Origin of the sequence: Paenibacillus sp. MBLB1832 (assembly GCF_032271945.1) — a bacterium.
Classification (GTDB): domain Bacteria; phylum Bacillota; class Bacilli; order Paenibacillales; family NBRC-103111; genus Paenibacillus_E; species Paenibacillus_E roseopurpureus.
This window is the reverse complement of the sequence record NZ_CP130319.1, coordinates 5,535,001-5,650,343: the sequence shown is the minus strand read 5'-3', so window position 1 is coordinate 5,650,343 and position 115,343 is coordinate 5,535,001. Positions and strand designations below refer to the sequence as shown.

At 49.2% G+C, this 115,343-nt stretch carries 99 protein-coding genes, 1 other RNA gene and 2 riboswitches (1 of these 102 running past the window's edge); of the genes, 66 read left to right on the top strand and 34 right to left on the bottom strand.

The window, feature by feature from the left end; genetic code table 11:
• The 6 genes from MJB10_RS25675 to MJB10_RS25650 form a co-directional block, all read left to right on the top strand.
• Positions 1-12, top strand: the 3' end of a protein-coding gene (locus MJB10_RS25675) for an HIT family protein (protein ID WP_314799987.1). The gene continues 378 nt to the left of window position 1, outside the view; 12 of the gene's 390 nt are visible here — the last part of the coding sequence; the start codon falls outside the window, past its left edge; the stop codon is at positions 10-12.
• Positions 13-128: 116 nt separating this feature from the next.
• Complete coding sequence (locus MJB10_RS25670; protein ID WP_314799986.1) at positions 129-530, top strand: hypothetical protein; 402 nt, start codon at positions 129-131, stop codon at positions 528-530.
• 54 nt (positions 531-584) lie between these two features.
• Positions 585-878 (top strand): barstar family protein, encoded by a 294-nt coding sequence (locus tag MJB10_RS25665; protein WP_314799983.1) that lies wholly within the window; start codon positions 585-587, stop codon positions 876-878.
• A 220-nt stretch (positions 879-1,098) separates the two neighbouring features.
• Positions 1,099-3,171 carry a copper amine oxidase N-terminal domain-containing protein gene (locus tag MJB10_RS25660; protein WP_314799981.1) on the top strand — a complete coding sequence of 691 codons (2,073 nt, stop codon included), beginning with the start codon at positions 1,099-1,101 and terminating at the stop codon, positions 3,169-3,171.
• Positions 3,172-3,345: 174 nt separating this feature from the next.
• A complete protein-coding gene (locus MJB10_RS25655) occupies positions 3,346-4,107 on the top strand; it encodes an SDR family NAD(P)-dependent oxidoreductase (RefSeq protein ID WP_314799979.1) in 762 nt (253 codons plus the stop codon).
• A 151-nt stretch (positions 4,108-4,258) separates the two neighbouring features.
• Complete coding sequence (locus tag MJB10_RS25650; RefSeq protein ID WP_314799977.1) at positions 4,259-4,567, top strand: hypothetical protein; 309 nt, start codon at positions 4,259-4,261, stop codon at positions 4,565-4,567.
• Between the two features lie 85 nt (positions 4,568-4,652).
• Here the strand turns inward: MJB10_RS25650 and MJB10_RS25645 are convergent, their stop codons facing one another.
• Together MJB10_RS25645 and MJB10_RS25640 are read right to left on the bottom strand one after the other, a co-directional pair.
• Positions 4,653-5,396, bottom strand: a complete 744-nt coding sequence (locus tag MJB10_RS25645) for an alpha/beta hydrolase (protein WP_314799976.1) — start codon at positions 5,394-5,396, stop codon at positions 4,653-4,655.
• A 57-nt stretch (positions 5,397-5,453) separates the two neighbouring features.
• Positions 5,454-6,074, bottom strand: coding sequence for an NAD(P)-dependent oxidoreductase (locus tag MJB10_RS25640; RefSeq protein WP_314799973.1), 621 nt, complete (start codon positions 6,072-6,074; stop codon positions 5,454-5,456).
• 164 nt (positions 6,075-6,238) lie between these two features.
• Here MJB10_RS25640 and rluF point away from each other — a divergent pair, with 164 nt between their 5' ends.
• The 3 genes from rluF to MJB10_RS25625 all read left to right on the top strand — a co-directional run bounded on the left by rluF (position 6,239) and on the right by MJB10_RS25625 (position 11,871).
• Positions 6,239-6,940, top strand: a complete 702-nt coding sequence (gene rluF, locus MJB10_RS25635) for a 23S rRNA pseudouridine(2604) synthase RluF (RefSeq protein WP_314799971.1) — start codon at positions 6,239-6,241, stop codon at positions 6,938-6,940.
• Between the two features lie 309 nt (positions 6,941-7,249).
• Positions 7,250-9,349, top strand: a complete 2,100-nt coding sequence (locus tag MJB10_RS25630) for a hypothetical protein (protein ID WP_314799969.1) — start codon at positions 7,250-7,252, stop codon at positions 9,347-9,349.
• A 161-nt stretch (positions 9,350-9,510) separates the two neighbouring features.
• Positions 9,511-11,871 carry a YcdB/YcdC domain-containing protein gene (locus tag MJB10_RS25625; RefSeq protein WP_314799966.1) on the top strand — a complete coding sequence of 787 codons (2,361 nt, stop codon included), beginning with the start codon at positions 9,511-9,513 and terminating at the stop codon, positions 11,869-11,871.
• Positions 11,872-11,934: 63 nt separating this feature from the next.
• Here the strand turns inward: MJB10_RS25625 and MJB10_RS25620 are convergent, their stop codons facing one another.
• Positions 11,935-12,555 carry a TetR/AcrR family transcriptional regulator gene (locus tag MJB10_RS25620; RefSeq protein ID WP_314799965.1) on the bottom strand — a complete coding sequence of 207 codons (621 nt, stop codon included), beginning with the start codon at positions 12,553-12,555 and terminating at the stop codon, positions 11,935-11,937.
• A gap of 197 nt (positions 12,556-12,752) precedes the next feature.
• Here MJB10_RS25620 and MJB10_RS25615 point away from each other — a divergent pair, with 197 nt between their 5' ends.
• The 7 genes from MJB10_RS25615 to MJB10_RS25585 all read left to right on the top strand — a co-directional run bounded on the left by MJB10_RS25615 (position 12,753) and on the right by MJB10_RS25585 (position 24,320).
• Positions 12,753-14,255 (top strand): MDR family MFS transporter, encoded by a 1,503-nt coding sequence (locus MJB10_RS25615; RefSeq protein ID WP_314799964.1) that lies wholly within the window; start codon positions 12,753-12,755, stop codon positions 14,253-14,255.
• A gap of 500 nt (positions 14,256-14,755) precedes the next feature.
• Positions 14,756-16,012, top strand: a complete 1,257-nt coding sequence (gene ilvA, locus MJB10_RS25610) for a threonine ammonia-lyase IlvA (RefSeq protein ID WP_314799963.1) — start codon at positions 14,756-14,758, stop codon at positions 16,010-16,012.
• 305 nt (positions 16,013-16,317) lie between these two features.
• The gene (locus MJB10_RS25605; protein WP_314799962.1) at positions 16,318-17,364 is read left to right on the top strand and encodes a BMP family lipoprotein; all 1,047 of its coding nucleotides are present in this window, start codon (positions 16,318-16,320) and stop codon (positions 17,362-17,364) included.
• A 127-nt stretch (positions 17,365-17,491) separates the two neighbouring features.
• On the top strand, positions 17,492-19,033 hold the full coding sequence (locus MJB10_RS25600) for an ABC transporter ATP-binding protein (protein WP_314799961.1): 1,542 nt from the start codon (positions 17,492-17,494) through the stop codon (positions 19,031-19,033).
• Positions 19,026-20,105 (top strand): ABC transporter permease, encoded by a 1,080-nt coding sequence (locus MJB10_RS25595; RefSeq protein WP_314799959.1) that lies wholly within the window; start codon positions 19,026-19,028, stop codon positions 20,103-20,105. The genes MJB10_RS25600 and MJB10_RS25595 overlap by 8 nt, the downstream gene beginning before the upstream one ends.
• A gap of 1 nt (position 20,106) precedes the next feature.
• Positions 20,107-21,090 (top strand): ABC transporter permease, encoded by a 984-nt coding sequence (locus MJB10_RS25590; protein WP_314799957.1) that lies wholly within the window; start codon positions 20,107-20,109, stop codon positions 21,088-21,090.
• A 137-nt stretch (positions 21,091-21,227) separates the two neighbouring features.
• Complete coding sequence (locus MJB10_RS25585; protein WP_314799956.1) at positions 21,228-24,320, top strand: response regulator; 3,093 nt, start codon at positions 21,228-21,230, stop codon at positions 24,318-24,320.
• Between the two features lie 129 nt (positions 24,321-24,449).
• On the opposite strand, the gene MJB10_RS25580 is transcribed toward MJB10_RS25585, so the two are convergent.
• Positions 24,450-25,307, bottom strand: coding sequence for an AraC family transcriptional regulator (locus MJB10_RS25580; RefSeq protein WP_314799955.1), 858 nt, complete (start codon positions 25,305-25,307; stop codon positions 24,450-24,452).
• 173 nt (positions 25,308-25,480) lie between these two features.
• On the opposite strand from MJB10_RS25580, the gene MJB10_RS25575 reads away from it, so the two are divergent.
• The 3 genes from MJB10_RS25575 (at position 25,481) to MJB10_RS25565 (ending at position 29,439) form a co-directional block, all read left to right on the top strand.
• Complete coding sequence (locus tag MJB10_RS25575) at positions 25,481-26,662, top strand: galactokinase (RefSeq protein ID WP_314799953.1); 1,182 nt, start codon at positions 25,481-25,483, stop codon at positions 26,660-26,662.
• Between the two features lies 1 nt (position 26,663).
• On the top strand, positions 26,664-27,650 hold the full coding sequence (gene galE / locus MJB10_RS25570; protein ID WP_314799952.1) for a UDP-glucose 4-epimerase GalE: 987 nt from the start codon (positions 26,664-26,666) through the stop codon (positions 27,648-27,650).
• 211 nt (positions 27,651-27,861) lie between these two features.
• Positions 27,862-29,439, top strand: coding sequence for a UDP-glucose--hexose-1-phosphate uridylyltransferase (locus tag MJB10_RS25565; protein ID WP_314799950.1), 1,578 nt, complete (start codon positions 27,862-27,864; stop codon positions 29,437-29,439).
• Positions 29,440-29,882: 443 nt separating this feature from the next.
• On the opposite strand, the gene MJB10_RS25560 is transcribed toward MJB10_RS25565, so the two are convergent.
• Positions 29,883-31,037 (bottom strand): sulfite reductase subunit alpha, encoded by a 1,155-nt coding sequence (locus MJB10_RS25560; protein WP_314799948.1) that lies wholly within the window; start codon positions 31,035-31,037, stop codon positions 29,883-29,885.
• A 341-nt stretch (positions 31,038-31,378) separates the two neighbouring features.
• Here MJB10_RS25560 and MJB10_RS25555 point away from each other — a divergent pair, with 341 nt between their 5' ends.
• Genes MJB10_RS25555 through MJB10_RS25545 form a run of 3 tightly spaced genes read left to right on the top strand, consistent with a single transcriptional unit; the run spans position 31,379 to position 33,616 of the window.
• The gene (locus MJB10_RS25555) at positions 31,379-32,236 is read left to right on the top strand and encodes a carbon-nitrogen hydrolase family protein (RefSeq protein WP_314799947.1); all 858 of its coding nucleotides are present in this window, start codon (positions 31,379-31,381) and stop codon (positions 32,234-32,236) included.
• Between the two features lie 8 nt (positions 32,237-32,244).
• Complete coding sequence (locus tag MJB10_RS25550) at positions 32,245-32,919, top strand: GNAT family N-acetyltransferase (protein WP_314799946.1); 675 nt, start codon at positions 32,245-32,247, stop codon at positions 32,917-32,919.
• Positions 32,920-32,944: 25 nt separating this feature from the next.
• Positions 32,945-33,616: a GNAT family N-acetyltransferase gene (locus MJB10_RS25545; protein WP_314799944.1), complete on the top strand. Its 672-nt coding sequence runs from the start codon at positions 32,945-32,947 to the stop codon at positions 33,614-33,616.
• A 58-nt stretch (positions 33,617-33,674) separates the two neighbouring features.
• Here the strand turns inward: MJB10_RS25545 and MJB10_RS25540 are convergent, their stop codons facing one another.
• A complete protein-coding gene (locus MJB10_RS25540) occupies positions 33,675-34,553 on the bottom strand; it encodes an AraC family transcriptional regulator (RefSeq protein ID WP_314799942.1) in 879 nt (292 codons plus the stop codon).
• 197 nt (positions 34,554-34,750) lie between these two features.
• On the opposite strand from MJB10_RS25540, the gene MJB10_RS25535 reads away from it, so the two are divergent.
• Positions 34,751-35,779: a Gfo/Idh/MocA family protein gene (locus MJB10_RS25535; protein WP_314799941.1), complete on the top strand. Its 1,029-nt coding sequence runs from the start codon at positions 34,751-34,753 to the stop codon at positions 35,777-35,779.
• Between the two features lie 93 nt (positions 35,780-35,872).
• Here the strand turns inward: MJB10_RS25535 and MJB10_RS25530 are convergent, their stop codons facing one another.
• Entirely contained in the window at positions 35,873-36,322 is a 450-nt protein-coding gene (locus MJB10_RS25530) for an SRPBCC domain-containing protein (RefSeq protein ID WP_314799940.1), read from the bottom strand.
• Between the two features lie 93 nt (positions 36,323-36,415).
• Between MJB10_RS25530 and MJB10_RS25525 the strand changes: the two genes are divergently transcribed.
• Positions 36,416-37,216 (top strand): AraC family transcriptional regulator, encoded by an 801-nt coding sequence (locus MJB10_RS25525; protein WP_314799939.1) that lies wholly within the window; start codon positions 36,416-36,418, stop codon positions 37,214-37,216.
• Between the two features lie 116 nt (positions 37,217-37,332).
• On the opposite strand, the gene MJB10_RS25520 is transcribed toward MJB10_RS25525, so the two are convergent.
• From MJB10_RS25520 to sigY, 3 genes are read right to left on the bottom strand one after another with little or no spacing between them, the layout of a single operon-like run.
• Positions 37,333-37,545, bottom strand: a complete 213-nt coding sequence (locus MJB10_RS25520) for a sigmaY antisigma factor component (RefSeq protein ID WP_314799938.1) — start codon at positions 37,543-37,545, stop codon at positions 37,333-37,335.
• On the bottom strand, positions 37,532-37,906 hold the full coding sequence (locus MJB10_RS25515) for a YxlC family protein (protein WP_314799937.1): 375 nt from the start codon (positions 37,904-37,906) through the stop codon (positions 37,532-37,534). Before MJB10_RS25515 ends, MJB10_RS25520 begins: the two co-directional genes overlap by 14 nt.
• The gene (gene sigY / locus MJB10_RS25510; RefSeq protein WP_314799935.1) at positions 37,907-38,431 is read right to left on the bottom strand and encodes an RNA polymerase sigma factor SigY; all 525 of its coding nucleotides are present in this window, start codon (positions 38,429-38,431) and stop codon (positions 37,907-37,909) included.
• A gap of 176 nt (positions 38,432-38,607) precedes the next feature.
• Here sigY and MJB10_RS25505 point away from each other — a divergent pair, with 176 nt between their 5' ends.
• Positions 38,608-39,489 (top strand): GNAT family N-acetyltransferase, encoded by an 882-nt coding sequence (locus MJB10_RS25505; protein WP_314799934.1) that lies wholly within the window; start codon positions 38,608-38,610, stop codon positions 39,487-39,489.
• Positions 39,490-39,579: 90 nt separating this feature from the next.
• Here MJB10_RS25505 and pyrH read toward each other — a convergent pair whose 3' ends face one another.
• The 3 genes from pyrH to MJB10_RS25490 form a co-directional block, all read right to left on the bottom strand.
• Positions 39,580-40,317, bottom strand: coding sequence for a UMP kinase (gene pyrH, locus MJB10_RS25500; RefSeq protein WP_314805855.1), 738 nt, complete (start codon positions 40,315-40,317; stop codon positions 39,580-39,582).
• A 145-nt stretch (positions 40,318-40,462) separates the two neighbouring features.
• On the bottom strand, positions 40,463-41,788 hold the full coding sequence (locus tag MJB10_RS25495; RefSeq protein WP_314799933.1) for an MFS transporter: 1,326 nt from the start codon (positions 41,786-41,788) through the stop codon (positions 40,463-40,465).
• A gap of 142 nt (positions 41,789-41,930) precedes the next feature.
• Positions 41,931-44,816 carry an ATP-binding protein gene (locus tag MJB10_RS25490; protein WP_314799931.1) on the bottom strand — a complete coding sequence of 962 codons (2,886 nt, stop codon included), beginning with the start codon at positions 44,814-44,816 and terminating at the stop codon, positions 41,931-41,933.
• A gap of 205 nt (positions 44,817-45,021) precedes the next feature.
• Here MJB10_RS25490 and MJB10_RS25485 point away from each other — a divergent pair, with 205 nt between their 5' ends.
• A complete protein-coding gene (locus tag MJB10_RS25485) occupies positions 45,022-46,209 on the top strand; it encodes an EAL domain-containing protein (protein ID WP_314799930.1) in 1,188 nt (395 codons plus the stop codon).
• Positions 46,210-46,555: 346 nt separating this feature from the next.
• Here MJB10_RS25485 and MJB10_RS25480 read toward each other — a convergent pair whose 3' ends face one another.
• Positions 46,556-49,432 (bottom strand): DEAD/DEAH box helicase, encoded by a 2,877-nt coding sequence (locus MJB10_RS25480; RefSeq protein ID WP_314799928.1) that lies wholly within the window; start codon positions 49,430-49,432, stop codon positions 46,556-46,558.
• A complete protein-coding gene (locus MJB10_RS25475) occupies positions 49,420-51,012 on the bottom strand; it encodes an SWIM zinc finger family protein (RefSeq protein ID WP_314799926.1) in 1,593 nt (530 codons plus the stop codon). The genes MJB10_RS25480 and MJB10_RS25475 overlap by 13 nt, the downstream gene beginning before the upstream one ends.
• 198 nt (positions 51,013-51,210) lie before the next feature.
• On the opposite strand from MJB10_RS25475, the gene MJB10_RS25470 reads away from it, so the two are divergent.
• From MJB10_RS25470 to MJB10_RS25460, 3 genes are all read left to right on the top strand, one after another.
• On the top strand, positions 51,211-51,504 hold the full coding sequence (locus MJB10_RS25470) for a hypothetical protein (protein ID WP_314799924.1): 294 nt from the start codon (positions 51,211-51,213) through the stop codon (positions 51,502-51,504).
• Between the two features lie 71 nt (positions 51,505-51,575).
• Positions 51,576-53,387, top strand: a complete 1,812-nt coding sequence (recQ, locus tag MJB10_RS25465) for a DNA helicase RecQ (protein WP_314799922.1) — start codon at positions 51,576-51,578, stop codon at positions 53,385-53,387.
• Positions 53,388-53,492: 105 nt separating this feature from the next.
• A complete protein-coding gene (locus MJB10_RS25460) occupies positions 53,493-53,798 on the top strand; it encodes a 4a-hydroxytetrahydrobiopterin dehydratase (RefSeq protein WP_314799920.1) in 306 nt (101 codons plus the stop codon).
• A 34-nt stretch (positions 53,799-53,832) separates the two neighbouring features.
• On the opposite strand, the gene MJB10_RS25455 is transcribed toward MJB10_RS25460, so the two are convergent.
• On the bottom strand, positions 53,833-54,225 hold the full coding sequence (locus tag MJB10_RS25455; protein WP_314799918.1) for a GNAT family N-acetyltransferase: 393 nt from the start codon (positions 54,223-54,225) through the stop codon (positions 53,833-53,835).
• Between the two features lie 223 nt (positions 54,226-54,448).
• On the opposite strand from MJB10_RS25455, the gene MJB10_RS25450 reads away from it, so the two are divergent.
• Positions 54,449-54,922, top strand: a complete 474-nt coding sequence (locus tag MJB10_RS25450) for a GNAT family N-acetyltransferase (protein ID WP_314799916.1) — start codon at positions 54,449-54,451, stop codon at positions 54,920-54,922.
• On the opposite strand, the gene MJB10_RS25445 is transcribed toward MJB10_RS25450, so the two are convergent.
• Genes MJB10_RS25445 through MJB10_RS25430 form a run of 4 tightly spaced genes read right to left on the bottom strand, consistent with a single transcriptional unit; the run spans position 54,919 to position 58,668 of the window.
• Positions 54,919-55,050, bottom strand: coding sequence for a hypothetical protein (locus MJB10_RS25445; protein WP_314799914.1), 132 nt, complete (start codon positions 55,048-55,050; stop codon positions 54,919-54,921). The two genes, MJB10_RS25450 and MJB10_RS25445, sit on opposite strands and share 4 nt — an antisense overlap.
• 20 nt (positions 55,051-55,070) lie before the next feature.
• The gene (locus MJB10_RS25440; protein ID WP_314799912.1) at positions 55,071-56,159 is read right to left on the bottom strand and encodes a Ger(x)C family spore germination protein; all 1,089 of its coding nucleotides are present in this window, start codon (positions 56,157-56,159) and stop codon (positions 55,071-55,073) included.
• On the bottom strand, positions 56,156-57,259 hold the full coding sequence (locus MJB10_RS25435; RefSeq protein WP_314799911.1) for a GerAB/ArcD/ProY family transporter: 1,104 nt from the start codon (positions 57,257-57,259) through the stop codon (positions 56,156-56,158). The genes MJB10_RS25440 and MJB10_RS25435 overlap by 4 nt, the downstream gene beginning before the upstream one ends.
• A 2-nt stretch (positions 57,260-57,261) precedes the next feature.
• Positions 57,262-58,668 carry a spore germination protein gene (locus tag MJB10_RS25430; RefSeq protein WP_314799910.1) on the bottom strand — a complete coding sequence of 469 codons (1,407 nt, stop codon included), beginning with the start codon at positions 58,666-58,668 and terminating at the stop codon, positions 57,262-57,264.
• A gap of 236 nt (positions 58,669-58,904) precedes the next feature.
• Between MJB10_RS25430 and MJB10_RS25425 the strand changes: the two genes are divergently transcribed.
• The 7 genes from MJB10_RS25425 to MJB10_RS25395 all read left to right on the top strand — a co-directional run bounded on the left by MJB10_RS25425 (position 58,905) and on the right by MJB10_RS25395 (position 65,579).
• The gene (locus tag MJB10_RS25425; RefSeq protein WP_314799909.1) at positions 58,905-59,741 is read left to right on the top strand and encodes a sulfurtransferase; all 837 of its coding nucleotides are present in this window, start codon (positions 58,905-58,907) and stop codon (positions 59,739-59,741) included.
• A gap of 176 nt (positions 59,742-59,917) precedes the next feature.
• Positions 59,918-60,586, top strand: a complete 669-nt coding sequence (locus tag MJB10_RS25420; protein WP_314799907.1) for a response regulator transcription factor — start codon at positions 59,918-59,920, stop codon at positions 60,584-60,586.
• On the top strand, positions 60,583-62,427 hold the full coding sequence (locus MJB10_RS25415; protein ID WP_314799906.1) for a sensor histidine kinase: 1,845 nt from the start codon (positions 60,583-60,585) through the stop codon (positions 62,425-62,427). Before MJB10_RS25420 ends, MJB10_RS25415 begins: the two co-directional genes overlap by 4 nt.
• A gap of 108 nt (positions 62,428-62,535) precedes the next feature.
• The gene (locus MJB10_RS25410; protein ID WP_314799904.1) at positions 62,536-63,147 is read left to right on the top strand and encodes a hypothetical protein; all 612 of its coding nucleotides are present in this window, start codon (positions 62,536-62,538) and stop codon (positions 63,145-63,147) included.
• Between the two features lie 29 nt (positions 63,148-63,176).
• Positions 63,177-63,392, top strand: coding sequence for a hypothetical protein (locus MJB10_RS25405; protein WP_314799902.1), 216 nt, complete (start codon positions 63,177-63,179; stop codon positions 63,390-63,392).
• Positions 63,393-63,947: 555 nt separating this feature from the next.
• Positions 63,948-65,222, top strand: coding sequence for an MFS transporter (locus MJB10_RS25400; RefSeq protein WP_314799900.1), 1,275 nt, complete (start codon positions 63,948-63,950; stop codon positions 65,220-65,222).
• A 141-nt stretch (positions 65,223-65,363) separates the two neighbouring features.
• A complete protein-coding gene (locus MJB10_RS25395; protein WP_314799899.1) occupies positions 65,364-65,579 on the top strand; it encodes a helix-turn-helix domain-containing protein in 216 nt (71 codons plus the stop codon).
• On the opposite strand, the gene MJB10_RS25390 is transcribed toward MJB10_RS25395, so the two are convergent.
• The gene (locus MJB10_RS25390; RefSeq protein ID WP_314799897.1) at positions 65,576-66,307 is read right to left on the bottom strand and encodes a suppressor of fused domain protein; all 732 of its coding nucleotides are present in this window, start codon (positions 66,305-66,307) and stop codon (positions 65,576-65,578) included. The genes MJB10_RS25395 and MJB10_RS25390 overlap by 4 nt on opposite strands.
• 381 nt (positions 66,308-66,688) lie before the next feature.
• On the bottom strand, positions 66,689-68,881 hold the full coding sequence (locus MJB10_RS25385) for a YhgE/Pip domain-containing protein (RefSeq protein ID WP_314799896.1): 2,193 nt from the start codon (positions 68,879-68,881) through the stop codon (positions 66,689-66,691).
• A gap of 124 nt (positions 68,882-69,005) precedes the next feature.
• On the opposite strand from MJB10_RS25385, the gene MJB10_RS25380 reads away from it, so the two are divergent.
• Positions 69,006-69,896, top strand: coding sequence for a LysR family transcriptional regulator (locus MJB10_RS25380; protein WP_314799894.1), 891 nt, complete (start codon positions 69,006-69,008; stop codon positions 69,894-69,896).
• Positions 69,897-69,945: 49 nt separating this feature from the next.
• Here the strand turns inward: MJB10_RS25380 and MJB10_RS25375 are convergent, their stop codons facing one another.
• From MJB10_RS25375 to MJB10_RS25365, 3 genes are all read right to left on the bottom strand, one after another.
• Positions 69,946-70,146 carry a DUF2306 domain-containing protein gene (locus MJB10_RS25375; RefSeq protein WP_314799892.1) on the bottom strand — a complete coding sequence of 67 codons (201 nt, stop codon included), beginning with the start codon at positions 70,144-70,146 and terminating at the stop codon, positions 69,946-69,948.
• A gap of 125 nt (positions 70,147-70,271) precedes the next feature.
• The gene (locus MJB10_RS25370) at positions 70,272-71,030 is read right to left on the bottom strand and encodes an exodeoxyribonuclease III (RefSeq protein ID WP_314799890.1); all 759 of its coding nucleotides are present in this window, start codon (positions 71,028-71,030) and stop codon (positions 70,272-70,274) included.
• Between the two features lie 546 nt (positions 71,031-71,576).
• Positions 71,577-72,239, bottom strand: a complete 663-nt coding sequence (locus tag MJB10_RS25365) for a hypothetical protein (protein ID WP_314799888.1) — start codon at positions 72,237-72,239, stop codon at positions 71,577-71,579.
• A gap of 222 nt (positions 72,240-72,461) precedes the next feature.
• On the opposite strand from MJB10_RS25365, the gene cysK reads away from it, so the two are divergent.
• Together cysK and MJB10_RS25355 are read left to right on the top strand one after the other, a co-directional pair.
• On the top strand, positions 72,462-73,394 hold the full coding sequence (gene cysK / locus MJB10_RS25360) for a cysteine synthase A (protein ID WP_314799886.1): 933 nt from the start codon (positions 72,462-72,464) through the stop codon (positions 73,392-73,394).
• Positions 73,387-73,821: a hypothetical protein gene (locus tag MJB10_RS25355; protein ID WP_314799884.1), complete on the top strand. Its 435-nt coding sequence runs from the start codon at positions 73,387-73,389 to the stop codon at positions 73,819-73,821. The genes cysK and MJB10_RS25355 overlap by 8 nt, the downstream gene beginning before the upstream one ends.
• A gap of 73 nt (positions 73,822-73,894) precedes the next feature.
• On the opposite strand, the gene MJB10_RS25350 is transcribed toward MJB10_RS25355, so the two are convergent.
• Entirely contained in the window at positions 73,895-80,236 is a 6,342-nt protein-coding gene (locus MJB10_RS25350; protein WP_314799881.1) for a carboxypeptidase regulatory-like domain-containing protein, read from the bottom strand.
• 283 nt (positions 80,237-80,519) lie between these two features.
• Positions 80,520-81,317: a lipase family protein gene (locus MJB10_RS25345; protein WP_314799879.1), complete on the bottom strand. Its 798-nt coding sequence runs from the start codon at positions 81,315-81,317 to the stop codon at positions 80,520-80,522.
• Positions 81,318-81,431: 114 nt separating this feature from the next.
• On the opposite strand from MJB10_RS25345, the gene MJB10_RS25340 reads away from it, so the two are divergent.
• The 4 genes from MJB10_RS25340 to MJB10_RS25325 all read left to right on the top strand — a co-directional run bounded on the left by MJB10_RS25340 (position 81,432) and on the right by MJB10_RS25325 (position 86,747).
• Positions 81,432-83,147, top strand: a complete 1,716-nt coding sequence (locus tag MJB10_RS25340; protein WP_314799877.1) for an ABC transporter ATP-binding protein — start codon at positions 81,432-81,434, stop codon at positions 83,145-83,147.
• A 541-nt stretch (positions 83,148-83,688) separates the two neighbouring features.
• Complete coding sequence (locus MJB10_RS25335) at positions 83,689-84,765, top strand: ABC transporter permease subunit (RefSeq protein ID WP_314799875.1); 1,077 nt, start codon at positions 83,689-83,691, stop codon at positions 84,763-84,765.
• Positions 84,762-85,718, top strand: coding sequence for an ABC transporter permease subunit (locus tag MJB10_RS25330; protein ID WP_314799874.1), 957 nt, complete (start codon positions 84,762-84,764; stop codon positions 85,716-85,718). Before MJB10_RS25335 ends, MJB10_RS25330 begins: the two co-directional genes overlap by 4 nt.
• A gap of 135 nt (positions 85,719-85,853) precedes the next feature.
• Positions 85,854-86,747 carry a methyltransferase domain-containing protein gene (locus tag MJB10_RS25325; RefSeq protein ID WP_314799873.1) on the top strand — a complete coding sequence of 298 codons (894 nt, stop codon included), beginning with the start codon at positions 85,854-85,856 and terminating at the stop codon, positions 86,745-86,747.
• 18 nt (positions 86,748-86,765) lie between these two features.
• Here MJB10_RS25325 and sugE read toward each other — a convergent pair whose 3' ends face one another.
• The 5 genes from sugE to MJB10_RS25300 form a co-directional block, all read right to left on the bottom strand.
• On the bottom strand, positions 86,766-87,086 hold the full coding sequence (sugE, locus tag MJB10_RS25320) for a quaternary ammonium compound efflux SMR transporter SugE (protein ID WP_314799872.1): 321 nt from the start codon (positions 87,084-87,086) through the stop codon (positions 86,766-86,768).
• Between the two features lie 74 nt (positions 87,087-87,160).
• A riboswitch (guanidine-I (ykkC/yxkD leader) is annotated at positions 87,161-87,263 on the bottom strand.
• A gap of 91 nt (positions 87,264-87,354) precedes the next feature.
• A complete protein-coding gene (locus MJB10_RS25315) occupies positions 87,355-87,615 on the bottom strand; it encodes a hypothetical protein (protein ID WP_314799871.1) in 261 nt (86 codons plus the stop codon).
• A gap of 72 nt (positions 87,616-87,687) precedes the next feature.
• On the bottom strand, positions 87,688-88,077 hold the full coding sequence (locus MJB10_RS25310; protein ID WP_314799870.1) for a C40 family peptidase: 390 nt from the start codon (positions 88,075-88,077) through the stop codon (positions 87,688-87,690).
• Positions 88,078-88,161: 84 nt separating this feature from the next.
• Positions 88,162-88,300, bottom strand: a riboswitch (cyclic di-AMP (ydaO/yuaA leader).
• A 167-nt stretch (positions 88,301-88,467) separates the two neighbouring features.
• Entirely contained in the window at positions 88,468-89,286 is an 819-nt protein-coding gene (locus MJB10_RS25305; protein WP_314799868.1) for a hypothetical protein, read from the bottom strand.
• Between the two features lie 82 nt (positions 89,287-89,368).
• Complete coding sequence (locus tag MJB10_RS25300; RefSeq protein ID WP_314799866.1) at positions 89,369-91,363, bottom strand: M1 family metallopeptidase; 1,995 nt, start codon at positions 91,361-91,363, stop codon at positions 89,369-89,371.
• A 187-nt stretch (positions 91,364-91,550) separates the two neighbouring features.
• Between MJB10_RS25300 and MJB10_RS25295 the strand changes: the two genes are divergently transcribed.
• Positions 91,551-92,042, top strand: a complete 492-nt coding sequence (locus MJB10_RS25295) for a YwhD family protein (RefSeq protein ID WP_314799864.1) — start codon at positions 91,551-91,553, stop codon at positions 92,040-92,042.
• Between the two features lie 181 nt (positions 92,043-92,223).
• Here the strand turns inward: MJB10_RS25295 and MJB10_RS25290 are convergent, their stop codons facing one another.
• Positions 92,224-94,326 carry a transglycosylase domain-containing protein gene (locus MJB10_RS25290; protein ID WP_397386557.1) on the bottom strand — a complete coding sequence of 701 codons (2,103 nt, stop codon included), beginning with the start codon at positions 94,324-94,326 and terminating at the stop codon, positions 92,224-92,226.
• A 286-nt stretch (positions 94,327-94,612) separates the two neighbouring features.
• Here MJB10_RS25290 and speE point away from each other — a divergent pair, with 286 nt between their 5' ends.
• The 4 genes from speE to argS all read left to right on the top strand — a co-directional run bounded on the left by speE (position 94,613) and on the right by argS (position 98,943).
• Positions 94,613-95,440, top strand: coding sequence for a polyamine aminopropyltransferase (speE, locus tag MJB10_RS25285; protein WP_314799863.1), 828 nt, complete (start codon positions 94,613-94,615; stop codon positions 95,438-95,440).
• Between the two features lie 706 nt (positions 95,441-96,146).
• Positions 96,147-96,650 (top strand): DinB family protein, encoded by a 504-nt coding sequence (locus MJB10_RS25280; protein WP_314799861.1) that lies wholly within the window; start codon positions 96,147-96,149, stop codon positions 96,648-96,650.
• 204 nt (positions 96,651-96,854) lie between these two features.
• Positions 96,855-97,265, top strand: a complete 411-nt coding sequence (locus MJB10_RS25275; protein WP_314799859.1) for a DUF1934 domain-containing protein — start codon at positions 96,855-96,857, stop codon at positions 97,263-97,265.
• A 4-nt stretch (positions 97,266-97,269) separates the two neighbouring features.
• Positions 97,270-98,943, top strand: coding sequence for an arginine--tRNA ligase (gene argS / locus MJB10_RS25270; protein ID WP_314799857.1), 1,674 nt, complete (start codon positions 97,270-97,272; stop codon positions 98,941-98,943).
• Positions 98,944-99,025: 82 nt separating this feature from the next.
• Here argS and MJB10_RS25265 read toward each other — a convergent pair whose 3' ends face one another.
• Positions 99,026-100,192 (bottom strand): S8 family peptidase, encoded by a 1,167-nt coding sequence (locus tag MJB10_RS25265; RefSeq protein WP_314799856.1) that lies wholly within the window; start codon positions 100,190-100,192, stop codon positions 99,026-99,028.
• Between MJB10_RS25265 and MJB10_RS25260 the strand changes: the two genes are divergently transcribed.
• From MJB10_RS25260 to MJB10_RS25180, 17 genes are all read left to right on the top strand, one after another.
• Positions 100,191-100,313, top strand: coding sequence for a hypothetical protein (locus tag MJB10_RS25260; RefSeq protein WP_314799853.1), 123 nt, complete (start codon positions 100,191-100,193; stop codon positions 100,311-100,313). The genes MJB10_RS25265 and MJB10_RS25260 overlap by 2 nt on opposite strands.
• A gap of 253 nt (positions 100,314-100,566) precedes the next feature.
• Positions 100,567-101,151 carry a DNA-directed RNA polymerase subunit delta gene (gene rpoE / locus MJB10_RS25255; protein WP_314799851.1) on the top strand — a complete coding sequence of 195 codons (585 nt, stop codon included), beginning with the start codon at positions 100,567-100,569 and terminating at the stop codon, positions 101,149-101,151.
• A gap of 360 nt (positions 101,152-101,511) precedes the next feature.
• On the top strand, positions 101,512-103,113 hold the full coding sequence (locus tag MJB10_RS25250) for a CTP synthase (protein ID WP_314799850.1): 1,602 nt from the start codon (positions 101,512-101,514) through the stop codon (positions 103,111-103,113).
• Between the two features lie 140 nt (positions 103,114-103,253).
• Positions 103,254-103,646 carry a response regulator gene (locus tag MJB10_RS25245; protein ID WP_314799848.1) on the top strand — a complete coding sequence of 131 codons (393 nt, stop codon included), beginning with the start codon at positions 103,254-103,256 and terminating at the stop codon, positions 103,644-103,646.
• A 168-nt stretch (positions 103,647-103,814) separates the two neighbouring features.
• A complete protein-coding gene (fba, locus tag MJB10_RS25240; protein ID WP_314799846.1) occupies positions 103,815-104,669 on the top strand; it encodes a class II fructose-1,6-bisphosphate aldolase in 855 nt (284 codons plus the stop codon).
• Positions 104,670-104,908: 239 nt separating this feature from the next.
• The gene (locus MJB10_RS25235) at positions 104,909-106,168 is read left to right on the top strand and encodes a UDP-N-acetylglucosamine 1-carboxyvinyltransferase (protein WP_314805850.1); all 1,260 of its coding nucleotides are present in this window, start codon (positions 104,909-104,911) and stop codon (positions 106,166-106,168) included.
• 62 nt (positions 106,169-106,230) lie between these two features.
• Positions 106,231-107,529 (top strand): transcription termination factor Rho, encoded by a 1,299-nt coding sequence (rho, locus tag MJB10_RS25230; RefSeq protein WP_314799844.1) that lies wholly within the window; start codon positions 106,231-106,233, stop codon positions 107,527-107,529.
• 92 nt (positions 107,530-107,621) lie between these two features.
• Positions 107,622-108,896 (top strand): radical SAM protein, encoded by a 1,275-nt coding sequence (locus MJB10_RS25225; RefSeq protein WP_314799842.1) that lies wholly within the window; start codon positions 107,622-107,624, stop codon positions 108,894-108,896.
• A gap of 130 nt (positions 108,897-109,026) precedes the next feature.
• On the top strand, positions 109,027-109,224 hold the full coding sequence (rpmE, locus tag MJB10_RS25220; protein ID WP_028555047.1) for a 50S ribosomal protein L31: 198 nt from the start codon (positions 109,027-109,029) through the stop codon (positions 109,222-109,224).
• Positions 109,225-109,318: 94 nt separating this feature from the next.
• A complete protein-coding gene (locus MJB10_RS25215) occupies positions 109,319-109,723 on the top strand; it encodes a hypothetical protein (protein ID WP_314799840.1) in 405 nt (134 codons plus the stop codon).
• 76 nt (positions 109,724-109,799) lie between these two features.
• Positions 109,800-110,063, top strand: an RNA gene (gene ffs, locus MJB10_RS25210) — signal recognition particle sRNA large type.
• 183 nt (positions 110,064-110,246) lie between these two features.
• Entirely contained in the window at positions 110,247-111,683 is a 1,437-nt protein-coding gene (locus tag MJB10_RS25205) for an ATP-binding protein (protein WP_314799838.1), read from the top strand.
• 87 nt (positions 111,684-111,770) lie between these two features.
• Complete coding sequence (gene dnaX, locus MJB10_RS25200) at positions 111,771-113,519, top strand: DNA polymerase III subunit gamma/tau (RefSeq protein WP_314799836.1); 1,749 nt, start codon at positions 111,771-111,773, stop codon at positions 113,517-113,519.
• Between the two features lie 20 nt (positions 113,520-113,539).
• Complete coding sequence (locus tag MJB10_RS25195; protein WP_314799835.1) at positions 113,540-113,851, top strand: YbaB/EbfC family nucleoid-associated protein; 312 nt, start codon at positions 113,540-113,542, stop codon at positions 113,849-113,851.
• Between the two features lie 42 nt (positions 113,852-113,893).
• The gene (gene recR / locus MJB10_RS25190) at positions 113,894-114,490 is read left to right on the top strand and encodes a recombination mediator RecR (RefSeq protein WP_314799833.1); all 597 of its coding nucleotides are present in this window, start codon (positions 113,894-113,896) and stop codon (positions 114,488-114,490) included.
• 126 nt (positions 114,491-114,616) lie between these two features.
• Positions 114,617-114,901, top strand: a complete 285-nt coding sequence (locus MJB10_RS25185) for a DUF2508 family protein (protein ID WP_314799831.1) — start codon at positions 114,617-114,619, stop codon at positions 114,899-114,901.
• A 4-nt stretch (positions 114,902-114,905) separates the two neighbouring features.
• Positions 114,906-115,175 (top strand): pro-sigmaK processing inhibitor BofA family protein, encoded by a 270-nt coding sequence (locus MJB10_RS25180; protein ID WP_314799829.1) that lies wholly within the window; start codon positions 114,906-114,908, stop codon positions 115,173-115,175.
• Positions 115,176-115,343: the final 168 nt, after the last annotated feature.

Sequence of the window (115,343 nt, the reverse complement as noted above, 5' to 3'; positions counted from 1 at the left end):
AAAGTTGATTAAGCTATCTGAGAACGTTACTTCAATCAGGAGCACCCGCTGCCGCGCAATCTTAGATCTTACACAATTTTCATTTTACATATGTAAGTATTAGTATTTATGAGGAGGATAATGGTTTTATGGAAGAATGGGTTCCATATGAGAAAGTCAGAAATCACCCTCCTGATTTTAGAATTAGGTACCGATTTTATTCCGAAGATGAGGGCGGAAGAAAAAATCCTGTGTTTCAGGGTTTACGTTGTGATTTCGCATATGATGGAGACAACATTAAAGAGACGGGAATATTTGCTATTCATCCTGAATTTGAAGATGAATTCGGAAACATTGTTCTCTACAAAGATCTTCCAGTATCTAAACAGGGGACTGCAAGAATGTGGATATTATTCCCTGTGATGAGACGTGAAGTACATATTCATCGAATTAAAATAGGTGTCCTTGGCTATTTTATGGCGGGTTCCAGAAGGCTGGGACAAATCGAAGTAATTGAAATTCTTGGCCTGAACACGAACGCGCTAAGCTAACGGGAACGATAGTTCAATCCAAGGCTTTCGAAAGGACTGTTTGAGGTGGGTTGTATGGAGGAAAGAGCAGAGTTAGTTGAACTTGATTTAAGTAAAATTCAGACCAGTAATGATCTGCAAACGATTTTAAAAGAGACACTTGGCTTCCCGTCATTTTACGGTATGAATTGGGATGCCTTTTGGGATTCGATAACTGGATTGGTTGAGTTACCTAAAGTTATAAAAATAACTGGCTGGTCCATTTTAAAGAGAAATTTACCCTGTGATTCAACAATCTTGAAAGAATGTCTAGAAGATTTAAATTTAAAACACCCGAGCTGGTCATGCAATGTTCATTACATAGATTAAGCTATCGGGAAACGATAGTTCAATATCAATCAATAATTGGCTGCCGGGATATTAACCGGCAGCCTTATTTGTATTATGGGGCCAACAAAGGTGTTTTCGCCTAAAACATATGTACTATTCTTCGTTTCCAACATGCATAGTAAAATAACCCTTAATTGGCTGTAAGTCCTTAATTATTATAACTCTGGTATCAAAAGATCATTATTATTGGAGGGCGGGTATGATAAGGAATTTTTTTATCATGGTGATATTAATTGCAAGTATTTTTAACCTATTTACACCTACAGGATATGCATTGGAAAGCAACTTTCTATTTGAGAAGTCCATAATGGATCATTCCAAGTATACGATTAGTGCAATCACGAAGGCAAATGGAGTGTATGTAATTGTAGGTGAGCAAGGCATCATACGAACCTCTCAAGACGGTAAAAATTGGACCGACCGAAATTCAGGCGTAAAAAGTTTATTGTCAGACGTAACTTATGGTGATAAAGGTTTTGTTGCGGTAGGCAATAGCGGTAAAATTGTACATTCTGTAGATGGAAAAGAATGGAGGGAGTCCACGCTAGATGTAGGATATTATTTTTGTGCTGTAGCATGGAATGGTAAATTGTATGCAGCAGTGGGTCAGTCTGGAGCTTATATTTCCGATGATGGGATTGAATGGGTGAAAGTATACCCGGACTCTTTTGATGATCCGTTAATCGACATATCCAGCAATGGAAGTGAATTTATAGGGATAAGTATGAAGGGAAGAGTGATTTTCTCAAAAGATGGGGAAACATGGTATGAAAATAAAGTGTTTAATGGCAGGCTGAATTCGGTTATTTGGGATTCTAAAGAGTATGTGGCTGTGGGGTCGGGCATTATCATGACATCCCCGGATGGAACGAAGTGGACAATGGACGCCGGTCTTTCACCTTTTGATATACGAAAGATAGCGTTTGATGGGAAAAAGTATGTTGCTTTTAGCAGCAGCAAAGGAATCTTCATTTCGACAGATATGCAAAATTGGATAAATAGTAACGACTTTATCTGGAACGTTAAGGATGTGATCGTCGAAGATGGTTATTTTATCGCAGTAGGAGATTCAGGGAACATCGCGTTTTGGAATAATCGCATGATCTATGATACGAAACATTTAACTTTAGATTATGCAGCTTCCTCCACTTTGGCATGGAATGGCAATCTATATATGGCGGTAAGAGGGGAGGGGAATAAAGGATCCATTTGGATCTCAAAAAATGGAGAATATTGGGAGAAGGTATTTAGCTACCCTTTACAACTCCATGGTGCAATTTGGGACGGCAATCAGTTTGTAGTAGTTGGCGCAAAAAGCATACTGGTATCGCAAGACGGTACTACATGGAAAGAAGTTGTAAAAGGGAATAAGGCTTGGTTTTATGCAGTTGAATGGAATGGAAGCAAACATGTCGCAGTCGGATATGACGGTAGCATTGCAATATCAAATGATGGAGTGAAGTGGAACGATGTAGATTTCACGGAGGGCCACGCGTTGACGGATGTAATATGGAACGGAAAACAATTCTTGGCTATTGGATCGGACATCATCACATCTCCTGATGGATTGAAATGGACGAAGCACCATATAAATTTGGAACATTTGTTAAATAGGGTAATCTGGAATGGACTCATCTATGTAGCTGTAGGAAATAATGGCCTGATTTATACCTCTACAGACGGCGACACTTGGACAAAGAGAGAATCAAATACAAGCAAGTTCATAGATTCGATCGTTTGGGACGGCAAAAGGTTCATTGCTTTAGGATCTAATCTGGCATTAGTTTCGAAAGATGGGATCGTATGGAGTGAAGTTGACTTCCCTTATAATCAACATATTTATGATATTCACTGGAACGGATATAGGTTTGTTGGAGCTGCAAGTAATGATGTAGGAATGACGTCTGTTCCTAATGACATAATTAAGGTAATAGTTAATGGAAAACCATTAGTTTTTGATTGGGCCCCAACTATATTAAATGATAAAACTTTCGTTCCCATACGGAAGATATTCGAAGCTCTAGGGGCGGAAGTTAAATGGAATGAAGCAACCAACACAGTTACGGCTACAAAAGGAGATAAAGTAATTCATTTTCAGGTTGATAATCAAGAAGCAATGATAAACGGAGAACATATAGTTTTAGATAATCCACCTACATTAATAAATGGAAGTACTTTTGTCCCGGTAAGATTCGTTTCCGAAAGTCTTGGTGCTAAAGTCGAGTGGGATAACGAAACAAATACGGCAGTCATAACATTGATTGAAAAGTAAAACGTTTTTTCGGCATCTGCTAGTTTATACGAGAGGAAGGATATGGAAAGATTATGTCGAATTCTTGGAACAAATGATTCATTTACTAAGGTAAAGTGTGAAAGCGGTTGACTTCGACTAAACTATAACCAGTAAAATTCCTACTGCAGTGAAAAAAGGAGGCTACATAACACGATGAAGTATATAGTGATCACTGGAGCAAGCTCTGGTATTGGATATGAAACAGCACTAGCATTCGCAGCCCGCGGAAAAAACTTGGTTCTGGCTGCGCGGCGGCAAGAAAACATGGAGGAGTTGCGTTCTCGGATCGAAGAACAGTACCCTGAAGTTAAGGTCATCGTACAGGCCGTCGACTTATCTGTCGCTGAGAACGCCTATGCTTTCTACGAAAAATTGAAGAATTATGATATCGAGACGTGGATTAATAACGCCGGCTTCGGCAACTTTGCAACTGTAGGCGAACAGAAATTGGATAAAATCCAGCAGATGCTGCATCTCAACATCGAGGCTCTAACCATTCTATCTTCCCTTTATGTCCGGGATTATGCTTCGAAGCAGGGCACGCAGTTGATCAATATTTCATCTGGCGGAGGATACACCGTAATAGCTACAGCCGTTACTTATTGTGCTTCCAAATTTTATGTCAGTGCTTTCACCGAGGGACTTGCTCTCGAGCTAAAGGCTAATGGATCACCAATGGTGGCGAAGGTACTTGCGCCGGCTGCGACGGAGACGGAGTTCGTTCTGCGCTCGCGGGATATAGATCAATTCGAATACAAGGGCGCCGTACCCAAATTTCATACAGCAAAAGAGATGGCTGGCTTCTTGCTCGAATTATACGACAGCGATAAGGTTGTAGGAATTGTCGACGGGAGGACGTATGAGTTTCATCTGAAGGATCCCATTTTTCCGCACGCGGCTATGATGAGATCGTAACGGCGACCGAGGGAGTTTAACTACGCATCGCTAGGCGCAAGCACTCCGTCTCAAGTCGAGGTTAATTCACGACAAAAGACTAACGACTCCTTATTTTCGATATGCTAAAATGAAGTCAAATTCAGGTTTTGCACGAAATGGAGGAGTCGTCATGCGTTCCGATACGAAACGTTTGTTGAACACGGTACAGTTGCTGTCCGAAATTGGCATTATTGTAGGTTATTTGCTTGGCTTAATCCCTTTTGTGTATGCATGGTCCTGCTCATGGGTGATCCCGCTTGTCTTCGTCAACTTCGTATTGGCCTTCCTGACGGGTAACGGAACAACCGTGAAGACGATCCTCAATATTGCGATGGCGTTCCTCAGCCTCATACCACTCATCGGGTACGTATTCCGATTCGGCGGGCTGCTTTTGTCAGCGCTTAACATCAAAGAGTTGAACAGGGGAAGGAACTACTAAGTTGAAAAAACGGATGCACGCCTTAAGGCGACATCCGTTTTTTTGTGAGCATCGAGGCTGCTCAACATCAGCCCCCATGCTGGTTTTACTTTGCTTTCAGGGTCTTTTCCCAGTTCAGCAACAGTTGCACCGTTTCGTCCAATTGTTCTTGGGGCGAGATGCTGGAGGCGTTATCGCCTTTTTGAAAACCGTAGCTGCCGAACTGTGAATGGTTTCCGCCCTGAATCGTATGATATTCGGTAGTAGGAGGCAGATCATTCTTCGCTTTAGCAAATGTATCTTTGTTAACCTCACCGTCATTTGAACCAATGAGTGAGATCACAGGTAAATTTGCAGATACCAAGCTGCCTTTGGGATCAGGATAGGAGGCGAGGAAGAACACGCCCGAGAACTCCGCGGCATGAGCGGCGGCGAAGCGAGCGGCCATAACGCCTCCAAGGGAATGACCACCAATAACAAATGTTTCATCTTGACCTCTTTTGGCTAAAATGGCCGCAGCGCGGTCACCGCCGAGAACGGCAAGGTTCACGGGCATTTTGACAATATAGGTCCGGTGACCGGCCTGAGCAAGCGCATGTGCGTATGTTGCGTAACTTTCAGGCTTTACTAATCCGCCAGGATAGTAAATCATGCTGGGCTGCACAGGGGTTTTAGGTTCAAACCGAATGAAATGACCTTCTTCGCTTACTGTGACATTCTCATCGCTTTTCATCGCTGCAAATGCGGCTTCTGATGCCTGATACGGCCGTAAAAACCAAACGATCACAGCGACAAAAATGATCCCACCACCAATTAGCCATTTCCACCAATGACGACGAACATAGGTCAAAATGAACCCTCCTTCATTTTATTTCAATGATGATCTAAACTTCCGAGCATCGGAGAGCTAGTACGCGATGCCCACGCGGCATTCCGCGTACGTGCCCTCCACCGCGACGCGGTACGTGAACGCCGCGGTGTCGCCGACCGTGATGGACGTGCCGCCATCTGGCAAGAACTCGCGCTCCGCGCGGAACTGACCCTGCGGCTCGCCGTCCGGCAAATACGTTGGACACACAACAGTCCAACGTAGCCCGGACGCGGCGAGCCGCGCCCACGCCTCGCGGTGCTCCTCGGCGGCGCGCATACTCGAGCGCCGCGAATCCGGCGCCTCAAAGCGCAGCAAGCCGGGGTGCTCCCGGCTCTGCAAAATGCCGGCGGTGCCGACGGTCACCACGCGGCTCACGCCAAAGGCCTTCATCGCCCCGATCAGCAGGGGCGTTGCCTCGGTGAGCACCGTACCACCGTCGGTGCTCAAACAGCTGATGACCGTGTCGACACCGGTCATCGCCAGCGCTAGATCCGCTACGCTACAAGCATCGCCCTGCACCAGGGTGAGGCGATCTGCGCGCAGCGTGACCTTATCCTTGTGGCGGACGAGCGCCGTGACCTCGTGTCCGTCCTCCAACGCCTGCGCCAGAATGCGCCGTCCTACGCGTCCTGTCGCGCCAAGCAATAAGAAATGCATGCTTATTCTCCCCCTTTGACATGTATCCTACTAGTATACCAAATACGCGATTTCTCGGGCCATGCCCCGCACCCTCCCGCCGACTTGAACCACGGTTCCAAATCCCCCATAATAGAACTATAACGATTTCACAAGATAACGGGATGGAAGGGAATTTCTCCAGCATGAGAATTAATAAATTTATTAGTGAAACTGGGGTATGCTCCAGACGAGAAGCGGACAAGTGGGTCGAAGCGCGGCGCGTAACGATTAATGGCGAGCTCGCGGGGCTGGGCAGTGTGGTGGGTCCAGGGGATGAGGTGCGCATCGACGGACGTCGTATTGGCGAGAAGAAGGAGCATGTCTACATTGCGCTCAACAAGCCTGTCGGGATTACCTCTACAACGGAAGCGCATATTCGTGAGAATATCGTGGATTTCGTGGGACATTCAGAGCGGATTTTCCCCATTGGCCGATTGGATAAAGACTCCGAAGGGCTTATTCTCCTGACGAATAACGGCGACATTGTGAATCAAATTCTCCGTGCGGAGAACAATCACGACAAAGAATACATTGTCACGGTAAATCGTCCGATTACACAGATGTTTCTGCGGGGCATGGCAAGCGGCGTACGCATTCTAGGTACGATGACGAAGCCATGTGAAATTGTCCAAGTGAATGAGCGGGTGTTTCGCATTATTTTAACACAAGGGCTGAATCGACAAATTCGCCGCATGTGCGAGGCGTTCGGATACCGAGTAGTTCGGCTGCAGCGTGTGCGCATTATGCATATCCATTTGGGCAACTTGAAAGTCGGGAAATGGCGTGATTTAACACAAGGTGAATTGAAGGAACTTATGACGACGCTGAGTCTAGAAAAATCATGAAACCATCCGTAATTTAATACAATCAAATAGGAAACATCGAAAAGGCTCGATCATCTCTAGGTAAGATGGTGGGGCTTTTTTCCTGTTTTTAGGAAATTTCAAGGAATATGAGAAGTTAGCATCGAAGTATAAAACACACAAAACTTGGAAGCAACAATTTTCGCTCGCATAGATCCTAGTTTGACTAGTTGGAAGGAAGGGGACCGTATGACTCGTCCATTCGCTAACGAATCTCGTGGACCGCGCAAGGAACCAACGAGACCATCTGAGACTCAGTCTCAACAACCATCTGATTCTTTTGCTCCTCTGATGGGAGGTATACAGGGAATTATGGGCTTGCAGTCGACGATTGGGAATCGTGCGGTTGCCCAGCTGGTTCGAAGTCAAGCAAGACCTCTGCCACGGCAGAGTGATCAAGTGACCCCAGCATTCATGCAAATCCAGTTGATGCCAACGTTCAAGTCCGAAAGGGAAGCGATCCTTTATTTTGAGGAGTGGGAGGAAGACACCTTGTTTACGGAGCATGCCCGTGAGGTGAAGCAATTGCTGCAGATCGCGATCCGCAATGGTTGGGAGGACCTGCAGGAACGGATTGAGTATGCACAGAGCGAAAGTGAGCTTATCGCGATTGAGCAGTTTAAGACATGGGACTTATCGAACGATTCCATGTTGCCAGCAGCCTTGCGGCTGTTAGAGAAAGCTCAGAATAAAGGGTGGGAAGATCTAGAGGATCTTGTGATTGACTACGTGCGTAAATCAGAGGATACGCGAGATGAACAATATTTGCCATGGGACGGTTTACTCGATATCCAACGAGATTTTCTCAGGAGATGGGCGCAACACTCGCCGATCCCGATGGATCTGCTCAAAAAGCTCGTCCTGCACGCTGGCGAGACGGAGAAAGAGCTGGCTTGGTTAACGATGCTACTGCAGCTACCCATTCCAGCGCTGACCATCCCGCAATTTGATCTCATCTCCCGCTATCAAGCCGATTTGATCAACAACGGGAAAGCATTGCGATGGGTCTTGGATATGATTCAGCAAACCGATACGCTGGAAACGGCTGAAGGCATTATTGAACTCGCCAAAGATTTTAATTACGAGATCGAATTTGCCTTGGAAGCTGTGGCTGGTTCGAATGAGTATGCGGACGGTGTCAGGGAGTCAGAATTTGAGAAGATCCATCAGAGCACTGAGAAGCAGAAGCAGAATGTCATGGACCTGGGCTATGCTAAGGCACTAGAGGGCTTAACCAGAGGACAGAAGAAAGACTTGGAGAAGCCGGGTACCAAAGGCATGATTGAGCAATTATTAAAAACCGAACAGCAGAAGTTCGCTGAACCGATTTTCGGGATGATTGATGACCGAGCGGAAGCGTTGCAGCAGCATGTTATCAAGGTCATCGGCCCTGAAGCCTATGCGAAGCGGAGAGATGATTACATTGCTTTTTTCCAACTAGTTAATTATCACCCGGCAACAATTCCAGCCTTGGAGCTTTGCGGTCAAAACTTCAAAATGGCTGAGATCATCGTCCAAAACGTAGTATTGGCGCCGCAATTGATGATGTTCATCCAGGATGATAGCGTGACGCTTCAGACGTATAAGCGTTGCTCAAACGTTTTATCCTTGCCTGTGTGGAACACCTTGCTAACGCAGCTTACATGCGATGAGTTTCTTGGATTTGCGGGGAGCGAGTCTTGTTTGCAATTAGTAGACTTGCTTCATACGCATGCGGTGCCAGTTCTTCGTATGAAACAGCTGGCCATTCACCCTGATCGACTTGTGTATTGTACACCGCAATTTGCAGCCGATTACGCACAGCTTCTCGTCCACTATACGCCATTGGAAATTCACCAATTAGTGAAAAAGACGCCGAGCGATGGGCAAACAGTAATTAGTTTTCTGCGAACGCTGCAACCCAAAGCCAACAGTGCGGCGTCGCTGCTTACCTGCTTAACTTTGGCTGAGCGCATGCGCTGGGACCAAGGCAATCTCATTCATATCATAGGCGCTTTGCCAGCTGGACGTACAGCGCTGCAGTTAACGACCTGTATGTATAATCAGCAACTCACGGTATTCGACAAAAATACGCACGCTGAATTCGGTAAATGGGTGAATACCCTGTGTGTGTTAATGGAAGATCAGAACTATACAGTCACAGTAGGTGGTTCCACTAAGCTCTCAGGTAATAATACGTACGAGCGTGTATGTAATATCTATGATAACCTTGGCAATTTCCTAGATGATTTCGTGGTTCATTATCATCCAGGAGCTGTGCAAAACGCACAGCATCCATACGGTTCTGCCGCACATATTAAGCCCATCTCCGGGAACTTAGCGACGCCTAAAATTGGGCGGGATTTATTACAGGATCATTTAAAAAATCTGATTCCGAAGAAAAAGGATTAATGGGACGGCGCTGGCTGATCAACTTTTGGAATTTTTTCTCAAAAGTTTGCAACTTTTTTCCAACACACGACGTCAAGTTGGTTAGGGCAACTGCAGTCCAAGCTGGTTGCCAGTCTTGCCAATCCATCCTGGGATGGATCACGTTAAGGAGGAAGATGACTTTGAAATTTTTGAAACACACAGGCACGATGGTCCTTGCTTCATCTCTCTTGCTCACAGCTGCGCCAATGGGTGCGTGGGCCAATGAAATTGCCAGTTCAGGTACCGTCGCCGCATCTCCTGCCTCCACTGGAGCCAGTAAGGAAACGGCACTCGATGCTAGCATCACGAAAGAACAAGCCCTCGAAAAGGCGAAGACCTACCTAACACTACCAGAAGGCTTTACGTTTCAATCCATTAGCTTGAACGCCAACTACGGGATGAACGGTCAGCGCGTGCCCACCTGGAACATCAACTACAACAAGCAAGTGAGTGACCGGTATTACGGTTATGCCAATATCGCTATAAATGGCTTGGATGGATCGCTTAGTTCGTTTTCCATGAATGACAATGATCCGGAACACAAACCGTCTTATCCGCCGAAGGTGGATTTCGCGGCTGCGAAAGAGCTTGCAGCTGCTTTTATCGCGAAGGTGAATCCAGAGAAGGGGAAAGAATTACTCTACGATGAAAGTCTGGAGAAAGCGTTCCGCACGCCGCTCGATGGGAATTATCAATATGCAATTCGCTATGACCGTTCTGTCAATGGGCTGCCATTCTCAGGGAATGGGATCAGTGTCAACGTCAATGGAGACGGTCGCATCGTGAGTTACACGTATAACTGGGATGACAAGGTGAAGTTTGATCAGGCCAGTAAACCGATCTCCAAAGAGAAGGCGGAGCAGCTCTTCCATGAGAAGGCTAATCTTTCCTTGCAGTATCAAATGCCTTACAACCGCAAGGGAAATCTTACCCCGTTCATTACCTATACGATGTATGGTTTTGCGTTAGATGCCGCGACGGGCGAAATTTGGAACGAAACACCGATTTTAGGTGCAGGGAATAAACCGCTGACAGAGAAACCGCTAGGCACCCAGCCGCCAGCTACTATGAATTTGACGAAGGAAGAGGCTGTGAAGAAGATTAGCACGGCGTTTAATCTCTCATCTGATTATAAGTTGCAAGACGTTTCCTACAATGAATCCACGAATCCAGAAACGGGTAAGACATTTGCTGGTTGGAGCATGAGCTGGAACAAGTCGGGGACGGGTACAGCTAGCGATGCCAAAATGATTCCAGGGGGCGGTAGCGCCTGGGCGAATATCAATAGCAAGACGGGCGAAATTATGAATTTCAATTCGTATGAGCCTTACATTTCTGATATGAGCAAACCAATTGAGGGAAAAGTATCGCTGGATACCGCGATCTCGACAAGCACGGATTTCGTGAAAGCGCAGCTCCCTGGCTACACGAACCAACTCGTTCTTTCTGTGCAGAAGGAGTATCCAGAGGATGTCCTGAAAAACATGAGGAACTGGGAAATTAGTTTCATGCGTGTCATTGACGGCGTAACGGTGATTAATGAGCAGGTGCACGTGAGTATCGACCGTGTGACAGGTGCGATTGTGAATTATTCCGCTAACTTGAGTGATACGGCGTATCCTGTGAAGAAGCCGGATGTCCTCTCCGAGGATAAGGCGAAAGCGCTGTGGCTCGCGCAATTCGATGTGAAGCTCGGCTATGTTTTGGGAGGAAATGGTTACTTAGGGACACTCCCGATTGAGAAATACCGGGTGATGATGGCAGCGGGAGATCTTCCGAAGTCTGCTTTGAATGAAAATGGTGAAATCAAGGCAAAGCTCGTGTACTCTCTCATTCCCAAAAATACGTATCGCGATAGCTTCTTCCTGGATGCCTTGACCGGTCAATGGCGCAGCGCTCAATCTGGAGAGGTCATATCCTTGGATAAAGTTACCGTGAGTGATATTGAAGGTCACTGGGGCCAGAATGAACTTCAACTTATGCTCGACTATCAGGCGTTGGATGTGAAAGATGGCAAGGTGAATCCCGATGAGAAGATCAAGCGCGGTGAGCTGGTCAAAATGCTGGTCATCGCCATGAATGGCGGTAATGGTGGCATTTATTATGGTGCGGAGCGGCCCGCATCCTTCGCAGATGTAGCTAAGACTTCCGCCTATTTCGCTTATGTCGAAAATGCAGTTGATCGCGGCTTGCTCCAGGTCGGCAAAGACTTCAATCCTGAGGCGACGATGGATCGGGAAGAGATGGCGCAGCTGATCGTGAAGGCACTCAGTTACGGGAAATTGGCAAAATATGATGGCGTCTTTAACAAGGACTTCGCAGATGCCGGGAAATTGGCGCATGTCGGAGATGCGGCCATCGTAGTGGGGTTGAACATCATGTCTTTGACCGATGGTTACTTTGCTCCGCAAGAAGAAGTGACGAAGGCGCAGGCGGCAAGTGCATTCTATCGCTTCCTTGAACGTAGAGCGGAGCTGCAGGAGCAGCCGCGCTACTACTAAAAGACAGAAGACCTCTCGCTGCGTTTATGCAGTGGAGAGGTCTTTTTTTGAGACGAGCCGGCTTTATTGGTGCTGGTGATTCTTGAAAAGCAGAAAACACAACCGCCGATAATGTTCCTTCATATCTTCTTTGGTGAAGCCTTTTTCCTGTTTGATGTGGAAATAGCCATGCGGCGCAATCGAGCAGATGAGGGTGTGGGCCGCGAGATCAGGCTCTGGATCCTGCTCCTGCGGAGTCCCGATAACTTCCAGGATTAAATCCGACAACTTATTGCGGATAAAGCTGTACATGGGGGAGAGAAAGAAGTTGCCGCGCGGGTCGTTGCAATGCATATTCATGCTGGCTGCCATTTCGATGAGAAGCTCCGCCTTTTCTTCAATGGCATCGATCCACAGCTCCAGGAGCCCTGATAAACGGTGCAGTGGCTTGTCGCTGTGGTTATCATCCAGAAATTGCACGCTTTGGTCAATAAATTGTTTGGCGTAATGCTCCAGCATATCGAAACAAAGATCACCTTTGTGCGCATACTTACGATAAAGAGTTGCTTGTCCAATCCCGGCTGTTTTGGCAATTTGATGCATACTCACGGATTGTACACCGTGGAGATCAAAGAGCTGATTGGCGGTTTGCAAGATTAGTTGGCGATTTTCCATAGCGTCCTTGCGTTCATGACGTGTGGACATTGTGTAACCACCTCAATATGTTAAATTAGTGTGATCGTATTGACAAAGAATCGAATGTCGATTAGCATCAACTATGTAAGAGGACAATTGTCCGTTTACATATCAAGTCGTAAGATATTCACGTCACTATTGTACCGTGTCGTTCTGGTACGGTCAACGATAGACAGAGAGAAGAAAATATGGGATGGAGGGATTACATGTCTTCACAAGCAACATCTTCAACGACGGAAGCTCCGTTTTCGATGCGCAGCATCCTAGGACCGCTCGTTGCAATTGTCGTTGGTATTTTCATGGTTATTCTAGATGGAACTGCGGTTAACGTGGCGCTGCCAAAGCTGCAGGAAGAATTCAATTTGCTTAACTTATCACTTGTACAATGGACTGTCATCGGTTATGCCTTGGCGCAAGCCGCTGTTATTCCGTTAGCGGGATGGTTATCGGACCGTTTCGGCGCGAAGAAGATTTTTCTAATTTCTGTAGCCCTATTCACGATTGGTTCAGGACTTTGTGCCTTGGCGAATTCGGTTGAAATGTTGATTACATTTCGTGTCATTCAAGGTTTAGGCGGCGGAGTTGTTGTGCCGATTGCCATGGCGTTTATTTATCGTTTATCCCCGCCGAACAAGGTTGGAGCTGTCATGGGTATGATGGGGATCCCGATTTTGTTAGGTCCAGCGCTTGGTCCCGTTGTTGCAGGCTGGTTAGTGGAATATCACAGTTGGCAGTGGATTTTCTTAATTAATCTGCCGATTGGCATTATCGGTATCGTGCTAGGCATTCGCACGCTGCCGAACATGCCGCGCCAGAACGTAGCTTCCTTGGATTTAGGCGGCATGCTGCTCGGGCCGATCGCTTTCGCAGCGCTTGTATACGGCGTTTCCAATGGCGGTATTGATCCTGTTACAGGTAAATCCACATGGACGGATGCCGATACATTAATTGGTTCAGGCGTAGGTTTAGTTGCGCTTATCTTGTTCATTATTGTTGAACTGCGCCGCGAGAATCCGCTTCTAGAGCTTCGTGTATTCCGTTCTAGCAACTTTACTAAAGGGATTGTCGTGCAATGGATTTCACAGATTGCGATGTTCGGAACGATGTTCCTTGTGCCTCTATATTTGCAACAAGCCCAAGGCTACAGCCCTTTGAAAACAGGTCTTATCATGCTTCCGCAAGCCCTGGCATCCGGCTTCTTTATGCCAATTGGCGGCAAGCTGTCTGACCGTTTCGGCGCGCGTCCGCTTGTTATTGCAGGGATGGTGCTCACCACGATTTCAGCGTTCTTGCTTTCCAATATTACAGGTGATTCCGGCGTAGGTACCGTGATGCTGCCGCTTGCGCTTCTAGGTGCAGGTATGGGTCTATTCATGATGCCGCTCAATAACCACTTGATTCAATCCGCGCCTCAGAACTTGGTTGGTCGGGTGACCTCCTTAACGAACGCGGCGCAGCAAGTGATGATGTCCTTTGCAATTGCGATCCTGATGACGATTTTCTCAACGAAATTGAAGGATTTAATGATTGAACAAAAAGCACAGAAACCTGATGTAAGCCTCTATGCTTCTTCGTTCGGCTACACGTTCCTCATCTTACTCGGCATCGCGGTTGTTGGCGGTTTGCTCGGCTTGATGCTGCAGAAGCCTAAGAAGATCGAAGGCGAATCCGCGAACGCGGCGGAGATTCCGATGATGGTTGGTCACTAAAAGCTTGTAAATTATAGAGCCGCCTCACAGGGTTGAATGACCTGGGGGGCGGCTTTTGCTTGTGTCAGCCCAGACTTCGAGGGGCGGACGCGGTCATGGTCTCCATGTGAGTTAACTGTAGAAGTACAGTTAATTAGGGAGTTTTACTAGTTATTTTTACATTTAAATGGAAATATGCAGTTAATTTCTTTGTATTCGCTCAATCGTTGAGGAATCATCCAAATTAGATGCATAAAATCCATTTATTTTACCTAATGGCCAGGATATTGCTAATTTAACAACAGAAATACAGTTATTTGGAATGGGTGGCTCTGGTGGTTTGGCGGCAAGCGAGAAATGAAGAAGTGGCCGTACGCGAGCGGCACCTAGCGTTCACGATATGTTCAAAACGCCACCACTCTTTGAACGGCTCAAGTGTTTATTTTGTTACATGTCCCCGTTCCTATGCTACAATAGATTTTAAAATTCAAAAAATGAATCCATGAAAGGGTGTAGAGGAAATGGTTGAGTCTGGTAAAGTAGGGTTGGAAGATATTATTAGAGCCAATCATGTGCTCAGCAAGGTGATCGAACCATCGCCATTGCAACGCAATGAGCTGCTCTCGAGCCTGTATGAATGCAACGTTTATCTCAAACGTGAAGATATGCAAATTGTGCGGTCGTTCAAAATTCGCGGAGCGTACAACGTCATCCAGGGCTTGACGGAGGAAGAACGCGCGGCAGGGGTTGTGTGCGCGAGCGCGGGCAACCATGCGCAGGGTGTGGCTTATTCCTGTAAGCAGCTCGGCATCGAGGGCAAAATTTTCATGCCGACGACGACGCCGCGTCAGAAAATTTCGCAGGTGAAGCTGTTTGGCGGCTCCTTCGTGGAGGTCATCCTCACGGGTGATACCTTCGACGATTCTTCGACGCAGGCCAAAGCGTATTGTCTGGAGGAAAACAAGGTGTTCATTCACCCATTCGATGATAAGCGCACGATAGCGGGTCAAGGGACGGTCGGTCTTGAAATTATGAATCAGATGCCAGAATCGCCGGATTTCATCTTCGCCACGATCGGCGGCGGCGGACTTGCCGCAGGTGTGGCAACGTATGTTGCGAGTGTTTCTCCGCGCACCCATATCATTGGTGTAGAGCCAGAAGGTGCGGCTAGCATGACAGAAGCGCTGAAGCAAGGCGGTGTCGTGAAGTTGCCATCGATTGAGAAGTTTGTGGACGGTGCTGCCGTTGCCCAAGTAGGCGAGATGACGTATGAGATTTGCAAGGAGAAGGTAGAAGACATCGTCATCATTCCGTCAGGGAAAGAATGTACCACCATCCTTGAACTATACAATAGCAATGCGATCGTCATCGAACCCGCAGGTGCGTTGTCTGTTGCGGCGCTTGATGCGTACCGCGAGCAAATTCGCGGCAAAAATGTCGTCTGTATCATCAGCGGCGGCAATAACGATATCGATCGGATGCAGCAGATCAAAGAGCGGTCACTCATCTATGAAGGCTTGAAGCATTACTTTGTCTTGAACTTCCCGCAGCGGGCAGGCGCCTTGCGCGAGTTCCTCGAAGAAGTACTAGGACCTTCGGACGATATCACCCGTTTTGAATATACGAAAAAGAACAACCGGGACGATGCGCCTGCGCTCGTTGGCATTGAACTCAAGAATAAAGATGATTACGCAGGACTCATTGAGCGTCTGTCACGTAAAGACTATGGTTACATTGAAATCAACAAGGATCCTAAGCTTTTTAACCTGCTTATCTAGTGATTTCCCTGACATATAAAGTGTCAAAAAATTAACATAGTGTCATCTAGATTTTATTAACCGCTGGTTGTATAATCATTAATTGGGGCTAAACACCTATATTGTCGGGACGTACAAAAAGTCTGTGTTAACTTGTGTGACATCACGAATTATGTGATAACAGATGGCGTTTATCTTCTCGGCTACACATCGAAATGTTACACTTATTTCAGAATCTACTTACATAATTTGACTGGACTTGGTTAACCTACAGTGTGGGCTTCATAGTCTCGAATTCAAAGATGATACGATGGGGGTAAAATCAAATGAAGAAGATGTTCACAACAGTTCTTATGGCTGTCACGGTGTCTGCATTAGTGCTTTCCGGTTGTGGCAAAAAAGAAAATACGAGCACGGCTTCACCTGCAGCTTCCGCTGTAGCAAGCAACAACTCCGGTAAAGATTTCAAAATCGGGATGGTTACGGATATTGGCGGCGTCAATGACAAATCCTTTAACCAAAGCGCTTGGGAAGGTTTGACGCAGCTTAAGAAACAAACAGGCGCAAACGTGAAAAACCTGGAAAGTAAAAGCGATGCAGACTACACGCCTAACTTGAATCAATTCGTTAAAGACGGCTACAACCTGACTTGGGGTATTGGTTTCTTGATGGGTGATGCTCTTAAAACGGTAGCAACACAAAACCCGAACGCGAAACTTGCGATCATCGATAACGTTGTAGAAGCTCCGAACGTGGAGTCTGTTACTTTCTCCGAGCAAGAAGGTTCTTACCTGGTTGGTGTGGTTGCAGGTCTAACAACGAAAACAAACAAAATCGGTTTCGTTGGCGGTATCGACATCCCGGTTATCAAACGTTTTGAAGCTGGCTTCGTTGCTGGTGTAAAAGCGGTAAAACCAGATGCGAAAATCCAAATCAACTATACAGGCGCATTCGACAAGCCTGATCTTGGTAAAGCGGCAGCAGCTACGATCTACAACGATGGCGCTGATATTATTTTCCACGCAGCTGGATCCACGGGTAACGGTGTATTCAACGAAGCGAAAGATCGCGCAAAAAGCGGTAAAAAAGTATGGGTTATCGGTGTAGATAAAGACCAATCTCTTGAGTTTGGTGATGAAGTAACATTGACATCCATGTTGAAACGCGTTGACACTGCGGTACTTCGTGTATCCAATGACGTGATTTCTGGTAAATTCCAAGGCGGCAAAGTAGTTACTCTTGGCTTGAAAGATGATGGCGTAGGCCTTCCTGACACGTCCAAGAAAAACGTTTCCCCTGACATCTTGAAAAAAGTGGATGAGTACAAAGCCAAAATTATTAGCGGCGAAATCAAAGTTCCTGAGAAACCATAAGCGTTAATGACGCCTAGGGCATGAACCATAGATTTGCCTCTGTACCAACAAGGCTAGTTATCTTAACTAGCCTTGTTCTTTAGTTTTAGGGAATACATACTAAAAAATTGATCCTTAGGGTGATCTGATGAGTGAAGCTGTTCCAGTTGTTGAACTTCGCAACATTACGAAACGATTTCCAGGCATTGTCGCGAATGATGCGATCAGCTTGAAGTTAAGAAAAGGCGAAATCCATGCCTTGCTCGGTGAGAATGGCGCAGGAAAGTCAACGCTGATGAATATTTTGTTCGGTCTTTATCAACCGGATGAAGGCAGTATTTATGTACAAGGCAATGAGGTCTTTATTGATAGTCCGAACCGAGCGATTGATCTGGGTATCGGCATGGTGCATCAGCATTTTAAGCTGGTACAGCCGTTTACAGTGACGGAAAACATCATTTTGGGGATGGAACCCAAAAGCGGATTGAAAGTGGATATCAAGACAGCGCAAGATAAAGTACGCAAGCTATCCGAGCAGTACGGCTTGCGGGTGGATCCGAAAGCGAGAATTGAAGATATTTCGGTCGGCATGCAGCAGCGCGTAGAAATATTGAAAACGCTGTATCGCGGCGCCGATATTTTGATTTTTGATGAACCGACAGCAGTGCTAACGCCGCAAGAGATTAGTGAATTGATGGTCATTATGCGCAATCTTGTGAAAGAGGGCAAATCCATCATTCTCATTACACATAAGTTGAAAGAAATTATGGAAATTGCCGATACCGTGACGATAATTCGCCGTGGCAAGGTAATTGATTCCTTAGCTTGTGCTCAAGCAAATCCGCAAATTTTGGCGGAGAAGATGGTTGGGCGCGATGTCTCGTTTAAGGTAGCAAAGGAAGCCAGCAAGCTGGGTGATGCCGTCCTTCAGGTGAAAGACTTAGTCGTGCGGAACCAGCAAGGATTGCCTGCCCTGAAAGGTCTGAACTTCGAGGTGAAGGCGGGAGAAATTCTCGGTATCGCCGGTGTAGATGGCAACGGTCAGAGTGAGTTGATCGAAGCGCTCACAGGCTTGCGCGGTGTCGACAGCGGCAACGTGCTGTTGATGGGTGCGGATATTACGAATCAGACGCCTCGTGAGATTTCGGAAGCGGGCTTGTCGCATATCCCAGAGGATCGGCATAAGCACGGGCTTGTTTTGGATTTTAGCATGAGTGAAAATATGGTGCTCGAAACGTATTTCCATCCAGCCTATAACAAAGGCGGCTTCTTGAACTATGACGCGATTGATAAACATGCGGAAGCGCTTATCAAGCAGTTCGATGTGAGAACGCCAAGCATTTATAATAAAGCGCGCTCCCTGTCAGGCGGTAATCAGCAGAAGGCGATTATTGCACGTGAAATTTTCAAAAATCCGAATCTGCTCATCGCGGCTCAGCCGACACGCGGTTTGGACGTAGGAGCGATTGAGTTCGTACATAGACAGTTGATCGAGCAGCGCAATAAGGGCAAAGCGGTTCTGCTGATTTCTTTTGAGCTGGACGAGATTATGAATGTGTCGGATCGCATCGCGGTCATTTATGAAGGACAAATCGTGGGAGAAGTGCTGCCCGAAGAGACGAACGATCAGGAGATCGGTCTGCTGATGGCAGGCAGTAAGCGCACGCAGAAAGGAGCCGCTCATGAATAAGGTTGCTCGCATTTTTACAAGTGAATCAGCGGTCAATCCCCTCGTGGCGATCGTGCTTGGATTGTTATTCGGAGCGCTCGTGATGCTGGCTGGCGGTTACAATCCGATTGCGGCTTATGGCGCACTGTTCTCGCGGATTTTAGGCAGTCCGTACGATATCGGTGAGTCGATTCGTGCGATTACACCGCTCATTTTGACAGGCTTATCGGTTGCTTTCGCTTTCCGTACGGGGCTGTTCAACATCGGTGCGGAAGGTCAATTCGTGATGGGGATGACGGGAGCTACCTTTATTGGGGTCAAAATTCATGGCTTGCCATGGATCATTCATGCACCGCTTGCGGTCATTGTCGGCGCTTTAGTTGGCGGACTGTGGGGAGCCATTGCAGGTTATTTGAAGGCGAAACGCGGCGTTAACGAAGTTATCACCACGATTATGTTAAACTGGATTTCATTGTTCCTCTCCAACTATATCGTGAACACCTTCCTGTTAGAGCCGAAGCAGCAACGCTCTTATATGATTCAGGACTCCGCTTCGCTCAGTATCGGCTGGTTGTCTGACGCCATGAATCATGCGCGGATCCACTGGGGAACGCTGGTTGCCATTCTGGCTGCGGTCGTTTTCTACCTGATTCTGTGGAAAACAAAGCAAGGCTACGAGCTGCGCGCCGTCGGACATAATATCGATGCCGCGAAATACGCGGGCATGAATGTGAATCGCAACATCGTGAAGGCGATGTTTATTTCCGGGATTTTCGCGGGATTGGCGGGTGTGTTCGAGGTGCTCGGTGTCTTCCACTACCAAGTGGTGGCGGCGGGAACGCCAGGGTACGGCTTCGACGGGATTGCGGTATCGCTTCTCGGGGCGAACAATCCCATCGGGGTTGTGCTAGGCTCCGTTCTTTTCGGTGGATTATCCTATGGTTCTGCGGGGATGAGCTTCGGTGCGGATGTGCCGCCTGAAATTATCCGTATTGTTATCGGTTCGGTGATCTTCTTCGTAGCGACCCAAGGTATCGTGAAATGGGTACTGATCCCGTTCTATGGCAAGCGCAAGAAAGAGAGGGCATCGTAATATGGACCTGCTCAGTATGCTCCATGCTTTTTTCACGAAATTTAGTGAACTTATTAATACAACGCTAGTGTATTCCACCGCGCTGATCTTCGGTGCTCTTGGCGGTATTTACTCGGAGCGTTCGGGTGTCGTCAACATCGGGATCGAAGGTTTGATGGTGTCAGGCGCGTTCGCTTCTGCGGTCGGGGCTTATTATGCGGAGGAAGCGAACATGGGTATTTGGTCACCGTGGATCGGGCTCTTGTGCGCACTGCTTTTCGCGTTGATCTTCGCTCTGATTCATGCGGTGGCCACGATTTCGTTCAAAGCGAATCAAGTCATCAGCGGCGTTGTCATCAACTTCCTAGCTGCGGGTGTTACTTTGTACTTGGTGAAAGTTTTGTTCAATGGAGCGGGTCAGACCGAAACCTTGAACGATGTGTTCTCCAAGTGGGAAATTCCGCTGCTGTCCAAAATTCCGTACATCGGCTATGCGCTCTTCACGGCGTACCCGACGACGTATATCGCGTTGATCCTGGTCTTCGTGACGTGGTACGTACTGTTCAAAACACCGTTCGGCTTGCGCCTGCGCGCCGTAGGTGAGCACCCTAGCGCCGCGGATACGGTCGGGGTTAAAGTGAAGCGCGTGCGCTACATCGCCGTGCTGATCAGCGGCTTGTTCGGCGGCCTCGGCGGTGCTACGATTACGCTGACGACGACGAGCGCGTTCTCGCATAACACGATCTCGGGCCAAGGCTTCATTGCCATGGCGGCGATGATCTTCGGCAAATGGCATCCATTTGGCGCGCTGGGCGCCGCGGTCTTCTTCGGGATGGCGCAAGCGCTCAACAATTTCATGCGGTTGTTCGACTTCTCCAAGGACATCCCGCAGGAATTCCTCTACATGCTGCCTTACGTACTGACGATCCTAGTTCTAGCTGGGGCCGTCGGCCGGGCGAAAGCTCCGTCTGCGTTAGGTGAGCCTTACGATCCAGGCAAAAGATAAGCAAGATGTGAAGCACCCTCAGGATGAGTCCTGGGGGTGTTTGTTTTTTTGATTGGATCACCTCCCCCAATTGTCGAAATTTTCGAGAAAAACACGAAGAAAGGTATGCTATAATATCCACTAAGAGGTGAATATTAATGGTAGCGCTCTCAAAATTAAAGTCAATATGGACTTTTATCGTCATCATAGCCTTGTTAATCGCAGTAATCGCAACGAACTTCTATCAAATGTTTGCACTGAAGAGTACCCTGGATGGCGTACAGTTGAACTGGATGCCTAGCATTGCTCGCATTGTGAAGATGCAGGAAATTTTTACCCAGGAACGAATTCTTTTGCATAAAGTGGTACTGGAAACCGATAGGGAAAAGCTGCTTAAGCTTATCGTGGATTACCAGAATGGCCGAGGCGATTTCGAATATGAATATAGAACTTATGCCCCGTACATCATCTCGGACGAAGAAAGAAAGATTTACGAGGCGGTCGCACAAAAAACGGTGGATTACCTAAAGAATGGTCAGCTCATTATTGATGCCGTCCAATCGGGAGAGTTCGTGAGAGGGAATTCCATCCTCGATCAGCTGTCTCCGAAGCGGTTGGAAGCGGACGAACAATGGCATCAATGGATTGATTACAACGTGCAAGGCACGCAACGTGATGTCGAACAGACGACAGTCCAACGTGAGTATGCATTGGGGATGGGGATTATTTTTACCATACTTGCCATTCTTATTGGGGTGGGTCTAGCTTTGCGGACGCGTTCTGTAAGAGAATACGGTGAACGGAAGCTGTTGCGGGAAAAAGAGAAGGCGCAAAGCTATCTTGATCTTGTTGAAGTGATGATTGTCGTGTTGGATCGAACGTCCAAGATCGAGCTCATTAACCGCAAAGGCTGCAGTTTAATGGGTTATCAGGAATCGGAGTTGATTGGCAGAGACTGGTTTGATGTTTGTGTGCCTGAGTATCTGATTGGAGGTCGGAAATCAAATTTCCAAAGCATCATGAATGGTGGTGCCCCACAAGATCACTACGAGGCAGCCATAACCATTGGTTCGGGTGAAGAACGTATTTTTGAATGGAATAACAGTGTCATTAAGACGGAAACCGGCGAAGTTGGCGGTCTGATCCTTGCTGGTATCGATATTACAGAACGCAAGCAGGCGGAAGAGACGTTGAATCAGTACAAAGATCATCTGGAAGAGTTGGTGGAGGAACGCACATCGGAGCTGGAGAGCAAGAATGAACTTCTTGCGGATGCAAAGGAGTTGGCCGAATCAGCGAACCGCGCGAAGAGTGAATTTTTAGCGAATATGAGCCATGAAATTCGGACGCCGATGAACGCCATTATTGGATTGAACCATTTGCTGCAACAGACAGCACTAACGGATCAGCAGAAGGATTACGTCGGGAAAACAGCCATTTCAGCCAAAAGCTTGCTCACCATCATCAGCGATATTTTGGATTTCTCGAAGATTGAGGCTAAGAAAATCGTGCTGGAACGGATTGATTTTGATCTGTATGAAGTAATGAGCAATATTTCGGATATGATCGGTTTTTCCTTGTATGAGAAAGGGTTGAAGCTGCACTTTGCGATCCATCATGATGTGCCTCAGGTGTTGAAAGGAGATCCATTCCGTTTCAATCAGGTGCTGCTCAATCTAGTCAACAATGCGATCAAATTCACGAAGGAGGGAGAAATCTCGGTCTCCGTGAATGTTGCAGCCAAAGGCGAGAACGATGTCCTGCTGCGCATTGATGTCAAGGATACAGGGATCGGAATGACACCGACGCAGATGGGCAATCTGTTCCGTGGGTTCACCCAGGCGGATATGTCGACAACACGTAAATATGGCGGGACAGGACTGGGTCTTGTCATTAGCAAAAGCATCGTAGAGCTGATGGATGGCCACATGCAGGTGGAAAGCCAGTTTGGCGAGGGAAGCTGCTTCTCCTTTACCGTACGGTTCGGACGGGGCTCGTCGCATGTGTTCAGCGCCCCGATTGCCGCGCATCTCCAGTTCTTGCGTGTGCTGATCGTGTGTCAGGATGAGGAAATGGGCCTTGTGCTGAAGCGTCAACTAGAGCAGTTCCAGTTTGTAGTGAGCCTGGTGGATTCTGCCCAAAGCGCCCTGACGCACTTGCCGACGAGCGATCGGTACGATCTCGTAATTATAGATTGGATGCTTCAAGATGAGAAGGTACATACGCTGGCTCAGGAAATCAAAAGCGACTACGAGAAGCCGCCGCAAGTAATCGTGCTAATTTCCAGCTATCATGAGCCAGATTTACAAATTAAAGCGCAATCGCCTCCGGTGGAGAAAGTGTTGTACTTCCCGATCTCGCAGTCACATTTATACAATCAAATTGTGGACCTGTTCCAAGATCAATTGAAAATTAAGAAAATCGGCCCCCATGATGACAACGATGTGAAGAAGCTCAATCTGCTTCGCCATGCTGAAGTGCTGTTGGTGGAGGATAACGAAATCAATCAACAAGTGGCCCAGGAGATTTTGCAGGAGATGGGTATTCGTGTAGAGGTGGCGAGTAACGGGTATGAAGCCTTGGAACGAACCGATCGCAAGCGGTATGATGCGATTCTGATGGATTTGCAGATGCCGTTCATGGACGGCTTTGAAACGACACGTACCATTCGCGCCACCGACAAGGCGACGCCGATTATTGCGATGACAGCCGATGCGATGCAAGGCGTGAAGGAACTCGTGCTAGAAGCGGGAATGGATGCTTATATCACGAAGCCTTTTGAAGCGATTCAGCTCTACAGCGTCCTGCAGCGGACCATTCAAACCGCCAAAGAGAGCAGTTACGCGCAAGCCGCAGCGGCTAAGGCCGAACCAGACGCGGAACCATCTGTGGAGAAGGCAGGTGAGGAAATGATCTCGTTAGATGTGGCAGGGGCACTGGAACGTTTAGGCCATAACACTGGCTTGTATCAACGAATCGTGACGAAATTCAAGAATGAGTACACAGAGGCCATTGAAGATATTCGCTTAGCAATTGTCAGTGAGGATGTCCCCAAAGCCGTCATGCTCGCGCATACGTTGAAGGGAGTTACTTCGAATATCGGTGCCATGTTGCTCAGTGAAATGGCGAGTGAGATGCAAATTTGCCTGCAGAGTGGCACGACAGATCACCTCCGAGAGCTGTTGCGAAGCGCTGAGATCGAGCTTACTAGCGTGAATCAAGCCATTGCAACCTTTTTGGCGGCAAAATAACAACATAGGGCCAGACGAGCGACTCCTGCTCGTCTGGCCCTTTCTGCTGCGCGGCGCGCGGCAGGACATAGGTGCCCTGCCAGAACCAAAGCCGCTGTCAGGGGGCAGCCCCCCCAACAGCGCTAGAATTTAAAGCGACTTCATCTGCTGTCGATACTCGCTTGGCGAAACCCCGTACCAGCGCCGGAACTGCTTGGAGAAATACAGCGGATCATAGAAGCCGACCGAAGCCGCGATCTGCTCAATTGTGAGCTCCAGCCGCTCACGCAGCAGCAAGCGCGCTTTGTCCACGCGGAGCTTGAGCAGGAACGTAACCGGCGTGACCTTCGTGTGCCGCTTGAACATGCGCGAGACGTACGCGCGGTTATAGCCTAAGCTCTCGGCCATCATCTCAATCGTGATCGGCTCCGCATACTGCGTGGACAAGTAGTGAATCGCTTGCTGTACGATGCGATCGCTTTCGGCGTCCGTGACCGCCCCAGCTATGGCTGGAGAGGCAAGCGCTTCGCAGTACTCGCCGAGCAGCAAACTTAAATAGCCTGTCGCTTTGAGCTGCGCGTTAGGCTTCTTGGATTTCAGTGCCATCTGAATCTGGCGGTAAAGGACAGGGAGGTGCCGATTGCGCGCCGTATGGATCACAGGAGTCGCTGTCGTCAGGCCTGTGGCGGCCACGAGCTTTTCCGCTTGCACACCCGTGAAGGCGATCCAGCAATAGTGCCACGGCTCCGCCTCATCCGACACGTAGCTAATGAGCTGTTCGGGCTCGATGACGAAGCTGTCGCCAGCGCCAAGCAGGTACTCTTCTCCATGTGAAGAGAATACACCGCGACCCGATATGACATAATGGATTAAGTAGTAGTCATACACTTTCGGACCGAGCCGATGCTCGGGTTTCGTCTGGCTTTCTCCTGCGAATAAAACCGTGAGTTCGCTCTCCCCAGCAGGCAGCGGGTTCGATACGACGTAGTAGCTGTACGGTTTGTCCATAGCGATGGCTCATCTCCGATCGATGGCGGATTCTTTCTTTTTACTGTAGCATAAAACGCTTAAAAAGCGGAATGCAGAAATCACATTTTTCCATGTGAAAATAACATGCCTCCATAGCCAACCTTCGGCGCATCTTTTATACTTAAACTATCAACTACAAAGGCGGTGCCTTCATGGCAGATTTGCAAGCACTCAAAGAAACGTTTATTGAAATTTACGGACAATCCGCAGCGAAAATTTCGGCATTTCACGCCCCGGGTCGCGTGAATTTGATTGGCGAGCACACGGACTATAACGGCGGCTATGTATTCCCTGCAGCTTTGACATTCGGAACGACATTGCTGATTCGTCCACGCCAAGACCGCAACATTGGCTTCGCATCGACGAATATGCCCCTGCGCAAACAAATTTCCATAGATAACTTGTCCTACCAAGAAGAGGATGACTGGATCAACTACCCGAAAGGCATCTTTGCACACTTGGCGCTAGCAGGCTTTCCTGTCACGCAAGGTTACGATCTGCTGTTCCACGGTGAAATTCCGAATGGCGCAGGACTTTCCTCCTCCGCATCCATCGAAGTCGTCACGGCTTTCGGCTTGCTGACACTTGAGAACTACCCGATCGATACGGTGAAAATCGCACTCCTTGCGCAAAAAACCGAGAACCAATTCGTCGGCGTAAACTGCGGCATCATGGACCAATTTGCGGTAGCGAACGGTAAGAAGGATAACGCGATTTTGCTGATGTGCGACACGTTGGAGTACCGACATGTTCCTTTCCAAAGCGGCAGCTACAAGCTGGTTATCGGCAACACGAACAAACGCAGAGGTCTCGTCGACTCCGCTTACAATGAGAGAAGAAGCCAATGCGAGCAAGCGGTTGTGGATTTGCAAAAGCAATTCCCAAACCTCACGCTGCTCGGTCAACTCAATCTTGCGCAGTTTAACGACTACAAGCACCTGATCCAGGACGAAACGGTTCGTCGCAGAGCGGAGCATGTTGTGGAAGAGATTGATCGTGTTCTGAAATCCATCGAAGTGCTGGAAGCGAATGATCTGGAATCCTTCGGTAAACTGATGATTGGATCGCACGATTCTCTTCGTGACTTGTATGAAGTAACGGGCTTAGAGCTGGATACGATGGTAGCCGCAGCTTTGAAAGTGCCTGGCGTACTGGGCGCACGAATGACGGGCGCAGGCTTCGGCGGATGTACGGTTTCCTTGGTACACGAAGACAGCGTTCAAACGTTCATCGACCAAGTGGGCGCAGAATATACGGAGATTACAGGGCTTACACCAAGCTTCTACGTGTGTGATATTGGCAACGGTGTAGAGCAACTAGAGGAGGCGTTGTAAGATGGCAATTCTAGTCACAGGCGGGGCGGGATACATCGGATCCCATACGGTAGCGGAGCTATTGGCTAAAGGCGAGCAAGTCGTTATCGTGGATAACCTTCAACAAGGGCACAAGGATGCGTTGCTCGGCGGTAAGCTGTATGTTGGCGATCTGCGCGACGGCGAGTTCATGGATAAGGTTTTTTCGGAAAATAACATCGATGCCATCATTCATTTTGCAGCGAATTCCCTCGTCGGCGAGAGTATGACCAATCCGGCGAAATATTACCATAACAACGTGTACGGCACGCTTTGCTTGCTGGAGAAAATGAACCAATACGGCGTGAAACGCATCGTCTTCTCCTCGACGGCTGCTACGTATGGCGAGCCTGAGAACATTCCAATTCTTGAAACAGATCGTACTTTGCCGACGAATACGTATGGTGAAACGAAGCTGGCGATGGAAAAAATGATGAAATGGTTCGACACAGCCCACGGCATCAAGTATGTGTCATTGCGTTATTTCAATGCAGCGGGTGCCCATGCTGGCGGCCAAATCGGGGAAGATCACAGCCCGGAGACGCATTTGATTCCGATTATTTTGCAGGTGGCGCTGGGGCAGCGAGCGCATATCTCGGTGTTCGGCGAAGACTATGCGACCGAAGACGGCACATGTGTACGCGACTACATCCATGTCAGCGATCTGGCGAGCGCGCACGTGCTTGCGGTTGAGAAGCTGCGTGGCGGTGCTGACAGTAACATTTACAACCTGGGCAATGGAACGGGCTTTTCTGTGAAGCAAGTGATTGACATTGCGCGCAAAGTGACAGGTCATGCCATCCCAGCTGTTGTTGAGCCTCGCAGAGCGGGCGATCCAGCAACGCTGATTGCTTCCTCCGAGCGTGCAAGAGCGGAGCTTGGCTGGAAGCCTGCGCATGATTCCTTAGAAGCGATCATCGAGAGCGCTTGGAACTGGCACCAAAACCACCCGAATGGGTATGAGGCGTAAGGTCAGCATTTTTGATGGCTGGCATGAGGTAGAAACAATAAAGGGGATTCTGAGCCTAAAGGATAGTGCAGCATGTTGGCTCTAGCACCATTATCCCATTCGCTCAGATCAACCGGCATCTCGATGGCTTCTGAGCCTATGGGATATGGGGCAGAACCCTTAATGAAATAGATGGAATGGATAGAGGTTTGTGGGAGAAAGGAACGTGCTTATGGAACGCATATTACGAACGCCGCAATCTGCAGCGTTAACAATCGAAAGGCTCCTGCAGTTCGCGACTCAGAATGGGTTGATCGAACCGTTGGATGTGTATACGTCGCGCAATGCCTTGCTGGATTTGTTCCAGCTCGCAGAGCCATTCCAAGGGGATGTGCCTGCTGAGAAATTAAGCAGCCCTGTCAGCCTGTTGGAAGAGCTGTTGGATGCCGCTTGGGAAGCGGGTCTGTTGGAAGAGAACACGACGACATACCGCGATTTGTTGGATGCACGCATCATGGGGCTGCTCATGCCTCGTCCTTCTGAAGTGGTACGTCAGTTCTGGACGCTGGCGAAGACGGTTAATGTGGAAGCAGCGACCGATTACTTTTACAAGCAATCGATCGATTCCAACTACATTCGCATGGACCGTATTCAGAAGAATGCGTATTGGTTAGCCGAAACTGCCTATGGCAACTTGGAGATTACGATCAACCTGTCCAAGCCTGAGAAGGATCCGAAGGAAATTGCATTGCTCAAAACGCTGCCACAAAGCAGCTACCCGCTTTGTCTGCTTTGCGTCGACAATTTGGGCTATGCAGGCCGTGTGAATCACCCGGCTAGACAGAATCTGCGTGTGATCCCGCTGGAGCTGGATAGCGAGAAGTGGTACTTGCAGTACTCACCATATGTGTACTACAACGAGCACAGCATCATCTTCCATGAGAAGCATATTCCGATGAAAACAACGGCGAATACGTTCTACCGTTTGCTGGACTTTATCGAGCAATTCCCGCACTACTTCATCGGTTCCAATGCGGATCTGCCGATCGTTGGGGGATCAATCCTGAATCACGATCATTTCCAAGGGGGACGCCACAAGTTCCCGATGGAGAAAGCGCCAAGTGAGAAAATATTCTCACATGCGGATTATGCTGGCGTGAAGGCGGCAATTGTGAAGTGGCCGATGTCGGTCGTACGCTTGAGCGGGCACAACAAGCAGCAGCTTTACCGCCTGGCGAGCAAGCTGCTCGACGACTGGCGTGCGTACAGTGATGCGGAAGCGGACGTCCTCGCGTTCAGCGAGAAGGACGGACAGCGCGTGCCGCATAACACGATCACGCCGATCGCCCGCAACAATGCGCGGGGCGAGTACGAACTGGATCTGGTGCTGCGGAACAACCGCACCAGCGAGGCGCATCCGGATGGGATTTTCCATCCGCATCAGCACTTGCACCACATCAAGAAGGAGAACATCGGCTTGATCGAGGTCATGGGGCTGGCGGTGCTGCCAGGCCGCCTGCAAGAGGAGCTGGCGGACATCGCCAAGCTGCTCACCGGCGAAGCCGCGCTCAGCCGCGAGCTGCAGAGCGACGCCAGCCATCCGCTGCATAAGCATGCGGATTGGATCGTGTCGCTGCTCGCGAAGCACGGGGCGTCGCTGTCGGACGACGCCGCAAAAGCGGTGCTGCAGACCGAGGTCGGCAGCAAGTTCATGGACGTCCTACTGGACGCAGGCGTCTTCAAGCGCGACGAAGCCGGGCAGGCGGCGTTCGGACGGTTTTTGGCTGCTGCTGGCTTTGCGCAGCAGTAGTTGCAGTGGCAGAATCCCTGGTCGGTGGACCAGGGATTCTTGTGCTATGCACCGCTGGTCGTCATAAAGCGGACGAGTGCCGAACCCGCCTCGCCCCCAACCCGCCCCACTCCCCGCTCAAACCCAACTTTAGAAGCGGTCAACCGCCGCTATCTCGCCCCAAAGTAGCAAACTCACCCAAATAGAAGTGGTCAACCACTCTTAACTGTGTTGAATCAGCCCCACTCTTCGCTCAAACCCAACTTTAGAAGCGGTCAACCACCGCTATCTCGCCCCAAAGTAGCCAAATCTCTTAAATAGAAGCGGTTAACCACTCTTAATTGTGCGCCCCCCCACAACGTGCCGCCCCTCGCCGCCCCATATGCTCCACCGCGCACCCAACGCAAAAAAGGCGCGTAAGTTGATCCTCAACCTACTCGCCTTTTCATATTTACGCTCGTTTTCTAGTATACATCGCGTTGGTAACGACCTTGCGCTTGCATCTCAGCTAGATACGCTTCAGCTGCTTCGCGAGTGAAATTACCTTCTTTTTCGATGACATCGATAAGGGTGTTGTGGACGTCCTTCGCCATGTTTTGCTTGTCGCCGCACACGTAGAAGTAGGCGCCGCGCTCCAGCCATGCGAACAGCTCTTGGCTGTTCTCCAGCATTTTATGCTGCACATACACTTTCTGTTCGGTATCGCGGGAGAAGGCAACGTCGATTTTGGTCAGCGCCCCCTCTTGTTGGTATTGCTCCAGCTCTTGCTGGTACAGGAAGTCAGTTGCGGAACGCTGATCGCCAAAGAACAGCCAAGATTGGCCTTCCGCTTTGCTTACCGCGCGCTCTTGAATGAAAGAACGGAACGGTGCGATCCCCGTTCCAGGACCAACCATGATAATATCTTTATCGGAAGTTTCCGGTAAGTTAAAGTGCTTGTTGACTTGAACGAAAACAGGCAACGTGTCGCCCTCTTGAAGACGCTCCGCACATTGCACGGAACAAACACCTTTACGCTCGCGTCCATGCGTTGTGTAACGCACAGCACCGATCGTTAAGTGCACTTCTTCAGGGTTCGCGGTCAGACTGCTTGCAATGGAATATAAACGCGGCGGCAATTTTCTTAATAAAGCGACAATTTCCGATGCAGAGGCTTTCCACGGACCGAAATCGCGCAGCAAATCAAGCAAATCGCGCCCATCTGCATAAGTTTTCAGTTTTTCAGCATCGGCTACAAGCTGTTGCAATTCCTCGTTGTCGGAGAGAGCTGCTGCTTGTTGCACGATTTTCTTCGTTAACAACGTAATTTCGAAGTGGTTCAAGAGCGCTTCTTGCAAAGGAAGTGTCTCTTCTTGCTTGTTAATAGCAACTGCGGCTTGGCCGTCCCATTTCATTTCCTCGAGGAGAGCAGCTACCAGGTCTGGATCGTTTTGCGGGATTACGCCTAGACAATCACCAGGTACATAAGAAAGACCGGAACCTTGCAGCGATAACTCAATATGCCTTGTTTCTTTGCTTGAACCTTCTGTATTTAGATTCACATTTTTCAGCACTTTGGCTTGAAATGGATTGGTCCTAGAAAATAAGGATGGCACTTTTTCTACATCAGTAACATGCATTCTCTTCACCCCAAAAAATTTTTTTATTATATAGAATAGCACATGCCGATCAACATAGAAATGGTTTTTAATTAACCATGTTATGAATTTTTAGCATTTTTAAAAAATTTAAACAAAGGTGTGTCCAATCCTGTTAAATTGTATACGCTTTCGCTGTTTTTGCACGATTTTCGGGCAGTTATAGGCAAAAAGGAGCCACTCAACTCGGGGAAATCCCTGTTGAGTGGCAACCCTCGTCTACCCTTTCAATAGTGGTGCACGACGTACGAATAGCATGGGATGACAAAATTTAGTAAACTGGAGTGAGTGAGTACATAGATGAGGCAGGAGGAGGAAGAGCAGTGAAAATGCGGGTATCGGCCGTTCAGTATCATTTACATACGATCAGCAGCTTTGAAGAATTCGCCGCACAGGTGGAGCATTATGTGAAGGTGGCGCAGGAATTCGAGGCGGATTTCGTGTTGTTTCCAGAGCTGTTCACGACACAGCTGATGTCGATTGGCGATGGGCAAGGAAAGGCGCTGCCGATCGAGGCTTTGCCTTCTTTTACAGAGCAATATCGTGTGTTATTCCAAGGACTTGCACAGCAAACAGGCATGCACCTTATTGGCGGGACGCACATTACGGCAGAGGGCGACAAGCTGTATAACACAGCTTTTCTCTTCTACCCAGATGGACGTATCGCTGAGCAGAAAAAGCTGCATATTACTCCGACGGAAGTGAAGGAATGGGGCATGGGTGCGGGGGATTCGCTGCAGGTGTTTGATACGGATAAAGGCCGCATCGCGATACTGGTGTGCTACGATGTGGAGTTTCCCGAAATTGTACGGATGGCCCGTGCGCGTGGCGCTGACGTGCTGTTCGCTCCTTCATGTACGGACGATCGGCACGGTTTCCATCGAGTTCGTTATACGTGCCATGCGCGCACGATCGAGAATCAGATCTATGTCGTGACCACGGGGACAGTCGGGGCTTTGCCAACCGTAGACTTCATGCGGGCGAATTTCGGACAAGCTGCGGTTATTACGCCAAATGATGTGCCATTTCCACCCAAAGGCATCCTTGTGGAGGGTGAAATCAATGGTGATATGGTCGTGACTGCTGACCTGGATCTTTCCCTGCTGGCGATCGTTCGGGAGCGAGGCTCCGTTACCACATGGCGAGATCGCCGAACGGATCTCTATACGGATTGGACGTGAGACTGCCAATGAGGAAACAGCTCTACGTATTCGATGGCGATACGCCAATTGAGGCTGTCATTCGCACGTATGGCGAAGCTGATTTCGATGCTTTGATCCGCGTTCAGCAGGTGAGCTTTCCGCCTCCTTTTCCATCGGAGCTCTGGTGGACGAAGGATCAGCTAAGGGAGCATGTGACGCGCTTTCCAGAGGGTGCGCTATGCGTAGAGGTAGCAGGTCAGGTGGTCGGCTCCATCACGGGACTGCGTGTGGACAGCGAGCGCATGGCGGGTGCTGGTGATCATAGCTGGTCAACCGTGACGGACGATGGGTATATTCGCACACATCAGCCAGATGGTGACACGCTTTATATTGTAGATGTGTGCATTATGCCTGCTTATCGCAAGCTGGGGCTAGGAAAATGGTTAATGCAATCCATGTACGAGGTTGTTGTACAGCTGGGGATGGCTCGGTTGCTCGGTGGCGGCCGCATGCCCGGCTACCATAAGGTTGCAGAAACGATGAGTGCCGAAGCGTACGTGGCGGCCGTTATGTCGGGGACGCTGAAGGACCCAGTGATTACCTTTTTGCTGCGGTGCGGGCGCACCCCTGTGCATGTGGTTGAAGGCTATTTAGAAGACGAAGAGTCGCTGAATCACGCGTTGTTGATGGAGTGGCGGAACCCTTTTCAAGTGGGAGATTGATTATCATAAAGGAGAGAATGAACTGATGGATTTCATACGTATCACAAGCATAGAGGACCCGTTGTTTCGATCCATGCACGATTTGATGAAAGAGGTATTTCCGCCAGAGGAGGTGCTGGACTTTCCGCTTTGGAAAGAACCGTTAGAAGACCCAGGCATCCGTGTATTCGTGGCTGTGCACGAAGGCAAAGTTGTCGGCACGACGGAGTACCGTTATTACGAGGAAGATCAGGTGGCGATGACGGATTTTACGATCATTGGCATGGCTGGGTTGGGTATTGGGCGTTTTCTAGCGCGGAAACGTTGGCAAGACCTTGAACGATTAGCCGCTGAAGCAGGCAAGCCCATGCAGGGGATGTTCGCCGAAATTTACGATCCGTATCGGATCGAGGGGTATGCTTTCGGCGGCGTGAAGCCGATGGATCCTTATGTGCGGCGCGAGGTGCTCTCGCATTTGGGCTACAAGCGGATCGACTTCACCTATGTGCATCCCTCATGGGAGAACAATGGCGAAGCGGTGGAGGGGCTTGATCTTTGCTTCTTACCGACGAACGAGGACCAGGCGGAAATCTCAGCTGCGCTAGTCGCAAAATTTGTGCGACGCTACTACGCTGTGCTCGCGAACAAGCCGCACGCGTGGGAAGCGATGGTTGCGGGTTTGGAAGGTAAAGAAACGTTGGCGTTATTGCCGTTGTAAATGTATAAGTCATAAATAAACGCACTCCTCCTATATGGACGATTGCGTTTATTTTGCGTTACTCCCTTTTACACTGGGAAGGACTGTAGTATTTAAATTGCTTGAACGTACGGGTGAAGTAGTTGATGCTGTTAAAGCCGACGAGCTCGGCGGCCTCGGTAACGGAAACGCCTTCGGTGCGGAGCAACTGTTCCGCTGCATTGATGCGGTATAAGTTGACGTATTCAACGAAGGTGCGGCCGGTTATTTTTTTGAAGGTTTTACAAAAATGGTGAAGGCTCATATTGGTCAGCTGCGCAGCCTCTTCCAGCGGAATTGGGCGCTTATACTCCTCACGAACAAAGGCGAACAGCTTTTCAAAATATTTCGCATGGGGGAAGGAATGATTTGCGCGCACTTCTTTACGCAAAGAGTCGCTGTGATCCAGGCGCATGGTGGCTGTGATTAGAAGCTGCAGGTGGGAGCGGACGGATAGCTCGTAGCCGGGCTGTTTATGTTCGAATTCATCAATAAGCCGATGAATAATCTCGGCAAAGGCAGGGTAGACCTCATCCTCCGGCCGCACGTGTAAAGGAAAGCGTTTACGGCCTTCCATGAAAGGCAGAACCATCGGCCCGTACAGCGGGTCTCCAGAATCAGCGCCGAGAAGTGATTTGTTAAAGACAATGGCATAATAATCCACGTCCATATTGTTGACAGCATAGCCGGAATGCAGCTCGCCCGAGTGTACAAACAATAAGTCGCCAGGCGAAGTGCTGCTGGTGATGCCGCCGATATCGAAAACAGCATTACCTTTAACAACGTAGATGATTTCCAAATGCTCGTGCCAATGAGGGTAGAGGACACGTTCCCCCGAGGATAAGTTGTGAAAGACATTGACCAGGAAATGTTTGCCCGGCATACGGGTATTTTCTTTTAATGCTTTTAAGGAAGTCATGAGGATTCCTCCACTTTATCACAAAATCGTGCAACTATTTCACATGATTCTGCGTAGCGAATTTGCCGTTTTTTCCGCTATCCTAAGTATATAACAGACGCATCCGAGTGAGCTAGCTATACGCAATAGGATGCAAATTTGTCTGGATTCACAGGGCGTTTGGTGATTGACTAAGCGAGCAGCAGGAGGAGTAGAAGATGACGACTTACAAAATCGTTCAGGCAGGTTGCGGGCACATGGCCAATACCTGGATTACATACGCATTAGAGCGGGAGGATACGGAGATCGTGGCTTTTGTAGACTTGTACGAAGCGGCCGCTGCCAAAATGAACGAAACCTATGGCTTGTCCGTACCGTGGTTCGCGAGCGTGGAAGAAGCGATTCGGCAGACCGGCGCGAATATGGTGTTTGATGCCACAATCCCATCTGCGCATCTGGCAGTGGCGACTGCAGCGCTAGAAGGCGGCTGCCATCTCATGAGCGAAAAGCCGATGGCAGCCTCGATGGAGGCCGCAGAGCAGCTAGCCCAACTTGCGGGAACAAAGCCGGAGCTGCATTATAGCATCATGCAAAATCGTCGCTATTTGAAAGATATCCGCGCGCTTCGCGAGTTGGTCGCCTCCGGCGTAATTGGCAAGCCAGGCTTTGTGACGGCTGACTTTTTCATCGGCGCGCACTTCGGTGGTTTCCGGGATGCGATGGAGAGTCCGCTGATCTTGGATATGGCGATCCACACCTTCGATCAGGCGCGCTTTATTATCGGAGCCAATCCCGTGTCCGTCTATTGCCACGAGTTCAATCCAGAAGGCTCCTGGTACGAGGGCAATGCGGCTGCTGTGTGTATTTTCGAATTTGATAACGGCGCGGTGTTTACGTATAACGGCTCCTGGTGCTCGGAAGGACTGCGTACGACATGGGAGGCGGAGTGGCGAGTTGCGGGGAGTCAAGGCACAGCCAGTTGGAGAGATGGCGCTCCCTATGCGGAAGTAGTGGCACCAGGGCAGGAGGCGAACTTCTTGTTGGACTACGATCGAATCGAAGCGCCTTACACCTGGCACGGTCGAGAAGGGCATCATGGCTGCCTGGATGAAATGTTCTTAGCAATTGAGGAGGAACGTTCAGCGGAGACAAGCTATATGGACAATATTTATAGCACAGCCATGGTCTTCGGTGCGATTCAGAGCGCGAAGGAGCAGCGGAAAGTGATGCTGCTGCGTGTTCCTTGATTTGCAACCCAGCAAAAACCGTCCTGCACGATCGCGGGACGGTTTTCGTCATGCTATTGACGCCAGTTATTAACGACCATGTATAATAGTAGTCTACCAGCCGAAATCCAGCGTTTTGCCTGTCTCGGCTAATGTTTTGATGTTGCTTAGGATCATCCACCAGCTGGCTTTGGTTGATTCAAAACTAGGGTGGTTAGGTGTCCACTCGTCGTTCACGAGCGTCAACTTCGTGCAGCTGCCAACGGTCTCAAGCGAAAGCGTCATGCGCGATTGAAATTCCGCGTGATTTTCCCGATAAGAAGGGCCTGCATGCTCTGTGCAAGAGATGAGCTTCTCTGGCTCATAGGCCAGAATTTTGCCATACACATGTACCGTCTCCTCGCCATCCTGACCAGGTCCTACATACGCATAGTCCGAACCAATTTCAAATGTGGACTGCAACACGCTGCCAAACAAAATCTGACGCGTCCCCTCAGGCGTGATCAGAATATCCCATACTTCTTTCGTACTCGCACCAATATAAAATTCATACTTCAGCTCCATCACATTTCGCACTCCTTCACTTCTATGATCCTACCTATCATATACGCAGAAGTATTCCCATGTATTGTAAAAACGCGACAAGGAGTGGTTCCGATGCCATCCAATGCCCCTATGGGTATCATCCATCTGCAGCAGGGCGAGCGCAAATTTCAGCTTTCACGTTACGCCCCCGGGGACGATATAGCTCCCTTTGTTCGACATTACTGGGTCGTTCGATGGGATCTTGCTGGACAAGAGCCGTATACCCAGCATGTCATTCCTAATCCCTGTGTGAATCTCGTTATCGAGCAGGGGAGTTCGGCTATTTTTGGTCCTGGCAAAGAGAAGTACGGCTACCACCTGAAGGGTCAGGGGAGTGTGTTTGGCGTGAAATTTAAGCCAGGGGGCTTTTATCCTTTTGTGAAAGGAGCGGTGTCAGACCTGCTGGAGCAGCCCGTAGGCATTGACCGCGTATTTGACAGGGAGCCGCGGGCGTTGGAGGCGCTCGTGTTAAGTCACAGTGACGATCAGCGCAACGTTAACCTGGTGGAGGACATGATTAGAGCGAAGCTGCCCCTCCCAGATGAGCAGGTTGCGCTAGTGAATGACATGGTGGACTTCATCTACGCGCAGCCAGATATGACCAAGGTGGATGCGTTGTGTGAGCATTTTGGCATGAATATTCGTACGTTGCAGCGTCTATTCGATCAGTATGTCGGCGTTAGTCCAAAATGGGTGATCAAAATCGCCCGCATCCAAAGCGCGGCTGAAACGACTGATGGCAATGATACGCATGATTGGGCAAAGCTGTCGATGGATCTCGGGTACCATGATCAGTCGCATTTCATCAAGGATTTCAAGTCGATTCTGGGTCAGACGCCAGAGGCTTATGCGGTGAGCAAGCGAGCAAAATGAAATGAAAATTGGCGCCGTTTCTAAAATTGTGGTTGTTCCCCAATTTTACGAATGTCACCAAATGACCAAATAAAAAACGGCCCAATAGGCAGCCGTTTTTATGCTAGAATAATCCATTATTTTCGATGAATTTTCCGCACGGCAAACAGATAAACAATCGTCGGAAGCGGCACTTGAATGATGCCCCAAATCCCCCAAAACCAAGGGTAACGAGCTCCTTGTTTACGCGCATCTAGGTAAAGCCATGTGCTCTGTGTGATTGCAATCACCGCGATACCTATCCATGCCCAGAGGGGCAACTGATCGAATTTGGACTCAGTTGTTCTCATGTGAGGTCACCTGCTTTTTCAAGAGTAGCCAAGCTGCAGGAATCAATATCGCTGCTGCTTGGATGGAGAGGAAAGCTGCTGGCTGAGCGCTTACTGTCAGATAAAACACGTAGAATACGAGCAGCGCGCCGATCCAAAGGATCAGCAGGTCGCGAATCAAGCGAGATCGCTGTCTACTCTGCGCGTTGGCAATCTGCCGCTCGAACCAGGCTGCGCTTGGCGTCGGCACGTCTGTCGCACGGTCGATCATCGCAAGCCCCTCGCGGAGCTGTCTGTGGACCCCTGCATCGCTCAAAGCCTCTTCCTGCGCAGTTATTGCCTCTTGCCCTTCGCTCCGTCGCCCTTTCACATCTTCATCCATCTAAGTCAGCTCCTTTCGTAATTGTACAAGTGCATGGTGCACACGGGATTTCACGGTTCCCTCCGCGATGGCGAGCATACTGCCAATCTCCTCATAGGTGTAGCCGTAGTAATGCTTGAGAATGAGCGGCATTCGGCTCTCGCGCGGAAGCTCCGACAAGGCATTCACCACATCGGGCCAAGCCTCCGAGGTATGTTGCGCGAACTGCCACTGCAGCTGCCTAAGGGTCTGCTGTCCCTCGTTCTCTTGCCACTTCTGTTCCCGCTTACGCTTCCTGCTCTGATCGATCATCAATCGAGTGGCAATGGTTATTAACCAGGACGAGAACTTCGACGTCCCGTTATATAGAGTTATTTTTTCAATACACCTAGACATGGTCTCTTGGGTAAGATCCTCAGCTTGGTTCGGATTTAGTGTGACTTTGAGCAAATACTTATACACAAACGCATAATGCTGCTGTAGCAGCTGTGACAGAGCCAGTGTGTCGCCGCTTCTAGCCTGACGAATGAGATCGACCTCTTCCACGTGATTGGAACATCCTCTCTGCCTAATATCGGTGATAATACGACGAGCGGACACGAATCGTTCATGCCCACGAAAGAATAAATACAATTATTTATTAACTTACCACGGAATCGGGGCGGCATGTATAATGAGTGCAAGTAAGTTCTTTTCTACATGAATGTCACGGAGGTACACCAATGAAACAAGGCATAATCGCAAGAGCAGGCCTGTCCCCGAGCGAGCTGGAAGAAGTTCGAGCACTATGGGAAGCGTGCAATGAGCACGACGGCATTGAGATTAAATTGAATTGGAGCACATTATCCAGCCGTCCTGCTGGTGTGACCAATGATTTTGTATATGTTGAAAATAATGAAATGATCGGCTTCCTCGCGATATACAGCTTCCTTTCCACGGAGGTGGAAATCAGCGGAATGGTGCATCCGAAGGCGCGGCGCCGCGGTGTGTTCAAGCAGCTCGTTCAGGCCGCGATGGAGGAGTGCCGAAGAAGAGGAGTGACAAAGCTTATTTTCATCAACGAGCGGGGGTCTCTCAGTGGAAAAGGCTTCCTAACCGCGCTGGGCGCAAACTTTTCCTTTTCGGAATATGTCATGGTGTTGGACAAGCAAGTGACCCCTCCTGATGCTGCCCAAGCGTCACTATGTATTCGCAAAGCGGATGCCGCTGACACAGAGCTGCTAGTGAGGTTGAATATGTCTGGCTTCGACATGCCAGAGAGCGACACGCGTGAATATGTGAAACAAACAATCGATGGCGAGAAGGAACGAACTTGGATCGCGGAGCTTGGCGATAACCATGAGCCGATTGGCAAGCTGGGTGCGATGGTGGAGCCAGGTACGAGCGGTTTTATTTATGGCTTTTGTGTGCTGCCAGAGTTCCGAGGCAAGGGGTATGGTCGTCAGATTTTAAGCCAAACGATCTCCGAATTAAAGCAGCATGACCGCGCAGAAAGCATTAAATTGGAAGTATCCGTGGAGAACGAGAAGGCGCTCGGGCTCTATGAATCCTGCGGATTTGCGATGAGGAATGCGCAAGATTATTATGTGCTTATGCTTGGCTAACAAAGTAGTGGCTGCATAGGTAAAAGGATAGCTTTGCAGAGTCGCTCTGCAGGGCTATCCTTATTTTTGTCCGTCTCTATGTAAAAGCTTCTACGAATGATAAACAAGTTCCGATGACCCGCTAATAATGGTGCCCGTATTCAACCCCGCGCAAATTTCTCGCATCGAGCCAGGCTTGTCGAAATTGAACACATGAATAGGAATATGATAATCTCTCGCCAGAATAAAAGCGGACTGATCCATGACCTTCAAATTGTGTTGAATGACATCGTTATAGTGAAGGGATTTGTACTGCTGCGCCTCCTGATGGTGCTTCGGATCCTTGTCGAATACGCCGTCAACGCCTTGCTTTGCGACCAGAATGGCATCGCAGTTGACCTCGATCGCCCGTTGGACCGACGGGTAATCCGTCGTAACGAATGGCTGTCCATTTCCGCCGGCGAAAATGACGATGTACCCTTTTTCCAGGTGATGAATCGCTCGCAAACGAATGAAAGGCTCTGCCACCGAAGCGATCGGAATCGCGGTCATGACGCGCACCTCGGCTTCTGTTTTCGCCTTCAGTACGCCGCGCAGCATCAAACTGTTGATCACGGTTGCGAGTGTGCCGATATTGTCGGCCTCCGCTTTCTCGATACCCCAGCTTTCCCCCATATTCCCGCGGAAAATGTTGCCCCCGCCAATGACTAAACACACTTCTACACCGGAGTTCACAACGGTCATAATTTCGTTCGCAATATGATCGAGCTGCGCGGGATCGAATCCGAAGGAATTGCCCCCAGCCACAGCCCCGCCGCTCAGTTTAATTAGGACCCGTTTGTACCGCATCGCCATAACGTCATCCCCCTCTGGTGTGCATACTTGTATTGTGAAAGTACGCGGCCCTATTTGCAAAAAAACACTAAAGCTCTTAGCTGCTCTAGTGTTTTGGGTGCCGTGTCTTTCACACAATATAGTTATTATTGTACATGAGTCATAAAGGATTTGGCAATTTCTTCGGAATGCGCATATGGACGATTAGGCCGATAATGACGAGGATCAGCAAGGAGCCAAGCGCGACGCGGCTTGCAAGGTTCCCCGTGGACGCCATCGCCCATGTAATCGACCCGTACAAGGCGGGTCCGACGATGGAGGACACTTTGCCTGAGAAGGCGAAAAGGCCAAAGAACTGGCCGCGCTTATCCTCGGGAGTCAATTGCACGATCAACGTGCGGGAGGTGACCCACATGGCTCCCATGGAGACACCGTACAAGCTGCCTGCGACCCAGAAAATGCTTTTGCTAGTCGCCAAAGAAGCAAGGGAGATCGCCACGATGAGGATGATGGCGACGATAGTAACGGCACGTTTCGGCCCGATATTTCTCGTTACATACCCGAAGAGGAAGGAGCCGATAATGCTCGATACCGTGGACACAAGGTAAAGCAGAATGAACTGCCCTGTCGAGAAATCCATGACCGTATTGGCATAAATGGCCATTACCGCAATGGCTGTCGCAATCGCATCGTTGAAGAAGAAGTAGGCAATCATGAATGTGAAAGCAGCCTGATAATTCCGCGCGTCCTTGAACGTAGCCCAAATCTCGCGGTAGCCGCTGAGCAATGATTTCTGGCTGGCTGCTGGCTTCTGCGGTTTCTCCTTATAGAGGAGCATGATCGGCAGCGAAAAGATGAGGAACATCGCGGCACTCGGAATGAACGTGCTCTCAAAATGATTGTCGTGCACCAATGGGAATACAATGAGCCCCACTAGCGTCCCAACATAACCAACGGCCACACCGAAGCCGGAGATGAGAGGGATCTCACGCTCATTGCCTAGATCGGAGATCATAGAATCATAGAAGATCAGGCTGGAATTATAGAAAAATTTCGCAATCATGAAGAAAAGAATGACCCCAAAGATGGCCGTATTCAGTCCGAACCATTCCTGATTGGTGCTCCATAGCGAGGATGCACCCATGAACAATGTCGCGATGATCGCGATGAGCGTGAACGGGACGAGGTAAGCTTTCTTCTTGCCCGTGCGGTCAATCCAGACGCCGAATAGCGGGGATAACAGCACCAGGAAGAAGCTGGATAGCGCGTTGGAGTACGTAATAAAGGTGCTCGCAATTTGTTCGAGCTCTTCACTTTTGCCTAACGTTTCTTTCAGGTAAAAAGGGTAAAAGACGGTCACGATATTCGATGAAAAGATCGTGTTAGCGAAATCGTACATCGCCCATGCGAAGATGGGCAGAGAGAAAAATAAGGCCCAAACACTACGTCCTCGCAAAGGAGTGGAAGCGGATTCAAGCTTTGTCATCAAGGGCACACCCTTTCTCAATATGAACCTATATGTGTCTATTATATTAGCGATTCACGCGGGAAATCCCTGCCCTTTACAAGATATAAAAACTCCCGGCATCCAAAAGGATACGGGAGTTTAAAGCGTCCGAGGGACAGCGTTACGACTCGGAAGAAGGCTTGGAGATATCGACCTCGATCATATCGTGGGTTTCTTGCATTTTCACAACTTGAATGCCGTTGCGCTGTAAGGTGGTGGAGAGCGTCTCTTTATTCTGCGATGGGAACACGTAAGCGAGACTGCTCTTATTATCAAGCAAACGTTTCGCTACTTGGACGAGCCTTTCCATCGTGAATGGCTTCTTAAGATATTTCTCGATCTCCTTCTCATGATAGTCATGCGGCGGATCCAGAGCGGTGGACACGATGACAGGTGTTTGTGCATGAACAGGATGCTTATACAGCTCTGCGATGAAATCCCAGCCAGTTTTCTCGCCTTCCAGATGAATATCCACGATGAAGAGAAGGGGACCTTCGCCTTCACAACGGTGCAGAGCGATCATGCCCTCTTCCGCAGAACGCAGTTGGATGGAAGGGAGGCTAAGCTTATTCAGGGCGACTTTAATTAATTTAGCCAAATTATCATCATCTTCGAAAATAACAATTTTCCCATCCAACCCATTAAGCACGTGCTGATCAAGCTCTATGCGGAACGTTGTGCCGTGTCCCATTTCGGATGTATAAGAGATGTGCCCGTTGTGCCCTTCTACGATTTCTTTGACAATCGCAAGTCCAAGTCCTGTACCGCCGATTTGACGGCGATCGGAGTTGTCTACACGGAAAAACTTCGAGAACATATGCTCATTCGCATCTTGCGGAATGCCTAGTCCGTAATCTTGAATCGCGATGGTGACTTTGCCTTCATGGGCCGTCAGGTGAATGTCGATCTGATCAGCTGCTGGCGAGTACTTGATGGCGTTGCTGATCAGGTTGTCGAACACTTGACGAAGTCGATCCACATCGGCGCGTACCCATAATTCGGACTCTTGGTGATGGATAACGACGCGATGCTGCTGCTTGTCTTCCCACTGCTCGGCGATGTCCTTCACGAGGGAAGGCAATTGGATCGGCGCGAAGTGATACGATTGACGCCCAGACTCCATACGCTGCAGATCCAAGAAATCATTGATGAGATTCGACAAGCGCTGGGCTTCGTTATAAATGGTTTCCATATAGCGCTTCTGCTTCTCTTGCGACAGCTCACGGTGCAGTAAAATCTCGATAAAACCGAGCACGCTGGCGAGCGGAGTTCGAAGCTCATGAGAAACGATGGAGATGAATTCGTTCTTCATCTCATCAATACGCTCTTCTTCCGTACGGTCACGGAAAACGAACAGATAGCCCTGCTGCTCCGTGCCTTCGCTCACAACCGTAGCGTAGAGCTCCGCATGTTGGAAATGATCCTCTTGCTGAAAATTGAAACGCTGGGTCAAGTGGGACAACGAACGGTCAATTAGCGCTTCAATGGATGCGGCGACGCCGTGGAAGCTAGGTGTTTCAGCGCCAATCTCATAGCTGCAGGCAACAAGATTCTCGTTAACGCGATTATGTAGGCCGAAATAGCGATTCATACGTTGATTGGCGAACAGAATCGTGCCCTGCGAATCACACATCATCATGCCTTCATGGGCGGATTCCAAAATATTTTGAATGAGATCGCGCTGTCCTTCCAAGAGCTGCTTCTCCACAGTCAGTTGGTCGTTCAACTCAGCCAAGCTATTCGCCTGCTGAATCTTCTCGTCATTCACGACTTGCGCATAGAAAGCGAGCCCGAATTGGCGCACTAATCCTTTGGTCAACCGCTGATTATCATCTAGAGCACTTGCGCATTGATAGCTGGTCAGTAAAAGGAAGCCGATAACAGCCTGCTTATCATCCGTCAGCGGAATATATTGATCAACAGCGCGTGTCATTCCTCCGTGAATACCGAGCTCTTGGCCCGAAACGTCACGAGTATGGACGATCGTCGTCCCTTCATCGAATACGCGCTTGGCAGGTCCGAACAACTCGGAGCGTGACGCCTGCACATAAGCCTTCGGATATCCCATGGAATGAATGACTTCGTAGGATACCGAGCCATCTTCGGAATGACGTTCTAGTACAACGAGTGCAGCGTCTTGCGCTAACGAATCTAAAAGGGCAGGCAGCGTGTGAACCAAGAAATCCTTCATCTTCACATAACCTGTTAATTTCTCCTGGTAGGAGGAAATGAGCTCCAAATCGCGTTCGCGCTCAGACAGCTTAGCAAGTGTGAGCTGTTGTTCTTCTTGTTGGGCAATAATTTCCTCGTTCTGCGCTTCCAAGCTCTCTGCCATGTAGCGGTACGTTTCTTCGCTCTTGCGGAGCTCTTTCTCCGCTTGCAGCGAACGAATGGAAATAATAATGGATAGTCCGCCAGTAAGCAGCGCAACAAGGCTGCCGACCATCGTAATCATGCGGGACGTTTGACCAGCCTTTTGGGAAGCCTCATAGGCACCCGCTGTGATCTGTTCAATATTGTTCTCGATGCTCGTATGGATGACGCGATAGCGATCCATTAAGGTTCGGCCGCCGTTAATCCGGGCTTTCGCCTCGTCGAACTTGCCAGCGCGTGCTAGCTCCAATGTGGTGTCATGATACTTCTGTAAATTGGTAATCGCAGGAATGACTTGGGTATCCATAATAATCTGCAAGGTAGGGTATTTCTTGTCCAAGACAGCCATCGTGCTTAAATCAGTGGCAGTCTGCGCTCGACCTTGGTTAAAGGGTTCCAAGAACTGCTCATTCTGGGAGATCTCATACCCGCGTAGACCTGTTTCCTGATTAATCAGGTTGGTCAACAAGCTGTTGGCCGTCGTAAGAATAGGGATTGCATCATTCACAATTGCGGCGTTTTCTTTTTCCATATTGCGAGAGGCCATGTAGTTAGAAACGCTGACAAGCGCTAGTAAGGCAACGATTAAGATGACATAGAGCATGGAGATTCGAGATCTAGTAAAAGTTTTCATGTGACGAGCTCACCTAACTTCTTCATAAGTTTGAAAGATCACTTTCAAATTCGACAGGGCTCAACAAATTCCTTTAAAAACCAACAATGTCATGTTTCCTTACATTATTGATTGCGGAATGCATGAATGTCGTTTAAAATATGAGTTAATACGTTTCAATGTTAAGAAGTACGACATGATTTAGTTGTAGTGAGGGGGGCGCACAGTGCAGGTGAAGAACATCAAGATTCCGCCACGTCATGAAATACGTCCATATTATCAGCCTATTATCTCCTTGCAGAGCCAAGAAATTATCGGTTATGAATCACTGGGCAGATGGATTCGTGATGGGGGTGTGGAGAGCCTAGGGCCTTTCTTCCAAGACCCTGATATATCGGAAGACATGCAGCTCATGATCGATCGTCATTTAAGAGAACAAGCGATTGAACGAGTTGCGGAGTCTCCTTATCCCAGTAAGCTATTCATTAATCTAAAACCTTCCTGGATTTACCGTACCTATAAACGAACGGGTGTCCTGCCAACCATCGAACTGGCCAAGAAATATCAGATAGATCCCTCACAGATTGTGATCGAAATTACAGAAGAAGAGTTCAAGGGTCAGCTGCAAGAGCTCACCTGGATTATTGAATTGTATCGGGAATTCGGGTGCACCATTGCTATTGATGATGTGGGAAGCGGGTTCAGTAACTTGGATCGTATTGCTAGCTTGCAGCCGAAAATATTAAAGATCGACTTGAACATTTTGAAGAAAAGCATTGTTCATGATGGATATCGAGCCTTGCTGCAGTCGTTTTCCATTCTATCCTCGCAAATGGGTGCCTCCCTGCTAGTCGAAGGTGTGGAAACTAAGCGTGAGCTGCATACCGCTCTGCATGCGGGGGCCAGGTACGTGCAAGGCTTTCTTTTCTCCCAAGCAGAAGTGGACCTGCAGCAACCAGATGCTTACAAGGGGATGCTCGCAGAAGAGCTGCAACGCTTTGGCCAAGGCCAGTTCGAGCGCTATAGTCAACTGCTCACTGTGCACGAGGGGCTATCGACACTGATTCATTCGTCTGCCGGTATTTCGAACGCTGACGAGGCTGACGCTGTCCTTGAACAAATGATTCACAACGTGTCCGACAACTGTATTCGCATGTATATCTGCCAAGGTGATGGCTATCAGACGTCATCCAACTATACCCGTAACGAAGAGGGCTGGAGCAAAAACGAGAGCTACCGGCAAGCCAATTGGGCGTGGCGTCCGTATTTCATCTCCAACATTCTCATGATGAACGTGCAAAAACAAGGGACGCTGTCCCAAGTCTATACCGACCTGGATACCTCGTATCAAATCCAGACGTTTTCCTGCGCGTTGGGTGAGGGGTATTATTTGTTTTTGGATTTGATGATTTGAGGCTGGAAGGGGGAACTAACTGGAAAAGTACAGTTATTTCACATGAAAATTCAAGAATTAGCGCAAATAAATGGAAATGTGCTGTTAATTGTGAACAGGCTGAGCAAAACCACCCATAGTTGTGCGAATTAACTGTAGAAATCCATCTAGCTAACGAAACTCCAGGAATTTGCGCCAAAATAGATACATGAAATCCATCTCATTTGTTGGGGGTAGGCGTAATAGACAGCCTGGCACAATGTGTGGGGTGTGAGCAGCGTGAATAATGCCTGCTAGAGTGAGCGCTGCGAGAACGGCAAAAGGAGCTAAGCGACTAGACATCGCTTAGCTCCTTTTCTATCCCTGGCTACGCCTCCACCCACTCGCGGCGCAAGGAGAACAGATCCCGCAGCTCGTCTGTCGACAGCTCCGTGATCCAGTTCTCGCCCGAGCCGACGATCTGCTGGCTGAGGCCCAGCTTACGCTCGATCATCTCGTCGATGCGCTCCTCCAGCGTGCCGAGCGTGACGAATTTGTGCACTTGCACATGGCGCGTCTGCCCGATCCGGAAGGCACGGTCCGTCGCCTGATTCTCGACCGCGGGGTTCCACCAACGATCGTAGTGGAACACATGATTCGCCGCGGTCAGGTTGAGCCCGATGCCGCCGGCCTTCAGCGAAAGAATGAACACATTGCGCTGCTCCTCATCAGGCAAGGTTGCGTCTTGGAAGTGCGCGATCATCGCATCGCGCCCCGCCTTCGCGGTTCCGCCGTGCAGGAACAGCACCTTCTCGCCCAGCTCCTGCTGGAGCACATGCTGCAGCAGGTTGCCCGTCTCGACAAACTGCGTGAAAATCAAGCATTTGTCGCCCTCTTGGCGCAGCTCCTGCACCATCTCGAGCAGGCGCTCCAGCTTGTTCGAGCGGCCGCTCCACGGTGTGCCGAGCCCTTCTTTGAGCAGCAGGGCAGGGTGGTTGCACACCTGCTTGAGCTTCGTTAACGCGGCGAGAATGAGGCCGCGCCGCTCCATCGCGTTCAGCTTATCCAGGCGATCGAACATATCCTGGATGTAGTTCTCGTACAACGAGCCTTGCTCGGCGGTCAGCGAGATGAACGTTTTGGACTCGTTCTTCTCGGGCAGGTCCAGCTGGATGGCAGGGTCTTTTTTCTCGCGGCGCAGGAGGAACGGCCGGATCAGCTTCTGCACCTTGCCGATTGTCGCCTCATCGCGCGTGCGTTCAATCGCATTCACATAGCGATGCGTGAATTCGCGCACCGTGCCGAGATAGCCGGGATTCGCGAAGTCGAAGATCGACCACAGCTCTGTCAGCCGATTCTCGATCGGCGTTCCTGTCAGCGCGATACGATGATAGCCGTTCAAACGGCGTATCGCCGTCGCTTGCTTCGTATAAGCGTTCTTGATATTTTGAGCCTCATCCAGGCAGATGGAGTTCCACGCAATTTCGCTTAGCTCTCCTTCATCTAGATGAGACAGGGTGTAAGACGTTAATACCAAATCGTATTTGCCGACGATTTTCTCCTGAAAAGCAGGGCCTTTCAACCGCTGCGGTCCGTAGTGAAGATGGACGCGCAGGGAAGGAGCGAACCTTTTCAACTCCATTTGCCAGTTGCCCAGCACAGAAGTCGGACAGATCAACAGGGATGGCGTATCTGGCTGCTCCGTCTCTTTCACCGTGAGAAGATACGTGATCCACTGGATCGTCTTTCCGAGACCCATGTCATCGGCTAGGCAACCGCCTAGGCCGAAGCGGCGAAGGAACAGGAGCCAAGAGATGCCGTCTACTTGGTAATGGCGGAGCGAGCCGTGAAAGCTCGGTGGCGGCTCCATCGTCGGAATCGCTGCGGTTTGCGTCAGCTGCTCGACCATGTGGCGCAGCTGCTCATTCAGCTCGACCTCCATGTCGAGGTAGCGCGCGGCGTCGGGATCATCCTCAGGCGGCAGCAAACCGCCTGCCTCCCCAGCAAAATGCAGCTCCAGCACATCGCGGAAGGAGAGGCCCTGCTTCTTGCTGACCCTCTTCATGATCTGCTCGACCTGGGCCATGAACTGCGGGTCGAGCTGAATCCAGTTGCCGCGAATCTGGATCAGCTTGCGCTTCTCCTCCAAGAGCTGTCGGAATTCCTCTTCCGTCAGCTCCAAATCCCCCACAGCCAGCTTCCAGTCGAACTGCATCAGCTGGCTCAGCCCGAACATCGTCTCCCGTCCAGAACCGACGGAAGACTTGATCTTCGCGCGCAGCTTCGGCCGCATCTTGCGGATGCGCTCCCACCACGCGGGCAGGAACACGCTTGTTCCTGCCTCCACTAAACGCACGCTTCCCTCGGCGAGGAAGCGCCAAGCCTCCTCCTCCGTCAACGTCTGACGGAGGGAGCCATCGCCCGCATCCAGCCACGGCAGGATGCGCAGCCATCGCGCCGCGTCGCGCTCGACGCGGCCCAGCTCTGGCAGCCACGCCTCTGGCAGTGGCTGTTCGCCTGCGACCGGCTCGCCGCTGGTCGTCACGGTGCGCAGCACCTCCGGCGCCAGCCGGTCCTGCAGCAGCACGCGCAGCTGCCAGCCTGCGCCATGCGCCAGGTCCGGCTCGGCGAGCTGCAGGCACGTGCGCATCGGCGTCCGGTCCTGACGCCAGCCGATGCTGACGAGCCAGTCCTCCTCGTCGAGCCACACCTCGGTGCCGCTGGTTTCCGCGCGGCGCATCAACGGATACGCAGCTTCGAGCTTGCGCAGATTGTCCTTCATGACGCCGTCGGCGTCGACCCACTCGGGGATCAAGGCGTGGATCCAACGTGAAATCGCTGGTGTCTCCAGCGCTTGCAGCTCCTCGGGCAGCTGCAGCTTCCAGCCGATTTCGCCGGACTTCCATTTCTCGTAGTCGGGCATGAAACGTCCCATCGCCAGGGACTCTCTCACAGCAGGCGCCAAACGAATGACGTCGGCACAGGACGTGTGCCAATGCAGCTGCAAATGCTGAACAGGCTGCGGCTCGCTGAAATAATCGAGCGCTTCTAGCGGGAGCAGCTCGATGCCCTCCCGATTTTGCCATTCGCTCGGTTCCATGAAGGTCCCGAAGAACGAGGCGCGATGCCATGCGAAAAGCATATGTTTCAGATCAAGTGCGTCCCAAATTCCGCCGTTCTCCCGAGATCCCCAGAGGAATAACGAGCCGTTCGGCAACGAACTCAGGTGCACAGTCAGCGCGCTGGTTTCGATCATCGAATCCATTTTCCTTTCTTGAGCTCTTCTTGGAAAGCACGCAAACGCGAGAATTTATCCGCCAAGCGATAAATGTAATGCTCCCAGCGGTCATCTTGGCCGATGTGTTTATAGAGGCTGTGCAGCTTTTTGAGCAGGCGGACAGCCGTCTTGTATGAAGCTCTATTTTTCTCCAAAACAGCCCGTTCGGCCGCCTGATGATAGAGTGGAAGGAGCAGCGCTGAGTCATGTTCTTCAATCGCTTTGAGCTCCATGCCATATAGATTCAAGGGAGAGATCCGATTCGCAAGCTGCAAATCGACCCACTGGCGGTACCGCTTCGTTTGCAGCAAATAAGCCGTGTAATAGTAGTAGGAACGCGGCAGCAGGGACTCCATCACCCCAACCCATTCGCTGTCGTTCGGCAGATGCTTCGTCGTATCCAGCCAATATTGGCAGAAGGTGCGGAAGTCATCATGATTCGCATTCGCAATCGTCGGGAACAGCCAGCGGAGCCAGACCAGCATGCGGTCCCACTGTCCCTCGTTCACAAATTTATTTAAATAGAGGAAAAAATCCTTCGCGTGCGGGTGTGCCAGCTTACCCAGGCGTTCGAAAGCTTGCTCCGTATGCCCTTGGATGATATCAAAATGGGCTCTGGCCGCCAGCAGTGTGTCTTTCTTCTTGGGCAGCATGTCTTTCTTGGCTAGCAGTGTATCCAGACGTGCCATTTCCTCTTGCTGTACCGCCAATTGGTCAGTCAGCGCCCACCAGATGAACCGATACACAAACAGCCAATCCACCGGGCTGTCCTTGCCTTGAAGGGCGGATTCTCCGACCATTTTGATCGTGGCATGCCAATGTTTAGGCTCCGCTTGAAAAGACCGATTCACCTCGATGCGGCGAATGAATTGAACGAGCTTCTCTTCACAGTTTTTAGCGGCAATTTTGCATCCATTTTCGTGATAGTAGGACAGATAAGAGCTCTTCGTTTCCTGATAAAATTGCTCGATCTTCCGCATCATGAACAGGACGATATGGCACATATACAGCTCGCGGGTCGTGTCCCGCCAGTTCGCTGCATAAGGAGGCAGTGACTCCAATGCGGAGTCAAAGAACGTTTCAATCGAATGCTGATGTGAAATCGAAAATCCGTGAAATTTCCCTTCAAAAAAACGATGCCACTCCGTAGGCAGACTTTCCTCTACAGGCGCATTGGCTGGAGCCACGGCCTTGCGTTCTTGCAGGATGGCCGCGCTGCGCAGCGGTTTCTTTCGTGTGTGGATCTGCTGCTTGAGCTGCTGCAGGACAAGCTCTGGACGTCCATAGGGGGCGTATAAGCTAAAAAACGTAGCGCCAATATGCTGACAGAAGCCCTCGAAAGCGCAACTGCAGGTGCTGGCCGCGAAATTTTCCAAATCAATTTGAGCCTTATGGAGCTGTTTGCCAGCAACGGTCGACAGGACGGTTAAGCCCTTGAGATCCACCACCGTGACACGGCCTTTATGATAATACTCCCAGCCTTGCTCCAGACGTGTGGCGTCGAAGTGAAGCGGGATTTGCTTGATGAGGTAGTTCATTCGATTTTTGGGAATTTGAAGTTTCAGCATGTGATCTTTCCTACCCTCCGAGCCGTACATTCCTTCTTCCATAGTAACAGATTTTTTCCGAAATTGCCCATTTCCACAGTTTATGCCAAAGGGGAACTTTTTAATCCGAGCCCAAGGCGGTTAACCTGCATTCTGATCCAGAATATGATAAAGTGAAGCTAGATGAAGAGATGAAGCGCGATGAAGGAGACGGTGCGGATGGGTATTAAGTACGGTAGAGAATACAAGGACATTGTGACGGATTTTGTGCGCGGGATTGAAATGGTTAATGGATTCTATGAACTGCTCGAGATGACGGCCGAGGACTGGGAAGAGCTGGACACCGAGGAACAGGAACAATGCCTGCGTACGTTGGCTGACGATATATTTTATGGCTTAGGCAGTGCGCCAGTGATGCATGTCGGTGCAGGATCAGTTCGGCATGATGCGGGCAATCACGTGCTCAAGGTTCACGATGGCGAGAAGCTGGTGTCGGTTATTTATTTGGTCTAAGGGGCTAAAGAGCGGTCAACCGCTCTTAACTGATCGAGAATCTCCAATCTGGGGGAAAGGTGTTTAGAGGCATGCTGGATGAAGCAAGAAAGGTTCTACAACAAGTTTACGGGTATCCGGAATTCCGTGAGGGTCAAAAGAATATCATTACGAACCTGCTCGAAGGACGCGATACGTTAGGGATTATGCCGACAGGCGGGGGCAAATCGATCTGTTATCAGGTGCCTGCTCTGCTCATGGACGGCGTGACGCTGGTCATTTCCCCATTGATCTCCTTGATGAAGGATCAGGTGGATGCGTTGGGCGCCCTCGGTGTGCCGGCGACATTCATTAATAGTACGCTGGAAGCGAGAGAAGTGGAACAGCGCATGCAGGGGGCGATGCAGGGCAAATATAAGCTGCTCTATATCGCGCCGGAACGTCTGGAGTCGGAGCGGTTCCGCTCACGGATGGCTGCGCTGAATCTACCGCTGGTCGCGATCGACGAAGCGCACTGTGTGTCGCAGTGGGGGCATGATTTCCGCCCGAGCTACGTCTCGATCGCGCCGTTCATTCGGCAGCTGCCGAATCGGCCGATTGTGGCGGCGTTCACGGCAACGGCTACCGCGGAAGTGACAGCAGACATTGCGCGGTTGCTGGAGCTCGATACGGCAGGTATTTTCATCAATGGGTTCTCGCGTGACAATTTGGAGCTGACCATTTTACGCGGCGAGAACAAGCGGGATTACATACAGCATTACGTGAAGGAACATACGCATCAGCCAGGCATTATTTATGCAGCAACGCGTAAGGATGTTGAGGATTTGTACGAGACTTTGCGCAAAAAAGGCTACGCCGCCGGCAAATATCACGCAGGCTTAACGGATGATGAGCGCTCCTACATGCAAGAGGCGTTTCTTTATGACGACATTCGCGTGATGATCGCAACGAATGCGTTCGGAATGGGAATTGACAAGTCCAATGTGCGGTATGTCATTCATTACAACATGCCGAAGAACATGGAAGCATACTATCAAGAAGCAGGTCGCGCGGGTCGTGACGGCGAGCCGAGCGAGTGCATTCTGCTGTTCAGCGCGCAGGATATTATGACGCAGAAGTTCCTGATTGAGCAGAACCAGCTGTCCCCGGAGCGCAAAGCGAACGAGTACAAAAAGCTCCAAACCATGATCGACTACTGCTACTCACCGCGCTGTTTGCGGAACGTCATTTTACATTATTTCGATGAGCAAAATGTGAAAGATACATGCGGGAACTGTAGTTCCTGCAAGGATGATCGGGACACGGTGGATATTACCGTGGAAGCGCAAAAGATTTTCTCCTGCATTCGCCGCATGAATGAACGCTTCGGGATCTCGATGGTCGCTTCCGTGCTCAAGGGCTCCAAGCAGAAGAAGATCATGGACTATCGCTTCGATCGTCTGCCGACCTATGGCATAATGAGCAATCTGCCTGAAAAAGAGATCGCCGAGCTGATCAATGTGCTGATTTCAGAAGGCTTCTTGCAGCTGTCAGAGGGACAATACCCGGTTGTCCGGTTGATGCAGCCTGCTGCGGAAGTGCTGCAGGGCAAGCTTCCTGTGTATCAAAAGGTGCGCAAACAGCCCGTCCGCGCGGCCGCTGCGATGGACAACACCTTATTCGAGCAGCTTCGCCTGCTGCGGCGTGAAATGGCGGCGCGCGAGAAGGTGCCGCCGTACATTATTTTTGCGGACTCGACGTTGCGCGAGATGAGCGAGCAGTGCCCGACCACGGAAGCGGCGATGCTGCGCATCAAAGGGGTCGGCGAGGTGAAATACCGCAACTATGGGAAGCCGTTTCTGGAGCTGCTGCGCACGTATGCAGGTGAGAGTGAAGTCGGAGCGGTGGCTTACGATTACGAGTAGTAGTTGGGGCTATAATGGGAGCGCGGGTTCACATCGAGGCTAATCCAGCCCTCTCCCAACTGGCACATTTCAGATTAATTCAGTAAGGAAGTGTGGTGGGAAAAGGTGAGGGAGAAGTTGGAGAAAGCGGTTGTCGATGAACGCCTTGCTGCACTAAATACATGGAGCTTGGAGGAAGAGGGCAGCAAGTGGATCATGCGCAAGTATCGATTTTCGTCATTCCTCCAGGCGATTGCGTTCGTGAAAGAAGTCGCGCAGGTGTCCGAAGCCATGAACCACCACCCGATGATCGCCATTGATTATCGCGTGGTGACGCTGCGCCTGACCTCGTGGGTCGCTGGCGGCTTGACCGAGCTGGATTTCGCGACTGCCGCGAAGTTTGAACAAGTATATTCGGAGGTCGAGGGGTAGCAGGGGGAGGGGCATGGGTAGCAGTGGCATCCCTCTAGCGCGATAGGAGGATGCTTAGCCCTGTGTATACCATGCAGTGGAACTCCGCAGTGCCCGTCGGCGTCCACTTCTCGTACGTATCCGTGATGGCGAAGCCTGCACGTTGGTAGGCGCGGATCGCTCGCTCGTTCCAGACGAGCACCTCTAGGTCGATCTCTTGATGCGGTGCTTGGCGCTGCGCTTCGGCGACGAGCAGCTGGACGAAGCGAGAGCCAAGGCCGCCGCTGCTGCCGCACAGCTCGGGGCGCAGCCCCAGTCCGAGGCGGGTGACGCCGACGATCGGGAAGAACTGCACGAATCCTGTGAGTGTGCCGTCGGCATCGATGACACCGCGATATTGCGCATCGCGCAGCTCGAGGTCGGCGAACTCCGACTGATCTCGGACCATCTGTGCCCAGTCGGGCCAGGTGTAGAGATCGTAGGGCGCGGGGTATCGCCAAGTGCAGAGTTCACGGCCGTGTTGTTCCGTTAGCGGAACGACGCGCCAAGGGAGCGTTAAAGTTATAGGTTGTGGCATCGAATGGGCAACCTTTCTATATCAAAGAAGTGACGATTGCTGCGTTTCAATTTAGTTATACCATATCCATGAATGAATAAGGAGGACACCCCTGATGGCACAAGTGATGATTCGTGAAGCCGTAATATCTGATATTCCCCAGCTCAAAAATTTAATGCTCGCTTACATCGTGGATTTCTATCAGTACCGCCAGCCTGAGGACGAGAAGCTGAACGCTTTGATTCATGTATTACTCGAACAGAAAGATGGCATTCAATTCGTGGCTGAGACGGAAGATGGGACGTTGGTCGGATTCGCGACCTTATATTTCAGTTACAGTACGCTGCGTGCCGCTAAGATTGCCGTGATGAACGACCTGTTCGTGATTGAATCGGAGCGTGGGCAGGGAGCGGCGGCGAAACTTTTTGCGGCTTGCAAAGGTTATGCAGCTAGACATCATTATGCCAAGTTAACCTGGGAAACAGCCCCAGATAACTTACGCGCACGAGCTTTTTACGACAAAATGGGTGGAGACCAAGGTCATTGGCTGACCTATTCGGTGATTCCCACAAGCGGGATGGGGGATTAATTTTGGTGCCGTTCAAGCCGCTTCGCTACCCAATGAGACAGGGACAGGCAAACCCCTGTGACACCTGCAATCGTTAGCACCCAAAACCAACGTTTCATCAAAATATTTACAAAGATCCAATCCTCCATATGCGCCTCATCCTGCTCCATTAATTTGAAATACCAGTTTGAAGAGTTTTCAACTCAACGTTGACATCAATAGTTAAATCAGGAAACGTAGTTCTCCACCAGGCATCAGACCACTCTTTAGGGTTCAATCTTGCCTTGTAATACGGACCTAGCCCGATCGGATCCGCATTCATGGCTTGTAATTGTTTCAATAGCTTCTCACAATTCATTTTTATTTCTTTGGTTATGGTCTGTTTAAGCATGTCATACTGCTCTGGATTCTCGACATCATACCCTCCATGTTCGAAGAGCTGTCCTTGAACACTTATTTTCATTCCGATTTTATGTGGATTCGAATGAGTCATTTGTAACGCTCTTTGGTTTGATGTAAAAGATAGACTGGCAATATTCTCCTTATTCTTGGGGTTGAAGGCAAATACAAGGATATCGTTGTAACTAATGCCTTTGAGCAAGTAAAAATAGGGGGTAGAGGTCTTGTCAATGATTCCGGCTAATTGGCCATGCCGCATAACCGCTAGGCCTTTAACAGTAATCTCGTCCTTTTCCAGCTTGAGAACCGGTAAGGTGTTGTCTAATCCTGAGGTATACAACGTTTTAACCGTATATCCAAATCGGCTTTCGCCAGCCTTAGCGGGGCGTTCCTCTTTATTAACCAATCCAAACAAATATTCATCGATCATTCCCTTGTCTTTTAACTTGGCTTGAACAACTTGCTGTGCCGGGCCATCTGTTATACCGACAAATACGGTCGAACTTATGGAAGGATCCCGAAATAAGGGCACTAGCATTGGCGACAAACCTTGTTTGGCGCTTTCTTTACTAAACAAGATGAGTTTCACTTGACCGGGAATGATATACTTACCTGCTTTTTTGCGGAATTGTTCCCAGGCTTCATGTACACCTTGGACGACGACATTAAAGATTTGCGTTTTTTCTTTCGCATCCTTTGATAAATTCGGAATAACTGTCGTGACGCTAAGCTTTCCCTGGTCAGTACGATCGAGTGCCAGAATCAGCGCAAGCCCCTGATCATCTAAGATCTTTTTGTCCTTCATTGTACCGCATCCGGCGGCTAGAAGAATCAGCGAAAGTAACATCAAATACTTCATGATCTGTCCATCTCCTCCGTTTTTTTAAATCGGGACAGCAGCCAAAAAAGCAGAATAGCGAGCAAAATGAATACTGTGCCTCCCGCTATTATATGTTCATACCACGTTTGGAACTTTATGTACTCGGATGGCAAGACCATGACAATGCACAGTGTCAATACAACAAGTAACCAGGCAAAGCTTTGCTTTTTCTTAAGGTTCATCATGGGAAGCGCAAGTTGAATCAGCCATAGAAAGCTTGAAATCATGACAATGATAACAAGCGACCATAGTGTTACGATGATGAACTCGAAACGTTGCGTAAAAGCAAATTGTGAAACACGAGCGGCATGCAGTGAAGGGTAGAATATGTGTTGCGCAAATTCATAACCAGTAATTCCTACAATGGTGAAATTCAGGGTAATTAGGATGAAACACGCAAACCAATGCCCATAAGTGATTTTTAGATATAATCCGCTGCGCGGGGAAGCATACGGATAGACAAAGAAAAGGACTACGATGCCGATATAGCTTTGCATAGCGTGAAACAGGGCTTGAAGATAAGTGTTTCCGCTCAGGACACGAATAGGGAGAAATTGCTCGGGCTTTATAGCAGGTAAAGGTAGGAATAACGGAATTAAGATGGTGACGGTTATCATAAATACAAGAATAACAAATCGGCTAATCAATGAAATTCCGCCTGAAAGCAGCATGATGACAGGCAAGAGGACAAGGCTAGCCAATACGAGGGTGGAGGTTCTAGGGAACACGAATTGTTGCAGCGTATAGGTATAATCTCTTAAGGTAATTCCTGATATCAGTAGAGAACATACACAGAATAGGAGCGCGAATATAATGCCTCCTATCCTCCCCAAATAATACTCCACCAACTCATACCAGTTTTTACATGACATTCGACGCACGGTGGAGAGACCGAGGAAGATAAATAACTGGATAAGGCATGCAGAGGCTGTTAACACGATCCAGCTCTCATTCTGCACGGATTCAGCGAATAATTTAGGTAAATGAATAGCACCCGTACTCAATTCAAGAATGGCAGTAAGGAAAAACAAGGATGAATTGTCTAATTGGTTGTTCGAATTATTTTCTTGGAGGCTCATCATTAATGGGTATCCTTTGTGGGTTTAGGATTATACTTGATCATTGGAAGCCGCAATACTGTTCTGATGAATTGAGCTACGCTTATAGGAGATAGCGGTTTAACAAAGTAATGACCTAGTGAGCGTATTTGCAGAACATGCAGCGCAATTACGGCAAAACCAATGGTTAGGCCAAGCAAGCCGGCAAAAGCGGCCAGCAATAATACCGCGTAACGAATGACCAAAACCGAGTTGGTCATGATATACGCGGGAATGGTAAACGATGAAATGGCGGCAATGGCGGCCATAATGATTAGGAAGTAGCTGGCAAGATTGGATTCCACAGCTGCTTGTCCAATGACAATCCCGCCTACGATGCCAATCGTTTGACCCAACTTTACAGGTAGACGAGTACCAGCTTCACGGATCAAATCCAAAATTATTGAAATAATCAGCGTTTCAATGATGGGCGAGAACGGCACTTTCGTGCGCTGTTCGAGCAACGGCATTATAAGATCGGGCGTAATTAACGGATAGTGAAACGTCGTTATCGCGACATAATAGGGTGTTAAGAATACGGAAATTAAAATAGCCAATAAGCGGATTATTTTAAGAAAAGTATTGTACAGCCAATTGCTGTAGTAGTCATCTGGAGCATCAAGAAATTCCCAAAACGTACTTGGTGCTAGAATAACCTGCGGCGAGCCTTCAACCATTACGATGATTTTCCCTTGCATCAGTGATGCTACCGCTTTTCCCGGCATGATGGTGGAGACGTAAGTTGGGAATATGGAGTAAGGTTGATCGGCTAAGCTCTCGCTAAGAATCAAGCAATTAATGAAATCAGTATCTACCTTATGCAGTCTGTTTTCCAGCTCTGATAGGGTTGAAGGTTCAACAAGGCCCGCCATCCACAGCCAGGAAACGGTTGTTTGGGACTGTTGGCCGATTTGAATGCGCTCCAACTTTAAATGTGGTGATTTTACATTTTTCCTCAGTATACTGATATTGGTGTTAGAGGATTCAACGAAGCTTTCCTGCGATCCTAGAAGCGTTCCTTCAATAAGAGAAGGAGTAATAGCACGTTCATTGACTTTATAGGTGTTGATGGCTAGCGGATACCCTTGTTCAAATAGCAAGATCATCCAGCCGTCAAATAGCTTCACCATACATGTATCCAGATCTTGAACCTCGGAGGTTTCAAAACTTCTCAATACAGCTTGCAAACCAGCGATACTCCCTGAATTCAAGCTGCTCAATTCAAACAATTTCTCATCGATTTCTTTCCTGGATACTAGGGTTTCAACATAGCAGGCCACAAAGGAATTGAGTTTCCTCACATGAAAATCACTGCTGAGGCAAATCGATTGAATGTGTTTCAAATCATGTTCCATACCCTGGCCCAACCCCACATTTGTCCACTGCTGCATAATTCCACCTCGACTAACTTTGGCCTTATTTTGATCGAAAGAGTTGGAAAGTATTCCGAGTATGTCAAATTAACCCGCATATTTACCGAGATTGGCAACGGCAAAGGATAACTTCCGCTCGCAAGCCATTTAGGATAAAATAGGTGGAGATCGCAATGATTGGCAGGCAAATTCAGTGAATTCAACAAGTGGGCTGGGGCGATTAATGATTATAGTTTGGGAAGGTGGCGGAAATCGTGGAAAATATCGTAAGTCAGTCGTGGCTGCTAGGGCAGCTTGGAGATGCAAATATCGTTATTGCGGATTGCCGCTTTGCACTGGGGAAGCCGGATTTCGGCCGTGAGCAATATGAGCAGGACCACATCGCGGGTGCCGTGTATGTTGACTTGGAGAAGGATCTGTCTGGTGGCAAAATGGCCCACGGCGGCCGTCATCCGCTTCCGGATCTCGGCGCTTTCTCCATCCTCGTCGGCAGCCTCGGCATCGATGGAACCAAAACGGTCGTCGCCTACGACGACCAAGGCGGCGCGATGGCTTCGCGCCTATGGTGGATGCTGAAATTCCTCGGGCATTCCGAGGTCTACGTTTTGGATCAAGGGTACACCGCTTGGAAAGCAGCGGGCTACCCTGTCTCGGCCGAAGTGCCTGCGGTTTACCCGCGCACGTTCTCGCCGAAGGTGCACCGCTCCATGCTGGCTAGCATGGACGAGGTCAAAGACAAGCTCGGTCGCCCTGGCACCGTGCTGGTTGATTCCCGCGAGGAGCGCCGCTACCTCGGCTTGGAAGAGCCGATCGATGCGGTGGCGGGCCACATCCCTGGTGCGCGCAGCTACTTCTGGAGGGGCGTTCTCGACGAGAACGGCGCCTGGTTGTCTGCTGCGAAGCAGGAAGAGCACTTTGCCGCGCTGCGCGAAGCCGATGAAATCATCGTCTACTGCGGCTCCGGCGTGACGGCGTGCCCGAACGTGCTGGGCCTCAGCGAAGCGGGCTATAAGAACGTGAAGCTCTACAGCGGAAGCTGGAGCGACTGGATCTCGTGGGAAGATAACCCGATTGCGACGGGTGAGGAGTAAGAGCTAGGGAGCCGCGTCGGACGCGGGTTGAAGGGCTGTGACAGGTTGTGTGCATATGACCTGTTGCAGCCCTTTTTTGGTGTTTTGCAAACAAAAAGATCGTGCAATAAATGGTGTATCGATAGTACAATTGTTTTAATTTTACAAGCGGACACACCGCCTGCAAGGAGGCAGACATGACATACAAATTAATGATAGTTGACGATCAAAGGTTACTTGTCGACGGGTTGATGACGATCATTAACTTCCAGGACGACATGGAAGTCGTGGGAACGGCGGAAAATGGCGTTAAAGCTTTGGAACTCATCCAAAACGTCCGTCCAGATGTCGTATTGATGGACGTACAAATGCCGGTTATGAACGGTGTGGAAACGACGAAAAGAATGATGTCCTTATATCCCGACACGATAATTTTAATTTTATCTACATTTGCGGATGCAGATATCATTGTAGAATGCATGGCTCATGGTGCCAAGGGATTCCTTCTAAAGGACATCCGAGGAGAGAGATTAGTAGCGATGATCCGCGATGCCATATCGGGGGAACTTGTTCTGCCAGCCGCGATTGCGACCAAACTGGCGGAGCGACTTCATCGGCTTTCGTCCAACCTGAAGGATGAACTCGACAAAGAAAGGATGAAAAACCGAGATTTCGGCTTCACCGAGCGGGAAGAAGAAATTATCCGGCTGCTGGTCAAGGGATGGAACAATCGGCAAATCGCTGCTGCGTTGTTTATCAGTGAAGGAACGACACGCAATTATATCAGCGCTATTTACAATAAACTAGGGACAAGCGACCGTGCCCATGCGTTGGTTTTGTTGAAGGAGCTGATGGACGAGAAATGAAAAAAGTATCTTACATCGCTTTTCATAGTATGGTGTTCGTCGGGGCGATTTGCTTTCTCATGTTCGTCTATGGCCTGCTTCAACTTAGCCAACCGTCAAAGCCTGCCGATCTCATTGCGATCAATTCGGATCAAGTCAGCTATCAATGGAGTATAGAGACACCAGCGGAAACCCAGTGGCGTTCCTCGCCAGAAAAGCCTGGCAGCTTAGCTCAGCAACAGCGGTTATGGATGAAAATCAATGTGCCGGACAAGTCGTGGAAAGCGCCGGAGCTTGTGATTTATCCCTCCGTTCCGGAATTAACGGTTCATCGAGCTGGGGCAACGGAGGTTCATGCGGCAAACCGGCATGCCGAAGATGCGAGATTCGTAATTGAGTGGTCTTCGATCCCTTTAGGAAACGAAGATCTTGGGCATACCGTACTGTTTAGTGTAGACCGGCCGGGTGCATTGCCGTACGCTTTTGAAATCGGCGAGCGTGCCAGCATGGTAGAATATTTTTTCGAAAATGATTTAAAGCTTATCATCGGCTTCATGATTATGGTGTTTATAGGGCTTGTTGCGATTGGCTTATTCATGGTTTATCCCAAGGAGAGGCTTTATCTTATATTTTCGTTGTTTGCTTGGAGCTTGTCTTTGCTGTTTCTAGTGCGGATGAACGCTAAGCATTTGTTTTATTTTTCACCTGAGCTTTATTACTACCTTAGCTTGGTCGGTGCGATAGGATGGCCTTTGTTCTCATTGCTGTTCTTGGAGAAAATCGTGCATCCCGCATATAAGCTCTTTATTCGTCGACTATGGCAGGGTTACGCCTTACTTTGCTTTATCGTGGTGACGATCATGACACTTCGCCCTGATACGTATCGGCTTTTTGAGGAAGGCATTATGGCGATGATCGTTCAGCTGATCTGGCTGTCGGTTGTCGTAGTCCTGATTCTGTCGATCCGCCGAAATCCGGCAAATATGGAATACGCCTTTTTCTTATTCGGTTACACCGTCAATTTTTTGGATTTGGCGTACAGTATTGCTTTTTCATACCAAAACGGGGGGATCGCCTCGAGCAGCGCGCTCGCGCTTGCCTTTACGGCAATTATGGCCCGAAGATACTGGCTGATGCAGAAGGAAATCGTTGCCTTGAATACGAGCCTGGAGCGCAAAGTACATGAACGAACCGAGGAACTCGAGCAAACGCACAAGCGGCTCGTCCATTCCATAAGGGAAAGCAGTGTGGTCATGTCCGAAATGTCAGCTTTGGAGGAGCGCAACCGGATCGCCCAACAAATGCATGACGTAGTGGGACACACGTTAACGACGTCCATCGTGCAGTTGGAAGCCGGCAAGCTGTTTATGAACAAAGACATCGTAAAAGCCAAACAAATGATTGCCACAGCCGAAGAACTGGTGCGTAAAGGACTGGATGACATTCGCGGATCGGTACGTATGTTAAAGGATGAGGACTGGTCCGAACGTATCGCAGTGCTGCTAAGGCGAGTTCTGCATGAAACCGAGGTGCTCGTCGATGTCGACATTATCGATCAGATCGAAGATGGGTTGAATCTTATTCCACTTCATAAAAACTTGATATATTTTGCATTAATTGAAGGGTTAACGAACGGGATCCGCCATGGCAAGAGCAAGCGGTTTACGGTTTCGCTCCGACAATCCCATAACGGGTGGACGTTTCTGCTTGCTAGCGAAGGCATTCCATATGAAGGGCAACCCTACGGGTTCGGGCTCGAAACGATGAGGGAAAAAACACTGCTTCTAGGCGGAAAGATGGATTTCCGTGCGAATATGCCTGTCAAGGGAGCCGTTCTTGAAATTCAGATGCCAATCGCGTGATCATACTAGAATCATGACAACGGACGTGACATGCGTCACTGCTCATATGACACCCTTTCATCCTACAATGAGACCATACCAAGGAGAAAGGGATGATTCAGAATAAACATGACGAGATTGATCAGGTGGTGCGGCTATTTTGGTGTTTTGGGAGGGCTGGCTTACTTGCCGGCAAGGTTTCTTATCCATCCGGCGTACGACGGCAGCGTAGAGGGGCTGGTTGGATGGGGCCTGGATATGACAGCGATTATTTGTTCGCTGTTATTGTTCACGGGTATACTGCTGTGTCAATGGGATAAAATCGGGAAGGTCGGCCTTTTCTCATACTTCTCTACCTTCATCTTATCGGCGATTTTTGCGGGACACCAATTCGGACTGATTCTACTGGCACCGGTCATTTACAAGATCGATCCGCAGTTTTTCTCGATGAACAGCGTACCGCCGCTTAGCTTCCTCATTCCCACGATAGTGAACGTATTTTTGAAGAATGTGTCATTGATATTGTTCGCTTCCTTATCCATCAAGTATAAGGTGATGCCGCGCTGGGCATTGATCATGCTCATTCTAGGATCGGTCGTGGACTTCGCGCCGATGGGCGATTATATCGGTCGAATCCTGTTCGGCATCGCGTTCATCGGATTAGGGAGCGCATTGTGGCAAGCATCCGCAGTTCGAAAGCAACAAGTCGTCGAAACGAAAACGGCAGGGGTAACACTGTAAGAAATTATAAACATATGGAGGAATGAAAAATGAAAAGAAAAGTCGTTATTACATTGGTGTTAGTTGCGAGTATGATGGTTTCCGCTGTCCCTGCTTTTGCTGTGAAAGCAGAGGCAAAGCCAGAGAGAACAGCCTCTGTCATGGTAGAAGCAAATCCTGAGATAGCTAAAGGCAGCCCAGGACCAACTATGCCTGAATTGCCTGAAGTTCCGTTCGCTATCAAAGCAGAAGCAAAGCCTGAGTAATGGATCATGGAGGGGAGGATACATACGTATCCTCCTCTTTTTCATATGAAATAAGGGCATTTTGGAGGGATATGGTGTACTACTCCTAGTATAGCGTTGGGATCGGAGGACACGCAGAGGCATCCAGGAATCGGATATCGAAACCGTAGAACGACCAATATACGCCATTCCATCTGAATCCTGCGACGCCATAGGAATCTACATAAATTGGGTAGAACCAGAAACTTTCCCCGTTACGGAGCCACACGTAGGTATATTGATATACACAATCAATGATGTAAGAAGTATTTGGCTTTTGTGGGACCTGTACGGGTGGAGGGGCTGTCGGCGGTTGTCTCAGCTGTCCTTCTACTCCTGGGTTAGGTACATACATAATCGAATTTCACTCCTTGAGTTTTCGTTAGGCAACTAACTCGTAAATCATCGTATGTAGGTGAATAACCATTTGACTGTGTGAACGCCTAGTTCTTTTCCGGGGATTGCCAAACAGAAATATTTCTGGTTTGATTGAAAGGTCTAATGTAAGTACGTTGTAACATCGATGGAGGACTTCACATGGCTGAAGGCAACGAAATGATTAAATCCTATATACATTCACCCGACAAACAACAACAACTCTACCGCAGATCCTTGATGATTGTCATCATTGCGCAGCTCTGTGGGGGAGCGGGACTCGCGGCCGGCGTGACGGTGGGAGCGCTGCTTGCTCAAGATATGCTGGGGACCGATAGCTTAGCTGGGCTTCCTTCGGCTTTGTTAACATTGGGATCAGCTTCGTCTGCACTGATTGTTGGACGGCTATCTCAGCGATTCGGCCGTCGTGTTGGCTTAACGACTGGTTTTCTAGCTGGAGGACTCGGGGCGATCGGCGTTGTATTCGCAGGGGTTGCGAGTAATATTGCGCTATTGTTCGCGTCGATGCTGATTTACGGAGCTGGTACATCGACGAACCTTCAGGCGCGCTATGCGGGAACGGATTTAGCCCAGCCTACGCAGCGGGCGAGAGCGATCAGTTTGGCCATGGTATTCACGACGTTTGGCGCTGTTGCAGGGCCAAATCTGGTGTCGGTCATGGGGCGATTCGCAACGTCAGTCGGCGCGCCAGCGCTGACAGGTCCGTTCATGTTGGGAGCTGCGGCCTTTATTCTAGCAGGCTTAGTGCTCTGGGCCATGCTGCGGCCAGACCCGTATATCGTGGCGCAAGCAATTGCTGAAGCGAAGCAAGCGAATCCGTCAACAACGGGTGCTGCTGGTCCCACGGCGCAAGCAGGTCGAAACCGCGGCGTCATCATCGGGGCGACGGTGATGGTTTTGACACAGATCGTGATGGTCGCAATCATGACGATGACGCCCATTCACATGAAACATCATGGACATGGGCTGAGCGCAGTCGGCATGGTAATTGGTATTCATGTCGCGGCGATGTTCCTGCCGTCCTTGATAACAGGCGTGCTTGTGGATAAGCTAGGGCGAACCTTCATGTCCTGCACAGCGGCCGTGACGCTCTTGCTAGCGGGCATGCTCGCCGCATGGGCGCCTGCCGATTCGATGGGGTGGCTTATCGCAGCACTGGCGCTGCTCGGCCTTGGTTGGAATTTCGGTTTGATCAGCGGGACTGCGCAGATCATCGATGCGACGTCCCTTGCCACACGTGCTCAGACACAGGGAACTGTGGATGTTTTGGTATCTTTGGCGGGAGCATCGGGCGGAGCGCTGTCGGGCATGGTCGTCGCCCATTCCAGCTACGCCTTCCTCTCGCTGGCGGGAGGGTTTCTGTCCCTGTTGCTGATCCCCGTTATGGTTTGGGCACGGCGGGGGATTGGTCGATAGACTTCTCTTTTTACTCATAACAAAACCCACCCTAGCTCCATGCACTTCTGTGCAAGGTTAAGGTGGGTTTTTCAATGCGAATAAAAGCGGCTAACCCTGGCAAATCTGTGAGTATCATTCTTTTGACCAAGGAGGTTAGCGATGAAATTTGAACTTGGACGCTGCTTGTTGCAAGAACGATTAGACGAGCATGGCGTCACGAGAGAGGAACTCAGTCGATCTTTACAGTACAAGCCAGAACGGCTTATCGACTATATGGAAAATAAGCGGATCATGCCTCTGAAAGTGGCCATCTCCATCGCTGATACAATCGGCTGCCCCATCAGCGAGTTGTATGAACTGCAGGATGTGCGTTAGAACAGTCCGAACAGTTTTTTGCACGTGTTTTTACGGTGGGGATCGAGTAGTTCCGTAACGCGGGCTTTGTCCAATTTTTCAAATAGAGCCTCGGCGCCATGTTTCAATTTATAATCCATTTCTTCGCTATAGAGTGGGAGCAAGCTGAAGAAGTGAACGTCTTTCTCAGGTGAAATGGTGAGTGTGAAAAACTCGTTGATTGGTTCAACCGTAGATGGAATCGCCAGCATGGCACCCATAAGCTTAGTGTTCGGCGCATAGGGTTCCGCTGGATTCTTGTTGGGAATCGTGTGAGCGGCATACAGCCATGAGTTGTATTCATGAGGAAGGCGTGCCAGTGTTTTCAGGGTGCGGATCGGCCAGTAATTCTCTTCTTTCTCGAAACTTTCATTGGATAGCTTCCAGTCGGGTGGGAGACAGATCATTAATTCCGCATAGCGGAAAGCTTCAGCTCCTGAAGGAACGGTCATCGGCAGGTTGCTCATGCCACAGGTGACAAGTGTGATGAAATTGCGAGCGGGAGTCGGTGCGACAAAAAGAATATCGACATGAACGAGATCAGAAACGATTTCATGAAAGACAGACGCGATCGGACCGATGTACGTTTCAACATGCTGGGAAATGAGATCCAGGGACACTTCGTCTCCTGATGCGGGTGTGAACGGTCGATCACTTGCTTCATGCCGATAAATAGGGCTGCCAGATGGTGATTGCTCTCTAGTGTTCATAGGGGCTCCTTTGGGATGAGGGATGGGTTGACTATTATTATCTTAAAGGAGTTTGTATAAATTGGAAATAGTTTGTTTGTTGCATCTTACAGCATGGATTAGACAACACTTTGTGCTAATTTGTAAGCAACCCAGTGTTTCGGGAAGCATAGGCAAGCTAGGCTTGCTTATTTCCTTCGAATCGACTTGATGAGGGGACGATTCCAGCACATAAGCACTTGTTGTGGCCTTGCTGCCTCAGGAACCACTAACACAGGCAGAATAAGCAATTCTGGATTGCTTATGACTAATGGCTTAGATCAATCCCTCCATTTAGCGAAAAAAGAAGAAGACCGCCCTTCTCCTCCTGGAGAGCGCGGTCTTTTCATTAGCCCTTTCATTTTACACCTTAACAGGCATCAACACTTCATCATCGTGATCCGTTTTCTTACGCGTTAGGAAGTACACGCCGATCAGAATCAATGCAGCGACCAAGTAGATACTCAAGTAGCCGACTTGATGCCACATTTCGGGATATTGCCCGCTGGAAATGACATAGCGGAAGCCTTGAATCGCATAGGTCATCGGCAGCCAAGGGTGAATCGCTTGTGCCCAATCTGGCAGCAACTCCAGCGGATACGTGCCAGCGCTGGAAGCGAGCTGGAGGATCATCAGCAGGAGCACGACGAAACGACCTGGCTGATCCAGCCATGTGACGAACATTTGGATGATCAGCATGAAGGTTAGGCCGACGACGAAGGTAAAGAGATAGAACAAGGGCACGCTCTGCACGTGCAGTCCCAACATGTAAACGAGCACAGTCGTTGCGATCAATGCTTGGAATGTGCTCATCAGACCGAAGGTCAATAGCTTGCTCATGAGCAAGCGAGGCCCTGTTGCACCTGCAACAGTGGTGCTTCTAGCGGCGTAGATCGTCGTGAACACGAGAGACCCGGCAAATAGGGCCATTGAGATGAAATATGGCGCAATCCCGTTCGCATAGATCGCCACCTTGCGGTCGTCGTTGGCGGTGATTTTGACGGGCTCGGCGAGCATGCGGATCGTCTGCTCGTCGGCTTTGACGGCGGCCGTCTGCTTCGCCGCCTCGTTCAATTTCGACGCGAGCTGGGCGCTGCCGTCGACGAGCTTAGGCGCGCCGTCATCCAGCGCGGCCGCCCCATCCCGCAGCTGCGCGGCGCCGCTAGTTGCCTGGCTCACCCCAGCGCTGAACTGGCCCAGGCCGTTCGCGAGATCGCTCGCGCCCGTGCCCAGCTGCGCGGCGCCGCTTTGCAGCTTGTTGCCGCCGTCTGTAAGCTGCGGCAACTTCGCATTCACCGCGTGCAAGCCGTCGGCGACTTGCCCCTGCCCTGCCAGCAATTGCGCCGCGCCTGCGGCCAATTGCTGCTGCCCGTCGCGGAGCCCATTCGCGCCTGCGACGAGCTTTTGCGTGCCAGCGTTCAGCGACTGGCTGCCAGCAAGCAGCTGCTGCTGGGCCGCGTGCAGCTGTTTGTTTCCTGCGGCCACTTCTTTACTGGCCGCCAGAAGCTCTTTCACCGTCGCGTTCGACGCCAGATCGGGCTGCGCCTTCACTAAAGCTTCAAGCCCAGCGGCGACTTGCGCGGAGCCGGTTTCCAGCCGCTCACTAGCGCTGACAGCGGAGGTCAGTCCGTCTACGAGCTGTTTGCTGCCCGTGGAAGAGGAGGCAAGGCCGGAGGCCAATTGCTCCGCGCCTGTTTGGGAGGCTTGCAGTCCTGCTGCTAGGGAGGACGTGCCCGCTAAAGCTTGCTGAGCACCTTGCTCCAGCTTCGCGCCCGCCTCTTGCAATTGGCTGGCTCCGCTTGAGAGCGATGCCGCGCCTTTGCTAAGCTCCTGGGCACCCGTGCTGAGCTGATTTGCGCCATTTTGCAATAAACCAGCATTGTCTTCTAATTTCTTCGTGCCGTCTGCCAGAGTGACCAGATTCGTCTTGACCTTGTGAATCCCGTCGCTCAACGTTTGCGCTCCAGCATTGAGATCGGAGGCGCCTTTGCCAGCTTCGCTCAGCCCGTTTGAAATTGTTTCAAACTCCGAAAGAATGCTCGTGGAGTAAGCCTCGGTCAGGGTTTTGGACAGCTTATTCTTCAGCTCTTTTGTTGCGCTTTCCCCGATTTGCCCGGCAACGAAGTTGTAAAAGCTGTTGGATTCGAAAATAAGCTCCGCCTGCTTCGGACTGCTGCTCGTAATCGATGCGGCATCGGCCGAGAAGGAAGCGGGAACCGTAATCGTTGCGTAATAACGGTTATTTCGCATGCCTTGTGCGGCTTCTTCCGCACTCATGAAGCCCCAGGCGAAGTTTTGATTTTTGTGCAGCTCATCGATAAAATCATTGCCGATATTGCGCGTTTCCCCTTGGAACTCGGCGCCTTGATCTTGATTGACTACGGCGATTGGCAGCTTTTCCAGCTGACCGTAAGGGTCCCAGGTTCCTTTTATCAAGAAGCCGCTATAGAGTATGGGCACCAAAGCCACGGCTACAAACGTGATGACCAGCATTGGACTTTTGATGAAGCGGCGAAACTCGCCGTTGAATACGTGGAGCAGATTGTTTTTTTTCAAATGGAAAACCCCTTTGCATAATGCTAAACGTTCCTATCGATTACTGTATAATACAATGTTCCCATGATAAAATATATTTAAGTTTAATTTACCATACTAAACAAAAAGTTAAGGATGATCCCATTTGAACATAATCCAATTTCAATATTTCGTTGAGGCTGCGGAGTCGGGCTCGTTTACCGAAACTGCCAAAAAGAACAGCGTCACCGTACCCGCGATTAGTCAATCGATCAGTCAACTGGAGCAGGAGCTGGGTGCAACCCTGTTTACCCGTTCGAAAAAAGGCATTGTGCTGACACCCGATGGGGTGAAGGCCATGAAGTATGCACGAACGATTTTAACCAATGTCCGCAATATGAGAAATGAGCTCGGCTACACCGCCGGCATCAACACAGGAAATATCGTGATCGCGACCATACCTGGGATGGTTTCTTTAGTGACGAAAACGACCATTGCCTTCATGCGGATTTACCCTCATCTTAATGTTCAACTTTTGGAAGAAGATAATACAGCCGTGATGAATCAAGTCATGAAAGGGGAGGCCAACATGGGGTTCGTCTCGCTGGCGCGGGACAATTTGGACGAGGCGTTCACGTGGGAGCCTGTGATCAGAGGGGAGGCCGTCATTGTGGTAAACAAGCATTCGCCGCTGCGATTTCTTCCGAGCATAACGGGGCCTGAGTTGCAGGAAGAAGTATTCGTCATCTACAAAGATGCGTATATCGAACGGATCACCGGAGAGTTGATCTCGGGAGAGAATGGCAACCGAATTGCTTTGACCACCAACAATCTCGAAGCGATCATGCAAATGGTCATTCGCGGCAATGCCATCACAATCGGTACGGATTACATTGTTAACGCATTGCCAGAACGATATAGGAACGAGCTCGTTGCCATCCCCATCGATAAATATCGCAAATCCCCCAATTATTTATGGCGAGTCACGAAAAAGGACGTGGAGGTATCCGCGGTTATCAAGGAGTTTACGCAGCAGTTGTTTGCGAATTTGGAGTAAACAAAACCCCCTTTCGGCAACGAAAGAGGGTTTACACATACGCAGCAGCTTACACGTGCAACGACTTCGAAGTACTCCGCGTTCTTCTGCGAATGAGCATCTCGGCCACGAGTAAATTCGGTATCCAAGCGATCCACGCGATGACACCGAAAGTATCGTTCGTATCGGTTAACCCGAAGAGTACAGCCGCTAATGGTGTATAAATGCGAAGGGTAATCGCCGCGCAGGTGAGCGCGTAATTTCGCATCATTCATTGTCCGTGCGTGCGCGGATCGCGCTCGACAATGATGCTTTTTAGGCCATGGTACAGGGTGAACAGCCACATGAGAGCTAGTGCCACAAAACCCATTTGCGCGCTGCGCTGTGACAAGTGCGTTAGGCCAAATCCAGCTCCAAAACGACGGGACAATGATCGCTCCCCAAAATATCGCAAGCAATGGAAGCTTCTGTGATGTTCGGCGCTAAGCGCTCTGAAGCCAGGAAGTAATCAATCCGCCATCCAACATTCCGCGCGCGCACGCCTGGCATATTGGACCACCATGAATACACGTCCGTTCGCTCGGGATAAAGGTGTCGAAACGTATCCACGAAGCCTTCTGCCAGCAGGTCAGTCATTTTGCCGCGTTCCTCGGCGGTGAAGCCGGAGTTGCCGTGGTTGCCTTTGGCGTTTTTGATGTCAATTTCGTTGTGGGCCACGTTCAAATCCCCGCACACCAGAACAGGTTTGACCGCATCGAGTTTAACGAGATAGTCGCGGAACCGATCCTCCCACTCAAGCCGATACGGCAGTCTGGACAAATCACGTTTCGCATTCGGCGTGTACACCGTCACCAAATAGAAGTTCTCGAATTCCAATGTCAAAATGCGGCCCTCTGGCTCGGCATCCTCCTCGATCCCATAACGAACCGAAAGTGGCGCCACTTTCGAGAAAACCGCCGTACCCGAATACCCCTTCTTCTCCGCGTAATTCCAAAATTGTTGATACCCCTTGCCGAGCTCGAGGTCAATCTGCCCCTCTTGCAATTTCGTCTCCTGCAAGCAGAAAAGATCCGCATCCACTTCCTTGAAATAGTCGATAAACCCTTTATTCACGCAGGCTCTTAAGCCGTTCACATTCCATGATACGAGTTTCATTGTTGGCACTCCTTTATAGAATCTAAGAAACAGTGTACCACAGGTTTGTGTATGGCACGCCACTTCCCTACACATGAGTTACCATACATGCATAACACCACCTTGCGCACCGAGCATTGAGTATCGTCTATTGACGACTTCTCAGCGGCCAGAATGCGGGTGCACCTACCGCTCATATCGTGCCCCCACCCCGACCAGCGCCCCCCACCCCGACCAGCGCCCCACACCTTACCCCGCCATTGGACGAATCCAGTAGAATCGCTTTTTCAGGCTCCCCTTACAGCATTTCATTGGATAAATCCACTCCACAGCCCAAGATTAGCCCATTTTAGCCCTGTATTGAGCAACTCCACTGTATTCGTCCAATGAAAACGCCAAGACAGCTCCGAAGACGGTCATTCTAATGGATAAGTCCAATGGGGGAAAGGGGGCGGCAGTGGGGAGTGCAGAAATGTTGAGTGAGCAAGGCAAGACTAGCTCTTTAAACGGTACAGTAGCAAAGGCGGGCGGTGTAGATGTGAAATCCAAAGCATCTATCACATCCCCTCACAAATGCGCCATTGAAACATCCTTCAGCTCGTAGTAACGTACATCTTTCCCCCGCACGATCGGCATCAGGAAACCCTTCTCCACCAAACCTTGCAGCCGTTTGCGCGCGGTCCGAAAATCAACGCCGAGCCCATCGGTGATATCTTTGGGCCTTACACGACTGCCTAGCTGCCAGGCTATTTTCAAGACCTCTTTTTCCATCAACGAGGAGAACGTTGTCGCTTTGGGCCGAATCATTCTCGGACCGATCACCATCTGCAACAGCATCCGACAGACATCTGGGCGATGTTGAATATCGTCGAACGAGAAATGAATCATGGTCCAGCCTATGCCGGTGAGGAACGTATCTCTATTCAGCGCATAGTTGAATTTCTCGCGATCCATGTCTTTGACATGACTCTGATAGCCATCGCATTCAATGCCGAAACGTCCAAACGGAGTGATATAGGCAAAGTCAATGAATTGTGATTTTCGATTCCAATCGTACACCTCGTACTCTGGGTGCAAGTCTTCAAACTGTTGAAACAATGGGAACCAGACTTGTTGAAGAAATAGTTTTTCCGCATACTGATGCCCGCGCAGCAGCCGTCCTTTTCTTTCACCAAGACGTCGTGCGGCATGATTCTCCATAAAAGCTTGGTGCGCTGATTCAAAATCCATAGAATGCATCTCCCATTCTGCTTAAAATAAAAAACGCCCTCCCGCCAATCGGCGAAAGGACGTTCCTCGTCTCCAATCCAGTATAGCAAATCCCCCAATATAAGAAAATATTACACGCTCTCATCAAGATTATTGATTATATTTCTCTCTCAGCGAATGATATACTCTACTTATCCAAGTGACAAAGTCGGAATTTATGAAGTAGAAAGCGAGGCCCCCATCATGTCGAAAATCTACAATAACCTCACCGAGCTCATCGGTAACACGCCGCTGCTGGAGCTCTGGAATTTCAATACCAGACAAGGTGCGGAGGCGCGAATTGTGGCGAAGCTGGAGTACATGAATCCGGCTGGCAGCGTGAAAGATCGTATCGGCTACGCAATGTTAAAGGAAGCGGAGCGGGCAGGAAAAATCAACGCCAACACCGTCATCATTGAACCGACCAGCGGCAATACGGGCATCGGACTTGCGCTTGCCGCGGCGGCTATGGGCTATCGGCTGATTATTATCATGCCGGATTCCTTCAGTGAGGAGCGACGCAAAATCGTAAAGGCGCTGGGCGCCGAGCTCATTCTTACACCTGCGGCTGAAGGCATGCAAGGGGCGATTCGCAAAGCGGAACAGTTGGCAAAGGAACTTCCAAACGCGTACATTCCGCAGCAGTTTTGCAATCCGGCCAACCCCGATGCTCACCGCACGACGACCGCGGAAGAGATCTGGCGGGATACGGAGGGGGCCGTTGATATTTTCGTTGCGGGCGTAGGCTCGGGCGGCACGATTACAGGTGTTGGCGAGATTCTGAAAGCGCGCAATCCCCATGTGCAAATTGTCGCTGTGGAGCCTGCCGATTCCCCAGTGCTATCGGGGGGCATACGCGGTATGCACCTCATTCAAGGTATCGGTGCAGGCTTCGTGCCAGACAATTTCAATCGCGCTATCGTGGACGAAATCCTCACGGTAAGCAGTCAACATGCAATGACGACAGCCCGCCAATTGGCCAAATCGGAAGGCCTTCTCGTCGGTATTTCATCAGGGGCAGCGGCCTATGCTGCACTCGAACTGGCCAAACGTCCCGAGAATAAGGGGAAGACGATCGTTGTGATTTTGCCTGATACGGGTGAACGTTACTTGACCTCGGCCCTGTATAATGAATAGCATCCCATTGACCGTAAAAGGCAGCGAAACGAGGGTCACAGCAGCGTCAAAAGCTGCCATTGATGAGGCGAAAGCGAAAGAACTTCTCGCTCAATTCAAAGGTCAAAACGCAGCGAAAGTCGTCACAGTATCCGTAGGGATCTCCGAAATTCTGGCTGAACTTGGCGTGATGCCAGTGGGTGTCGGCATCAAGCTGTACACAGCTGGCGGACCTAATGGTCCGAAGGTGGAGCCTTCCTTCACCAATTTGCAAGAATTGGTTGATGATCTGACCGCTTCCAATAACCACCTTGTTGAAGCGATGCTTGTGCTTCCGGCAGAGGTGTGGAACGTGCCGGTCGAATCCCCGATAGGACCTTCCACACCGCTGGAAGCGGTCGGTCGACTGATGTATCATGGGCATTCATTCGGGTCAACAGTAGAATAAGGAAAGGAGCTCAGCAGATAAACTGTTGGGCTCCTTTTTTTCAATCCTCAAGTCTGCTTTTGTGATTAACATGCTACTCAGTAGAGGCGTATTCCGTAAAAATAATTTCAAAATCGGGCACCGCTTCTTCCATCTCGGTGTATTTCAAGGTCCCTTCTGTCGTAGCGGTATACGTTAGAACAACAGGGAGCTTTGAGCTTTTGCCGAAGGAGAAGTCAAAACTATTACCGTTAGCACTAGTACCTAGTCGGATAAGATAACCCAATGCGTTACGTGCGGACATCGATTTGGATGAGCTTCCTGTTATGTCTTGATCAAATTCAACATAATAAGTGTCTACACTTTCTGTCGTTGTTACATAATAAACGCTCAATATACGCATGCCGTTAATAATTCGAGCAATTGTATCTTCCGCCAGTACATTGCCGTGCGCGGTGTAGGCAAGCTCCAACTTAGCAACCAGATCAGAATAATTTAGCTCAGAGATATTTGGCAGATGGCCTGCTGCAAACAAAGGTATATCCTCAGTGTTCAGCGTATGAAGCGAGATCTTCTGCTCAATCAGCGCAGCTTGTCTATTGACTGAAACATTCGTTGCAATTGGGATATCCGTGTACCCGACTTTTACGTTTAGTGAATCGATAACAAGAGGGCTTGTGAGAGCTGATTCGAGCACCTCAAAACTGTATTCGCCACCTCCAAGATGCTGGAAGTTTTTGATCGGGTATGCGTCGCGTAGATCCTGTGGTACCCCGCTAATGACTGCTGTAACATCTTGTGAAGTCAGGCTAGCGATATCTTCTCCCCCTGCATTGCCAACCCTGAATGTGACAACAACATTACCAGTCTCATTGTTTACATGCTGACTTACCATTTGAGTCGCATAGGAGCGCAGATCTGGGTTCATCATGCGGAAGCTAGGCACATTAGAAGAAAGATTCATTAATTGCGTTCGGCTGAGCGGCTTGCGCTCTTGCTCAAACGTTTCTAAAATAACCTGTTTGACATATGTGATATTCGTTTCATCCACATAAAATGCGCCGGCATCAGACAAAGACGCTACATTTAACTCGTCCCAAGCTGCAGGATTGTTTAAGGCTTGGTTGAGCGTTGCCGTATCCTTGTACTCGATCATGATATTGTATAATTGTTCAGAAACCTGCTTGAGAGATGCCTCTGTGAATGTCATCCTATTAGCCTGAATTGCCCACTTATACGTAGTAAAGGCACTCTCATCAATGGAGCTAAGACATGCGTATTCAAATTGTTCTAAGGTCAGGTCTGTCGTACCCTCACTTGTGGCATAATCCTGCACGGCTTGCAACGCGGCGTACCAACCTGCAGCTTCTAGTTCATTGGAAACAAGACTAGCTAGTTGCGCTTTAGTAAACGGTTGGTGCTCTTGCAAAAACCTGCTTAAAATAACCTGTTTTAGATACGTAATATTGATATCGTCCACATTAGTTGCGCCAGCATAAGCGAAGGACTCTTTATCTAACTCGTACCAAGTTGTAGGATTTTCTCCAAGGTAATCGAAGAGGGCTTGGTTGATAGCTGTAGTATCCTTGTACTCGTAAATAATATCCCGTAATAGACTAGAAATTCCAGCGATGTCTAATCCGACGAATTCCGAACCTTTGGCCCGAATGATCTCTTTATACGTGTTAAAGGCACTCTCATCTATGGATGCCAAATACGCATTCTCTAACTCTTTCAACGTGAGTTCTGTCGTCACTGCATTTGTTGCATACTCCTTAACAGCAAGCAACGCAGCTTGCCAATCCACGGCCTCTAGTTCAAGTGACTTGCTCACGCCTGACATCGGATTTGTCGCTGTAACTGTAAAATGCCCAAGACCTGTAACGTTAAGGTGGCCTTGTCCATCCACAGTTGCATTGACACTACCACTAGGTACGACGCTCCAAACAATGTCCTTATTTGTTGCTTCCGAAGGTCCAATCGTGAGTTGAAGAGCAATACCGTCATTGGTTGCAATGCGAGTAGCGTTGCCAATTAGACTCAGATCTATCGATGTAATCAAGATCGCATAAGGATCAGGAGTCGTTATGGATAAATCCCCAAGCTCCAAGTTCGTTCCATGCAGGGAGAACTCCGAAAGTGTATAACTAGCCGCGTCTGCGCTGCCTTCAAACACGAATTGATAGCTATCAATCTCATCATTGTACAAGAAGAATGGGAACTTATCTGTATTGCTCAAATTTGTCTCTTCACCGTTAACTTTAATTGTGAAATCGTTCGCCTCATAGTCTTTCAACGAAACTTCGTTGCTGTTTTGAAGATTAAAGCTGACGATTACTCGTTTTGAACCGAGTTCTTGCTTAACAGGATCTCCCCTCCAATGAGAAAGCTGAGGCGATGGCACTGTATCATGGATAGCCGTCTGCATAGCTGCTTTGGTCAAAAGTTTTCTATCGCCTCTCTCGAAAGCGAGTTCCATCAGATGTTCAGCCACAGTTAGCTGAGAAGATGAGTGGATACCATCCAGACCATACAGAGTCAGGTAATATTCACCACGCTCTTCAAGCAGTGACCAATCGTAATACCCTTCTATCCCTGATACTAAGATCCGGTTAATTTCAGGCGCTGCATTGGCGGTTTCCACCCCATTTTGCATAACCCCAACGAAATCCTCATTGGTATTGGCTGAAAGCAGAGCGACCTTATTCATGTTCAGTGTGTAACGATACAAGTCGATTTGAGATGCATTTACATCGTTCAGACCGGCGTCTACTAAATTCTCGTAAGTAATCGCGAATGGATCTGGCGTCTCAAGTGCAAGGGTCGAGCGAATATCCGACAAGGCCCCAGATAATGACTTATGAAGTTCGATAGTTTCAGATGGTATGGAGACATTCCCCGATGTGTCAACCGCGTAAAGTAAGTAATTTCCTTGAGAAACAGTAGAGAGATTTAATGAAACAGTTCCACTTGATGAAACAGATTTACTCGCGACTTGGTTAGCGAGAATTTCTAATAACTCCTTCGGTGTCCCTTCCTTTACCAGGTAAAGCGTAGCTGCTTCGTCGACTCTAGCTTGTACTTCTTGCAAATCAAGCTCCAAGTATCCCGTAGAAACGTTAGTCAGTGTTGGAGGTATAGGATCAATCGTTTCACCAGAATCCTTCACATAAATCGATCCGCCTTGGAAGGACGTCCCCGAGTAAAGAGTAAGAGTTGGAACGATATAAATGCGAGATACGTTTGCATCCTCTTGGGCAGCATGGAAAGCATATTCTGAATTGACAAAGGCAATACGATTATTTTCGTCAGTAGTGCTATAGTAACTTCCTGTTCGATGAATAAATCCTACATAATCGGCTAAGCCGTTTACATTTATTTTTTCTAGGAATCCTCTATTCAGCGTGCGTTCAAGATCAGATCGGCTGTTCCCAACATCGGAATACATGTCCAATTCACTCCAACTCACATGCTTATTAGGGTCATATAAGGAAATGGTAATGCTAGGTGCCGTCAGTTGGGTCATCGCAGCGCCACCCATACCTGAGAGATATACTTCTCGGTTGAAATCAAGCGAAGTAGTAAGATGAATATCATTTACTAATAAAATATGCGGCACATCCACATCAGCATATGCGGCTAGGAACTCGGATTCATTGTGAACAGAGACAATCGCTTTGAGATGAAGATCGACATCGTTATAGCCAGGTTGAACAGTCAGATGTCTTGGCGCGATCGCATAACCAGGTTTTTGGATTGTTAGCGTAAAGGTTCCATTGACCGGGAAATTTCCGAAATTAAACCAACCAAGCGCATCGGTCGTCGTTGACGCAACATAATTGTCGTTACTATCAAGCAGGATCACGGTGGTATTGGCTACATGAGCGCCGTCCAATTCGACATATCCATTAACAATCCCCATTGTTCCTGTTGGCTGAAGGTCGATCGGTCCGAGATTATTGGTTCCGCCAGCCGTAACCGTAAACGCTAAAGAAGCGATTTTAGGCAAATAGTTGGCGATGGAAATCGAAGGGATTGTATATCCAGCAGGAAGATTAGAGAACGTGAATGTGCCGTCCGCGTCCGTATATGCCATATAAGAAGTACCCGGAATGGTTACTTGCGTACCTGGAGGGATCGTCTCACCCGTCGTAGAAACCACCTTGCCTTCAACATTCGCCAGTTTACGAACAAGACTGATATTGACTGGCGTATTCCCATTCTGCAAAACCTTCACAGGGACACTTAGTCCCTCATAGTTAGTAGCAGTTACTTCAAGGGTAGAGTCGCCGACCGGCAAAGCTTCAATCGTAAAATACCCAGCAGCATCCGTTGATACCGTGATGTTCGTTCCTTTGACATGGATAGATGCCGGGCTATCGCCATAAGCTAGCTCGACTTTCCCAGGCAGGCTGCGCTTCGCAACGGACATCGTGATCATATGAAGGTCAAGAGTTTCTCCAGCAGATAAGTTGATCCCAAATAGGGGATACGTCTCAAAGCCGTCTTTCATTATCGTGAGAAAACCGTTATTCAGGGACTCATTGCTATTCCCATCAAAACTGAAATTGCCGTACGAATCTGTAAATCGTGAAACACCATTGAAGTTCACGCTGGCTTCTGCAATAGGATCACCGTTTTCATCCGTTAAAGTTCCTTTAATGATCTCTTGAGAAACGGCAACCGCGGAAAGGTTGATCGTACCGATGTCGTACACACTTTCTGAAACCGTTAGACCTAGTAAATGAATCGGCTTGTAACCTTGTATAGTGATGTCCAGATCAGTAACACCCACGGGCACATTGCTAATGGTAAAAAGACCGTTCGCATCTGTCATGGCTCCAAACGTAGTGCCAGTGACACTGACGCGAGCATCGATTAGCGGATGATTATTGTCAGACTTGATTAGACCTGTGATGCTGCTCGTTACCGGCGGCGTTAAGCGGAAGTGAACCTCACCGATACTGTTCACGACATTAGCGGTAACGGTAAAGCTAGTAAATGTCCCTAACAGCTGATAGTTTTCAATTGCGATCGCTTGGATCGTAGATCCTGCAGGCAGATCAAGGAACGTAAATTTGCCATCAACGTCCGTCCGTGCCTCATAATTCGTATCTTGTAGGGTCACTCGTGTACCTTGAGGTACTGGGCCAGCTGCTGTCATGGCGATGCCATCGACGTTGACGAGTATACGCTGAAGACTCACATTCACTGACGCATTTCCGTTAGGTGTAACGGTCACGGGGATGTTTTGTTCCATATAGTTATCAGCTGTTATTTGAAGCGTGTAGTTGCCTACTGGCAAGTTTTGAATTGCAAAATTCCCCGTAGCAGCTGCTTGGACAGTGATATCGGTCCCTTGAATATGTAAGGATACTGGTCCTCCGCCATGAGACAGAGCGACCAGGCCAGAAATACTGCCTTTAGGGCTGACGACTGTCGCAAGTTGGATCGTGCCGATGTCATACACGCTTTCTGTCACGGTTATACCGGATAAGTGAATAGGGGTGTAACCTTGTTTTGTGATGTCCAAATCAGTAACACCGACAGGCATATTGCTAATGGTAAAAAGACCGTTCGCATCCGTCATGGCTGCATATGTAGTGCCGGTGACACTGACGCGAGCATCGATCAGCGGCTGATTATCGTCAGACTTGATCAGACCTGTGATGCTGCTTAAAACAGGCGGTACCGTCACTTTTTCGAGGTGAATCGGTTGCAGGGTTGTTACGTTGTTTGCTGTTACGCTAAATGACTGATAGGACCCAACGTAAGTGTCCTTCGTAACAGTCAAAACCCGATCACCAGTCGGCACATTGCTCAATGTAAAGAACCCAGTTGAATCAGTCAACACGGATAACGCAGGAGTAAGACCCTCAACGCTGACCGTTGCAGCCGTTAACCCAACCTGATCCGGCCCATACACATACCCCGAAACGGAACCGTAGGTTGGAATTTTTCGCAAAATCATGGTTCCTAAATCGCGTGTGCTGCCCGTCAAAATATTAAAAAGATCCGAATTGACATCCGTGTAACCGTCCTTATGAATATGAACCGAAGTCTGGTAAGCCACAGGTACGTTATTGAATTCAAACTGCCCGTTAACATTCGTTAGTATAGTAGTCAGACCATCCAGTGTAATCGAAGCACTGCTAATTGCTTTTCCATTCTCATCCGTGACGAAGCCTGTCACCTTTCCGAGAACGGGTTGAAATCTAAGTGGAGCAACCTGACGTAAAAGCTGCTGAACATCAGACTTCTCATACGTGCTTTTCCCAGTAATCGTTTGCATGGCTTGACTATCTTGAAGAGCTTTCGCCACATCCACAATATCAACGCCTTGATTGTCCTGATCTAGCTTATAGCTCGCAAATGCCGATGTCGGCAAAGTTGTCGCCAATAAACAAACACTTACAAATACTTTTAACCTTCGCATATGTATATCTCTCCTACTTAAGACTGTTTCAATTTGATTATGTAGTACATTAGATATATAAATCGTATCATATTTCTAAGTAAATTTGTTGGCTTTTGGCGATCTTTGTAGAATTTTAAGAAAACAGTCAATGTCATATAAATTTCGGTAAAAACCAATGCTACCTTCCCTATAATCGATCCACACCAGTGGAAAGTGCGAAAATACATCATTTTACCGTTCACTGCGTGCTAAATCAGAGAAACGGCCAAATGTCATGTATTTTCGCATCATTTTCACCCGCTCATTTCGGGCAAAACCCCGGTGTCCTTGCACTCAGCAGTTTCGCATACTTCGGATCTAGCTTCGCCACTTCGTGGTAATAGTTGCTGACCGCATGATTCCCAGCAAGTGAACCAGTGGGATTCACGAGCTCCACTGCTTTTTTCACATGAATATAGTGATAAAGATCACCCGTACGAGGCGATTTGTACACGAGCGGTGGAAGCGAAGGGACCATGTCATTACGATTAAAAACGCGATAGTGAGGGCCAGTTCGGAGGTTGAACAGTTTGGCAAATGATGGATTTCCCACGCGCGGCGAACCAAACGTATACACAGACGGACTCGTAAACTTCGTGTTAGCCGCCAAATCGGCCGCACATAACGTAGCAAGCGAACCGCCCAGGCTATGTCCCGTGAGGTAAAGCTGCTTGCCCGCGGATAACTTACTCATGGCAGCTAAAAGCGGTTTTCGTGCGGATTGATAAATATCGAGAAAGCCTTGGTGGACGAGCCCGCCGTCTTTGGCATAAGGAAAAGGTGTCTGCCTGGCGATCGCGTCGGAAATCCAATCCGATGTCGTCGTCGTGCCTCGAAAGACAATCACAATCTGACTATCCGTTTCCGCAATAAAACCGAACAATTCCGGGAGCTGAGGAACGAGGAGGCTGTGATGGGAGCGACAATTCGATAATTTGCGGGTAAAATGACGCCTTCCGTTCCTTGTTCCAGTTGGGTATAGCTTTGACTGCACATCGCCGCGAGGCGAATGGCAGTTCGTGTATCCATCGCGTTGCTGAACATGGTTCCATGCCTCCACAGCCAGAATGAGCTATACCTATTCATATGAAAAGGGCTGACACCTGCTCTCCGACAACTGCCTATTTCGAACCGTTTTCAGGTATAATAGGCGAGAGAAAGGTGGAGACGTCGTATGTTAAGAAGATTTTTCTCGTATTACAGGCCATATAAGCACTTATTTATACTAGACTTCACGTGTGCGGTGGTCGCGGGGTTGCTCGAACTGGGGTTCCCGCTAGCCGTCAATCAAGTGATCGATAAATTGCTGCCTGCGGGGAATTGGGGCTGGATCCTATGGGCTTGTGCAGGGCTGCTTGCCGTCTACGGGCTCAACACGCTGCTCAATTTTGTTGTTACGTATTGGGGACATAAGCTAGGCATCAATATTGAAACCGATATGCGCAAAAAAATGTTCGACCATCTGCAGAAACTAAGCTTCCGTTTCTATGACAACAACAAGACAGGTCAGCTCATGTCACGGATGGCGAACGATCTGCTTGAGATTGGTGAAGTTGCGCATCATGGGCCGGAGGATCTTTTCATTGCGGTTATGACGTTGATCGGAGCGCTCCTGCTCATGCTGCAAATTAATGTGAAGCTTGCGCTGCTCACGTTCGTTATCGTGCCGTTTCTGCTCTGGATTGCGGTGTATTTTAATCAGAAAATGACCAAAACGTTTCGCCGCATGATGGGCGATCTCGCGGACATTAATGCTCGGGTCGAGGATAATATCGGCGGTATCCGTGTAGTACAAGCGTTTGCGAATGAATCGCATGAGAAGAAGCTCTTCGAAGTGAACAATGGTCGCTTCCGACTGACGAAGCTGGCCTCGTATAAAATTATGGCGTGGAACGTTTCGCTCAGCTACATTTTGATGCGCTCTGTGACGGTGTTCGTGCTCATCTGCGGCACGTGGTTCGTGATCGACAAGCAAATTTCGTATGGCGAGTTCATTGCCTTCGTTCTTTTGACGAACGTCTTTCTGGGGCCGATTCAGAAAATCAACAACGTCATCGAAAGCTACCCGAAAGGGATTGCTGGTTTCAAAAGGTACATTGAAGTGATCGATACCGAGCCCGAGGTGGCCGATCACCATAACGCCAGCAAGGTGGATCACCTTGAAGGTCGGATTAAGTTCGATAGGGTCTCCTTCGGCTACGGGGAGGAAGACCGTGTGCTCCACAACATCTCCCTCTCTATTCGTGCGGGGGAGACCGTTGCTTTCGTCGGGCCTTCGGGCGCAGGCAAAACGACGATCTGCTCCTTGCTGCCTCGCTTCTACGATGTAAGCGAGGGCAGTATCACGATCGACGGCATGGACATCCGTCAGATCGAGCTGGAGTCGCTGCGCCGCCAGATCGGCATCGTGCAGCAGGATGTGTTCCTGTTCTCCGGCACGATGCGGGAGAACATTGCGTACGGCAAGTTAGGCGCGACGGATGAGGAGATCTGGGATGCTGCGCGCCGTGCGCAGCTAGAGGGGTACATTCAGTCCCAGCCAAAGGGACTGGATACGGTCATCGGAGAGCGCGGCGTTAAGCTCTCGGGTGGGCAGAAGCAGCGCCTCGCGATCGCGCGCATGTTCTTGAAAAATCCGCCGATTCTCATCCTAGATGAGGCGACATCGGCGCTCGACACCGAGACGGAGGCGGCGATTCAGCAGTCGCTGGCCGAGCTGTCGAAAGGCCGTACGACGCTCGTCATTGCCCACCGGCTCGCGACGATCAAGAATGCGGACCGCATCGTCGTCGTGACGGAGGAGGGCATCGCCGAGCAAGGCGGTCACGAGGAGCTCATCGCCGTGGGCGGTGTGTACAGCCGCTTGCACCAGGCTCAGTTTAGTTCGTAGGATTGCTGATTATGGGGAGTGGCTGCAGCCCTCCTTTCATCGTCTATTCACACAGTACCAAGAACTAGCTAGTTAGAAACAACCAGGTGCAACTGAGGCGACTGAGGAGTAAGTGAGAGTAAGAAGCAGCTGAGTGGTGGTTATGTTGTATTTCATACAACAATATGAGGGATTGAGGACTGAATCCCCGTCCAATACTGTAATTCATACAACATTATGGGGCGATTTAGCCCCGAATGGACCAGTTACAGCCAATAATGTTGCACGCTATGCATCATAGGCATGCAAATCGACGATGCTATTGCCATAATCCTGTACGTACTACAATATGAAAGTGCTGTGAGAGTCCTCAAGACTTTCCGGCACTTTTTGTTTATCAGGTGGGGGCTCATCCACGCCTGAAATAAACGTCTTTCGTGTGCCAATCCCGCGTCCCAACCAAACATTACCCAGCCCCCCCCTAGTCCTGCCCGAAAGCTTCATGATAAACTAAGCTCACCGACTATTTTACCGTGGGTAAATAAAGATGAGGTGACGCGAAGTGAAATCAGCAGGGCGTTGGCTGCTGCTAGGATTGGTAACATTGATTGGCATCTTCTTGCTGAGCAACATCAGGCAGATGTTTTTGGCTGTTCAGCCTGATCAGATCAAAGTAACAGTCAATTCAAGTATTAGCATGCAAAAAGTAAGTGAAATGCTCCCGGGTAGTCACATTTTGAATGAGAAAAATGGTCTCTTACAAGTCCCCTACGGCAAGTTCTGGGAGTATCAAGGAACGGCGATGACGATCAAAGGTGTGCTGCGCTCATCGGTCGTACCGCTGGATGCGCCAGTTATTTCTTGGCGTTATTACACGTATACCGTGAAGGATCAGCTCACCCATTTCCTGCATGGCGATTTAGGCAAATATCGTGATCCATACACGCGCAAAGAGGTAGCGATTTCATATGCGATCCCCCAAATGCTTTTAAAAACGTGCACCTATTTCATCCCAGGCTTGTTGCTGGCCATTCTGCTCAGTGTGCTTATGGCGCTGTGGGCATCCATGTCGAGGCGAATCGGTACCGTGCTTGATGGGCTCCATGCTTTGCTGGTGGGGTTGCCGGACTTTTTCTTAATTGTGTTGATTCAATTGGGGGCGATTTACGCCACGAAGCTGCTCGGACATTATGTCCTGTTGATCGTACAGGTGGGGGATCGTACGCCGTTTTTGATTCCTTTTCTAACGATTGCGTTGATTCCTTCCGTGACGATTTACGGGACACTGCGCGTTGCGATAACGCGTGAACTCGGCCAAGATTACGTCGTGACGGCACTGGCTAAAGGTTTGACACGTCGCGAGGTACTATTCGCTCATGTGCTGCGCAATGTGATGGAGGATGTGCTGGCAATTCTGCCTAGAGCGACAACGTTAGCCCTAGCTAGTATGGCCGTCGCGGAAGCGATTTGCGGGATTGGCGGCTTGGGTGGCTTTATCATTTTACCTGTGTATCAAGGGATTACCTCCATGTCGGCGATTTGCGTCGTACTCGGTTTGGTCGCCATGGCCTTCCATCTGCTCTATGCCTTGCTGCGGAAACGGTTTGTCGTTCGTCCAGGGGAGGTGGCGAAAGCATGAGGAAACGTCCTTCTACCGCGTTTTATCTATCAATTGCTTTCCTAGCGCTGTTCCTGCTTGTGATGGTGTTCGGGTCCTGGTTGAAGCCCCATGGCATCTCGCCTGAGGATAAAATCAACATGATTCAATACCAAGCAGACGGTAAAACAAGATACAGCATTCCGCCTTATGCACCGAACGGCACGTTCCTGTTGGGGACTGATCATCGGGGCTACGATATGCTGAGCTTACTATTGAATGGGTTAAAATACACCCTCGGAACGGCGCTGGGTCTGACCCTGCTTCGTTTTGCTTTCGCTTTGCCGTGGGGCTTATGGAGCGGCATGACGGGCCGAACCCGAGGGTTACTCCGCTCTTTGCAGTGGGCGATTGCGGCGGTGCCAGCGTTCATTTTTCTCTATCCGCCACTGGCGGGGATGTATTATGGACTTAGGCTCGATCTTGGAGCCAAAGCAGACCCGCACAATCAGCTGATATTCAGCCTCACGTTTATTATTTTAGTCACGTTGATCGGCTTGTTTCCGCTGGCGCATCAGATCGCAGACCGGACTCGTTATTATCGCTGCAAAATGTTTATTGAAGCGTCCCGCTTAATGGGCGGTTCGTTCTGGCATCGGACGCTGCGGCATATCGTCCCTTCGATGCGCAATGAAATGATGTTCATTTTCCTCAGCGAATTCATGCAGGTGCTTTTCCTTCTGGGGCAGCTTGCTGTCTTCCATATCGTACTTGGTGGCACGGAGACCATTGGCGATGAGGAGGCTGGATTCCAAATCACGATTAGCACCTCGGGGGAATGGTTGTCGCTAATCGCCTACGGATCGCGTTACATACGTCTGCATCCGTGGATCATTCTTAGCAGCGGCACATGCTTCGCTTTGCTGTTCCTGTCCCTTCAGTTCTTCTTGAGTCAGTTGAAACGAAGATATGGGGAAGAGCGCCAATTGATGTAATCAGGAAGTCGAGTCTTTCGTCGTGGTGACGGGGATTCGGCTTTTTTTGGTTTTGTGTGGTACGGTTTACTCATTAAATGTGTCATTATGGTACATATTATATGTTATAATACCTCGAAAAGGAGGCGGATGACCTTGGAAGATAAGCATGATAAGACGAAAAGACTTTCGGTGTATTTGCCAGAAAAAGTGAAGTCAGACTTGGAGGGGATGGCAGAGGAAACGGGGTTGTCGATGACTCAACTGATCGTGATGGCGACGCAGGGGCTGCTTGCGAATTATGCTGCTCAGGGCGGCGCGATTTTCGCTGATTTATTATCGGCAAGGCATCGCATCCTTCACGAAGTGAAGGAGAAACAGGCGCTTCTCAGCGAAGAGAAGCTGAGCATGCAAGCCTACTACGGGGCGCGAGCTGAGGAGTATGAACGGATTTATCACCGCGAGGATGCGGAGTTTCAGCAAGAGCTGGCGATGCTCGCAGGTGTGCTAACGCATCAAGTGAAGGGACGCCGCGTCCTGGAGATTGCTTGTGGCACGGGCTATTGGTCGCAAATCGCTGCAGAAACCGCTGCACAGCTGGTCGGCGTCGACATTCGACCTGAAGTGCTCCACATCGCGGAGTCAAAATCGTGGCCGAAGAGAAATGCCACCTTCATCGAAGGGGATGCCTACGAGCTGTCTGCGATTCGAGGGGAATTCGATTTCGGACTAGCAAACTTCTGGTTCTCGCATATCCCGCGGAATCGGATCGAGAGCTTTCTCCAAGGCTTTCATGCTCGACTGGGCAGCGGCGCACAGGTGCTCATTGCGGATAACGTCTATGTTGCAGGTAGAGGCGGCGAGCTAATCACGCGTGAGGATAGCGAAGACACCTACAAGCGACGCGAGCTGGCTGACGGCTCCATGCATGAGATTCTGAAGAACTACTTTAGCTATGAAGAGTTAAATGAGATCTTTCGCCCGCTCTCTGAGCATTTGCGAATCTTCGTGGGGGGCAGCTTCTGGTATGTGAGCTACACGGTGAAGTAGCCCGCGCTGGCACCGCCGCTAATGCCCAGATGTAAACTTTAACCCCAGCACACCAACCAAAATCAGCACCATGAACAAGATGCGCAGCAGACTAATCGGCTCATCTAGGAACATCGTCCCGATGATGATCGCGCCGACGGCGCCGATCCCCGTCCATGCCGCATAGGCGGTGCCGATGGGCAGTGTTTTGGTAGCAACAGCAAGGAAGTAGAAGCTAACCCCCATGCCTGCTAAGGTGATCGCTGACGGGACAAGTTTGGTAAATCCATTGGAATATTTCAATGAGATAGCCCACACCACCTCGAACACACCCGCAATAACGAGAAATAACCATGCCATACGTAATCACTCCTTCATGATGTAGAAGCCACGGCATGTAGAGAAAAGCCCGAGAGTTTAATCGCATGCGCGATGACTCCCGGGCTTTTCTCCCTCCGTGACCACAGCGTATTCGCTGTGCGTTTTCTCTCGGACCAGCCCAGCCTGTGAGGCTGCGGAACCCTAGAAAACAAGTTGCCGTAATTATAGGACGGCTAACATGGTGTGTCAAGTTATAACTTTTGGAAGGTATCAGGAGCATCCCGCACTGCCCCATCTGCACCTCAAGCTATTCATCCAGCACGATGCCATTCATCGCCACATGGGCGGGGAACATGTCCATGCCATCTGGCTGCTCTTGCTCAGGCACCCAGTTGTCGGTTTCCCAAATCTTCGACATTTTCAGCGCTCGGCTGCAATGCACCCAGCATTCCTGCACTTCGACGCCAACAGCGGCGATGGGGGACTTGCCGTTCAATTGCATACTGGCTAGCAATTTCTCATTCACCTTTTTCTCCACAGCAGGGTGGGGTGCTCCGCTGAACGGCATGCACAAATGAATAAAGCCCGTAAGGCTACTCCTGGGAGTAAGCTTAAGGGCTTCATTCCTGTGATGAGAAGATTAATTGGATTCAGCAGTTAGTTGGTTGTAGATATCATCCCACAGAACTCGTCTGGCTGACACATACCGCTTCGCGTAGTAGGATTCGCTCAACTTATTCTTAACAACACCTTGGTTTGTGGCGGAGTGAACGAATTCACCATTGCCCAGGTACATCCCTACGTGAGAGATACCGCTGCCATCCGTGTTGAAAAATACGAGATCGCCCTTACGAAGTTCACTTTTGTCGATCCAGTAGCCTTCTTTGTTTTGGGATTTAGAGCTGTGCGGAATGTCGATGCCGAACTCGCTGAATAGGTAGGACGTGAACCCAGAGCAATCAAACCCTTTGGTTGTTGTGCCAGCCCATTTGTACGGAGTTCCCATGAGGTCATCGACGGCGCTGTCCATGGTGGACGACGCGAAAACGCTTCCTACACTCACACTCAAAAACAAAACAAGACTAAAAACAAGAGTAACAACGTTCTTCAACTGCTTGTCTCCTTCCGGTGCCTACGAGGTTAGCTGGAGGGTTCGGTTGAAGGTTCCCTATGATCCCTGTCTTGCAAGATCAATTCACCCGGAGTGGTTCCCCCGTTTCCCCATAAACTGAGGAATTCGGCATGAAATATTTGGTTTTTTGATGCTAGATCATGTAATTCGTCATAAACAAAGAAAATCCTCTTTTTGTTTGGCAAAATAGGCGAAAAAAAAGCCCAATTGTTCGGAAAACAGACAAAAAAAAGCCCCTTTCTTTGGCGAAAGGGACTTTATTGTACAAATAGACGAATTTGCTGGATGTTAATTGGATATTTTGGCAGAAAGTAGCTGATATTGGGAGGTGATGCTCCAGATTTGGATGAAAATGTGGAACAGCGGATACAGCTGATAAATGAGCAGCGCGACTAGTCCAGCCCACACATAAGTCGCCGTTACCGTGACGCCCGCCAGAAGTCCTGAGATGAGAAGTAAGGAAACGGCAAGTCCGATAATGGGGATCGAATGTCGGAAAAAGGAAATGACTGTCGAAAGGACGCCAAGCTCAGCTGCAAGCGCAAATTGGATATACATGAACAGCAGCTGCAAGAGAAAGCCATACATCATAAAGCCGAGAATCCAAGGCAGCAAGTTCAGCGCCAGCTGTTCATAGGAAGAGCTGTGGGCTAGAATCCATTTGGCCTTAGGGAAAAGCCAGATCAACGGCAGCAGTGTCAGCACGATGCGGATCAGATACACGAATAAGAAGGGAAGCACGAGCTTTTTCATGCCACGAAAGAAGCGATAGCCGGCATTCTGCTCGGTGTGCGTCAGCGAATAATAGACACCGCCATTCAGGAGGGGGGTGAGCAGCATACGCACGCATAGCAGGAACGCCAGCCATCCTAGGTAGGAGTGGCTAAGATCCGTTTTTAATAACTGAAATTGACCTTCAGCTAAGAAAAGCTGCAGTGCTTGCTTAGGCTGCTCGCTGCCCGGAAAGCGATGCATGAGGGGGACGAGGACGCCCTGAATCCCCTTATACAGAAGCACCCCCCAGCCCATTTGGTACAGGAAAAGCATGATCGTGGCAAAAGGCTGTTGCATCGCTGCCCTGAAGCCGGATTTGATATAGGTTGCCAACGAGGTCCCTCCTCAAAGTTTTCTTTAGAAAACTGGCTTCGTAAGCGGGCTCAGAGTTTGTCGTACTTCATGAGCTGCGCGCTTACCAGGCGACTGAGCCGAACAGAGCTTGCAGGAACTGGGCGAGGCCGAGATTCCACCGTATTTGCCATTTCGTATTTAACTCCGTTTGATAAAAGTTGTTGATATGCTTATTCTCCAGCACGAGCGTATAGGTTGGATCGATCCGCACCCAGTCGACGGGGGAGGCGTTCGTAAATTTGAATTCGATGGAGCTGTCTTTGCCATCCCATGTTTTATCCAGCGACGTCCCATCAGCAAAATGGAACTGAATCGGCACTTCTGGTGAATTGCCGCCATGTTTCACAATGCGGACGGTACTTTCGTACGTCTCGGAGCCCTTACTGCCTTGAGGCTTGATCTGCACGCTTTCAACCGAATAATCCATCATCCTATCGCCATACACATATTGGTTGAAGAAATCATCCCACTTCGTCTTGCTGACATCCTCCACAACTTGCTGAAAATCCTTCGTAGACGGATGCTTGAACTGCCACCGCTGGAAGTAGGTTTTCATGATGCGGTCCATGACTTTGGTGCCCACTTGCTGCTCAATCGCCTTTAGTACAAGCTTGCCGCGCGTATACACATTTTCAGCGTACTGCTCATGCCCGGTATAGGCCCATGCGTCTTTGCGCAGCGCATTCGGTGAGGTAATGTAGCTGGATTCAACGGCTAAATTCGGCTTATCGCCATACTCCGCTTCCATCACCTTGTCCTCGGCATAAGATGTAAAGCCTTCATCGAGCCACGCTTCTTCGAATTCATTGCTGGCCACGAGTCCGTAGAAAAATTGATGGCCAATTTCGTGGACGACGACACGCTCGAGTTCCAGATCTGGATCTTTGTCGGATGCTCCCCAAGCCGTTACTAATGTGGGATACTCCATCCCGCCAGCGCCATTCCCGCCGGCAGGAGGCACGACAATGGAAAGGGTCGAGTACGGATACGTTCCGTACCACTGGCTGTAGCGCGCTAGCGCTTTTTTGGCAGCGTACATATAGCGATCCTTCAAGTCTTGATGGTTCGGATCGAGATATAGCTTAATCTTAACTCCTGGCACTTGCGGCGCCGAGAAAGGTTCCTCGACATAGACGAAATGGGGGGAGGCGGACCAAGCGAAATCATGGACATCTTCCGCATAAAATTGGTACGTCTTCATACCCTTATCGGTCACAGCTGGCTTCACTGGGAAGCCAGTAGCGGCTACCGTGTAATTGGCGGGCACTTGAATTTTCACATCATACATCCCGAAGTCGGCATAGAACTCCGAATTCCCATGATATTGATGGAGGTCCCAACCAGGCTCGGTCCGGCCGCGCGTACCTTTGCGCTCGTAGGCCGCAACTTTCGGAAACCATTGCCCTGCCATGACGAAGTCGTCCACATAACCCATCCGGGCAAAGGCAACGGGCAGCTTCACCAGGAATTCGGTTCGGATCGTAACGCGTTCCCCAGGACCGACGGGTTTCGTGAGTGGAATTTTGAGTAACGTATGGTCGTCCTTATTGCCGTCATCTGGCTGTACGAACGTCATCCGTTTGGTGAGGTCATTGCCTTCATCGGATTTTACAGATAACAGCTCCATGCTGCCGCCGCTGTCAGCTTTGGCTTCGTCCTCGCGCAGCTTGCCGCCCGATTCCCGCATGAACGTCGTTTTCTTCGAGGCGAACGCATTCGGGTAGAGATGAAAATAGATGTCATTCACAGGTACAGACCCTGGATTTTCCCATGTGAGGGTTTGCTGTCCTTGGAGCTGCTGTGTTTCAGGAATGTAAGTAACGTTCATGTGATATTCAGCAATGCGATAGCTAAGCGGTGTTGATGTTTCTACGGGGTTCCCGCTATCGGCAGACCGCATGTCCGGTGACTTCGCCAAAGGAACCTCTTTGGAAACGACGGGAACAATCCCTCGTGGTGTGGAAGGGAGCAACGTGTCCGTTATAAACACGGCGCCGGCAGCCAGCAGCATGACGGCAATCCACTGTACTTTGCGGCTATTGAATAGATTAATCATGAGATTCACCCCGCCTAAACAAGCATCTACAGCATGTATATGTAGACAACCTAGGGAATATTTCTGCGGGATAAAGAAATCTCGGAAATAGGCGATGTAAGCCCCCGCCTCTTGTTCTGCTGAATGACTTTCGCTACAATAATAGCAAGTCGTCATTTTAACTTAGGTGAAAGTGGAAGGTGAACTCATGGAAGCGGATAAAAAGAAGCTAGCCTTAAATATAGTAAGTTCCAAAGTCAATCATAAAGGATTCGGCGCAGGTGCGATTGACCTTAGCAACGTATCTGGCGTTATTATCGATGGTGAAGAAGCCTACCTGGATGAAGGGACCCTTCATGCGAAGAGCAAGATCGAGAAAGGGATTAAGTTCTCGATGAATAAAGAGGAAGTTCCAAATGGCCGCAAAGCGTGGATCGTTTGGGTCGCGGTAGATCGCGCGGAAGACGGTGCTTACTACGCAGGGATGTCGGCGTGCGAGATGTTGATTGATACCGAAGCGCGCCGCGGATGGAAGATCTTGGCCGATCATGTGAACAAGATGGATGCCGCAATGAAGCGTAAATTCGTACTGGAGGGTTTGTCCGACAAGGAGCGTGAAGCGTTGCGCACTTGTCTGATCGCACACAACGAAGACTGGTGGAATCGCTCGGACCAAACGCTGAAGGATGCGTTATCGTAAGCTTTTTGGGGCGATTATGGAGAATATGAACATTATGTGTCATCCATTGTTAGGCTAAGGGGAAGCGGGTATACTAGACCCTAGTGTATGTTACCTCATATACTAGGACAGCAAAAAGGCAGACTAAGACGCGCTTAGTTCTGCCTTTTTGTGTTATATAGCATGCCGGGAATGACAGGGTTTAGTCGTTCCACCAGCGTTTCAGATCGTTCCACCAGGAGCCGTTGTCGCCTTTGGAGCCAGATTTTTGACCATTGGTCCCATTCGGATCGGCAGCCTTGCCTGTGCAATACGTCGTCGGTTCCGTGCCTGCTAAGAAAGCTTCCATCTTCGCGTTCGGGCAGTCCTCGTTGGACAGCTTGCCGCTTACAGGATCAATATAGACGGTGGTGACACCATCTGGGACCGTAAACAGCTTCGGAGGTATGGCATCCAACGTCTGCTCCGTGAAATCCGCGAAGATCGGCGAGGCGAGATGCGACTCGACCGTCGAAATGGCACGGCTCTTATCGTAGCCAACCCAGACGGCGGTTGCCAGCTCAGGTGTGAAGCCGACCAGCCAGGCATCGGTGTCGGTTGTGCCCGTTTTGCCAGCGATCGGCCGCTTAATTGTGCTGGCAACACGGTTGCCCGTTCCGCCCTCTTCGAAGACGCTCTCCATTAAATTCGTCATAACATAGGCGACAGCAGGGGGGATGACTTGTTCTTCCACCTTCTTCGCTTCATATAAGACCTCACCATTCGCGTCCTCGATGCGTAAAATAGCCGTTGGCTCACGATGGATGCCCTCATCGGCAATGGCGGCGAAAGCCGAAGCCATCTCCAGTGGGCTCACGGGAAACGAACCTAATGCGAGGGAAGGCAATGGCTTCATGGGTGAAGCCACGCCGAGCTTGCGGGCGAAGTCGATCACCTTCTGAGGGCCGACATCGAGGATGGTGTGCACCGCGTAGATGTTATCGGACTTGGAGATCGCCTGCCGCATATCGATATTCGCATTTGGATACTGATCATTGAAGTTTCTTGGTACATACTGCTGGCGCCCTTCATCGTAAGTAAACACCGTAGGTTCACTCTTGACCATCGTGACAGGGGTATAGCCATTCTGCAAAGCGACCATATATACGAATGGCTTGAAGGAAGAGCCAGGCTGCCGCGTATTCGAAAGCGCGCGGTTGAATTGATTCTCCGCATAGTCGCGTCCGCCGACCATCGCTTTAATCTCGCCAGATCTCGGATCGATGGCGACCAGCGCGGCTTGCAGCTCAGGCTTGCTTTCGAGCTGCTTGGCCACGACATTTTCCGCAATTTGCTGCGCATTCTCATCGAGAGTGGTATAGATCCGGATACCGCCCTCATCGAACTGCTCCTCCGAGATGCCGAGCTTCTCGGTTGCGAGATTGCGCACATAGTCGCGGAAATATGGGGCGACCGAAGGCTTTTTCTTCGATAGAGGCTGGATCGTCAGCTTCTCCTTAGCTGCCGCGTCTGCTGCGCTCTGCGTAATGAAGCCGCTGTTCACCATCGTCTGAAGCACGACCTTCTGGCGATCCATCGCATTTTGCAAATCATAATAAGGTGAATAATAGCGAGGTCCTTTCGGGACGCCGGCAATCATCGCACTCTCTGCTAAAGTCAGCTCACTGGCATGCTTGCCGAAGAATAGTTGCGACGCGGTCTCGATGCCATATGTAGAGTGGCCATAATAGATTTGATTCAAATAATCCGCTAGAATTTCGTCCTTACTGAGCTGCATTTCCATTTGAACGGCGTAGACCGTTTCTTTGAATTTGCGTGTCCAGGTACGATCATGCGTTAAATATAAATTACGCGCTAATTGCTGGGTAATCGTTCCTGCTCCTTGCACCTTCGCCATCGCTTGCACATTCACAATGGCTGCACGTGCGACAGCTTTGAGGTCGACACCGAAATGATCATAGAAATGCTGATCCTCCACTGCGAGCGTGGCGTGAATCAAATTAGGCGAAATTTCACTAAGCGGAACGATTTGCCTATTTTGCCCAGAGTAAAAGGTGTCAATGACCTCGCCGTGTACGTCGTACATTTGCGAGGTTTGCAGCATTTTCGTAACGGGAAGCGTTTGAGAGCGGAGATAGACGAGGAAAATTGCCGTTCCGATCAGCAGCAGCAGACCGCAAGTGAAGAAGAACGAGAACGTCTTCTTAATTCGCCGCATCCAGCGCATGGATGCAGGGATTTCACCTTTTGCTCGGGATTGCCCAGTTTCTGAGGTTGGTTGTCGGGACTTTTCATTCTCGGACATCCGTCATGCCTCCTTTCTACGTGCCTAAAGGCGCTACTATCCAGTATGGAAAAGCATGGGAGTCCGTATTCAATGAATTGTAAATATTTTTTGTGACATGGTAAGAAAAAGATTAGGAAATTATTGCATTTTGGGGGTAATGAACTATAATACAATTTGTGCATATGGAGGGGCTTGAAAATGCAGCGCAAATTCGTATGACTTTTGAGGCTTGTGGAACACTGTAAGAGATAACGAATGTCACGAATTTATTCATACCAAATAGAGAGCGAAAGAAGGGTTACCTATGGATTTATGGTACACGGAGAAACAGACCGATAGCTTCGGTATTACGGCGAAAGTGACGGAAACGTACGTCAGAGAGCAAACGGATTTTCAAGATCTTGCGATGATCGAAACCGAAGAGTGGGGCACGATGCTGACATTAGACGGCATGGTTATGACAACGGTCAAAGACGAGTTCGTATATCATGAAATGGTGGCGCACCCAGCACTCGTTACTCACCCGAATCCAGAGTATGTCCTGGTTGTAGGCGGCGGTGACGGCGGCGTGATTCGTGAAATCATGAAGCACCCGAAAGTGAAGAAAGCCGTTCTAGTTGACATTGACGGGAAAGTCATTGAGTACTCTAAGAAATACCTGCCGACAATCGCTGGCGAGTTGGACAACCCGCGTGTTGAAGTGATCGTGAACGATGGCTATATGCACATCCACGATCATAAAAACAGTTACGACGTCATTATGGTCGATTCCACAGAGCCCGTTGGCCCAGCTGTTGAGCTGTTCTCCAAAGGCTTCTACCAAGGCATCTTCGATGCGTTGAAAGAAGACGGCATTTTCGTGGCGCAAACGGACAACCCATGGTTCAAAGCCGATTTGATTCAGACGGTGAACCGCGACGTCAAAGAAATTTTCCCGATCGTACGTGTGTACAGCGCAAACATCCCTACGTACCCAAGCGGTTTGTGGACATTCACCATGGGCAGCAAAAAGCACGATCCGCTGCAAGTCGAAGAGTCCGCGATTCCAGAATTCCCAACGAAATACTACACACCGCGCCTGCACAGAGCGGCGTTTGTGTTGCCGAAATTCGTGGAAGATTTGATTAAATAAGCTGCGTAGTCCTGCAAGGGAAAACGCAATGTGTGAGAGGCCGCAGATAGCGGCCTCTTTTATTTGGGGTGAGCGGAGTTCACCCTTATTTTGCGTGGGCTCGGTATGCGCGGGATTTGCTGGAGTAGTGGCTTGTGCAGTCAGTTAAGAGTGGTTAACCACTCTTAACTTTGGAAATTGGCTAGTTTTGAGCGAAATAGAGGTGGTGGATCGCTTCTAAAGTTGGTTTGGAGTGTCGATTGGCGGCATGCAAGGTCAGTTAAGAGTGGTTGACCACTCTTAAATCTGGGAAATGGCTAGAAATGAGCGAGATAGAGGTGGTTAACCGCTTCTAAAGTTGGTCTGGAGCGTCGAGTGACGGCATGCAAGGTCAGTTAAGAGTGGTTGACCATCCCCCGCGCCCCCAAACGGAACGTGGTTCCGTTATTTCCCCAGAAACGCCACGAAATAGCAAGTAGGCGGAACGTAGATGCTTTATTTTGCCCCATAGCAGTAGTTTTCCCGACAATTGGAGCAGTTAGCGAACTCATGTTCCGTCCACGTGCCAATTAGGCCTCTTTTCGCATAAATAGCGTACCCACGTTCCTCTAGCCCTCCCTTTTTTCATAATCTAGAAAAATCACTGCCATACAGTTGTCAGCAGATCCTGAATATACTGTGTACAGAAACAAACCAAAAACAAAATTTACCTTGGAGGCTAAATTAAATGTTTACAACCGTTGAAAGTTTCGTTAGAGAGTACGAGCTAGAGTCTGCCAACACGCAAAAGCTGCTGGATGCCCTAACAGATGAATCCCTTAATCAAACGCAAGTCGAAGGATATCGTCCGCTTGGTTTTATTGCCTGGCACCTTGTTCATACGGATCGAGGCATGCTCTATGGCACAGGGCTAACCTTTGAGGCGCCGTCTGCATCGAGTGGGCCGCCAACACAAGCAGCTGCGATAGCTGACGCCTATCGGTCAACAACAAAAAATATCCTGAACGCCATCTCTACACAGCTCACCGATGCGAAATTGCAGGAGCTGGTCGATATGTTCGGGCTGAAATGGACGATCAGCGCGACCTTGTATGGCTATCTGAAGCACGAAATTCACCATCGAGGTCAATTGACGATTCTCATGCGTCAGGCTGGCTTGCCTGTTATAGGCATGTATGGACCTTCCAAAGAACAGTGGGCCGAGAGGGGTATGCCAGTTCCGGCACTGTAAGATAAGCAAAGAAACCTTCTTATGCCAGTGAAGCTCGCTTCATGGATGAGGAGGTTTCTTGCCGTTTCAAGGGATACAGCCCACCACACATTGAATTTAAGCATTCTTTCATATAAACTATTGCTAACATGCCTGACTCGGCCGTTCACGAGGGCAACCGATGCAAGTGTTACTGCGGCAGGTCTGTAGAGGAGAAGATGAAACATGACCGATAAACAGCGGGTGCGGATTCGCATCGAGAGTCGGAGCGGGAGCGAGACGACCGTGCAGAAGGCACGCGGAGATCTGTACCGCAAAGGAAATCATACCTATATTCGTTATGAAGAAGAGCCGAACGAGCTAGGACGAACAGTCACGCTCATTAAGCTCGAAGACAATCAGATTCGCATCATACGCCAAGGCGATGTGCAAGCGGAGCAGACTTTCGTTGCGGGTGAGCGACGAACAGGGTTTTATCAGACGCCGCAGCTGCGAATGGAGTTGGACATAGAGACACACACGCTCACTTCGGAAGCCACCCACGGGATCGGAATTACGAGATGGAGCTATGATTTATATGCATCAGGCACCCATGCGGGCGCTTATCGAATCAAGTTGTTAATTCAGGAGGAGTAAGACCATGGACGTTCTTAATGAAGTGAAAGCGAAAGTGAAGCAAGCGATTAAAGAAGCTGTGCTTGCTGCAGGAATTGCCCCCGAAGCGCAGCTGCCGGAAATTATTCTTGAAGTGCCGAAAGAGAAGACACACGGTGACTTCGCGACGAATGTAGCGATGCAGCTTACACGAATTGCGAAAGTAAATCCGAGACAAATCGCGGAGCAAATCATCGCGAATCTTAACAAAGAAGCTGCAAATATCTCCTCTGCGGAAATTGCGGGGCCAGGCTTTATTAATTTTAAAATGAACCAAGTCTACCTCTACCCTGTGATTGCGGATGTCGAGCAGCAAGGCGAGCGCTATGGCCAATCGAACGTGGGGCAAGGTCTGAAAGTGCAAGTTGAATTCGTAAGTGCGAACCCAACGGGTTCACTTCATCTTGGGCATGCGCGAGGAGCAGCTGTGGGGGACGTTCTTTGCAACGTGCTAGATCTCGCAGGGTACGACGTATCCCGTGAATATTACATCAATGATGCAGGGAACCAAGTTATTAACTTGGCCAAATCGATTGAAGCACGCTACCTGCAAGCATTGGGGCAAGACGCGGAAATGCCAGAGGACGGCTACTTCGGGGAAGATATCAAAGGTTTCGCCGCAGAGCTTGCAGAAGCAGAAGGCGATCGTCTTCTCAGCTTGCCAGACGAAGAGCGTCGCGATTATTTCCGCACCTACGGACTCGAGAAAGAGTTGGATAAAATCAAACGCGACCTAGGCCGCTTCGGTGTTCGTTTCGACAATTGGTTTTCGGAGACGTCGATTTATGAGAATAACCTTATCCCGCCTGTGCTGCAAGAGCTTCGCGACAACGGTCATATCTATGAGGAGGAGGGCGCAACGTGGCTCAATACGACGCCGCTTGGTGATGACAAGAATCGTGTCCTAATCAAAAATGACGGATCCTTCACGTACCTAACACCAGATATTGCGTACCACCGCAATAAATTCGGACGCGGTTTCGACCGCTTAATTAATATTTGGGGCGCTGACCACCATGGCTATATCCCTCGGATGAAGGCAGCGATGACGGCACTGGGCTTTGAAGCAGACCGACTCGTCGTGTTGATCGCCCAAATGGTGAGCTTATTCCAGAATGGCGAAAAGGTAAAAATGTCCAAACGTACCGGCAAAGCCGTTACGATGGAGGACTTGATGGACGAAGTCGGCGTGGATCCGATTCGTTACTTCTTCGCTATGCGGAGTATGGACTCGCATCTGGATTTCGATATGGACTTGGCCGTTTCCCAGTCCAATGAGAATCCCGTGTTCTATGTGCAGTACGCACACGCGCGGATTTGCAGCATCTTCCGCCAGGCGGAAGAGCAAGGAGTCGCCGTGCTCCCGCTGGATCAGGTGGACCTGACCCAGCTCTCCTCGGAAGCCGAGTTCGACTTGCTGCGCAAGATCGGCGAGCTTCCGGAAGAGATCGCCATTGCGGCTGAGCAGTACGCGCCGCACCGGATTATCCGCTATGTGTACGAACTGGCCAGCCAGTTCCATAGCTACTACAGAGGCCACTACGTCATCACGGATGACGCAGCCTTAACCCAAGCCCGCCTCGCCCTGCTCGGCGCGCTGCGCACGACCCTCGCCAACACGCTTCGCATCGTTGGCGTTTCCGCCCCAGACCGGATGTAAACGCCATCCGGTCCAACACGAAGAGCCCCAAGACCCGTCGTTTCACGGGTCTTGGGGCTCTTCTGTGCCTGCCGAAGGCAGGCTATGGCTGTCGCGCCGCGCGGATGGCGCGCTGAGCATTCAACTGCCCGGGCTGCCAACGGGCGCCCGCGCGCTTGTTCAAGCTGAGCGAGCAGCGCCGCAGCGCGGTTTTGATTTGCTGCGGCGACATGGCGCGCAGCGCGAGCATGAGCGCGATGACACCGCTCACATGTGCGGTGGCCATCGAGGTGCCGCTGAGCTCGTTATATTTGCCGCCAAGCCAGGCGGAATAGACACGCTCACCTGGGGCGTAAATGTCAATTTCCGCGCCGCGGTTGCTGAAGGGAGCAATCTTGCCGAGGCGGTTTGTTGCGCCGACCGAGACCACTTGAGGGAAACGGGCAGGGTAATCGATGGATTTCTTTTTGCCATCATTACCTGAAGAAGCGACGATAACCTTTCCCTGATAGTAGGCGTTAAGTACGGCTTGCTCTAGTGAGGGGTTATACGTTTTCATGCCGAAACTCATATTAATAATATCGAGGTCGTTTTGGACGCACCAGTCGATGCCGGCAATAATATCGGAAACATAGGCACTGCCGTTGTGGTCAAAAGCTTTCACAGGATGAATAATGGCCTTCGGGGCGACCCCGATTATGCCGGAATAGCGGCCAGTTGCCGCGATGGTTCCCGCGATGTGCGTGCCATGACCATTATCGTCTTGAGGCAGGAGCCTGCGATTTAGTAAGTTGATGCCGCTGGATATTGAGTTCTTCAAATCAGGATGCTTAAAATCAATGCCTGTATCGACGACACCGATGTGGATGTTTTGTCCGACAGATTTGCTCCAGATCTCAGGCGCGCCGATTTGATCAACGCCCCAGGGAATCGTTCGCGCGTGAGAATTAGACAGAATGCTGGCGCGTTTCGGCACTCTTTTTCCGCTTCGCAATTTAGTTAAAGTTAATTTCGTATCCGCTTCGATACGTGTCGAACTGGAGAAACCCTTGAGTTTGGTATCTGGACCTAGTGGGCAAGAAAAGGCATGAATAATGTCGAGTGGGAGAACGTTGTTAAGGATGGGGAGTTCAGTCGACAGGCGAAGGAGCTCCGTTTTGCAGGCGAAATAGTCGGTTTTGGACGTAAAATGGATGAGATGCTTGCTTGCTGACAATTGAGTGAGTCCCAAATCTTCATGAAGCAGATGAAGAAAGGTGGCTGTATCCATGATGCCATCCCCCCGAACAACGTATAATGCTATCTCCCTATCCTATGTACAGGTCATCTCGCTTGACCGTGTCATCGCCTTTATAGAAATAAATGGGTGCAAAGCCGTGTCAGATGCGTAGGTTCAACATAGGATACATAGAGAGGCGCGGGCAGGAGTGTCTCTTTCTCAGGTAGTGGAATCGGCTGCTGTTGCTCGGTGGACGCTTCCCTTGGGTACAGTCGCAGGCGAAGGGGGACCTTCGCTTGTATTCATGTTTAGGAGTCGTTTATTTTGGATAGTTGCATTTTTAGAAAAAATAGGTTTTACTTAATGAAGATATTGGTTATGGTAGATAACGTAGTCAAGAAAAGATCGAAAAGGATGTGCCTTAGATGAGTAGCGAATACACACTCAAAATCACCACAGAGCAAGCGCGAGAAATGCCCATGGTGGATTTGGCGTTCGAATTGCTGAAGTCGGCGAACACGCCGTTTTACTATCGTGAACTTATGGCTGAAATTGCTAAAATAAAAGGGCTCTCTGAAGACAATGTCATGCAAGTGATTGCCCAACTATATACGGAAATCAACATCGACGGACGCTTTGCTTGCGTTGGGACGAACCTATGGGGCTTAAAGCGTTGGTACCCTGTTGAGAAATCGGATGATGCGGTTGGGAACGCAAAACGTCCTAGAATCATCAATGATGAAGATGATGATCTGGATGAAGACGTCTACGCGGAAGAAGAAGATACATACGCAGAAGAAGACGATTACGATGCATTTGGTACTGAAACCGAAGAGGAAGAAGAGGCGGAAGAGGATACTGAATTCTTCGAAGATGAAGAAATCGAAGAGGACCTCGGCGAAGAGGGCTTGGAAGAGAATGACGACGAAGACGACGCCGATGAGGATGAGTTGGACGAAGATGAATCCGAAGAAGACGAAGATGATTTGGACGATGACGACGACAAATAACTTGAAATATAAGAAAGTATTAGTTTCACCTTATACAGTTGCTTATATTTTTGGATAAACGCTCCCGTCCTTTGAGGACGGCGTAGCCGTTTATTTCATCTTGACAGCTGCTAGGCGTTCAGAGTAAACTATTGCATGGGCTTTAAAAGAATCTTAACAATTCGCGCATGCGTTCAAAAAGTGCCCCGTCACTACGGGTGTCACTTTTTTTGTTTTTTTAGCGTTTTTTTTTGTGTTTTTTTTGTGTTTTTATCATGAAAACACTTATTTAGCAGAAGCTAATGCTAATACACCTTTGTTCTGGCGACATCACAGAGCTGATGCTTGATTTCATATTAAAACTTGTAGGAGGCGTACATAGTGACTAAATACATTTTCGTTACAGGGGGAGTCGTTTCATCCCTTGGCAAAGGAATTACGGCAGCTTCCTTAGGAAGACTGTTGAAGAACAGAGGGTTGAAAGTAACGATCCAGAAGTTTGATCCTTACATCAACATTGACCCAGGAACGATGAGTCCTTATCAGCATGGGGAAGTATTCGTTACCGATGATGGTGCAGAAACGGATTTGGACTTAGGTCATTATGAGCGTTTTATCGATATCAATTTATCCAAAAGTTCCAATGTTACCTCCGGTAAGGTGTACTCTTCCGTTATTACCAAAGAGCGCCGCGGTGAGTACTTGGGCGGCACTGTTCAAGTCATTCCTCATATTACGAATGAAATTAAAGAGCGTGTTATTCGCGCTGGCCGTGAAGCTGGATCTGATGTGGTTATCACGGAAATCGGCGGTACGGTAGGCGATATCGAGAGTCTGCCATTCCTTGAAGCGATTCGTCAAATGAAAAATGATATTGGCCGTGAGAATGTTATGTACATTCATGTTACGCTGATCCCTTATATTAAAGCAGCTGGTGAAGTGAAAACAAAACCAACACAGCACAGCGTGAAAGAACTGCGCGGTCTTGGTATTCAACCGCATGTCATTGTATGTCGTACGGAGCATTCCTTAACGGAAGATATGAAGCGTAAATTGGCTTTGTTCTGTGACATCGATCCAGCGGCTGTCATTGAGTGTAAAGATGCAGAAACTCTCTATGAAGTTCCAATGATGCTTCGTGAACAAGGGTTAGACGACTATGTCGTAAACCACTTGAAGCTAAGAACGAATGAACCTGATATGACCGAGTGGGAAAGACTTGTGCGCAAGGTGAAATCGTTGACGAAGAAGACGGAAATCGCTATTGTCGGAAAATATGTTGCACTTCACGATGCTTACCTCAGTATCGTTGAGGCGCTAGGCCATGCGGGAATCGATAACGATTCCGAAATCGACATCCGTTGGGTCAATGCGGAAGATCTTTACGATCATAACGTGCACACTTTGCTTGCTGGTGTTCAAGGGATTCTTGTTCCTGGCGGTTTCGGTGATCGTGGGATTGAAGGGAAAGTCGCGGCGATTCGTTATGCGCGTGAGCAAGAAATTCCTTTCTTCGGTATTTGCTTGGGTATGCAAGTGGCTGTTATCGAATACGCACGTTCAGTGTGCGGCTTGGACGGCGCGAACAGCTCCGAGCTTAACCCTACAACACCTTACCCAGTCATCGACCTATTGCCAGAGCAGAAGGATATCGAGAATTTGGGCGGCACAATGCGCCTAGGCTTGTACCCTTGTAAGTTGGTTCCAGGTTCCCTGGCTGCAACAACATATAATGACGAGCTTGTCTATGAGAGACACCGTCACCGGTACGAGTTCAACAACGAATACCGTGAGCTGATCGAATCTGCTGGTTTGCGAATTTCAGGAACATCCCCAGATGGCCGTTTGGTCGAAATGGTTGAGCTTCCTGGTCACCCTTGGTTCTTGGCTGTTCAATTCCATCCGGAGTTTACATCTCGTCCGAACCGTCCTCAGCCGCTTTTCCGTGAGTTCGTGAAAGCAGCACAATCTGTATCCAAATAAGAGGCATCTCCTGAGATTCCACTAATATGTAAAACATTTGAAAAAAGCTCCGCTCCTCGGAAGGAAAACGAGAACGAATAGCGAATATCTTGTCGCATAGGATTGGAACTTGTTATTCGTTTTCGGGAGGGGTTCGTCATATGAAGAAAAAAATATTAGTTGTCGATGATCAAAATGGAATTCGCATACTCCTCATGGAAGTATTCACTAACGAAGGGTACGATACCTACCAAGCTTCCAATGGCAAGTTGGCCTTGGAAATTGTGCGGAATACAGCGCCAGATCTTATTTTGCTAGATATGAAAATCCCTGGCATGGACGGGCTTGATATTTTGAAGCACGTGAAAGAAATTGATGCCTCCATTAAGGTCATTATGATGACAGCGTACGGCGAGCTCGACATGATCAAAGAAGCAACGGATTTAGGTGCAATTATGCATTTTACGAAGCCGTTTGATATTGATGAGCTGCGGTTAGCAGTTAATATGCAATTAAATAATGAATCGAACAGCGGCTTTGCCGTAGGATCCTAGATATAGGGTCTTTTTTACTTAGGGGGACGGAACGTGTCCCTCTTTTTTATTTTGTGACGGAAAAGTAAAGGCTTGGTTATCATTTGAAAAGTTATGTGCTATAATAACTCAGGTATGACAGAGAGCGGTATGCGCATCTACTAAAGAGGTTCTAGGAGGAAGAGAAACATGGCATTGGTTTCAATGAATGAATTTTTACCTAAGGCAAAAGCGAACAAGTTCGCAGTAGGGCAATTTAACATGAACAACCTTGAGTTCGCTCAAGCAATTGTTGAAGCGGCAATCGAACTGAAATCCCCGTTCATTTATGGTGTTAGCGAAGGCGCACTGAAATATATGGGTATCGAGTTTACAGTAGCTATTGCTGAAGCAGCAGCTAAGAAATCCGGTCTTCCAATTGCATTGCACTTAGACCATGGTAGTTCGTTTGAAGTAGCAATGAAATGTATCCGTGCAGGATTCAGCTCCGTTATGTTCGATGGTTCCCACTATTCTTTCGAAGAGAACATTCGTTTGACGAAAGAAGTTGTTAAAGCAGCTCGAGCAATGGGCGTATCCGTTGAGGGTGAGCTTGGAACAATCGGTGGGGTTGAAGATGACATCTCTGTTGATGAAGAGCACGCTAACCTAGCTAAACCAGAAGAAGCTATTCGCTTCTACGAAGAAACAGGCGTTGACTGTTTGGCAATCGCAGTAGGTACTGCACACGGCATGTATGCTGGCGAGCCTAACATTCATTTCGATATCATTGAGCAAGTTTCCAAAGCAATCCCAGTTCCAGTTGTATTGCACGGTGGATCTGGTGTGCCAGACGAAATGATTCGTAGATCCATCGCAGCAGGCGTTGGCAAAATCAACGTAAACACAGAGAACCAAGTTGCATGTACGGATAGCATTCGTGCAGCGTTGAACAAAGATGCTAAAATTTATGATCCTCGTAAATATCTCACCCCAGCTCGCAACGCTATGATCGAAGTCGTAAAATCCAAAATTCAATTGTTCGGAAGCAGTAACCAAGCTTAACTCCAAGTTGTATAGACAGGGTAGGAAATGCTGTAATTCACAGAGGGATGGTCAACAATCATTGACATCCGTCTGTGTGATTGCGGGCGTTTCCTTCTTCTGTTTGTTGATAATCCCATAATCGCTCATTATTTTTGTTGTTTCAGGTAGGAATTTTATGGATTTTGTCGGTTTTGTTGGCAGATTAATCGTTTGATCGCAGTGAGAAGGTACGCACCTGGTTTAGGGGGAAAAGTATGTTGGAGAAATTAATGGTGGTCGGTGGACGTCCACTACGGGGAACAGTTCAAATTAGTGGAGCAAAGAATAGCGCGATTGCACTTATTCCTGCTGCCGTACTTGCAGAAACACCAGTAACGTTGGATAACCTTCCGCATCTTAGCGATGTGGCTATATATACAGAGATTTTGACGGATCTTGGCGCAACGATCGACTGGAGAGAAGATCGCATGACGATCGATCCAAGCCGCATGAAGCCGATGGCTATGCCGAATGGTAAAGTGAAGAAGCTGCGCGCCTCCTATTATTTAATGGGAGCCCTGCTAGGTAGATTTGGAGAAGCGACGATCGGGCTTCCAGGTGGATGCAATTTCGAACCACGTCCGATTGACTTGCATATCAAAGGCTTTGAAGCGCTGGGTGCTGTCGTCAGCACAGAGAATGGAGCCCTCCACATCCGTGCGAAGGAGCTGCGCGGTGCGAAGATTTATTTGGATATGGCGAGTGTTGGCGCCACGATTAATATTATGCTGGCTGCTTCGCGTGCCAAAGGATTAACGACGATTGAGAACGCGGCGAAAGAGCCTGAAATCATAGATGTAGCAACCCTGTTGAACTCGATGGGGGCCAAAATCAAAGGCGCGGGTACGGATACTATCCGTATTGAGGGTGTAGATGGCTTGCACGGTTGCCGTCACTCCATCATTCCAGACCGTATTCAAGCGGGTACTTACATGATTGCAGCTGCGGCTACGCGTGGCGATGTGACGGTAGACAACGTCATTCCGAAGCATCTTGAGGCGTTGACAGCCAAGTTGCAGGAAATGGGTGTGCACGTGTACGAAATGGACGAATCGATTCGTATTGTTGGACAGCCTGAGTATGAAAGCGTCGATGTGAAAGCATTAATTTACCCAGGGTTTGCAACGGATTTGCAGTCGCCGATGTCGAGCTTGCTTTGCCAAGCGCGAGGAGTGAGTGTATTGAGTGATCATGTGTACAGCAACCGTTTCAAGCACATCCCGGAGCTTGTGCGGATGGGGGCCAAGGTGAAAGTCGAAGGACGTTCAGCCATCATTGAAGGCTCACCGCTGAGCTCAGCGAAAGTGAGAGCAACGGATCTTCGTGCGGGAGCAGCGCTCGTAATTGCTGGCCTTAGTGTAATGACGGGCGGGATTACGGAAGTGTCTGGCGTGGAGTACATCGATCGCGGGTATGAGAATTTAGTCTTTAATCTATCTTCCCTGGGTGCGGAAGTTTGGCGTGAGAACGAGGAATAAAGTACCAAACAACAGGCAATGCTAGAATCCAATTGAAAATTTAATAGTTTGGTGGTTGAAACATGAGCATGCAGCTTGCTGAGCTTGAAGTACTCAAGCTTACTGATTTATATAAACTAGCTAAGAAATTTCAGATCCCTTATTACGGTACGCTGAAGAAAAAAGAACTCATATTTGCCATTTTACGTGCACAAGCTGCGGAAAGCGGATTCCTGTTCATGCAAGGCGTTTTGGAGATTTTGCAGGAAGGCTTCGGATTCTTACGTCCGATCAACTACTTGCCAAGCTCCGAGGATATTTATATTTCAGCCTCTCAAATTCGTAAGTTTGATTTACGTTCCGGCGACATCGTGTCTGGAAAGTGCCGCCCTCCGAAGGAGAATGAACGTTATTTCGGGCTTCTTCAAGTCGAAGCGGTAAACGGTGAGAAGCCAGAAACGGCTGCAGAACGCCTGCATTTCCCAGCTTTGACGCCGCTTTATCCTGACACACGGATTACGCTCGAAACGGAGCCGAACAAGATTTCCATGCGCATTATGGATTTGCTTGCTCCAGTAGGTTTAGGCCAGCGTGGACTTGTTGTTGCACCTCCCAAAGCAGGTAAAACCTTGCTCTTGAAAGAGATTGCGAATAGCATTTCTACGAACTACCCCGAGATTGAACTATTCGTTCTTCTCATCGATGAGCGTCCTGAGGAAGTTACAGACATGCAGCGCTCTGTCAAAGGGGAAGTCGTTGCCTCTACGTTCGATGAGCTGCCAGAGAACCACATCAAAGTGGCTGAACTTGTGCTAGAACGCGCTATGCGCCTAGTTGAACATAAGAAAGATGTTGTGATCTTGCTCGATAGTATTACACGTTTAGCAAGAGCGTATAACCTCGTTGTGCCGCCTTCAGGCCGGACGTTGTCTGGTGGTGTCGACCCCGCGGCTTTCCACCGTCCGAAGCGTTTCTTCGGAGCGGCTCGTAACATTGAAGAAGGCGGCAGCTTAACCATCTTGGCTACAGCTCTCGTCGAAACAGGTTCACGTATGGATGACGTTATTTATGAAGAATTTAAAGGGACAGGCAATCTAGAGCTTCATCTTGATCGTAAAATGGCAGAGCGCCGCATCTTCCCAGCGATCGACATTCGCCGTTCGGGAACGCGTCGTGAGGAAGCGTTGTTAAGCAAAGACGAGCTAGAGAAAGTATGGGCTCTTCGCAAAGGCATGAACGATTCGCACGAGTACACGGAGGCCTTCATTAAGAAGCTTGCAGATACAAAGACGAATCAAGAGTTTTTAGACTCGTTGACAACCCCGTCTGCGGGATCGCCATCTCCATCGAATAAAGGAAAAGTCAAGAATTCAGCTTCCTAAGCTATCAGTTAACGAGCTTATCGTTAATCCTTGACCTAATTTAGGGATCTTTAGCGGTAGCTAAAGTCTCTCTGCGACAGAGGAGTACCGTTATGAATTTGGTTTATTCGGATCCACAAGGCAATGTATTTGATCATCCCGATTTCTTGGCGTTGGGCCGGAATGCTGAAATGATCACAGAAATATTAGAAGACGAATTGATTCCTTTGCCAGAAGGGGCAACGCTCGTTAGTCTTCCTTTTACGCGTCCCGTTGGGATTGATGCGGAGACTGGTGAAATGAAGCTGCTGGAAGGGGATTACCACGCTGTTGGCGCGCTGCTGCCGCAAGGTTTTACCCGACTGCTTCTGCCTGGCTATATCAAGTCCGACAAAACCAAGGCGCTGCCGTTATTCGGTTATACTGCAGTTGTCTGGAAGGAAGATGGCTTCTACGTTGCCGCGCGGCTTACGGACAACCCATACTTCTGGAATCCTGTTCACTGCGATCCGGACGAACTCGAAGTGGAAGTCAAACGGCTGGTGGCCAAATATCCAGAGAATCGTCTATACGCGCATCTCTCCAATTGTGCGCTTGGCTATGAGTGCTTAACTGCTTCGAACACGTTCCTGCAGCGGTGGGAAGGGGCTGTTCCTGTCTCGTACTCCTGCAACGCAGGTTGCTTTGGCTGTATCTCGGAACAGCCGGATGAAAGCGGCTTTGTTGCACCGCAGACGCGGATGAACTTCAAGCCGAAGGTCGAAGAGATTACGCAGATTATGCTGGAGCATCTGCGGACACCAGATAGCATCATCTCCTTCGGACAAGGCTGCGAAGGCGAGCCAAGTACCCAAGCTGTTCTTATCATTGATGCCATCAAGCGTGTGCGTGAGCAGACAAAGATGGGTTACATCAACATTAATACGAACGCGGGGCTGACCGATCATATCCGCGGCATCGTGGACGCAGGGCTTGATCTCATGCGTGTAAGTACGATCAGTGCGTTAGATGATCATTACAACGCCTATTATAAGCCGAGAGCGTATACGCTCAAGAATGTAGAGAAATCACTGCGCTATGCGACGGATAAAGGTGTTATTACATCGATTAACTACCTCGTGTTCCCGGGAGTAACAGATCGGGAAGAAGAAGTCGAAGCGATGATCGAATTTGTTCGCAGAACGGGATTAAAGCTGATCCAAATGCGCAACCTGAATATAGATCCAGAGAGTTATCTCAGCATCATCCCGAAGGCTCAGGGCGAGCTTCTAGGCATGAAACAAATGATCGAAATTTTCGAGCAGGAATTGCCGGATGTTGTCATCGGCTCGTACTCGCATACGCCTAAGTTTTACACGAGTGATCGAACGCTGGCGCCGATTTTATAAAGGTCGCACAGTGGAAGGTTTAACCGTTCGATTCCCATTGCATCAAGACTTGCGAATATGCTACAATGCTTAAGTACGTCCATTAACTCTGATTCAGCACATGATTCAGGGCGGAAAGAGGTGAACCATAATGAAAGCAGGAATTCATCCTACTTATCATGCAACCACAGTGACTTGCGCTTGTGGTAATGTGTTCGAAACGGGTTCAATCAAAGCTAATCTTCGTGTTGAGATTTGCTCTAATTGCCATCCTTTCTACACAGGTAAACAGAAGTTTATCGATGTAGGCGGCCGTGTCGACAAGTTCAAAAAGAAATACGGAATCTAATTGGTATCATTTGCGTGATTGCCAATCAGCATAAGACATCCTCCCTTGGTCATCCTAAGTTTAAGCTTAGAGTCCAATGGGAGGTGTTTTTATTTTGAAAGGTCTTATAAAGTTAACAGGAGCCGTGTTTTTGATTGCGAGTTTAGTAGGTTGCGGGATGTGGGCGGGCAATCACAAGAAAACAGATGATCATAAGTATAAAGTACAGAATTACAGGCAAGATGGTATGCTTGGCATTACGAATGTGAACCCGAACGATCCGATGAACCCAACCTTTCATCATTATGATGATGATGCGAATCTAATGAAAGCTGTGCTTGCTCAATTGCCAGGAATCCAGAAAACCAATATAGCTATCAATGGTCCGACAGCCAAAGTCAGAATCACGCCAGTCGCTTCTTTAAACGCGGGTCAAGTAGAGGAGCTGCGCTCACAAGCGCAGATGGCGTTGGAAACCAATATGCCGCGCTACAAGATTCATGTCAAAATGGTGCGATAATCGCTAAGGATCTCTATATATGTTACTTTTTTCCCCTAGGTTGCTATTTAAGAGGTAATGGGCTATACTGTTTTTACTGTGCTAGACGGGGAGGTAGCGGTGCCCTGTAACTCGCAATCCGCTGTAGCGAGGTTGAATTCCTGTTAGCGGTACTGTGATGTGAGGTCTGGCCCTTACACGTGGTGTTGAGAGTCGGGTCCTTCGCAATGGATGCTCATGAACCCGGTCAGGTCCGGAAGGAAGCAGCCGTAAGTGAGATGTTCCATGTGCCGAAGGGATGCCTAACTTGAGCTAACGATAAGGGTTCGCTTGTATCCCTTTATCAATAACAGGTGCACAGTTTTACCTACACCTTTTAGGATCCAACCACATATGTTAACGGAAACGCCTGATCGCAGGCGTTTTTTCTTTGTACTTTTAGCAGGGAAAATATGCCTATATAGAGAATCATTAACTGTACAGTGCTTAATGCTGACGATTGCCTAGTAGGGGTTCGATCCGAGAAAATGAAGGAGCTGTTGCTATGCCCATTCATGAGCCTCAGAATTACGCGATATCTATAGACGAAGTGAGAAATCTATTTCAACTTAGTACACAAACGAGCATGCTGTTAATTGATGATGAAGATAAACTGCTGCTTGCAACCGATCAGATTTTGAAATCCACAGGTTATGCCGCTAACGAAATTACGCAGTTACCCTTTCCTCGCTTGTTCAAGGTTAGATCTTCGTTGGGCGAACTTTATGCCTATCATTTTCATGGTGATCGCGATGTGCGCGAGTGGCCACATGGCTTTCTTCAAGGGAAAAATGGTGAGATGCAATACTATCAATTTTCGATGCTGCGCCTTCAACAAGGCGGCAAGCTCCTATATCTGCTCATTTTTAAAAATAATGAAGAAAATCAATCACTGAACCTCCTGCAACGCTTCTCCGATGCCTTTTTGAAAGATATCAATTTAGGCGTGCTATTAATTAGTCTGGATTTCACGCTAGCAGATGTGAGCGATCGTGCCTGTCAGATGCTTGCCATGGAACGGGAAAACATTCTCAATAAATCGCTGGATGACATTTTCGCTTCGGTGCCTAGCCAGCATCAACTCGTACAGCGCAGTATATTGACGGGGGCGATCGTCCGGAATCATGCGGTATCTTGGACTAATAATCGAGAGCGGTTCGAGCTTTTGCTCGACTCTAATGTACTGAAGGACAGTCATGGAAAAATCGTGGGGGCCTACGTAATTTTCAAGGACGTGACGAATCTTCGTTCCTTGGAGCAAATGGTTCAGCGAAGCGACCGACTTGCCATGATTGGTCAAATTGCAGCAGGGACGGCACATGAAATACGGAATCCATTAACCTCCATCAAAGGCTTTTTGCAAATGCTGCATCGGACCTTCGGCGAGCGTGGCATGGGTAAGGAACAAAATTTCACAGATGTGATGCTGGGCGAAATCGATCGAATCAATGCGTTAGTAAACGAGTTCCTGCTGTTGAGCAAGCCCAAGCATGTGTCGTACGAGAGCACACACATCACAGACGTACTGCGGGGAATGGTGCCGATTATCCATACCGAAGCGATTCTCTATAATGTGCAATTGCAGTATGAATCGCTAAAGCATGTGCCCGAAGTGATTGCGGATAGTGAGCTTTTGAAACAAGTCTTTTTGAATGTGTGCAAAAATGGGATTGAGGCCATGCCAGACGGGGGCGTCTTGACCATTTCGGAGCGTGTGGACACCATTGAGCGTAATGTGTGTGTAGATATTCACGATACGGGCTCTGGCATACCTATGTTTGTCATAGATAAAATATTCGATCCTTTCTTCACGACGAAGGACACAGGGACAGGTCTAGGACTCTCCGTATGCCAACGGATCATTCATGATATGGGCGGGACCATTCGGGTTGCCTCGAAGGGCTTTGGAACCACGTTCACGATATCCATTCCCTATACATGATCCCTAGATCCCTCTATTTCATCCCTCGGAGGGTTATAGTATAATGGATTCAGTCAATCCACGCAGGGATTATTGGAGAGGAACACTATGGCACACATTGCTTTGTATCGTACGTGGAGATCGCAGACGTTTCATGATGTTGTCGGGCAAAGGCACATCACGCAGACACTGCAGAATTCTTTGCGAGAGAATCGCTTGACCCATGCCTATTTATTTAATGGGCCCCGTGGGACGGGCAAAACAAGTACGGCCAAAATTTTAGCCAAAGCCATCAACTGCTTGAATGGACCCTCGGAAGAGCCGTGCAATCAATGCTCGGCCTGTGAGCGAATCACAGAAGGCGCCGTGATGGACGTTGTCGAAATCGATGCGGCATCAAACCGCGGAGTAGAAGAAATTCGGGATATTCGAGATAAAGTCAAGTATGCACCGACGGAAGTCAGGCAGAAAGTGTACATTATAGATGAAGTGCACATGCTCACTACAGAGGCGTTTAATGCTTTACTGAAAACGTTGGAAGAGCCGCCTGCCCATGTCATGTTCATTTTGGCAACAACAGAGCCTCACAAGATCCCGGCGACGATTATTTCCCGGTGTCAGCGTTTTGATTTTCGCAGAGTGTCCATGGAAGATGAAGTGGGCCGGCTTCAATTCATTTGTGAGCAAGAACGAATTGCGATTGATAAGGAAGCACTTCATTATATAGCTCGATTATCCGATGGGGGTATGCGGGATGCGCTTAGTCTGCTGGATCAAGCCGCGTCTTTTGCAACAGGTGAAATCCAGCTAGCTGACATCTTGTCAATTACGGGCGGCATCGCATCGGATCAATTCAAGAAACTGGTGAGCTACATTAAGGAACAAGATCTTGGTGCTGCTTTAGAGTTAATTGATGCTTTCATGCAAGAAGGTAAGAGCGCCGACAAGTGTATCGAAAATCTCATTCATTATTTCCGGGACTTGCTCATGGTTCGCATGGTACCGAATTCGCCTGTAATCGCGGAACGCGTCTTCGATATGGATGAATTGAAGGCGATCGCTGGACATTTTACACCGAATGAAATGATGAGTATGATCGAAACGTTGAACCACTATCAAAGCGAAATGAAATACTCGGTGCAACCGCAAACGTTGCTCGAAATCGCCATTATGAAAATTAGCGGCAACCAGCGCGGCGCGGAAGGTGGCACTTCGACTTTGGTTCGTTCTTCGCAAGACGCAGGACGCGCACCGCAAGGCGATTCCCTGGCTCAGATGGCCCAAAGAATGAAACAACTTGAAGAACAGCTAGCTGGACTGGTAAAATCGGGAGTGACCGCATCTTCTGGTGAAAGTGCGAGACAAACGCCTGCAGCGAAAGTGCCCGTTGCCTCGGCGCCATCCAAGAAATCAGGTCTGAAGCTGGATGCTTATCTGAAGGCGTCAGATGGCCCAGAGACGAAGAACGCTCTGCTGAAGTGGAGTCAAGTTTTGGGCGATGTCAAAGAGAAGAAGATTACCGTTCATGCTTGGTTTGTGAATGGCGATCTCGTATCGGTATTAGATGACGTTGTATTGGTTGCTTTTAAGAATGACATGCACCGCAATACAACAGAGAAGCCTGAGAACAAGGTAATTATCGAGCAAGTTCTTTCTTCTGTATTTGGAAAGCCGATGCGGCTATTAACCTTGATGCGCAAGGAATGGGACGATGCGAAGAATGATGCGACTTCCGCTCCGCCTGAAGAAATGGAGCTTGTTGCAGAAGATGGCCGTGGAAACGCGGTCAAAGAAGAGTGGATATCCGAAGCGATCCAGTTGTTTGGGGAAGATTTGGTCACAATTAAAGAAGATTAATGATAAGGGAGCGACCTATTATGAATAACATGAACCAAATGATGAAGCAAGTGAAGAAGATGCAAGAACAAATGATGAAAGCACAGGAAGAACTAGGTACCAAAATCATTGAAGGAACTGCAGGCGGCGGCGTGGTAACTTGCACCGTCAATGGTCACAAGAAAGTTCAAAGCATCACGATCAAACCAGAAGCTGTTGATCCAGACGATGTAGAAATGCTGCAAGATCTTGTGTTGACGGCTGTGAATGATGCTATGGCCAAAGCGGAAGAAATCGCGAACAAAGATATGGGTAAATTCACAGGCGGAATGAACATCCCGGGCTTGTTCTAGAATAACGAAATCACGATTCTGTTTGATGAAGGAGCACGTCCTTTGCATTACCCCGAACCGATAGCAAAGTTAATTGATGCCTTTACCCGCTTGCCGGGAGTGGGCCCCAAGACGGCTGGCCGTTTAGCCTTTCATGTGCTTCGAATGAAAGAAGAAGACGTGATTGACTTCGCCAAGTCGCTTGTGAATGTGAAACGGAATCTGCATTACTGCTCAGTCTGCTGCAATATTACCGATGTCGATCCTTGCCGAATTTGTCAGGATAAGAGCCGCGATGGTTCCGTCATTTGCGTGGTACAGGAGCCGAAAGATTTGGTAGCGTTGGAGCGAACCAAAGAGTTTGAAGGCTACTATCACGTGCTGCACGGTGCGATATCTCCGATGGAGGGCATTGGTCCTGATCAAATTCATATCGCGGAGCTGCTCAAACGTTTGAGTGATGAAACGGTACAAGAACTGATCTTGGCGACCAACCCGAATATCGAGGGTGAAGCAACAGCCATGTATTTATCCAGGCTCATTAAGCCTTTCGGGCTTCGGGTAACTCGGATTGCGCACGGATTGCCGGTCGGCGGTGATTTGGAGTACGCGGATGAGGTCACATTATCCAAAGCGATGGAAGGCCGCAGGGAATTATAGCATATACACGAAGAGAGCCATATGGCTCTCTTTTTTTGTGCTTAGCCAGATAGATTAGGTTCTGAACGCACAATGAACTCCATATGTATATATCAACCCGGATATGGGAGGAATGGAGGTTATTTTGTGCGACCAGTTCTATTAGGCATGCCAGGGAATAAGAATCCCCAAATAAAGAGCAAACAAGAAGAGCTCATAAGGGACAAGGTGTTACTTATTCAAGAGATTCGCGCAGCGCATCAATCTTGGGTAGCGGCACAGGCTCATTTTGAATTTGCGTTGGACAAGGATCAAATTGATTATTGCATTTATGCTCTAGGAGCAGCGGAGAAGCGATTCGAAATGCTGATCAAGCAAGCAAAAAGATTAGGCGTCAGTCTAATAGACAGTGATCGCTTAGTGGAGGTGTAAGGAGGTGTATCTCAAATATGCGATATGGGGAGTTTTCATCTTCTCCTCTCTCTTATTGTTCTTGGTCGCGATAAGGAGTCAGGGTGGAGGTAGATTGCTAGCATCGTTAGGGTTAAATGTCGTTATTGCCGCATTTCTCCTGTATGGTCTCAATGTACTTAGTGCCTATACGCACGTGGAACTGCCGATTAACACCGCGACTTTAGGTACGGCAACCTTGTTAGGGGTTCCTGGCGTTATCTTGCTAATTGGGGTGAAATTAACCCTGTTATAACGCCTATTTTTATTATGAGAAAATGAGTTGACTCGATAGCGGCATCTGTGTTATCTTATAAAAGTTGCCGCTGAGACATGCGGAAATACAAAAGTAACTTGAGAAAAACAAGTTGCAAAACAAAAGTAACTATGGTATATTGATATTCCTGCTTTCGTAAGAGAGCGG

Excerpts from the sequence above, each read along its gene's own strand:
- MJB10_RS25260 (WP_314799853.1), top strand. The coding sequence starts at position 100,191 with ATGATGCCATCCCCCCGAACAACGTATAATGCTATCTCCCTATCCTAT.
- MJB10_RS25530 (WP_314799940.1), bottom strand. The coding sequence starts at position 36,322 with ATGGAGCTGAAGTATGAATTTTATATTGGTGCGAGTACGAAAGAAGTA.
- fba (WP_314799846.1), top strand. The coding sequence starts at position 103,815 with ATGGCATTGGTTTCAATGAATGAATTTTTACCTAAGGCAAAAGCGAAC.
- MJB10_RS25310 (WP_314799870.1), bottom strand. The coding sequence starts at position 88,077 with ATGGACAGCGCCGTCGATGACCTCATGGGAACTCCGTACAAATGGGCT.
- MJB10_RS25280 (WP_314799861.1), top strand. The coding sequence starts at position 96,147 with ATGTTTACAACCGTTGAAAGTTTCGTTAGAGAGTACGAGCTAGAGTCT.
- MJB10_RS25505 (WP_314799934.1), top strand. The coding sequence starts at position 38,608 with ATGAAACAAGGCATAATCGCAAGAGCAGGCCTGTCCCCGAGCGAGCTG.
- MJB10_RS25535 (WP_314799941.1), top strand. The coding sequence starts at position 34,751 with ATGACGACTTACAAAATCGTTCAGGCAGGTTGCGGGCACATGGCCAAT.
- MJB10_RS25395 (WP_314799899.1), top strand. The coding sequence starts at position 65,364 with ATGAAATTTGAACTTGGACGCTGCTTGTTGCAAGAACGATTAGACGAG.
- MJB10_RS25275 (WP_314799859.1), top strand. The coding sequence starts at position 96,855 with ATGACCGATAAACAGCGGGTGCGGATTCGCATCGAGAGTCGGAGCGGG.
- MJB10_RS25655 (WP_314799979.1), top strand. The coding sequence starts at position 3,346 with ATGAAGTATATAGTGATCACTGGAGCAAGCTCTGGTATTGGATATGAA.
- MJB10_RS25495 (WP_314799933.1), bottom strand. The coding sequence starts at position 41,788 with ATGACAAAGCTTGAATCCGCTTCCACTCCTTTGCGAGGACGTAGTGTT.
- MJB10_RS25400 (WP_314799900.1), top strand. The coding sequence starts at position 63,948 with ATGGCTGAAGGCAACGAAATGATTAAATCCTATATACATTCACCCGAC.
- sugE (WP_314799872.1), bottom strand. The coding sequence starts at position 87,086 with ATGGCATGGTTATTTCTCGTTATTGCGGGTGTGTTCGAGGTGGTGTGG.
- MJB10_RS25540 (WP_314799942.1), bottom strand. The coding sequence starts at position 34,553 with ATGACTTCCTTAAAAGCATTAAAAGAAAATACCCGTATGCCGGGCAAA.
- pyrH (WP_314805855.1), bottom strand. The coding sequence starts at position 40,317 with ATGCGGTACAAACGGGTCCTAATTAAACTGAGCGGCGGGGCTGTGGCT.
- MJB10_RS25560 (WP_314799948.1), bottom strand. The coding sequence starts at position 31,037 with ATGCATGTTACTGATGTAGAAAAAGTGCCATCCTTATTTTCTAGGACC.
- MJB10_RS25340 (WP_314799877.1), top strand. The coding sequence starts at position 81,432 with ATGTTAAGAAGATTTTTCTCGTATTACAGGCCATATAAGCACTTATTT.
- MJB10_RS25545 (WP_314799944.1), top strand. The coding sequence starts at position 32,945 with ATGGATTTCATACGTATCACAAGCATAGAGGACCCGTTGTTTCGATCC.
- MJB10_RS25355 (WP_314799884.1), top strand. The coding sequence starts at position 73,387 with ATGAATAGCATCCCATTGACCGTAAAAGGCAGCGAAACGAGGGTCACA.
- MJB10_RS25590 (WP_314799957.1), top strand. The coding sequence starts at position 20,107 with ATGGACCTGCTCAGTATGCTCCATGCTTTTTTCACGAAATTTAGTGAA.
- MJB10_RS25405 (WP_314799902.1), top strand. The coding sequence starts at position 63,177 with ATGAAAAGAAAAGTCGTTATTACATTGGTGTTAGTTGCGAGTATGATG.
- MJB10_RS25245 (WP_314799848.1), top strand. The coding sequence starts at position 103,254 with ATGAAGAAAAAAATATTAGTTGTCGATGATCAAAATGGAATTCGCATA.
- MJB10_RS25670 (WP_314799986.1), top strand. The coding sequence starts at position 129 with ATGGAAGAATGGGTTCCATATGAGAAAGTCAGAAATCACCCTCCTGAT.
- MJB10_RS25410 (WP_314799904.1), top strand. The coding sequence starts at position 62,536 with ATGACGAGATTGATCAGGTGGTGCGGCTATTTTGGTGTTTTGGGAGGG.
- argS (WP_314799857.1), top strand. The coding sequence starts at position 97,270 with ATGGACGTTCTTAATGAAGTGAAAGCGAAAGTGAAGCAAGCGATTAAA.
- MJB10_RS25300 (WP_314799866.1), bottom strand. The coding sequence starts at position 91,363 with ATGATTAATCTATTCAATAGCCGCAAAGTACAGTGGATTGCCGTCATG.
- MJB10_RS25445 (WP_314799914.1), bottom strand. The coding sequence starts at position 55,050 with ATGGAGGATTGGATCTTTGTAAATATTTTGATGAAACGTTGGTTTTGG.
- MJB10_RS25195 (WP_314799835.1), top strand. The coding sequence starts at position 113,540 with ATGAATAACATGAACCAAATGATGAAGCAAGTGAAGAAGATGCAAGAA.
- MJB10_RS25350 (WP_314799881.1), bottom strand. The coding sequence starts at position 80,236 with ATGCGAAGGTTAAAAGTATTTGTAAGTGTTTGTTTATTGGCGACAACT.
- MJB10_RS25365 (WP_314799888.1), bottom strand. The coding sequence starts at position 72,239 with ATGGATTTTGAATCAGCGCACCAAGCTTTTATGGAGAATCATGCCGCA.
- MJB10_RS25580 (WP_314799955.1), bottom strand. The coding sequence starts at position 25,307 with ATGGACAAACCGTACAGCTACTACGTCGTATCGAACCCGCTGCCTGCT.
- MJB10_RS25475 (WP_314799926.1), bottom strand. The coding sequence starts at position 51,012 with ATGCTGAAACTTCAAATTCCCAAAAATCGAATGAACTACCTCATCAAG.
- cysK (WP_314799886.1), top strand. The coding sequence starts at position 72,462 with ATGTCGAAAATCTACAATAACCTCACCGAGCTCATCGGTAACACGCCG.
- MJB10_RS25630 (WP_314799969.1), top strand. The coding sequence starts at position 7,250 with ATGGGAGGTATACAGGGAATTATGGGCTTGCAGTCGACGATTGGGAAT.
- MJB10_RS25435 (WP_314799911.1), bottom strand. The coding sequence starts at position 57,259 with ATGAGCCTCCAAGAAAATAATTCGAACAACCAATTAGACAATTCATCC.
- MJB10_RS25470 (WP_314799924.1), top strand. The coding sequence starts at position 51,211 with ATGGGTATTAAGTACGGTAGAGAATACAAGGACATTGTGACGGATTTT.
- MJB10_RS25640 (WP_314799973.1), bottom strand. The coding sequence starts at position 6,074 with ATGCATTTCTTATTGCTTGGCGCGACAGGACGCGTAGGACGGCGCATT.
- rluF (WP_314799971.1), top strand. The coding sequence starts at position 6,239 with ATGAGAATTAATAAATTTATTAGTGAAACTGGGGTATGCTCCAGACGA.
- MJB10_RS25600 (WP_314799961.1), top strand. The coding sequence starts at position 17,492 with ATGAGTGAAGCTGTTCCAGTTGTTGAACTTCGCAACATTACGAAACGA.
- speE (WP_314799863.1), top strand. The coding sequence starts at position 94,613 with ATGGATTTATGGTACACGGAGAAACAGACCGATAGCTTCGGTATTACG.
- MJB10_RS25615 (WP_314799964.1), top strand. The coding sequence starts at position 12,753 with ATGTCTTCACAAGCAACATCTTCAACGACGGAAGCTCCGTTTTCGATG.
- MJB10_RS25550 (WP_314799946.1), top strand. The coding sequence starts at position 32,245 with ATGAGGAAACAGCTCTACGTATTCGATGGCGATACGCCAATTGAGGCT.
- MJB10_RS25390 (WP_314799897.1), bottom strand. The coding sequence starts at position 66,307 with ATGAACACTAGAGAGCAATCACCATCTGGCAGCCCTATTTATCGGCAT.
- MJB10_RS25370 (WP_314799890.1), bottom strand. The coding sequence starts at position 71,030 with ATGAAACTCGTATCATGGAATGTGAACGGCTTAAGAGCCTGCGTGAAT.
- MJB10_RS25660 (WP_314799981.1), top strand. The coding sequence starts at position 1,099 with ATGATAAGGAATTTTTTTATCATGGTGATATTAATTGCAAGTATTTTT.
- MJB10_RS25515 (WP_314799937.1), bottom strand. The coding sequence starts at position 37,906 with ATGGATGAAGATGTGAAAGGGCGACGGAGCGAAGGGCAAGAGGCAATA.
- MJB10_RS25455 (WP_314799918.1), bottom strand. The coding sequence starts at position 54,225 with ATGGTCCGAGATCAGTCGGAGTTCGCCGACCTCGAGCTGCGCGATGCG.
- MJB10_RS25265 (WP_314799856.1), bottom strand. The coding sequence starts at position 100,192 with ATGGATACAGCCACCTTTCTTCATCTGCTTCATGAAGATTTGGGACTC.
- MJB10_RS25315 (WP_314799871.1), bottom strand. The coding sequence starts at position 87,615 with ATGCCGTTCAGCGGAGCACCCCACCCTGCTGTGGAGAAAAAGGTGAAT.
- MJB10_RS25595 (WP_314799959.1), top strand. The coding sequence starts at position 19,026 with ATGAATAAGGTTGCTCGCATTTTTACAAGTGAATCAGCGGTCAATCCC.
- MJB10_RS25225 (WP_314799842.1), top strand. The coding sequence starts at position 107,622 with ATGAATTTGGTTTATTCGGATCCACAAGGCAATGTATTTGATCATCCC.
- dnaX (WP_314799836.1), top strand. The coding sequence starts at position 111,771 with ATGGCACACATTGCTTTGTATCGTACGTGGAGATCGCAGACGTTTCAT.
- MJB10_RS25575 (WP_314799953.1), top strand. The coding sequence starts at position 25,481 with ATGGCAGATTTGCAAGCACTCAAAGAAACGTTTATTGAAATTTACGGA.
- MJB10_RS25415 (WP_314799906.1), top strand. The coding sequence starts at position 60,583 with ATGAAAAAAGTATCTTACATCGCTTTTCATAGTATGGTGTTCGTCGGG.
- MJB10_RS25330 (WP_314799874.1), top strand. The coding sequence starts at position 84,762 with ATGAGGAAACGTCCTTCTACCGCGTTTTATCTATCAATTGCTTTCCTA.
- MJB10_RS25525 (WP_314799939.1), top strand. The coding sequence starts at position 36,416 with ATGCCATCCAATGCCCCTATGGGTATCATCCATCTGCAGCAGGGCGAG.
- ilvA (WP_314799963.1), top strand. The coding sequence starts at position 14,756 with ATGGTTGAGTCTGGTAAAGTAGGGTTGGAAGATATTATTAGAGCCAAT.
- MJB10_RS25375 (WP_314799892.1), bottom strand. The coding sequence starts at position 70,146 with ATGATGCGAAATTACGCGCTCACCTGCGCGGCGATTACCCTTCGCATT.
- MJB10_RS25450 (WP_314799916.1), top strand. The coding sequence starts at position 54,449 with ATGGCACAAGTGATGATTCGTGAAGCCGTAATATCTGATATTCCCCAG.
- MJB10_RS25480 (WP_314799928.1), bottom strand. The coding sequence starts at position 49,432 with ATGGATTCGATGATCGAAACCAGCGCGCTGACTGTGCACCTGAGTTCG.
- rpoE (WP_314799851.1), top strand. The coding sequence starts at position 100,567 with ATGAGTAGCGAATACACACTCAAAATCACCACAGAGCAAGCGCGAGAA.
- rho (WP_314799844.1), top strand. The coding sequence starts at position 106,231 with ATGAGCATGCAGCTTGCTGAGCTTGAAGTACTCAAGCTTACTGATTTA.
- MJB10_RS25605 (WP_314799962.1), top strand. The coding sequence starts at position 16,318 with ATGAAGAAGATGTTCACAACAGTTCTTATGGCTGTCACGGTGTCTGCA.
- MJB10_RS25440 (WP_314799912.1), bottom strand. The coding sequence starts at position 56,159 with ATGAAGTATTTGATGTTACTTTCGCTGATTCTTCTAGCCGCCGGATGC.
- MJB10_RS25490 (WP_314799931.1), bottom strand. The coding sequence starts at position 44,816 with ATGAAAACTTTTACTAGATCTCGAATCTCCATGCTCTATGTCATCTTA.
- galE (WP_314799952.1), top strand. The coding sequence starts at position 26,664 with ATGGCAATTCTAGTCACAGGCGGGGCGGGATACATCGGATCCCATACG.
- MJB10_RS25520 (WP_314799938.1), bottom strand. The coding sequence starts at position 37,545 with ATGAGAACAACTGAGTCCAAATTCGATCAGTTGCCCCTCTGGGCATGG.
- rpmE (WP_028555047.1), top strand. The coding sequence starts at position 109,027 with ATGAAAGCAGGAATTCATCCTACTTATCATGCAACCACAGTGACTTGC.
- recQ (WP_314799922.1), top strand. The coding sequence starts at position 51,576 with ATGCTGGATGAAGCAAGAAAGGTTCTACAACAAGTTTACGGGTATCCG.
- MJB10_RS25420 (WP_314799907.1), top strand. The coding sequence starts at position 59,918 with ATGACATACAAATTAATGATAGTTGACGATCAAAGGTTACTTGTCGAC.
- MJB10_RS25295 (WP_314799864.1), top strand. The coding sequence starts at position 91,551 with ATGGAAGCGGATAAAAAGAAGCTAGCCTTAAATATAGTAAGTTCCAAA.
- MJB10_RS25430 (WP_314799910.1), bottom strand. The coding sequence starts at position 58,668 with ATGCAGCAGTGGACAAATGTGGGGTTGGGCCAGGGTATGGAACATGAT.
- MJB10_RS25290 (WP_397386557.1), bottom strand. The coding sequence starts at position 94,326 with ATGTCCGAGAATGAAAAGTCCCGACAACCAACCTCAGAAACTGGGCAA.
- MJB10_RS25205 (WP_314799838.1), top strand. The coding sequence starts at position 110,247 with ATGCCCATTCATGAGCCTCAGAATTACGCGATATCTATAGACGAAGTG.
- MJB10_RS25650 (WP_314799977.1), top strand. The coding sequence starts at position 4,259 with ATGCGTTCCGATACGAAACGTTTGTTGAACACGGTACAGTTGCTGTCC.
- MJB10_RS25585 (WP_314799956.1), top strand. The coding sequence starts at position 21,228 with ATGGTAGCGCTCTCAAAATTAAAGTCAATATGGACTTTTATCGTCATC.
- MJB10_RS25665 (WP_314799983.1), top strand. The coding sequence starts at position 585 with ATGGAGGAAAGAGCAGAGTTAGTTGAACTTGATTTAAGTAAAATTCAG.
- MJB10_RS25565 (WP_314799950.1), top strand. The coding sequence starts at position 27,862 with ATGGAACGCATATTACGAACGCCGCAATCTGCAGCGTTAACAATCGAA.
- MJB10_RS25620 (WP_314799965.1), bottom strand. The coding sequence starts at position 12,555 with ATGTCCACACGTCATGAACGCAAGGACGCTATGGAAAATCGCCAACTA.